106 protein-coding genes and 2 pseudogenes (2 of these 108 only partly in view) are annotated in these 114,404 nt (G+C 63.7%); 71 read left to right on the top strand and 37 right to left on the bottom strand.

Translation table 11 applies throughout. The annotated features are described in order from the left end of the window. The 16 genes from AC07OK_RS18120 to AC07OK_RS18045 all read left to right on the top strand — a co-directional run. Nucleotides 1–1,170, top strand: the 3' portion of a protein-coding gene (locus AC07OK_RS18120) for a peptidoglycan D,D-transpeptidase FtsI family protein (RefSeq protein ID WP_494691606.1). Its footprint begins 606 nt before the window's first position; only the last 1,170 of its 1,776 coding nucleotides appear in the window; the start codon falls outside the window, past its left edge; its stop codon occupies nt 1,168–1,170. Continuing rightward, entirely contained in the window at nt 1,167–2,741 is a 1,575-nt protein-coding gene (locus AC07OK_RS18115) for a UDP-N-acetylmuramoyl-L-alanyl-D-glutamate--2,6-diaminopimelate ligase (protein WP_494691605.1), read from the top strand. Before AC07OK_RS18120 ends, AC07OK_RS18115 begins: the two co-directional genes overlap by 4 nt. Further along, on the top strand, nt 2,741–4,126 hold the full coding sequence (locus AC07OK_RS18110; protein WP_494691604.1) for a UDP-N-acetylmuramoyl-tripeptide--D-alanyl-D-alanine ligase: 1,386 nt from the start codon (nt 2,741–2,743) through the stop codon (nt 4,124–4,126). The genes AC07OK_RS18115 and AC07OK_RS18110 overlap by 1 nt, the downstream gene beginning before the upstream one ends. 2 nt (nt 4,127–4,128) lie before the next feature. Further along, nucleotides 4,129–5,298 (top strand): phospho-N-acetylmuramoyl-pentapeptide-transferase, encoded by a 1,170-nt coding sequence (mraY, locus tag AC07OK_RS18105; protein WP_152805082.1) that lies wholly within the window; start codon nt 4,129–4,131, stop codon nt 5,296–5,298. Next, nucleotides 5,298–6,842, top strand: coding sequence for a UDP-N-acetylmuramoyl-L-alanine--D-glutamate ligase (murD, locus tag AC07OK_RS18100; protein ID WP_494691603.1), 1,545 nt, complete (start codon nt 5,298–5,300; stop codon nt 6,840–6,842). Before mraY ends, murD begins: the two co-directional genes overlap by 1 nt. Then, nucleotides 6,842–8,062: a putative lipid II flippase FtsW gene (gene ftsW, locus AC07OK_RS18095; RefSeq protein ID WP_445229511.1), complete on the top strand. Its 1,221-nt coding sequence runs from the start codon at nt 6,842–6,844 to the stop codon at nt 8,060–8,062. Before murD ends, ftsW begins: the two co-directional genes overlap by 1 nt. Continuing rightward, on the top strand, nt 8,059–9,126 hold the full coding sequence (gene murG / locus AC07OK_RS18090) for an undecaprenyldiphospho-muramoylpentapeptide beta-N-acetylglucosaminyltransferase (protein WP_494691602.1): 1,068 nt from the start codon (nt 8,059–8,061) through the stop codon (nt 9,124–9,126). The genes ftsW and murG overlap by 4 nt, the downstream gene beginning before the upstream one ends. Further along, a complete protein-coding gene (murC, locus tag AC07OK_RS18085; RefSeq protein ID WP_494691601.1) occupies nt 9,123–10,514 on the top strand; it encodes a UDP-N-acetylmuramate--L-alanine ligase in 1,392 nt (463 codons plus the stop codon). Before murG ends, murC begins: the two co-directional genes overlap by 4 nt. Before the next feature lie 2 nt (nt 10,515–10,516). Then, complete coding sequence (locus tag AC07OK_RS18080) at nt 10,517–11,476, top strand: D-alanine--D-alanine ligase (RefSeq protein ID WP_494691600.1); 960 nt, start codon at nt 10,517–10,519, stop codon at nt 11,474–11,476. An 8-nt stretch (nt 11,477–11,484) separates the two neighbouring features. Then, nucleotides 11,485–12,276 (top strand): cell division protein FtsQ/DivIB, encoded by a 792-nt coding sequence (locus tag AC07OK_RS18075; protein WP_494691599.1) that lies wholly within the window; start codon nt 11,485–11,487, stop codon nt 12,274–12,276. Nucleotides 12,277–12,286: 10 nt separating this feature from the next. Next, nucleotides 12,287–13,519 (top strand): cell division protein FtsA, encoded by a 1,233-nt coding sequence (ftsA, locus tag AC07OK_RS18070; RefSeq protein WP_020705070.1) that lies wholly within the window; start codon nt 12,287–12,289, stop codon nt 13,517–13,519. A gap of 121 nt (nt 13,520–13,640) precedes the next feature. Beyond that, nucleotides 13,641–14,867: a cell division protein FtsZ gene (gene ftsZ, locus AC07OK_RS18065; protein WP_494691598.1), complete on the top strand. Its 1,227-nt coding sequence runs from the start codon at nt 13,641–13,643 to the stop codon at nt 14,865–14,867. A gap of 83 nt (nt 14,868–14,950) precedes the next feature. Continuing rightward, nucleotides 14,951–15,454 (top strand): peroxiredoxin, encoded by a 504-nt coding sequence (locus AC07OK_RS18060; RefSeq protein ID WP_332851344.1) that lies wholly within the window; start codon nt 14,951–14,953, stop codon nt 15,452–15,454. A gap of 79 nt (nt 15,455–15,533) precedes the next feature. Beyond that, entirely contained in the window at nt 15,534–16,652 is a 1,119-nt protein-coding gene (locus AC07OK_RS18055) for an ImmA/IrrE family metallo-endopeptidase (RefSeq protein ID WP_494691597.1), read from the top strand. Continuing rightward, on the top strand, nt 16,649–17,149 hold the full coding sequence (locus tag AC07OK_RS18050) for a DUF4411 family protein (protein ID WP_494691596.1): 501 nt from the start codon (nt 16,649–16,651) through the stop codon (nt 17,147–17,149). Before AC07OK_RS18055 ends, AC07OK_RS18050 begins: the two co-directional genes overlap by 4 nt. After that, nucleotides 17,146–17,661 carry an NADPH-dependent FMN reductase gene (locus AC07OK_RS18045; protein ID WP_494691595.1) on the top strand — a complete coding sequence of 172 codons (516 nt, stop codon included), beginning with the start codon at nt 17,146–17,148 and terminating at the stop codon, nt 17,659–17,661. The genes AC07OK_RS18050 and AC07OK_RS18045 overlap by 4 nt, the downstream gene beginning before the upstream one ends. On the opposite strand, the gene AC07OK_RS18040 is transcribed toward AC07OK_RS18045, so the two are convergent. After that, complete coding sequence (locus AC07OK_RS18040) at nt 17,655–18,119, bottom strand: DUF2244 domain-containing protein (RefSeq protein ID WP_494691594.1); 465 nt, start codon at nt 18,117–18,119, stop codon at nt 17,655–17,657. The two genes, AC07OK_RS18045 and AC07OK_RS18040, sit on opposite strands and share 7 nt — an antisense overlap. A gap of 112 nt (nt 18,120–18,231) precedes the next feature. On the opposite strand from AC07OK_RS18040, the gene AC07OK_RS18035 reads away from it, so the two are divergent. Then, nucleotides 18,232–18,579, top strand: coding sequence for a DUF6463 family protein (locus AC07OK_RS18035; RefSeq protein WP_494691593.1), 348 nt, complete (start codon nt 18,232–18,234; stop codon nt 18,577–18,579). Here AC07OK_RS18035 and AC07OK_RS18030 read toward each other — a convergent pair. Beyond that, a complete protein-coding gene (locus AC07OK_RS18030; protein ID WP_494691592.1) occupies nt 18,576–19,352 on the bottom strand; it encodes a class I SAM-dependent methyltransferase in 777 nt (258 codons plus the stop codon). The two genes, AC07OK_RS18035 and AC07OK_RS18030, sit on opposite strands and share 4 nt — an antisense overlap. 90 nt (nt 19,353–19,442) lie before the next feature. On the opposite strand from AC07OK_RS18030, the gene AC07OK_RS18025 reads away from it, so the two are divergent. From AC07OK_RS18025 to lpxC, 7 genes are all read left to right on the top strand, one after another. Continuing rightward, nucleotides 19,443–20,219: a helix-turn-helix transcriptional regulator gene (locus tag AC07OK_RS18025; protein ID WP_494691591.1), complete on the top strand. Its 777-nt coding sequence runs from the start codon at nt 19,443–19,445 to the stop codon at nt 20,217–20,219. Between the two features lie 67 nt (nt 20,220–20,286). Then, nucleotides 20,287–20,826 carry a DUF2867 domain-containing protein gene (locus AC07OK_RS18020; RefSeq protein WP_494691590.1) on the top strand — a complete coding sequence of 180 codons (540 nt, stop codon included), beginning with the start codon at nt 20,287–20,289 and terminating at the stop codon, nt 20,824–20,826. An 11-nt stretch (nt 20,827–20,837) separates the two neighbouring features. Continuing rightward, nucleotides 20,838–21,344, top strand: a complete 507-nt coding sequence (locus AC07OK_RS18015) for a GNAT family N-acetyltransferase (RefSeq protein WP_494691589.1) — start codon at nt 20,838–20,840, stop codon at nt 21,342–21,344. A gap of 65 nt (nt 21,345–21,409) precedes the next feature. Continuing rightward, a complete protein-coding gene (locus tag AC07OK_RS18010; RefSeq protein WP_494691588.1) occupies nt 21,410–21,838 on the top strand; it encodes a VOC family protein in 429 nt (142 codons plus the stop codon). Between the two features lie 15 nt (nt 21,839–21,853). Continuing rightward, nucleotides 21,854–22,084, top strand: coding sequence for a hypothetical protein (locus AC07OK_RS18005; RefSeq protein ID WP_494691587.1), 231 nt, complete (start codon nt 21,854–21,856; stop codon nt 22,082–22,084). Between the two features lie 138 nt (nt 22,085–22,222). Further along, nucleotides 22,223–23,065, top strand: coding sequence for a DMT family transporter (locus tag AC07OK_RS18000; RefSeq protein WP_494691586.1), 843 nt, complete (start codon nt 22,223–22,225; stop codon nt 23,063–23,065). 54 nt (nt 23,066–23,119) lie between these two features. Further along, entirely contained in the window at nt 23,120–24,055 is a 936-nt protein-coding gene (lpxC, locus tag AC07OK_RS17995; RefSeq protein WP_217943048.1) for a UDP-3-O-acyl-N-acetylglucosamine deacetylase, read from the top strand. Between the two features lies 1 nt (nt 24,056). Here the strand turns inward: lpxC and AC07OK_RS17990 are convergent, their stop codons facing one another. Further along, nucleotides 24,057–24,536 (bottom strand): hypothetical protein, encoded by a 480-nt coding sequence (locus AC07OK_RS17990; protein ID WP_494691585.1) that lies wholly within the window; start codon nt 24,534–24,536, stop codon nt 24,057–24,059. 223 nt (nt 24,537–24,759) lie between these two features. Between AC07OK_RS17990 and secA the strand changes: the two genes are divergently transcribed. Beyond that, the gene (gene secA, locus AC07OK_RS17985) at nt 24,760–27,543 is read left to right on the top strand and encodes a preprotein translocase subunit SecA (protein ID WP_494691584.1); all 2,784 of its coding nucleotides are present in this window, start codon (nt 24,760–24,762) and stop codon (nt 27,541–27,543) included. Nucleotides 27,544–27,594: 51 nt separating this feature from the next. Here secA and AC07OK_RS17980 read toward each other — a convergent pair whose 3' ends face one another. After that, nucleotides 27,595–29,619: a TonB-dependent receptor plug domain-containing protein gene (locus AC07OK_RS17980; protein ID WP_494691583.1), complete on the bottom strand. Its 2,025-nt coding sequence runs from the start codon at nt 29,617–29,619 to the stop codon at nt 27,595–27,597. Nucleotides 29,620–29,823: 204 nt separating this feature from the next. Between AC07OK_RS17980 and AC07OK_RS17975 the strand changes: the two genes are divergently transcribed. Next, nucleotides 29,824–30,939, top strand: a complete 1,116-nt coding sequence (locus AC07OK_RS17975) for a sensor histidine kinase (RefSeq protein WP_494691582.1) — start codon at nt 29,824–29,826, stop codon at nt 30,937–30,939. A 5-nt stretch (nt 30,940–30,944) separates the two neighbouring features. Then, on the top strand, nt 30,945–31,712 hold the full coding sequence (locus AC07OK_RS17970; protein WP_494691581.1) for a LytR/AlgR family response regulator transcription factor: 768 nt from the start codon (nt 30,945–30,947) through the stop codon (nt 31,710–31,712). Here AC07OK_RS17970 and AC07OK_RS17965 read toward each other — a convergent pair. From AC07OK_RS17965 to AC07OK_RS17955, 3 genes are all read right to left on the bottom strand, one after another. Beyond that, nucleotides 31,709–33,712 carry a sensor histidine kinase gene (locus AC07OK_RS17965; RefSeq protein WP_494691580.1) on the bottom strand — a complete coding sequence of 668 codons (2,004 nt, stop codon included), beginning with the start codon at nt 33,710–33,712 and terminating at the stop codon, nt 31,709–31,711. The genes AC07OK_RS17970 and AC07OK_RS17965 overlap by 4 nt on opposite strands. A 74-nt stretch (nt 33,713–33,786) precedes the next feature. Continuing rightward, nucleotides 33,787–34,188, bottom strand: coding sequence for a type 2 periplasmic-binding domain-containing protein (locus AC07OK_RS17960; protein ID WP_217943041.1), 402 nt, complete (start codon nt 34,186–34,188; stop codon nt 33,787–33,789). Between the two features lie 15 nt (nt 34,189–34,203). Further along, a complete protein-coding gene (locus AC07OK_RS17955) occupies nt 34,204–35,418 on the bottom strand; it encodes a porin (RefSeq protein ID WP_494691579.1) in 1,215 nt (404 codons plus the stop codon). A 392-nt stretch (nt 35,419–35,810) separates the two neighbouring features. Here AC07OK_RS17955 and argJ point away from each other — a divergent pair, with 392 nt between their 5' ends. The 4 genes from argJ to AC07OK_RS17935 are packed head-to-tail and all read left to right on the top strand — an operon-like array spanning nt 35,811 to nt 38,764. Beyond that, on the top strand, nt 35,811–37,049 hold the full coding sequence (argJ, locus tag AC07OK_RS17950; RefSeq protein ID WP_494691578.1) for a bifunctional glutamate N-acetyltransferase/amino-acid acetyltransferase ArgJ: 1,239 nt from the start codon (nt 35,811–35,813) through the stop codon (nt 37,047–37,049). Nucleotide 37,050: 1 nt separating this feature from the next. Continuing rightward, nucleotides 37,051–37,923 carry an ATP-binding protein gene (locus tag AC07OK_RS17945; RefSeq protein WP_492926838.1) on the top strand — a complete coding sequence of 291 codons (873 nt, stop codon included), beginning with the start codon at nt 37,051–37,053 and terminating at the stop codon, nt 37,921–37,923. Beyond that, a complete protein-coding gene (locus tag AC07OK_RS17940) occupies nt 37,920–38,324 on the top strand; it encodes an NUDIX domain-containing protein (protein ID WP_494691577.1) in 405 nt (134 codons plus the stop codon). Before AC07OK_RS17945 ends, AC07OK_RS17940 begins: the two co-directional genes overlap by 4 nt. After that, nucleotides 38,324–38,764 (top strand): anti-sigma factor, encoded by a 441-nt coding sequence (locus AC07OK_RS17935; RefSeq protein ID WP_494691576.1) that lies wholly within the window; start codon nt 38,324–38,326, stop codon nt 38,762–38,764. The genes AC07OK_RS17940 and AC07OK_RS17935 overlap by 1 nt, the downstream gene beginning before the upstream one ends. 4 nt (nt 38,765–38,768) lie before the next feature. On the opposite strand, the gene yacG is transcribed toward AC07OK_RS17935, so the two are convergent. From yacG to AC07OK_RS17915, 4 genes are all read right to left on the bottom strand, one after another. Further along, nucleotides 38,769–38,942 (bottom strand): DNA gyrase inhibitor YacG, encoded by a 174-nt coding sequence (yacG, locus tag AC07OK_RS17930; RefSeq protein WP_071658846.1) that lies wholly within the window; start codon nt 38,940–38,942, stop codon nt 38,769–38,771. 9 nt (nt 38,943–38,951) lie between these two features. Beyond that, on the bottom strand, nt 38,952–39,707 hold the full coding sequence (gene zapD / locus AC07OK_RS17925; protein WP_494691575.1) for a cell division protein ZapD: 756 nt from the start codon (nt 39,705–39,707) through the stop codon (nt 38,952–38,954). A gap of 65 nt (nt 39,708–39,772) precedes the next feature. Further along, nucleotides 39,773–40,411, bottom strand: coding sequence for a dephospho-CoA kinase (coaE, locus tag AC07OK_RS17920; RefSeq protein WP_494691574.1), 639 nt, complete (start codon nt 40,409–40,411; stop codon nt 39,773–39,775). Between the two features lie 7 nt (nt 40,412–40,418). Beyond that, on the bottom strand, nt 40,419–41,294 hold the full coding sequence (locus AC07OK_RS17915) for a prepilin peptidase (protein WP_494691573.1): 876 nt from the start codon (nt 41,292–41,294) through the stop codon (nt 40,419–40,421). Between the two features lie 174 nt (nt 41,295–41,468). Between AC07OK_RS17915 and AC07OK_RS17910 the strand changes: the two genes are divergently transcribed. Together AC07OK_RS17910 and AC07OK_RS17905 are read left to right on the top strand one after the other, a co-directional pair. After that, nucleotides 41,469–41,744, top strand: coding sequence for a hypothetical protein (locus AC07OK_RS17910; RefSeq protein ID WP_494691572.1), 276 nt, complete (start codon nt 41,469–41,471; stop codon nt 41,742–41,744). A 142-nt stretch (nt 41,745–41,886) separates the two neighbouring features. Further along, complete coding sequence (locus AC07OK_RS17905) at nt 41,887–43,407, top strand: phosphoethanolamine transferase (protein WP_494691571.1); 1,521 nt, start codon at nt 41,887–41,889, stop codon at nt 43,405–43,407. A gap of 12 nt (nt 43,408–43,419) precedes the next feature. On the opposite strand, the gene AC07OK_RS17900 is transcribed toward AC07OK_RS17905, so the two are convergent. The 7 genes from AC07OK_RS17900 to uraH form a co-directional block, all read right to left on the bottom strand. Next, nucleotides 43,420–44,643, bottom strand: a complete 1,224-nt coding sequence (locus tag AC07OK_RS17900) for a type II secretion system F family protein (RefSeq protein WP_492926847.1) — start codon at nt 44,641–44,643, stop codon at nt 43,420–43,422. Between the two features lie 10 nt (nt 44,644–44,653). Next, nucleotides 44,654–46,387 (bottom strand): type IV-A pilus assembly ATPase PilB, encoded by a 1,734-nt coding sequence (pilB, locus tag AC07OK_RS17895; RefSeq protein WP_494691570.1) that lies wholly within the window; start codon nt 46,385–46,387, stop codon nt 44,654–44,656. A 134-nt stretch (nt 46,388–46,521) separates the two neighbouring features. Continuing rightward, nucleotides 46,522–47,811, bottom strand: a complete 1,290-nt coding sequence (locus tag AC07OK_RS17890; protein WP_494691569.1) for an HlyC/CorC family transporter — start codon at nt 47,809–47,811, stop codon at nt 46,522–46,524. Nucleotides 47,812–47,951: 140 nt separating this feature from the next. Then, nucleotides 47,952–48,248, bottom strand: a complete 297-nt coding sequence (locus tag AC07OK_RS17885; RefSeq protein WP_494691568.1) for a type II toxin-antitoxin system RelE family toxin — start codon at nt 48,246–48,248, stop codon at nt 47,952–47,954. After that, a complete protein-coding gene (locus tag AC07OK_RS17880; RefSeq protein ID WP_494691567.1) occupies nt 48,245–48,499 on the bottom strand; it encodes a type II toxin-antitoxin system Phd/YefM family antitoxin in 255 nt (84 codons plus the stop codon). The genes AC07OK_RS17885 and AC07OK_RS17880 overlap by 4 nt, the downstream gene beginning before the upstream one ends. 102 nt (nt 48,500–48,601) lie before the next feature. Continuing rightward, complete coding sequence (locus AC07OK_RS17875; protein WP_494691566.1) at nt 48,602–50,107, bottom strand: tetratricopeptide repeat protein; 1,506 nt, start codon at nt 50,105–50,107, stop codon at nt 48,602–48,604. 56 nt (nt 50,108–50,163) lie between these two features. After that, nucleotides 50,164–50,517: a hydroxyisourate hydrolase gene (gene uraH, locus AC07OK_RS17870; RefSeq protein WP_332851375.1), complete on the bottom strand. Its 354-nt coding sequence runs from the start codon at nt 50,515–50,517 to the stop codon at nt 50,164–50,166. A gap of 114 nt (nt 50,518–50,631) precedes the next feature. Here uraH and puuE point away from each other — a divergent pair, with 114 nt between their 5' ends. The 10 genes from puuE to AC07OK_RS17820 all read left to right on the top strand — a co-directional run bounded on the left by puuE (nt 50,632) and on the right by AC07OK_RS17820 (nt 67,514). Further along, a complete protein-coding gene (gene puuE, locus AC07OK_RS17865; protein WP_494691565.1) occupies nt 50,632–51,585 on the top strand; it encodes an allantoinase PuuE in 954 nt (317 codons plus the stop codon). Nucleotides 51,586–51,592: 7 nt separating this feature from the next. Then, entirely contained in the window at nt 51,593–53,062 is a 1,470-nt protein-coding gene (gene xdhA, locus AC07OK_RS17860; protein WP_494691564.1) for a xanthine dehydrogenase small subunit, read from the top strand. A gap of 11 nt (nt 53,063–53,073) precedes the next feature. Further along, nucleotides 53,074–55,407: a xanthine dehydrogenase molybdopterin binding subunit gene (gene xdhB / locus AC07OK_RS17855; protein ID WP_494691563.1), complete on the top strand. Its 2,334-nt coding sequence runs from the start codon at nt 53,074–53,076 to the stop codon at nt 55,405–55,407. A 10-nt stretch (nt 55,408–55,417) separates the two neighbouring features. After that, entirely contained in the window at nt 55,418–56,500 is a 1,083-nt protein-coding gene (gene xdhC / locus AC07OK_RS17850) for a xanthine dehydrogenase accessory protein XdhC (protein WP_494691562.1), read from the top strand. A 28-nt stretch (nt 56,501–56,528) separates the two neighbouring features. After that, nucleotides 56,529–57,836: a guanine deaminase gene (gene guaD, locus AC07OK_RS17845; protein WP_494691561.1), complete on the top strand. Its 1,308-nt coding sequence runs from the start codon at nt 56,529–56,531 to the stop codon at nt 57,834–57,836. A 17-nt stretch (nt 57,837–57,853) separates the two neighbouring features. After that, on the top strand, nt 57,854–59,329 hold the full coding sequence (locus AC07OK_RS17840) for an adenosine deaminase family protein (protein ID WP_494691560.1): 1,476 nt from the start codon (nt 57,854–57,856) through the stop codon (nt 59,327–59,329). Nucleotides 59,330–59,950: 621 nt separating this feature from the next. Continuing rightward, entirely contained in the window at nt 59,951–63,373 is a 3,423-nt protein-coding gene (locus AC07OK_RS17835; RefSeq protein WP_494691559.1) for a TonB-dependent receptor, read from the top strand. A gap of 162 nt (nt 63,374–63,535) precedes the next feature. Continuing rightward, nucleotides 63,536–65,233: a bifunctional metallophosphatase/5'-nucleotidase gene (locus AC07OK_RS17830; protein WP_494691558.1), complete on the top strand. Its 1,698-nt coding sequence runs from the start codon at nt 63,536–63,538 to the stop codon at nt 65,231–65,233. Nucleotides 65,234–65,241: 8 nt separating this feature from the next. Continuing rightward, a complete protein-coding gene (locus AC07OK_RS17825; protein WP_494691557.1) occupies nt 65,242–66,468 on the top strand; it encodes a phospholipase D-like domain-containing protein in 1,227 nt (408 codons plus the stop codon). Further along, on the top strand, nt 66,468–67,514 hold the full coding sequence (locus tag AC07OK_RS17820) for a S1/P1 nuclease (protein WP_494691556.1): 1,047 nt from the start codon (nt 66,468–66,470) through the stop codon (nt 67,512–67,514). Before AC07OK_RS17825 ends, AC07OK_RS17820 begins: the two co-directional genes overlap by 1 nt. A gap of 6 nt (nt 67,515–67,520) precedes the next feature. Here AC07OK_RS17820 and AC07OK_RS17815 read toward each other — a convergent pair whose 3' ends face one another. Both AC07OK_RS17815 and AC07OK_RS17810 read right to left on the bottom strand, forming a co-directional pair. Beyond that, nucleotides 67,521–68,417: a hypothetical protein gene (locus tag AC07OK_RS17815; RefSeq protein WP_494691555.1), complete on the bottom strand. Its 897-nt coding sequence runs from the start codon at nt 68,415–68,417 to the stop codon at nt 67,521–67,523. Nucleotides 68,418–68,527: 110 nt separating this feature from the next. Further along, entirely contained in the window at nt 68,528–69,298 is a 771-nt protein-coding gene (locus tag AC07OK_RS17810) for a DeoR/GlpR family DNA-binding transcription regulator (protein ID WP_494691610.1), read from the bottom strand. 76 nt (nt 69,299–69,374) lie between these two features. Between AC07OK_RS17810 and AC07OK_RS17805 the strand changes: the two genes are divergently transcribed. Further along, a complete protein-coding gene (locus AC07OK_RS17805; RefSeq protein WP_494691554.1) occupies nt 69,375–69,950 on the top strand; it encodes an NUDIX domain-containing protein in 576 nt (191 codons plus the stop codon). A gap of 10 nt (nt 69,951–69,960) precedes the next feature. Next, a complete protein-coding gene (locus AC07OK_RS17800; protein WP_494691553.1) occupies nt 69,961–70,320 on the top strand; it encodes a c-type cytochrome in 360 nt (119 codons plus the stop codon). On the opposite strand, the gene AC07OK_RS17795 is transcribed toward AC07OK_RS17800, so the two are convergent. From AC07OK_RS17795 to tal, 5 genes are all read right to left on the bottom strand, one after another. After that, nucleotides 70,317–71,288, bottom strand: a complete 972-nt coding sequence (locus tag AC07OK_RS17795) for an ABC transporter permease (RefSeq protein WP_494691552.1) — start codon at nt 71,286–71,288, stop codon at nt 70,317–70,319. The genes AC07OK_RS17800 and AC07OK_RS17795 overlap by 4 nt on opposite strands. 7 nt (nt 71,289–71,295) lie before the next feature. Next, nucleotides 71,296–72,375, bottom strand: a complete 1,080-nt coding sequence (locus tag AC07OK_RS17790; protein WP_494691551.1) for an ABC transporter permease — start codon at nt 72,373–72,375, stop codon at nt 71,296–71,298. After that, on the bottom strand, nt 72,372–73,901 hold the full coding sequence (locus AC07OK_RS17785) for an ABC transporter ATP-binding protein (protein ID WP_494691550.1): 1,530 nt from the start codon (nt 73,899–73,901) through the stop codon (nt 72,372–72,374). The genes AC07OK_RS17790 and AC07OK_RS17785 overlap by 4 nt, the downstream gene beginning before the upstream one ends. A 90-nt stretch (nt 73,902–73,991) precedes the next feature. Next, nucleotides 73,992–74,987, bottom strand: coding sequence for a BMP family lipoprotein (locus tag AC07OK_RS17780; RefSeq protein WP_494691549.1), 996 nt, complete (start codon nt 74,985–74,987; stop codon nt 73,992–73,994). A gap of 120 nt (nt 74,988–75,107) precedes the next feature. Further along, nucleotides 75,108–76,199 (bottom strand): transaldolase, encoded by a 1,092-nt coding sequence (tal, locus tag AC07OK_RS17775; protein WP_494691548.1) that lies wholly within the window; start codon nt 76,197–76,199, stop codon nt 75,108–75,110. Nucleotides 76,200–76,730: 531 nt separating this feature from the next. On the opposite strand from tal, the gene AC07OK_RS17770 reads away from it, so the two are divergent. The 4 genes from AC07OK_RS17770 (at nt 76,731) to pcp (ending at nt 81,468) form a co-directional block, all read left to right on the top strand. After that, complete coding sequence (locus AC07OK_RS17770; RefSeq protein WP_494691547.1) at nt 76,731–79,022, top strand: TonB-dependent receptor; 2,292 nt, start codon at nt 76,731–76,733, stop codon at nt 79,020–79,022. Nucleotides 79,023–79,096: 74 nt separating this feature from the next. Further along, a complete protein-coding gene (locus AC07OK_RS17765; RefSeq protein ID WP_494691546.1) occupies nt 79,097–79,804 on the top strand; it encodes a DUF969 domain-containing protein in 708 nt (235 codons plus the stop codon). Next, complete coding sequence (locus AC07OK_RS17760; protein ID WP_494691545.1) at nt 79,801–80,757, top strand: DUF979 domain-containing protein; 957 nt, start codon at nt 79,801–79,803, stop codon at nt 80,755–80,757. Before AC07OK_RS17765 ends, AC07OK_RS17760 begins: the two co-directional genes overlap by 4 nt. Nucleotides 80,758–80,817: 60 nt before the next feature. Then, nucleotides 80,818–81,468, top strand: coding sequence for a pyroglutamyl-peptidase I (pcp, locus tag AC07OK_RS17755; protein ID WP_492926877.1), 651 nt, complete (start codon nt 80,818–80,820; stop codon nt 81,466–81,468). Between the two features lie 14 nt (nt 81,469–81,482). On the opposite strand, the gene AC07OK_RS17750 is transcribed toward pcp, so the two are convergent. From AC07OK_RS17750 to AC07OK_RS17740, 3 genes are read right to left on the bottom strand one after another with little or no spacing between them, the layout of a single operon-like run. Beyond that, entirely contained in the window at nt 81,483–82,391 is a 909-nt protein-coding gene (locus AC07OK_RS17750) for a LysR family transcriptional regulator (RefSeq protein WP_494691544.1), read from the bottom strand. A 28-nt stretch (nt 82,392–82,419) separates the two neighbouring features. Beyond that, nucleotides 82,420–83,340, bottom strand: coding sequence for a pseudouridine-5'-phosphate glycosidase (locus tag AC07OK_RS17745; protein WP_494691543.1), 921 nt, complete (start codon nt 83,338–83,340; stop codon nt 82,420–82,422). A gap of 11 nt (nt 83,341–83,351) precedes the next feature. After that, nucleotides 83,352–84,494, bottom strand: a complete 1,143-nt coding sequence (locus AC07OK_RS17740) for a carbohydrate kinase (RefSeq protein ID WP_494691542.1) — start codon at nt 84,492–84,494, stop codon at nt 83,352–83,354. 211 nt (nt 84,495–84,705) lie between these two features. On the opposite strand from AC07OK_RS17740, the gene xapA reads away from it, so the two are divergent. From xapA to AC07OK_RS17695, 9 genes are all read left to right on the top strand, one after another. Next, complete coding sequence (gene xapA, locus AC07OK_RS17735) at nt 84,706–85,545, top strand: xanthosine phosphorylase (RefSeq protein ID WP_492926881.1); 840 nt, start codon at nt 84,706–84,708, stop codon at nt 85,543–85,545. 52 nt (nt 85,546–85,597) lie between these two features. After that, nucleotides 85,598–86,791, top strand: coding sequence for a phosphopentomutase (locus AC07OK_RS17730; protein ID WP_494691541.1), 1,194 nt, complete (start codon nt 85,598–85,600; stop codon nt 86,789–86,791). Then, nucleotides 86,788–87,738, top strand: coding sequence for a deoxyribose-phosphate aldolase (gene deoC, locus AC07OK_RS17725; protein WP_116992524.1), 951 nt, complete (start codon nt 86,788–86,790; stop codon nt 87,736–87,738). The genes AC07OK_RS17730 and deoC overlap by 4 nt, the downstream gene beginning before the upstream one ends. A gap of 27 nt (nt 87,739–87,765) precedes the next feature. Continuing rightward, nucleotides 87,766–90,150 carry an aldehyde dehydrogenase family protein gene (locus AC07OK_RS17720; RefSeq protein WP_494691540.1) on the top strand — a complete coding sequence of 795 codons (2,385 nt, stop codon included), beginning with the start codon at nt 87,766–87,768 and terminating at the stop codon, nt 90,148–90,150. Between the two features lie 80 nt (nt 90,151–90,230). Next, complete coding sequence (gene deoA / locus AC07OK_RS17715; RefSeq protein ID WP_494691539.1) at nt 90,231–91,553, top strand: thymidine phosphorylase; 1,323 nt, start codon at nt 90,231–90,233, stop codon at nt 91,551–91,553. An 11-nt stretch (nt 91,554–91,564) separates the two neighbouring features. Beyond that, entirely contained in the window at nt 91,565–91,972 is a 408-nt protein-coding gene (locus AC07OK_RS17710) for a cytidine deaminase (protein ID WP_070267263.1), read from the top strand. A gap of 3 nt (nt 91,973–91,975) precedes the next feature. Next, nucleotides 91,976–93,196 carry a nucleoside deaminase gene (locus AC07OK_RS17705; protein ID WP_494691538.1) on the top strand — a complete coding sequence of 407 codons (1,221 nt, stop codon included), beginning with the start codon at nt 91,976–91,978 and terminating at the stop codon, nt 93,194–93,196. A gap of 83 nt (nt 93,197–93,279) precedes the next feature. Beyond that, nucleotides 93,280–93,522, top strand: coding sequence for a hypothetical protein (locus AC07OK_RS17700; RefSeq protein ID WP_494691537.1), 243 nt, complete (start codon nt 93,280–93,282; stop codon nt 93,520–93,522). Nucleotides 93,523–93,560: 38 nt separating this feature from the next. Then, entirely contained in the window at nt 93,561–93,950 is a 390-nt protein-coding gene (locus AC07OK_RS17695) for an aspartyl protease family protein (RefSeq protein WP_494691536.1), read from the top strand. Between the two features lie 43 nt (nt 93,951–93,993). Here AC07OK_RS17695 and AC07OK_RS17690 read toward each other — a convergent pair whose 3' ends face one another. Then, nucleotides 93,994–95,448 (bottom strand): HD domain-containing phosphohydrolase, encoded by a 1,455-nt coding sequence (locus AC07OK_RS17690; RefSeq protein WP_494691535.1) that lies wholly within the window; start codon nt 95,446–95,448, stop codon nt 93,994–93,996. Between the two features lie 114 nt (nt 95,449–95,562). Here AC07OK_RS17690 and AC07OK_RS17685 point away from each other — a divergent pair, with 114 nt between their 5' ends. Continuing rightward, complete coding sequence (locus AC07OK_RS17685) at nt 95,563–96,165, top strand: hypothetical protein (RefSeq protein WP_494691534.1); 603 nt, start codon at nt 95,563–95,565, stop codon at nt 96,163–96,165. Between the two features lie 94 nt (nt 96,166–96,259). Here the strand turns inward: AC07OK_RS17685 and AC07OK_RS17680 are convergent, their stop codons facing one another. The 6 genes from AC07OK_RS17680 to AC07OK_RS17655 all read right to left on the bottom strand — a co-directional run bounded on the left by AC07OK_RS17680 (nt 96,260) and on the right by AC07OK_RS17655 (nt 99,877). Further along, on the bottom strand, nt 96,260–96,646 hold the full coding sequence (locus AC07OK_RS17680; protein ID WP_494691533.1) for a VOC family protein: 387 nt from the start codon (nt 96,644–96,646) through the stop codon (nt 96,260–96,262). Nucleotides 96,647–96,656: 10 nt separating this feature from the next. Next, entirely contained in the window at nt 96,657–97,082 is a 426-nt protein-coding gene (locus AC07OK_RS17675; protein WP_494691532.1) for a VOC family protein, read from the bottom strand. A gap of 118 nt (nt 97,083–97,200) precedes the next feature. After that, nucleotides 97,201–97,986 (bottom strand): LytR/AlgR family response regulator transcription factor, encoded by a 786-nt coding sequence (locus AC07OK_RS17670; RefSeq protein ID WP_494691531.1) that lies wholly within the window; start codon nt 97,984–97,986, stop codon nt 97,201–97,203. Beyond that, a complete protein-coding gene (locus AC07OK_RS17665; RefSeq protein ID WP_494691530.1) occupies nt 97,983–98,912 on the bottom strand; it encodes a sensor histidine kinase in 930 nt (309 codons plus the stop codon). The genes AC07OK_RS17670 and AC07OK_RS17665 overlap by 4 nt, the downstream gene beginning before the upstream one ends. After that, nucleotides 98,909–99,175, bottom strand: a complete 267-nt coding sequence (locus AC07OK_RS17660) for a hypothetical protein (RefSeq protein ID WP_494691529.1) — start codon at nt 99,173–99,175, stop codon at nt 98,909–98,911. The genes AC07OK_RS17665 and AC07OK_RS17660 overlap by 4 nt, the downstream gene beginning before the upstream one ends. A gap of 129 nt (nt 99,176–99,304) precedes the next feature. Beyond that, nucleotides 99,305–99,877, bottom strand: a complete 573-nt coding sequence (locus AC07OK_RS17655; protein ID WP_494691528.1) for a GNAT family N-acetyltransferase — start codon at nt 99,875–99,877, stop codon at nt 99,305–99,307. An 89-nt stretch (nt 99,878–99,966) separates the two neighbouring features. Between AC07OK_RS17655 and AC07OK_RS17650 the strand changes: the two genes are divergently transcribed. The 3 genes and pseudogenes from AC07OK_RS17650 to AC07OK_RS17640 form a co-directional block, all read left to right on the top strand. Continuing rightward, nucleotides 99,967–100,101, top strand: a complete 135-nt coding sequence (locus tag AC07OK_RS17650) for a hypothetical protein (RefSeq protein WP_494691527.1) — start codon at nt 99,967–99,969, stop codon at nt 100,099–100,101. A gap of 66 nt (nt 100,102–100,167) precedes the next feature. Next, a pseudogene (locus AC07OK_RS17645) lies at nt 100,168–100,956 on the top strand (choice-of-anchor A family protein); the annotation flags it as partial. Nucleotides 100,957–100,998: 42 nt separating this feature from the next. After that, nucleotides 100,999–101,097 (top strand): annotated as a pseudogene (locus tag AC07OK_RS17640) (FxDxF family PEP-CTERM protein); the annotation flags it as partial. Here the strand turns inward: AC07OK_RS17640 and AC07OK_RS17635 are convergent. Together AC07OK_RS17635 and AC07OK_RS17630 are read right to left on the bottom strand one after the other, a co-directional pair. Further along, on the bottom strand, nt 101,060–101,740 hold the full coding sequence (locus AC07OK_RS17635) for a TetR family transcriptional regulator C-terminal domain-containing protein (RefSeq protein WP_494691526.1): 681 nt from the start codon (nt 101,738–101,740) through the stop codon (nt 101,060–101,062). The pseudogene AC07OK_RS17640 and the gene AC07OK_RS17635 overlap by 38 nt on opposite strands. Continuing rightward, nucleotides 101,722–103,197, bottom strand: coding sequence for an aminotransferase-like domain-containing protein (locus tag AC07OK_RS17630; RefSeq protein WP_494691525.1), 1,476 nt, complete (start codon nt 103,195–103,197; stop codon nt 101,722–101,724). Before AC07OK_RS17630 ends, AC07OK_RS17635 begins: the two co-directional genes overlap by 19 nt. Before the next feature lie 203 nt (nt 103,198–103,400). Between AC07OK_RS17630 and aptA the strand changes: the two genes are divergently transcribed. From aptA to AC07OK_RS17585, 9 genes are all read left to right on the top strand, one after another. After that, nucleotides 103,401–104,717: an omega-aminotransferase AptA gene (aptA, locus tag AC07OK_RS17625; protein ID WP_217942987.1), complete on the top strand. Its 1,317-nt coding sequence runs from the start codon at nt 103,401–103,403 to the stop codon at nt 104,715–104,717. 13 nt (nt 104,718–104,730) lie between these two features. After that, nucleotides 104,731–105,846 (top strand): alanine dehydrogenase, encoded by a 1,116-nt coding sequence (gene ald / locus AC07OK_RS17620; RefSeq protein ID WP_494691524.1) that lies wholly within the window; start codon nt 104,731–104,733, stop codon nt 105,844–105,846. Between the two features lie 22 nt (nt 105,847–105,868). Beyond that, nucleotides 105,869–107,371: a CoA-acylating methylmalonate-semialdehyde dehydrogenase gene (locus tag AC07OK_RS17615; RefSeq protein WP_494691523.1), complete on the top strand. Its 1,503-nt coding sequence runs from the start codon at nt 105,869–105,871 to the stop codon at nt 107,369–107,371. A gap of 28 nt (nt 107,372–107,399) precedes the next feature. After that, nucleotides 107,400–108,770, top strand: coding sequence for an NAD(P)-dependent oxidoreductase (locus AC07OK_RS17610; protein WP_494691522.1), 1,371 nt, complete (start codon nt 107,400–107,402; stop codon nt 108,768–108,770). Further along, the gene (preA, locus tag AC07OK_RS17605) at nt 108,770–110,065 is read left to right on the top strand and encodes an NAD-dependent dihydropyrimidine dehydrogenase subunit PreA (protein WP_494691521.1); all 1,296 of its coding nucleotides are present in this window, start codon (nt 108,770–108,772) and stop codon (nt 110,063–110,065) included. The genes AC07OK_RS17610 and preA overlap by 1 nt, the downstream gene beginning before the upstream one ends. A 60-nt stretch (nt 110,066–110,125) precedes the next feature. Next, the gene (locus AC07OK_RS17600) at nt 110,126–111,607 is read left to right on the top strand and encodes an NCS1 family nucleobase:cation symporter-1 (RefSeq protein ID WP_494691520.1); all 1,482 of its coding nucleotides are present in this window, start codon (nt 110,126–110,128) and stop codon (nt 111,605–111,607) included. Between the two features lie 19 nt (nt 111,608–111,626). Continuing rightward, complete coding sequence (gene hydA / locus AC07OK_RS17595; RefSeq protein WP_217942982.1) at nt 111,627–113,021, top strand: dihydropyrimidinase; 1,395 nt, start codon at nt 111,627–111,629, stop codon at nt 113,019–113,021. Between the two features lie 18 nt (nt 113,022–113,039). Next, nucleotides 113,040–114,275 carry a Zn-dependent hydrolase gene (locus tag AC07OK_RS17590; protein WP_494691519.1) on the top strand — a complete coding sequence of 412 codons (1,236 nt, stop codon included), beginning with the start codon at nt 113,040–113,042 and terminating at the stop codon, nt 114,273–114,275. Nucleotides 114,276–114,358: 83 nt separating this feature from the next. Further along, a protein-coding gene (locus tag AC07OK_RS17585) for a putative bifunctional diguanylate cyclase/phosphodiesterase (RefSeq protein WP_494691518.1) crosses the window boundary here: on the top strand, nt 114,359–114,404 show its 5' end (the start). The gene runs 1,628 nt beyond the window's last position; the window shows 46 of its 1,674 coding nt (coding positions 1–46); its start codon is at nt 114,359–114,361; its stop codon lies off the right edge, out of view.

The following is a 114,404-nucleotide window of genomic DNA, read 5'->3' as shown; positions in this document are numbered from 1 at the left end:
AAGACGCTGGTCGGCCAGCCGGGCAGCCGCCGCGTCATCAAGGACCGCCTGGGCCGCATCGTCGAGGACATCGAGTCGGTGCGCGAGCCGCACGACGGCAAGGACCTGACCTTGTCGATCGACAGCAAGATCCAGTACATCGCCTTCATGCAGGTCAAGGAATCGGTGGAGAAGTTCCACGCCAAGGCCGGCGCCGCCGTGGTGCTGGACGTGCACACCGGCGAAGTGCTGGCGCTGGCCAACTGGCCGACCTACAACCCCAACGACCGCACCAAGCTGACCGGCGAACAGCTGCGCAACCGCGTCATGACCGACACCTTCGAGCCGGGTTCCTCGCTCAAGCCGTTCACGGTCGGCCTGGCGCTGGACGAAAAGCGCATCACCCCGCACACCATGTTCGACACCGGCGCCGGTTCGATGGTGATCGCCGACCACGTGATCCACGACACCCACCCGCACTACCTGATCGACGTCCAGACCATCATCCAGAAGTCGTCCAACATCGGCACCTCCAAGATCGCGCTGGGCATGCCGCCGCAGGAAATGTGGGAGATGTTCACCAAGGTCGGCTTCGGCCAGCAGCCCAAGTGGGGCTTCCCCGGCGCCGTGGCCGGCCGCGTGCGTCCATATAAATCGTGGCGGCCGATCGAGCAGGCCAACATGAGCTTCGGCCAGGGCATCTCGGTGTCGCTGATCCAGCTGGCGCGCGCCTACATGATCTACGCCCGCGACGGCGACATCATCCCGCTGTCGTTCCAGAAAGTGACGGAGGCGCCGCACGGCACCCAGGTGGTCAGCGCCAAGACCGCCGCCGAGATGCGCGAGATGCTGGAGATGGTCACGCAGCCGGGCGGCTCGGCCGTCAAGGCCCAGGTGCCGGGCTACCGCGTCGGCGGCAAGACCGGCACCGCGCAGAAGTTCATCAACGGCCACTACTCGCAATCCAAATACATCGGCAACTTCGTCGGCATGGCGCCGATGTCGAACCCGCGCTTCATCATCGCCGTCATGATCGACGAACCGGGCGGCCCGGTGCACGTCGGCGGCGACGTCGCCGGCCCCGTGTTCTCCGCGCTGGCCGCCAACGCGCTGCGCGCCAAGAACATCACGCCCGATTCGACCCTTACCCATATCATCATTCCTGATAATGCATCACAGGAGAACCAGTGACCACTTCCGACTTCGACCCGCTGGCAATCGCCGCCGCCATCCGCAAGCTTGCGCCGTCCGCGCAGCTGGCTTCGGATTCGCGTCGCATCAAGCTGGGCGATGTGTTTTTTGCGTTTGCAGCTGACGCCGGCGACGCCGGCGACGGCCGCAGCTTCATCGCCAGCGCCGTCGAGCAGGGCGCCGCGCTGGTGGTGTTCGACCCGGCCGGCTTCACCTGGAACGACAGCTGGGCCGTCCCCTACATCACCGTTGAAAAGCTCAAGCAGCATGCCGGCGTGATCGCCCACGCCTTCTATGAACAGCCGGATGCGGCGATGTTCAGCGTCGGCGTCACCGGCACCAACGGCAAGACCTCCAGCGCCGTGTGGCTGGGCCACGCGCTGTCGCGCGGCGCCGAACCGGCCGCCGTCATCGGCACGCTGGGCGTGGGCCTGTTCCGCGCGCGCGGCGAAGTCGAATACGACGTCACCGGCTACACCACGCCGGACGCGGTGCTGCTGGCGCGCACGCTGGCCGGACTGCGCACGCAGGGCGCCGCCTCGCTGGCGATCGAAGTGTCGTCGATCGGCCTGGAACAAGGCCGCGTGGCCGGCATGCATTTCGACGTCGCGCTGTTCACCAACCTGACCCGCGACCACCTGGACTACCACGGCACGATGGAGGCCTACGAGGCCGCCAAGACCAAACTGTTCGACTGGCCCGGCCTGAAGACGGCGGTGGTCAACCTGGACGACCCGATGGGCTTGCGCCTGGTCGCGCATCTGCAGGCGAAAGCGCCGGCCGACGCGCCGTCGGGCGATATTCCGCTGATCGGCTACACGCTGCACGACAGCACCGCGCGCCCGGACATGCCCGGCGTGCTGATGCTGCGCGCCAGCCAGTTCCGCAGCAGCCGCAACGCCGGCACCGAATTCCACCTGGAGTGCCCGCTGGGCGTGGCGCTGGTCAAGACCCATTTGGTCGGCAACTTCAACATCAGCAACGCGCTCGGCGTGATGGGCGCGATGCTGGCCAAGGGCCTGGGCCTGCGCGCCGCCATCGAGGCGGTCGAAGCGCTGCTGCCGGCGCCGGGCCGCATGCAGCAGGTCGGCGGCCAGGACGCGCCGATGATCGTCATCGACTATGCCCACACGCCGGACGCGCTGGAAAAAACCCTGGCCGCGCTGCGCCCTGTGGCCACCGACCGCGGCGGCCAGCTGTGGTGCGTGTTCGGCTGCGGCGGCGACCGCGATCCGGGCAAGCGCCCGCAGATGGGCAAGATCGCGCAGATGGCCGACCACGTTCTGGTCACCAGCGACAACCCGCGCAGCGAAGATCCGCACGCCATCATCGAGCAGATCGTCGCCGGCATGGACCGCAACAACCCGGCATCGACCGTGCAGACGCTGGACGACCGCGCCGCCGCCATCCTGTCGGCAATCAAGCACGCCGCCAAGCCGGACGTGATCCTGCTGGCCGGTAAGGGCCACGAGCCGTACCAGGAAATCAAGGGCAAGAAACTGCCATTCTCCGACACCGACCACGCGCAGCTGGCGCTGTCGGCCCGCTTAACCATGATGAGGACGAATTGATGCGTGCAGCACTCGCACAGATTCTGCCTTCTGTGACCGGCGCCAAGCTGATTGGCTCCGGTGAAGTTGTATTTGGCGGCGTCTCCACCGACAGCCGCAACGTATTTGCAGGTTCGCTGTTCGTCGCCCTGCGCGGCGAGGTTTTCGACGCCCACGACTTCCTCGCGCAGGTCGCGGAGAAGGGCGCCGCCGCAGTCGTCGTGGAAGAACTGCCGGAGGGCTGGACCCTGCCAGCGATCGTTGTCCCGAACACGCTGGTGGCGCTGGGCCAGATCGCCAACCACTGGCGTCGCCAGTTCGCCATGCCCGTCATCGGCGTCACCGGCAGCAACGGCAAGACCACGGTCAAGGAAATGATCGCCGCCATCCTGGCCGCCGCCCACGGCGAAGAAGGCCGCCTGGCCACGCGCGGCAACCTGAATAACGAAATCGGCGTGCCGTTGACGCTGTTCCGCATGGAAGCGCAGCAGCAGTCGGCCGTGGTCGAACTGGGCATGAACCATCCGGGCGAGATCGGCCGCCTGAGCGCCATCGCCGCGCCGACCATCGCCATGGTCAACAACGCCCAGCGCGAACACCAGGAATTCATGCACACCGTGGAAGCGGTGGCGCGCGAGAACGGCGCCGTGCTGGCCGGCCTGCCGGCCGACGGCGTGGCCGTGTTCCCGCATGGCGACGAGTTCACGCCGGTGTGGGAAGAACTGTCGGCCGGCCGCCGCACGCTGCGCTTCGGCCTGACCAAGGATGCTGAAGTGAGCTGCACCTTCCGCGCCAATGATTTCGGCAACGAGATGTTCGTCACCATCCGCGAAGCTGAGGGCGAACCAGAGCAGTTCTTCGTCAACCTGCAAGCGGCGGGCGACCACAATGTGCGCAACGCGCTGGCCGCCGTGGCCTGCACGTATGCCGCCGGCATCGCGCTGGACAAGATTAAACTGGGCCTCGACACTTTCGCGCCGGTCAGTGGCCGTTTGCAGAAGAAGGCCGCGGCCAACGGCGCCGTCGTCATCGACGACAGCTACAACGCCAACCCGGATTCGGTGCGCGCCGCCATCGACGTGCTGTCCAAGGCCGCCGCCCCGCGCGTGCTGGTGCTGGGCGACATGGGCGAAGTCGGCACCCAGGGCCGCGAGTTTCACGAAGAAATCGGCGCCTACGCGCAGAGCAAAGGCATCGAACAGGTGCTGGTAACGGGCGAGCTGGCCGCGCATATGAAAGGCGCGTCCATCCGTCATTTTGAAAACTTCGGCGATTTGCTGGCTGCTGTCGAAGCAGCCGTCACGCCGGATGCAACCGTATTAATCAAGGGCTCCCGCTTCATGAAAATGGAACGGGTCGTGCAGCATTTGATTGGATCGCAACAAGCTAACAAGGAAAGTCACTAATCATGCTGCTCTGGCTCGCACAATATTTTCAGCAGGACCTCGGACCACTCAGGGTCTTCAACTTCATCACCTTCCGCGCGGTGTTCGCCACCGCGACGGCGCTGCTCATCGGCCTGTCGGCCGGACCGGCCGTGATCCGCAAGCTGACCGCCATGAAGTACGGCCAGGCCGTGCGCACCGACGGTCCGCAGACCCACTTGAAAAAACACGGTACCCCGACCATGGGCGGCGTGCTGCTCTTGATCGCCATCGGCGTCTCGACGCTGCTGTGGTGCGACCTGTCCAACCGTTTGATCTGGCCGGTGCTGATCGTCACGCTGGGCTTCGGCGCCGTCGGCTGGGTCGACGACTACCGCAAGGTGGTGCGCCAGGACCCTGAAGGCATGCGTTCGGCGGAAAAGTACTTCTGGCAGTCGCTGGTCGGCATCGGCGCCGCGCTGTACCTGGCGTTCTCGGTGTCCGCGCCCAACGCCGGCAAGGTGTTCGAGCTGTTCTTCGCCTGGGTGCAGTCCGGCTTCTCGATGGACCTGCCGCCGAAGGCCGACCTGATCGTCCCGTTCTTCAAGACCATCAGCTACCCGCTGGGCGTGTGGGGCTTCATCGCGCTGACCTACTGCGTCATCGTCGGCACCAGCAACGCCGTCAACTTCACCGACGGCCTGGATGGCCTGGCGATCATGCCGACGATCATGGTCGGCTCGGCGCTCGGCCTGTTCGCCTACCTGACCGGCAGCGCCACCTATTCGAAGTACCTGTTCATCCCGCACATTCCCGGCGCGGGTGAACTGATTATCTTCTGCGGCGCGCTGGCCGGCGCCGGCTTGGCCTTCCTGTGGTTTAACACCCATCCGGCCCAGGTGTTCATGGGCGACGTCGGCGCACTCGCGCTGGGCGGCGCGCTGGGCACCATCGCCGTCATCGTGCGCCAGGAAATCGTCCTGTTCATCATGGGCGGCATCTTCGTCGCCGAGACGGTGTCGGTGATTATCCAGGTGGGCTGGTTCAAGATCACCAAGAAGCGCTACGGCGTGGGCCGCCGCGTGTTCCTGATGGCGCCACTGCATCACCACTTTGAACAAAAAGGCTGGAAAGAGACCCAGGTCGTCGTGCGCTTCTGGATTATCACGATGATGCTGGTGCTGATCGGTCTCTCTACTTTGAAACTGCGCTGATGATCTACGACGGCAAAAACGCACTGGTACTGGGACTGGGTGAATCCGGTCTGGCGATGGCGCTGTGGCTCGCCCGCAGCGGCGCGCGCGTGCGCGTGGCCGATACCCGCGAAGCGCCTGAGCGCCTGCCGGCGCTGCGCGAAGCCGTGCCGGAAGTGGACTTCGTCGCCGGCCCGTTCGCTTCGGGCTCATTCGATCCTTCGCTGCTGGAAGGCGTGGACTTTGTCGCCGTCAGCCCCGGCCTGGCGCCGTACCGCGAACTGGCCGAGATCGCGCCAGCCGCCGCTGCCGCCGGCGTGCCGGTGTGGGGCGAGATCGAACTGTTCGCCCAGGCGCTGGAGTCGCTGGAGCATGAACGCGGCTACACGCCCAAGATCATCGCCATCACCGGCACCAACGGCAAGACCACCGTCACCACCCTGGTCGGCCAGCTGTGCGAACGCGCCGGCAAGACCGTGCGCGTGGCCGGCAACATCAGCCCCGCCGCGCTGGACGTGCTGCGCGAAGTGATGGATGCCGCGTCGGGTACCAGCGCGCTGCCCGAAGTGTGGGTGCTGGAGCTGTCGTCCTTCCAGCTGCAAACCACTTTCACGTTGGAGGCGGATGCCGCCACCGTGTTGAACGTGACCCAGGACCACCTGGACTGGCATGGCGACATGCCGTCCTACGCCGCCGCCAAGCACCGCATCTTCGCCGCCGACACCGTGCGCGTATTGAACCGCGACGATGCCACCGTGATGCGCATGGCCAGCGCCACCGGCGCCAACGTCACCTTCGGCACCGACGCGCCGACCTTGCGCGACGACCTTGGCCTGAACAGCGAACGCGGCGTGCTGTGGCTCGCCACCGCCGTGCCGTCGGAAGAAGAGGGCGAACCGAAGAAGCGCAAGAAGAACGATCCTCCTCCGCCACCGGTCGAATGCATGGTCAAGAACCTGATGCCGGCCGACGCGCTGCAAATCCGCGGCGTGCATAACGCCGCCAACGCGCTGGCCGCGCTGGCCCTGTGCCGCGCCATCGACCTGCCATTGGCGCCGCTGCTGCACGGCCTGCGCGAGTATCGCGGCCAGCCGCACCGAGTGGAACTGGTCAGCGCCATCAACGAAGTTGAGTACTACGACGACAGCAAGGGCACCAACGTCGGCGCCACCGTGGCCGCCTTGAACGGATTGGGCAAGACCTTCACCGGCGCCAACCAGCGCCTGGTGGTGATCATGGGCGGCGACGGCAAGGGCCAGGACTTCGCGCCGCTGGCCGAACCGGTATCGCGCTACGTGCGCGCCGTGCTGCTGATCGGCCGCGACGCGCCGCAGATCCGCGCCGCGCTGGAGGCATCGGCGGACCTGGGTTATGAAATCGAAGACTGCGGCACCGACCTGCCGCAAGCCGTCAAGCGCGCCAGCGAACTGGCGCAAGCCGGCGACGCCGTGCTGCTGTCGCCGGCCTGCGCCAGCATGGACATGTTCAAGAACTACGCGCATCGCGCCCAGGTGTTCATCGACACCGTGCGCGAGATCGCCCTCGATGCAGGACAGGAGCTCTGATGGCCTTCCAGATGCCGTTCCGCTTTGCTGACAAGTCGACGCCGCCGTCGATGGACAGCCGCGCGCGGCAATCGAAGATGATGGAGTACGACCAGCCGCTGGTCTGGGTCACGCTGCTGTTGATGCTGCTCGGGATGGTGATGGTGTATTCGGCCTCGATCTCGCTGCCCGATTCGCCCAAGTTCGCCAACTACGTGCGCTGGCAGAATACCTACTTCCTGCAACGGCAGGCGATGTTCATCGTCGTCTCGCTGCTGGCCGGCCTGTTCGTGTTCCGCATCCGCATCTGCGATCTGCAGAAGGCCGCGCCGTATCTGTTCATCGGCACGCTGGTGCTGCTGGTGATGGTGCTGATCCCCGGCCTCGGCGTGGTGGTCAACGGCGGCCGCCGCTGGCTGTCGCTAAAAGTCATCAACGTCCAGCCGTCGGAGCTGATGAAAGTGGTCGCCGTGCTGTACGCCGCCGACTACACCGTGCGCAAGCAGGAATACATGCACAAGCTGACCAAGGGCTTCCTGCCGATGGCGGCGGCGGTCGGTTTCGTCGGCCTGTTGCTGCTGCTCGAACCCGACCTGGGCGCCTTCGGCGTGATCGTCTGCATCGCCATGGGCATCCTGTTCCTGGGCGGGATCAACGCCATCTGGTTCGGCGGCATCGGTGCCGTGCTGGTGGTGATCTTCGGCTCCATCATCGCGCTGTCGAAATTCCGCCGCGAGCGCTACTTCGCCTACCTCAATCCGTGGGAAGAAGACAATGCACTGAACAAGGCCTACCAGCTGACCCACTCGCTGATCGCCTTCGGGCGCGGCGAGATCTTTGGCGTTGGCCTGGGCGGCAGCGTGGAAAAGCTGCACTACCTGCCGGAAGCGCATACCGACTTCCTGCTGGCGGTGATCGGCGAGGAACTCGGCCTGGCCGGCGTGCTGGTGGTGATCGCCATGTTCTACTGGCTGATCAAGCGCGCCTTCGACATCGGCCGCCAGGCCATCGCCATCGACCAGACCTTCGCCGGCCTGACGGCCAAGGGCATCGGCATCTGGATCGGCGTGCAGACGTTTATCAATATGGGTGTCAACCTTGGCCTGCTGCCGACCAAGGGCTTGACCTTGCCGCTGATGAGCTATGGCGGCACGGGTGTGGTAATTAACTGCATCGGACTCGCGATCCTGCTCCGGATCGACTACGAGAACCGGGTCCTGATGCGTGGTGGCAGACTATGAAACGATTGATGATCATGGCGGCCGGCACCGGCGGTCACATTTTCCCCGGCCTGGCGATCGCGCAGACGCTGCGCGCACGCGGCTGGGAAGTGACCTGGCTGGGCACCGCCGCCGGCATGGAACAGGAGCTGGTGCCCAAGCACGGCATCGCGATGGACAGCATCGACTTCACCGGCATGCGCGGCAAGGGCTTGAAGCACTCGCTGGGCGGCGCGCTCAAGATGGTCAAGGCCTTCGCCGCCTGCTTCGGCTACATCGGCAGCCGCAAGCCGGACGTGGTGCTGGGCATGGGCGGCTACGTCACCGTGCCGGGCGGCCTGATGGCGCGCCTGCGCGGCGTGCCGCTGGTGCTGGTCAATGCCGACGCCGCGCTGCTGCTGTCGAATAAAACGCTGGTGCCGTTCGCCGAGCGCGTGTGCTTCGGCTTCCCTGCCAACTTCGGCAAGGCCGCCGGCAAGGCCGTTGTCACCGGCAACCCGGTGCGCAAGGAGATTCTGGACATGCCCACGCCGGACCTGCGTTTCTTCGGCCGCGAAGGTCCGTTGCGCATCCTGGTGGTGGGCGGCAGCCTGGGCGCGAAGGCGCTGAACGACAACCTGCCGGCCGCGCTGGCGCTGATCCCGGCCGCGCAGCGTCCGCAGGTGACGCACCAGTCGGGCAAGAAGAACATCGATGCGCTGCGCGCCGCGTATGCACAGGCGGGCGTGGAAGCGAACGTGGTCGACTTCATCGACGACATGGCCGCGGCCTACAGCCACGCCGACTTGGTGATCTGCCGCGCCGGCGCGATCACCGTGTCGGAACTGACCGCCGCCGGCGTGGCCAGCGTGCTGGTGCCGCTGGTCGCATCGACCACCAGCCACCAGCGCGACAACGCGCAGTGGATGGCGAAACAAAACGCGGCGATTCACATGCCGCAATCGGAAATGAGCGCGCAGAGTGTAGCGACGTTGTTGGAAACGCTGACCCGCGGCGCCTGCCAGACCATGGCAATGGCGGCGCGCAGTGTCGGCAAACGCGATGCGAACGACGCTATCGCACAGGTATTGGAACAACTAACATGAAGCACAAAGTACAGAATATTCACTTCGTCGGCATCGGCGGCAGCGGCATGAGCGGCATCGCCGAAGTGCTGCTGACGCTCGGCTACACCGTGTCCGGTTCGGACCTGGGCAGCAACGCCGTCACGCAGCGCCTGGCCGGCATGGGCGCCACGGTGTTCCAGGGCCACGCCGCCACGAACATCGGCGACGCCGACGCCGTCGTCACCTCGACCGCCGTCCAGCAGGACAATCCGGAAGTGGTGGCTGCGCGCAGCCGCAAGATCCCCATCGTTCCGCGCGCCGTCATGCTGGGCGAGTTGATGCGCCTCAAGCGCGGCATCGCCATCGCCGGCACGCACGGCAAGACCACCACCACCAGCCTGGTCGCATCGGTGCTGGCGCAGGGCGGCCTCGATCCGACCTTCGTCATCGGCGGCCGCCTGACAGCCGCCGGCGCCAACGCCAAGCTGGGCACCGGCGACTACCTGGTGGCCGAAGCCGACGAATCGGATGCATCGTTCCTGAACCTGACGCCGATGATCGAAGTCATCACGAACATCGACGCCGACCACATGGAGACCTACGAGCACGATTTCGAAAAGCTCAAGCAGGCCTTCGTCAGCTTCACGCACCGCCTGCCGTTCTACGGCCGCGCCATGCTGTGCATCGACGACCAGCATGTACGGGCCATCCTGCCGCAGGTGACCAAGCCTGTGACCACCTACGGCTTCCACGAAGACGCCGAAGTACGCGCCGTGAACGCCCGCGCGGTCGGCGTCGAGATGCACTTCACCGTGATCCAGGAAGGTTATCCCGACCTCGACGTGGTGCTGAACCAGCCCGGCCTGCACAACGTGCAAAACGCCTGCTCGGCCATCGCCATCGCGCGTGAAATCGGCATCGAAGACAAGGACACCCAGGCCGGCCTGGCCGCCTTCGCCGGCGTCGGCCGTCGCTTCACCAAATACGGCGATGTGGCGATTCCCGGCGGTGGCACCTTTACGCTGGTGGACGACTTCGGCCACCACCCGCTGGAAATGGACGTGACCACCGCCGCCGCGCGCGCCGCCTATCCCGGCCGCCGCCTGGTGCTGGCCTTCCAGCCGCACCGCTACAGCCGCACGCGCGACCTGTTTGAAGATTTCGTCAAGGTGCTGGGCACCGTCGACGTGCTGGTGCTGGCCGAAGTCTACGCCGCCGGCGAAGCGCCTATCGTGGCCGCCGACGGCCGCGCGCTGGCGCATGCGCTGCGCGCACGCGGCAAGACCGAACCGATATTTGTAGAGGCGATCGGCGATATGCCGGAGACCATCATGAGTGTGGTGCGCGACGGCGACGTCGTCATGACCATGGGCGCAGGCTCGATCAGCGGCGTCCCTGCCAAACTGACTAACTATCCAAAGGTCTGAAAGTGAATCACCTTACTCCTGTTGACGCAAAAGCTTACGGCAAAGTCGGCGTGCTGTACGGCGGCCGTTCCGCCGAGCGCGAAGTCTCCATCATGTCCGGCAACGGCGTGCTGGCAGCCCTGCAAAGCAAGGGCATCGACGCCCACCTGTTCGACACCGGCGTGCGTACGCTGGCCGAGCTGGCCGGCGAAAAATTCGACCGCGTGTTCATCGCGCTGCACGGCCGCTTCGGCGAAGACGGCAGCCTGCAAGGCGCGCTGGAACTGCTGGGCATTCCCTACACCGGCAGCGGCGTGATGGCCAGCTCGGTGGGCATGGACAAGATCACCACCAAGATCGTCTGGCTGGCCGCCGGCCTGCCGACACCGCGCTACGCGGTGCTCAACGCGAGCTCCGACCTGGCCGCCGTGTGCGCCGACCTGGGCCTGCCGCTGATCGTCAAGCCGCCGCATGAAGGTTCGACCATCGGCATCACCAAGGTCAGCGCCGCCGGCGAATTCAAGGCCGCTTTCGATATCGCCGCCGCGCTGGACGACTCGGTGCTGGCCGAGGAATTCGTCACCGGCCGCGAGTTCACGGTCGCCATGCTGGGCTCCGGCGCCACCGCGCGTCCGCTGCCGGTGGTGGAGATCGTGGCCCCGCAAGGCAATTACGATTACCAGAACAAGTACTTCACCGACGACACCAAGTATTTCTGCCCGGCCGTGCTGCCGGAAGCGCTGACGCAGGAGATGCAGCGCCTGGCCGTGCTGGCCTACCGCGCCATCGGCTGCGAGGGCTGGGGACGGGTCGACTTCCTGCTGCGCGAGAGCGACCAGAAGCCCTTCCTGCTGGAAGTGAACACGTCGCCGGGCATGACCGGCCACTCGCTGGTGCCGATGGCGGCGCGCGCGGAAGGCATCAGCTATGAAGACCTGTGCGTGGAAATCCTGCGCACGGCGCGCCTGAAGATGAAGGGCTGAGTAACACGATGTGGCAAGACGCTAAAGCCTTGAATGCGACCGCCAGCGGCATTTTCGTCCTGACGCTGTTGGCATGCATCGCGGCAGGCGTGTGGTGGGTGGCGCAGCGGCCGATGTTTACGTTGCGCACCATCCGTATCGAGACGATCGGGCAGGAAGAGTTAAGGCATGTGAACCACCTGACGCTGCGTAACAGCGCGTTGGGCCGCATCAAGGGTAACTTCTTCACGACGAATCTGGATGCGGTGCGCCAGGCGTTTGAATCGGTGCCCTGGGTACGCCGCGCGACGGTGCGCCGCGAATGGCCGGACCAGCTGATCGTGGCGCTGGAAGAGCATGAGGCACTGGGCACGTGGGGCGAGGACGGAAGGCTGTTGTCGACCAAGGGCGAGTCGTTCACCGCCAACCTGGCCGAGGCGGAAGAGGACCATGTGTTGCCGGAGTTCGACGGACCGGAAGGCAGCGAGAAGGAAGTGCTGTCGCGTTACGACGAGCTGCGCACCTGGTTCGCGCCGCTCAAGCTGGTGCCGGAGTCGTTATCGCTGTCGGGGCGCTATGCATGGACGGTGAAGCTGAATAACGGCATGAGCGTGGCGCTGGGTCGGGAACAGACCAGCACCACATTGAAGGAAAGGGTGGACCGCCTGATGGGAATTTATCCGCAGTTGGTGGAGCACTTGCAGAACATCGAGACCATCGATATGCGTTACCAGAATGGGCTGGCACTGAGTGCGACGGGATTGAAGATTCCGGCCGAGGGAGCCAAGCCAAAACCGATCGTGAAGAAAAAAATACAGTAGGCAGAGATAAATGACTAAAGACGCTAAAAACCTGATCGTTGGCCTCGACATCGGCACCTCGAAAGTGGTGGCCGTGGTGGCCGAGGTGATGGGCGATGGACGCCACGAGGTGATCGGGCTGGGCCAGCACGAATCGAAAGGCCTGAAGAAGGGCGTGGTGGTCAACATCGAAGCGACCGTCGAATCGATCCAGCGCGCGCTGGAAGAAGCGGAGCTGATGGCCGACTGCAAGATCCGCAATGTCTACGCCGGCATCGCGGGCAGCCATATCCGCAGCTTCAATTCCAGCGGCATGGTGGCCATCAAGGACAAGGAAGTGACGGCCACCGACGTGGCGCGCGTCATCGAAACGGCAAAGGCGGTTAACATTCCGACCGACCAGCAGCTGCTGCACACGGTACCGCAAGAATTCATCGTCGACAGCCAGGAAGATGTGCGCGAACCGATCGGCATGAGCGGCATCCGCCTGGAAGTCAAAGTCCACATCGTCACCGGCGCCGTGTCGGCGGTGCAGAACATCGTCAAGTGCGTGCGTCGTTGCGGCCTCGAAGTGTCCGACCTGATCCTGCAGCCGATGGCCTCGGCCGACGCCGTGCTGACGCCGGACGAGAAGGAACTGGGCGTGGTGCTGATCGACATCGGCGGCGGCACCACCGACGTCGCCGTGTTCTCGGACGGCGCGATCCGCCACACCGCCGTGATCCCGATCGCCGGCGACCAGATCACCAACGACATCGCGATGGCGCTGCGCACCCCGACCTCGGAAGCGGAAGAGATCAAGATCCGCTACGGCGTGGCCAAGCAGGTGCTGGCCGATCCGGGCGAATCGCTGGAAGTGCCGGGCCTGGGCGACCGCGGTCCGCGCAATCTGTCGCGCCAGGCGCTGGCCGCCGTGATCGAGCCGCGCGTCGAAGAGCTGTTCGCCATGGTGCACCAGGTGGTGCGCGAGTCCGGCTACGAAGGCGTGCTGTCGTCGGGCATCGTGCTCACCGGCGGCACCGCGATCATGCCGGGCATGGTCGAGATGGCGGAAGACATATTCCTCAAACCGGCGCGCCTCGGCACGCCGGACTACCGTGGCCAGCTGGCCGACGTGGTGCGCAGCCCGCGCTACGCGACCGTGCTTGGCCTGTTGTTGGAAGCGAAAAAGCAGTACCTGCGTGGCCATATCGTTACGCGTCAGGATGGTTCGGTGAAGGCAGTATGGCAGCGCATGAAAGAATGGTTCTTGGGTAATTTCTGAAGCACTTTGCAGTAAAAAATTAGCTAAACTTTTTATATTAAAACCGCAGTTTTCAATCCCCAGTTCTTCTAACGATATGAGGACTGGCGCTTGAAAACCGCATTCTGATAGGAGTCACATCATGGAGTTTGATATGGTCGATAACGCAGCTTTGGGCACCGTCATCAAGGTCGTCGGAGTCGGCGGCGCAGGTGGCAACGCAGTTCAACACATGATCAACAAGGGTATGTCGGGCGTCGAGTTCATCGCCGCCAATACCGATGCGCAGGCGCTGTCGACCTCCAAGGCCGACAACGTGATCCAGATCGGCGAGACCGGCCTGGGCGCCGGCATGAAGCCCGACGTCGGCCGCAAGCTGGCCGAGGAATCGCGCGCGCGCATCGAAGACGCGCTGCGCGGCGCGCACATGGTGTTCATCGCCGCCGGCATGGGCGGCGGCACCGGCACCGGCGCCGCACCGATCGTGGCGGAAATCGCCAAGTCGCTCGGCGCGCTGACCGTGGCCGTGGTGTCCAAGCCGTTCTCGCATGAAGGCCAGAAGTGCATGGACATCGCCGACGAAGGCCTGGAGCAGCTGTCGGCCCACGTCGACTCGCTGATCGTGATCCTGAACGAGAAGCTGGAAGAGATCTACGAAGACGAATCGCTGATCGACTGGCTGCAACACGCCGACGATGTGCTCAACAACGCCGTTGCCGGTATCGCCGAGATCATCAACGTGCCGGGCCACATCAACGTCGACTTCAACGACGTCAAGACCATCATGGGCGAGCAGGGCAAGGCCATGATGGGCACCGCGACCGCGTCCGGCGTCGACCGCGCGCGCATCGCCGCCGAGCAGGCCGTGGCGTCGCCGCTGCTGGACGGCGTCGACCTGTCGGGCGCCCGTGGCGTGCTGGTCAACGTGACCGCGTCGCGTGGCCTGAAGGGTAAGGAGATCAAGGAAGTCATGGCCGCCGTGCGCGCCTTCGCCGCGCCGGACGCGTCGATCGCCCAGGGTATCGCCTACGACGACAACATGGGCGACGACATCCGCGTCACCGTGGTCGCCACCGGCCTGGGCAAGGCCAAGAAGCACGTGCAGCTGGTTCCTCAGCAAATGCTGCGCACCGGCACCCACAACAGCCCGATGATGCCATCGGCTGCACTGGGCGGCGGCGCCGCTTCGTCGTCGGTCTCGATGGGCGCGACCAGCGGCATGGGCGGCGGTGCATCGCCGGCCTTCGACGGCATGAAGGCGCCGGCCGTATGGCGTCGCGAATCGGCTTCCGAGCAGGTGCGCGCGATGGAAAAGAACGGCATGGAAACCTACGACATTCCTGCCTTCCTGCGCAAGCAGGCGGATTAAGGCATACTGCTCGCTCTAAGCCGGTGAAAGCCGCGCCTAGGCGCGGCTTTTTTACGTTAAACATTTTATAAAAGGAGTCATTCATGACCATCAAGATTGGCGACACCCTGCCAGAAGGCACCCTGTCCGAATTCATCGAAACCGAAACCGAAGGTTGCTCGCTGGGCCCGAACACGTTCAACGTACAAGACCTGGTCAAGGGCAAGAAGATCGCGATCTTCGGCCTGCCAGGCGCCTACACCCCGACCTGCTCGGCACAGCACGTGCCAGGCTACGTCAAGCATGCCGCCGACCTGAAAGCCAAGGGCGTCGACGAAATCTGGTGCATCTCGGTCAATGACGCCTTCGTCATGGGCGCGTGGGGCCGCGATCAGAAAGCCACCGGCACCGTCCGCATGATGGCCGACGGCAACGCCGCCTACTCCAAGGCCCTGGGCCTGGACGCCGACTTCAGCAAGTTCGGCATGGGCACCCGCTCGCAGCGCTACTCGCTGCTGGTTGAGAACGGTGTTGTCACCCAACTGAACATCGAACAGGGCGGCAAGTTCGAAGTCTCGAACGCCGAGACCCTGTTGGCCCAGGCGTAAGCGCCGGACTGGCTGGATGCAGTAAAAAAACGGCGCCGCGGCGCCGTTTTTGTATTAATCTCACAATATGACTCAAGCCTTGATCAATCCAGCTTTGATGACATGGTCCCGCCGCAGGGCCGGGCTAACTCAAGCTGAACTCGCTGAAAGCATTCCCGTCAAAGAGGAAAAGGTGCTGGCTTGGGAAACGGGCGAGAGCAGGCCGACATTCCGCCAAGCGCAACAATGGGCTGACCGCGCTCATATTCCTTTCGGCTTCCTGTTCCTGAAAGCGCCGCCGCAGGAGGCGTTGCCTCTTCCCGACCTGAGAACGGTCGGTAGCGATACACCAGAAAGTCCAAGTATCGATTTGCTCGATACGATACGCGAGGTGCTGCGCAAGCAAGCCTGGTATTTCGATTATCTGGCCGAGCAGGAGCGTGAGGCGCTTCCTTTTGTCGGCAGGTTTAGTAGCGCTGATGCGATCGAAGATGTCGTTGCAGACATCCGTCGGGTGCTGGGCGTTCAGGCTCCGTTTAGAAGAGGCGGAGATGAATATATGCGGCAATTGGTGGCCGGTGCCGAGGCTGCGGGCATACTCGTAATGCGCAGTGGAATTGTGGGGGCGAATACCCATCGCAAACTGGATGTCGGCGAATTCCGGGGCTTTGCCATCAGCGACAGATACGCTCCTGTTGTTTTCATTAATATCGCGGATGCGCCGACGGCGAGGCTGTTCACATTGATCCATGAACTTGCGCATATCTGGATTGGAAGTAGCGGGATTTCCAGTGCGTCGCCAGCGGACAGCCGGAAAACAGAGACCTTCTGCAATGCCGTGGCGGGTGAGTTTCTAGTTCCGGAGTTGCTGTTCCGTGAGAGCTGGAAGCATGCTGTTAATTGGATAGCGCAGTTGACGGAGTTGGCTGCTAGCTTCCATGTCAGCAAGCTGGTCATCGCTCGCAGAGCTTGTGATCTGGGGTTCATTTCCCGCGACACCTATGTTGCATTCTATCTGGCGGAATTAAAGGCATATCGGGACCAGAAGGGCGGTGGCGGGAACTTCTACCACAGCGCAGAGGGCAAGAACAGCAAGCCATTCAGCCGGGCGGTCTTGTCTGAAGCATTAAGTGGACGCTTGCTGCTGCGTGAAGCCGGGAAGCTGCTTGGTGTCCAGCCGGCCAAAGTCCGTACTTATGCTGAAAAGACGGACGAATGAGGTATCTGCTCGATGCCAATACGTTTGTGGAAGCTAAAAATCGTTATTACAACATGACGGTCTGTCCGGCGTACTGGGAATGGATACTTCAAAAATACGACTCCAATGATGTGGCAAGCATCTCGATGATAGGCGATGAATTAAAGCGAGGTGACGATGAGCTCGCCTCATGGGTTAGAAGTCATCCGGGGTTGTTTGAGGCTGTTGACGATGAGAGCACGCAAGCCTGCTTCGTCAACGTTGTCGAGTTTGTCGCCTCGAAAGCGCATCGGATGAAGGTTGGTGCTGTCGAAGATTTCCTTTCCGGCGCGGACCCATGGCTGATTGCCAAAGCTATGGCGACCAGTGCCACTGTGGTGACTCATGAACGTCACCACGCCGACGTCGTCAAGAAATTCCTCATTCCAAATGTGTGCGAAGCCTTTGGTGTCGCATGGATGAATACCTTCGACTTGCTTTACAAGTTAGAGGCACGTTTTGTTCTACCGGGTGGATGATGCGAGTTCTGGCTATTTCCGGCAGCCTGCGCGCTGCCTCTATCAACTCGATGTTGTTACGCGTAATGGCCGATGTGGCGCCACCGGGTATTGAGGTGCGGCTGTACCACGGGCTGGGCCAGCTGCCGTTGTTTAACCCGGATATCGCCGAGCTGCCGCCGGTGGTGGCCGCGCTGCGCGAGGCCTTGCTGGCCGCCGATGCGGTGGTGATCGCCAGCCCGGAATATGCGCACGGCGTGACCGGCGCGATCAAGAACGGCCTCGACTGGATGGTGGGCAACGAGACCTTCATTGACAAGCCGGTGGCGCTGCTGAACGCTTCGCCGCGCGCCACCCATGCCTATGCATCGTTGCGCGAAACCATCACCGTGATGTCGGCCCGCGTGGTGGAAGCGGCGTCGATCACCTTGCCGCTGCTGGGCGCTAATTTGAGTGAAGAAGCGATGCGCGCCGATCCGCAAATCTGCGGCATGCTGCGCGCGGCCTTGCTGGCCTTGAAGGCCGATCAATAACCCTGCACCCGCAGGCAGGCGGCCAGTTCATCGGCCAGCCGACGCCGCTGGGCCGGGCCCAGGAAGCGGCCGACTTCGATCTGTTCGCCACGGTCTTCCAGTTGGATCAGATCGCCGTCGCGATGCGGTGGCAGAAGGCGGGTGGTGCGTGGATGCAGCCGCAGCTCGTTGCGCTGGCGGCCCCGGCGCTGCGCCACCACGATGACGCCGGGCGAAATATCGATACGGTCATAGTCGTCGCGATGGCGCGCGCAGTAGCGCAGGCAGGCCGCCAACCCCGCCTGTTCCAGCGTGGCATAGACCAGCACATACCAATAGCCCTGCCACAGGAAAGCCAGCGCCACCAGCGCCGACGGCACGCACAGCGTCACGAACACCAGCGCCAACTGGCGCTGGGTCAGTGTGCAGCGGCGCTCCAACAGCCAGCTGCGCGGTTCGGATGGCACATCGCGCGGCATCGCATGCTCCGTGTATGGCAAGCCTTAAGTATAGCCGCGTTCACGCGATGGTCAGCTTGCACAGCTCAATCTTCACGTGTATCGTGCTGCCATCTTGACAATTGGATAACGCATGAAAAACTGGATCGGCAAGTGGACGATGTTCGTGGCCCTGGGGCATACGGCGGTGGCGATAGCGCTCTTTTCGAACGGCTATCGGGAACTGCTGGCGCAAGGATTTTTCAACGCGGTACATACAGAGAAGGTCGGCCTTGCGGTCTGGTTCATGCTGTTTGGCTTCCTGCTGTTCATCGTGGGCATGCTGGTGTCCGCACTGGAGAAGCAGGCGACGCCCATCCCCGCCGCGATAGGCGTCGCGCTGTTGCTGCTTAGCGCGCTGGGCGTCGCGCTGATGCCGACGTCCGGCTTCTGGCTGATGATACCGGCGATCATTGCGCTACTGCGCAAGCGCCCGCGCTAGTAGATATCGCCGAAATCGTGCTTGGCCTTGAACAAGGTCGAGTCGATCGAGAACGAGCAGTCGGCCTGCACGGCGAAGTATTGCAGCGTCTCTTCCGGCGCGGTCGCGAACAGGCTGCGGATCGCCGTCACGCGCTCGGCCGGCGTGCGCATGCGGGCGGTCCACTCGTCGAATTTCATCTCCAGCTTCCAGTCGCTGACGCGCTCGCAGGAGAAGCCCGCGCCTTCCAGCATGGCGCGCCATTCGGACGGACGGTAGTCGCGCACATGCGAGCCGTCGCGCAGCAGTTCGACCGCCTGCAAGGTGGTGTCGTGCAGCGGGCTTTCCGGCGCGGTGATGTCGATGACGATCAGCACGCCGCCTTTCTTCAACACCCGCTTCACCTCGCGCAGCGCGGCCGGCACGTCCAGCCAGTGATGCGCCGAGAAGCGCGTCACCACCATGCAGAACGCGGCGTCCGCAAACGGCAGGCTGGCCACGTTGCCCTGCCGGGTGATGATGTTGTCCAACCCCCGCTCGCTGGCGGCGCCGGCCACCACGGCCAGCATTTCCGCCGACAGGTCGAACGCCGTCACCGACTTGGCCACCGGCGCCACGGCGAAGCTGGCGTGGCCGGCGCCGCAGCCCAGGTCCAGCACCGTCGGATGCGGTCCCAGCAGGCGGGTGATCTCGCGCAGGGCGGCCAGGTCGGCGCCCTGCGAGTGGACCGTGCTGGTCAGGTAGGCGCTGGCGGTATTGCCGAACTGTTGGGCGACGACGGCTTGCTGTTTCATGTTTTTCTCCAAGGATGGGCGAGTCAGGGCAGAATAGGCGTGTTTTTATCCTGTAACAAGACAAGTACTTATCCTGGTATAAGAACTACCATGCACAACAAACTTGGCGAATTCATCCGCGCCCATCGCGAGCGCACCCCGCCGGCCAGCGTCGGCCTGCCCGGCGGCGGGCGGCGCCGCACGCCCGGCCTGCGGCGCGAAGAACTGGCGCAATTGTGCGACGTCAGCCCGACCTGGCTGACCTGGCTGGAGCAGGGCCGGGAGGTGCAGGCGTCGGGCAAGATGCTGGCGCGGCTGGCGGAAGTGCTGCGGCTGTCAGCCGCCGAACGGGCCTACCTGTTCGGCCTGGCCGACCGGCTCGATCCGCATCACGACGACGACGGCGGCGACGCGGAGGAGGCGCTGGAGGCGATCGTCGCGGCCATCGATGCTCCCGCCTACATCCTCGACCGGCAATGGAACGCTGTGGCATGGAACCCCAAGGCGGCGCAACTGTTTGCCGGCTGGCTGCCGCCGTTTCCGCAATCGCGTGCCCGGCCGAACCTGCTGCGTTACATGTTCCTCGGCCCGGCGGCGCGCGAGCTGATCGTCGACTGGCCGGAGCGTGCCCGGCGGCTGGTGGCCGAGTTCCGCGCCGACATCGGCCGCCACGCCAGCGAGCAGGTACTGGCCGGCCTGATCGCCGAACTGTCCGCCGCCAGCGCGAGCTTCGCCGAGCTGTGGACCTTGCAGGACGTGGTCGGCAGGGAAGGTGGCCTGCGCCGCTTCCACCATCCACTGCAAGGGGATCTGGACCTCAATCAAGTGACGCTGCATCTGGCCAAGCGGCACGACCTGAAGCTGGTGATGCTGCTGCCGCAGACGTGATTGGACAGCCGCGTGTAGCATCGGATTTTTGATGTTATAGTTCCTGCATCATTTTGAGGATGCTCCCGTGCCGATCGAACTCAGCTTTGCAACACCGGTTGCGCTGCCCGCGCAGTCCGGCATCACCCGCCTCTACCCGTCGGTCAACCTGGCCGACGCATTTGTCATCGGGTTGCCGTCCGGCGCATCCGATGATCCGGATCTGCTGGCCCGGTTCATCTTTGCGAACCAGCCGGCATGGATCGGCAAACTGACCAATCTTCGCGATGTGATCGTTGCCCGCTTTGGTTTGAAGACCGCCAGGCATCTGGCCACGCTGGCCCATGCCGCGAAGGCCGAGCGGCTTGGCATCTTCAAGGTCTACAGCACCAACGAAACCGAGGTGGTGGTGGGGGAGGACGACACGCATCTTGATTTCCGTTTGTCGATCCTGTGCAGCGGCGGACCGGACGCCGACAGCGGTCGCGCGTTGACCCTCTCGACGGTGGTCCATTGCCATAACCGGCTGGGGCGGGTCTACATATTTTGCATTGCCCCCTTTCACCGCATGGTGGTCAAGGCCAGCCTGCGCCGCGCTGCGCGTATCGGCTGGCCAGCTGGGGCCTGATGACACCCGGCATGAACCCGCCCATCAACGGATTGCAGACGGTCGCGCGCGATCAGGCGGCGGCGCTATTCCAGTTCTTCCAGCTGTACTACTACGAGAACTCGGATTGGGCAGCGGAAGACCTTGGCGAGGATGGATTGTTCGACGCCTGTGCAGCGTCAATTGCCGACTACATCAACGCGCCCGACAAGGGCGCCTACTGGATCAGGAAAGACGGCGCGCTCGCTGGTTTCGTGGTGACCGAGCCGGTCACGCTACCGGACGGCAGGGTTGCGCAAGAACTGGCCGATCTGTTTATCTTGAAACGGTATCGGCGTCAGGGCTTGGCGATGGCGTCGGTCAGCGCGTTGGCAGAACAATTTAAGGGGCCATGGATGGTGGCAGTCTACCGTGACGACACCCGCGCTGACGCCTTCTGGCGCCAGGCCTTCGCCCGCATTGGCCTCGCCGGCGTGCGGCAATACGAGGACCCTGAACTTCCACAGTTCAGACTGTATGCCATCAATGAACTGTCATGAATTTTACTGAGGGGAGCGCGGGAATGGTGATGCGAATGTTAGCGGTACTTGGCATGGGAGTTCTGATGATGGCTGCTCAGGGCGGAGCCGCCGCCGCCGAGTCGGCGGGACACATCACCGGCGTGGGCGGCGTGTTCTTCAAGGCCAAGGACCCGAAGGCGCTGGCTGCCTGGTATCGCGATGTGCTGGGCATGCCGCTGGAAGTGTGGGGCGGCGCGAAACTGCGCTACGACGCCCCCCAGCATCCGCCCGCGCTGATCTGGAGCGCGTTCCCGGCCACGACCAAATACTTCGCGCCATCGACCAGCGAGTTCATGATCAACTACGCGGTCGACGACATGGACGCCTTGATCGCGCGCCTGGAAGCGAAAGGCGTCGCCATCCTGAAGCGCACCGACGACGACCCGAACGGCCGCTTCGCATGGATAGTCGATCCGGAAGGGAATAAGATCGAACTCTGGGAACCGAAACGCGCGGCGCCTACGGCACCCTAGTGTTTGATCAGAACGATGCCTGCACGCTTGGCAATTTATAATGCCGGGCATGAAAATTCTCATCCACTGTTACTGACTGCTTTGTCGGACTCGGCGCAGGCTTGCCAGGCGCCCACGCCGGACAGCTTGCGCGCAGCATGGATTGTCGTGCGCACGGCGGCGCTGCAAGATAAGCCGGGTACCTCCGCGCGCCTCTACAAATTTCCCCTGCTGCTCTTCGGCAAGGAAAACATCGCCTTGCTATAATCGGGGCGACCGGGCACTGCCCGGTCCTGGCTCCCAACGTCGCCATGATGACGTTCCCAGTGGTCCACACGGACCTGCAGCAAGGAGCTTCCCCTGTCCACCGCCACCCGCTCGGAAAACCTGCACAGCATCTACGCGATGCTGGCCGCGGTCGCCATGTTTTCGTTCATGGACACCACCATGAAGCTGCTGTCTTCCCACTATCCCGCCACGCAAGTGACCGCCATGCGCGCGCTCAGTTCGCTGCCGCTGCTGTGCGGCTACATGCTGTATCGCGGCGCCTTCCGCGGCATCTTCAAAGTGCGCTGGGGCATGCACATCTTCCGCAGCGTGCTCGGCATTGCGATGCTGACCTCGTTCGCCTATGGCCTCAAGGCGCTGTCGCTGGCCGAGGCGTATTCGATCTTCTTCATCGCGCCGTCGCTGATCACGGCGCTGTCGGTGTTCATCTTGAAAGAGAAGGTCGGCACCGGCCAGTGGGTCGCCATCGTGGTCGGCCTGCTCGGCGTGCTGGTGGTGCTGCGGCCCGAAGGTACGGGCTTTTTGACCTTGGGCGGGCTGGCCTTGCTCGGCTCGGCCGCCTGCTACGCGATGGCCGCGATCACCAGCCGCGTGCTGGCCCGCACCGACAGCAACGAGTCGATGATGTTCTGGTACTTGCTGATGATGGCCGGCGGCGGCCTGGCGATGTCGGCCAGCCACTGGGTGCCGGTGCGCGCCGAAGACGGCTGGGTGCTGCTGGCGCTGGCGCTGAGCGGCTTCCTCGGCCAACTGGCGATCACCCGCGCCTTCAGTTCCGGCAAGGCCTCGGTGGTGGCGCCGTTCGAATACTCGGCGCTGGCCTGGGGCGTGGCGATCGACTGGCTGCTGTGGCACACGCTGCCCGACGGCTACACCTTGCTTGGCGCCGGCATCATCATCGCCAGCGGCATCTACCTGGTGCGGCGCGAATCGGTGCACGCGGAAGCCGAACATCCTTGACGGTAGGAAAGTCCGCCGACAGCGCAGCGGACCCAACTTCGCTATAATCGTCGGATGTTAAAACAACGCACCATCAAAGAACTGGTCCGCACCACAGGTGTTGGACTGCACTCCGGCACCAAGGTCGAGCTGACACTGCGCCCGGCCGCGCCGGACACCGGCATCGTGTTCCGCCGCGTTGACCTGAGCCCGGTGGTGGAGTTCCCCGCCAGCGCGATGGCGGTGGGCGACACCCGCATGGCGTCCGTGCTGGTCAAGGACGGCGCCCGCGTCTCCACCGTCGAGCACCTGATGTCGGCCTGCGCCGGGCTCGGCCTGGACAACCTGTACATCGAAGTGAGCGCCGAAGAAATCCCCATCATGGACGGTTCGGCCTCGTCGTTCGTGTATTTATTGCAACAAGCCGGCGTGCAGGAACAGCCTGTCGCGAAGAAATTCATCCGCGTGCTGAAACCGGTGGAAATCCGCGAAGGCACGGGCGACAAGGAAAAATGGGCCCGTTTGACGCCGTACAACGGCTTCAAGCTGGACTTTTTCATCGAATTCAACCATCCGGCGGTCGACGGCACCCAGCAGCGCGCCCATGTGGACTTCGGCGACGTCTCCTACGTGCACGACGTGGCCCGCGCCCGCACCTTCGGCTTCATGCAGGACGTGGAAATGCTGCGCGGCATAGGCCTGGCGCGCGGTGGTTCGCTGGAAAACGCGATTGTGATGGACGAGTACCGCATCCTCAACTCGGACGGCCTGCGCTATGACGACGAATTCGTGCGCCACAAGATTTTGGACGCCATCGGCGACCTGTACCTGGTTGGCCATCCGCTGCTGGCCAGCTACGAGGCGCACAAATCCGGCCACGCGCTGAACAACCAGCTGTTGCTGGAACTGCTCAAGCACCCGGATGCCTACGAAATCGTCTCGTTCGCGACCAATGAAGTCGCGCCACCGTCGTATTTGCGTCAGATGGAGCGTGAGTGGGCGCTCACCTAAGCTAGGTCTGCCGCCGGCGGGCCACCATCGCCTTCAGGGCCGCGATCAGCGTGGCGTTCTGCGGGGTGGCCTCCAGCGTATCGCCGAGCTCGTCGAACGCCGCCACGGCCGCTTCCGTCAGCCACAGCGAGCGCATCTGCTCCTTGATCTCGGCCGGCTTGGTCATCAGCACCTTCAATTTCACGCCGTGCACCTGCCAGCCGCGCCGCGCCAGCGTGTCCTGCAGCTTGGGCAGCTGTTGCTTGAGCTTGGCCGCCAGCGAGGCGTTCGGCAGCGACAAGGTCAGCTGCCCATCCTCGAACGCCAGGATTTCGGCGAACTTGAACATGGCCGGCAGGGCCGCCGCGCAGTCTTTTTGCAGCGAGGCCATGCGCTCGATGGCGGGCAGCAGGGCCGCCATTTTGTCGTCGCGGCGCAGGAAATCGGTCGCCTCGACGGCGGTGCGGCGTTTGATGGACAGGTTGGAAGAGTTGAATCGCATGCGCAGCAACATATCACAGCGGCAAAAAAACGTCACCACCGGTTAAAATAGCTTAATTTTGTGACATTGTTCACTGTTGGGCTATTGTTAAACCGGTCAATAACCCAATGTAGGCGCGGACGCATGATAAAATCACCGTCTTTTGCCATAGTCGAACTCCGTGCGGTAAGGCGTTTTTCCCCTACAGAGCTTTTTTTAACGGCGTTTTTTCAAGAATTCAAGCATGTCATTACTGACCCAGATTTTCGGTAGCCGCAACCAGCGGCTGCTCAAGCAATACCAAAAAACGGTACGCGAGATCAATGCGCTCGAGCCGGCGATGGAAAAACTGTCCGATGCCGAGCTGCAAGCGAAGACGCCTGCATTCAAGGAACGCATCGCCAATGGCGAAGCGCTCGACGCGCTGCTGCCCGAGGCGTTTGCCGTCTGCCGCGAAGCGAGCAAGCGCGTCTTCAAGATGCGCCACTTCGACGTGCAGCTGATCGGCGGCATGGTTCTGCACTACGGCAAGATCGCCGAAATGGGCACCGGCGAGGGCAAAACCCTGACCGCGACCCTGCCGGCCTATCTGAACGCGCTGTCGGGCAAGGGCGTGCACATCGTCACCGTCAATGATTACCTGGCGCAGCGCGACGCGGAAACCATGGCCAAGCTGTACGGCTGGCTGGGTCTGTCGACCGGTATCAACCTGTCGCAGATGGAGCATGCCACCAAGCAGGCCGCCTACGGCTCCGACATCACCTACGGCACCAACAACGAATTCGGTTTCGACTACCTGCGCGACAACATGGTGTTCGAAGCCCGCGACCGCGTGCAGCGCGTCCTGAACTTCGGCATCGTCGATGAAGTCGACTCGATCCTGATCGACGAAGCCCGCACCCCGCTGATCATCTCCGGCCAGGCCGAGAACCACACCGACCTGTACTACAAGATCAACGAGCTGCCAGGCCTGCTGACCATGCAGATCGGCGAAGAAACGCCGGACGGCAAGGGCAAGGTTGAAGTCCCGGGCGACTACACCAAGGACGAAAAAGCCCACCAGGTGCTGCTGACCGAAGCCGGTCACGAAAAAGCCGAAGCGATCCTGACCCAAATGGGTCTGCTGCCGGAAGGCGCCTCGCTGTACGACTCGGCCAACATCACGCTGGTGCACCACCTGTACGCGGCGCTGCGCGCGCACGCGCTGTACTTCAAGGATCAGCACTACGTGGTGCAGAACAATGAAGTGGTGATCGTCGATGAATTCACCGGCCGTCTGATGACGGGCCGCCGCTGGTCCGACGGCCTGCACCAGGCAGTCGAAGCGAAAGAGGGCGTGAAGATCCAGAACGAGAACCAGACCCTGGCCTCGATCACCTTCCAGAACTACTTCCGCATGTACGGCAAGCTGGCCGGCATGACCGGTACCGCCGATACCGAAGCCTACGAATTCCAGGAAATCTACGGCCTCGAAACCGTGGTGATTCCGCCTAACCGTCCTTCGCAGCGCAAGGACCGTCAGGACCAGGTCTACAAAACGTCGGCCGAGAAGTACAACGCCATGATGCTGGAAATCCGCGAATGCTACGACCGCGGCCAACCAGTATTGGTCGGTACCACCTCGATCGAAAACTCGGAACTGCTGTCGGGCATCCTGACCAAGGGCGGCCTGCCGCACAACGTCCTGAATGCGAAACAGCACGCCCGTGAAGCAGAAATCATCGCCCAGGCAGGTAGCCCGAAAGCGATCACCATCGCCACCAACATGGCCGGTCGCGGTACCGACATCGTCTTGGGCGGCAACGTCGAAAAGCAGATCCAGTTCGTTGAAGCCAACGCTGAACTGAGCGACGCCGACAAGGCGGCGCAATCGAAAGCACTGCGCGACGGCTGGCAGGCATTGCACGAGCAGGTGGTTGCTGCCGGCGGCCTGCATATCGTCGGCACCGAGCGTCACGAATCGCGCCGCGTCGACAACCAGCTGCGCGGCCGCGCCGCACGTCAGGGTGACCCTGGCATGTCGCGTTTCTTCCTGTCGCTGGACGACCAGCTGCTGCGCATCTTCGCGGGCGACCGCGTGCGCGCCATCATGGACCGCCTGAAGATGCCGGAAGGCGAACCTATCGAAGCGGGCATCGTCTCGCGCTCGATCGAGTCCGCACAGCGCAAGGTCGAGGCACGCAACTTCGACATCCGTAAGCAGCTGCTGGAATACGACGACGTCGCCAACGACCAGCGCAAAGTGATCTACCAGCAGCGCAACGAGCTGCTGGAAGCGACCGACATCTCGGAACTGATCCAGTCCCTGCGCCACGGCGCCTTCACCGACCTGGTACGCGAATACGTGCCGGCGGAATCGGTGGAAGAGCAGTGGAACATCAAGGGCCTGGAAGCAGCGCTGGCGGCGGAATGGCAGATCGACCTGCCGTTGCGCTCCATGCTGGAAAAAGAACAGAACCTGAACGACGAGGACATCGTGGAGCGCGTGATCGCTGCGGCCGATGCGCTGTACCAGTCGAAGATCGACATCGTCGGCAAGGAATCGTTCGGCGGCTTCGAACGCAACGTGATGCTGCAAAGCGTGGACAGCCACTGGCGCGAACACCTGGCGGCGCTGGATCACCTGCGCCAGGGCATCCACCTGCGCGGTTACGCGCAGAAGAACCCCAAGCAGGAATACAAGCGCGAAGCGTTCGAACTGTTCGGCCAGATGCTGGATATGATCAAGAACGAAGTGGTCAAGCTGATCATGACGGTGCGTATCCAGTCGCGCGAAGAGATCGATGCGGCCGAAGCGGCCATGCAGCAGTCGCACGTTGAAAACGTGAGCTACCAGCACGCCGACTTCAACCCGAACGCGGCGCCGGAAGAACTGCTGGCGCCAGCGGCGATCGGCGGCCTGCCACCTGAGCTGCAAGGCTTGAGCGGCGAGCAGCTGATGGAGATGGGCCTGAAAGTCGGACGCAACGACCCATGCCCATGCGGCAGCGGCAAGAAGTACAAGGCCTGCCACGGCAAGCTGGCTTAAACAAAAAAACCGGAGCTAGTCTCCGGTTTTTTTATGTCTGATTGACCTTGGCTAGAGCTGTTGCTCGTAGACGGCCCGGATGCCGACGCGGGTGGGTGTGCTGGCGGTGCGGGCGGTGCTGTAGCCGCCGTTGGCGTAGAAGCTGCCCTGCAGCTGGTCCTGGTGCAGAACGTTCAGCAGCGACACGCGCAGCCGCGATTTGCTGTCGAACTTCCATAGCGCGTAGCCGTCCAGGGTGCGCGTGACGCCGGTGTAGCTGGCCAGGTTGCCGCTGATCCTGACCATGCCGCCAGTCTGCAAGCCGGCGTTGAAGCCCAGCGTTAATGCACCGGCGGGGTGGTAGTCAAATCCAACGTTGGCGCTGAAGGGGATTTGCGCGCTGAGGCGATTGTCCGGTCCCGGCACCGCGTCCAGCCGCGACCAGTTGCGCGAGGCGTTGGCGCGCACGTCGACCGGCCATGCGCCGAGCGGGAACTTGGCGTCGAACTCGATGCCGGCCACCTTGGCTTTGCCGCCGTTGAACGGCGTCGTCACCCACGAACCGTTTTGTTCGAACAGGCGCTGCACCGTCACGTCGCGGATGCGCCGCGCGTAGGCCGATACGCTCACCGAGCCCTCCTTGCCGAAGTACGATTCATACGCCGCGTCCAAGCCCCACGCCAGTTCCGGCCGCAGGTCGGGATTGCCCTGCACGTCCGGATTGGTGGGGCCGTTGTCGTTGTTGATGGTGTAGCGGCGCGGCAGCAGGTCGCGGGTCGGCGGCGCCTTGTAGGTGCGGGCGAGGGCCAGCCGCACCTGGTCGCGCTCCTGGTTCGGCAGCTTCCACATCATTTGCGCCACCGGGCTGAAAACACTGGAGCGGTTTTGTACCGCCGCCAGCTGGGCGCCGTCGGTGTGGGTGTCCAGACCCTCCCAGCGCAGGCCGAGATAGGCTTGCAGGCGCGCCGTCACGTCCCGTTCGTCCTGGACGAAGAGGGCGATGCGACGCACGCGCGCTTCGTACTCCTGCAGCAGCTGACCCAGCCCCGCGCCGTTGGCCGCGCTGTCGTCCTGGCGGCGCATCTCGCTGCGGCGCGTGTCGGCGCCGTCCCAGCCGATGGCGAGGCTGTGTGCTTCGCGCAGGTGGGTCAGGTATTTGCCGCTGGTGGTGAGGCTGTCGTCGTCGGCGGCCGATGTGACTGCGCGCGTGAACAGCGGCGTGCCGCCTGCGCTGGCGCCGTGGAAGGCGTAGTCGGTGTTGCGATGGTTGTAGTCGTAACCCAGCTTGACGCTTAGCTTGCCGTCCGCGCCGACCGCGTGCGTCCACGTCACGCCGCTGCGCAGGAAGGCCGTGTGCGACAGCGCGTGCCGGTCGTTGTTTGGATAGGCGGTCGATGCGCCATAGATGCTGGTTTCGCGGGAGTCCCCGTGGCTGCTGGTGCGGTACAGGTCCAGCAGGTTTTGCCATGCCAGCGTATCGCCGTTTGCCAGCGTCCAGTTCAGGCGCGGCGCCAGATTCAGCTTGGTCTGGTGCGATGCGTTCAGTTCCGCGAAGGTGCGCAGCGCAGCCGGTCCTTCCACGCGTTCCGTGGTGCCAGGCGTGTTGCGGAAACCGGTGTCGCTCAGCGTGGCGGCCAGGCCGTACGATAGCGCGCCCTCGCGGTTCGCGATCTGCATCGTGGCGGAAGGTCCGGTCACGCCTTGCAGGTTTTCGATGCCCAGCTTGAGGTCGCGCTGCGCGCGGCTGCCTTTGCGCAGGATGACGTTGATGCTGCCCGCCATGGCCTGCGCGCTGTATTCGGCCGACGCGGTGCGCAGTATCTCGATGCGCTCGATCAGTTCGGGCGAGATGGCGTCGATGGACATGCCCTGCGGCGCGGGCTCGCCGTTGATCAGCAGCTGCGTATAGCCGGCGCCAAGGCCGCGCATGCGCACCTCGCCGCCGGTCACGGAGATGCCGGGCTGGCGTTTGAGCAGGGCGGAGAGCGTGGTGTCGCCATACAGGTCGATGTCCGCGCGGCCGACGACGATCTTGGCCGCCGTGTCGTTGCGGCGCAGGGCCTGGGCGGCGGAACCGGTGATATCAACCCGCTGCATATCTGCGGTGTCCTGCGCATTTGCGCCCGCCGCAAGGCAGAGCAGTAAAAGAGGTTTCATGTGCTGTGCGTAAGTTAATCCGGCGCAGAGTATCACGCCGTCCCAGCCTCGCCGGACCGCCTTTGTGACGAGCGCCCGGATTGCCGTGATGATGTTCCGCCACCGCGCATTTTGGCGGCCCATGCCGCTGATATACTCGCCGTCATGGATCAACCCTTATCCCTCACATGGCGCGAAGTGCGCAATACCTTGCTGGTCAATCTGCTGGTGTGGGGCCTGCTATGCGCGGTCGGCGCGGCCAGCGTCTACAGCGACGTGCTGCGCGAAGGCGGCAACCGTAGCTACGGCCGCGTGATGCTCAATTGGGATCTGAACCACGTGCTGATGATGACGCTCAGCTTCGGCCAGTACCTGGTCTTCCGGCGCTGGCCCGAGCTGACCGCCAGCGCCCGCGCCATCGCGCGCTGCTACGCGATGGTGGTGTTCATCTTCCTGCCGCTTCAGCTGCTCTACATGGCGATGCTGGATGCGGTGCGCGCTGACGGGGTGCTGGACCTGGCCCATGCCTGGCGACTGTTCCTGTCGCCGCATGGCTTCAATGTGTTTCTCGAATTCGCCTGGGCGACCGGGACCTACACCGCGGTCACCGCGATTTGCATCTGGCGCCGCAGCCAGGCGCGCGACAAGGCGTGGCAGCAGGCGTTGACCGACAACCTGCATCTCAACCTCGAACTGGAACGCCAGCGCATGCTGGCCCTGCGCGCGCAGCTGGAGCCGCATTTCATCTTCAACGCCCTGAACGCGATCAGCGCGCTGGTGCGCACCAGCGACGGCGACCTGGCGCTGAACGGCATCAACCGCCTGAGCGACCTGCTGCGCTACGCGCTGACCGCCAGCGGCCGCGATTGGGTCAGCGTCGGCGAGGAACTGGCCTTCGTCGGCGACTATCTCGCCTTGCAGCGTCTGCGTTACCGGGCGCGCCTGCAAGTGCAGATGGATATCGGCGATGTCCATGGAGGCGAGTGTCCGCCATTGCTGCTGCAACCGCTGATCGAAAACGCCTTGCGCCACGATCTGGATTGCCATGAGGGGAACAGCGATATCCGTATCCACATGCGGAGCGAGGGCGCGCAACTGCATATCCGCATCAGCAATCCGGTGACGGCGGATGCGTCGCCGAATCCGGGGCTCGGGATGGGACTGGCCAACACGCGGGCGCGCTTGCAACTGGCCTATGGCGGCGAGGCGTCGCTGGATGGCGCCTTGCGCGACGGCCGCTATGAAGTGGCGATCCGCATGCCCTTGTACGTGAAGGAGTGACGGCGATGCGTGTCTTGCTGGTAGACGACGAAGAACCTGGCCGCATCAATCTGCGCTACGCGCTGGCGCGGCATCCGCATTGTCAGGTGGCCGGCGAATGCGCCAGCGCCGCCGCCGCCCGCGAACTGCTGGCGCGGCAGGAGGTGGACCTGGTGTTCCTGGACGTGCAGATGCCGAAGGAATCCGGCATTGACCTCGCGCGCAGCCTGAGCGCGATGGCGGAGCCGCCGTTGATCGTGTTCGTCACCGCCTACAACGCCTACGCGATCGAGGCCTTCGAAGTGCATGCGATGGATTACCTGCTCAAGCCCTTCGACGACGCCCGCCTGGCGCAGACGCTGGAACGCGCGGCGGCGATGCTGGCGCAGCGCCAGCTGGCGGGCTTCGCGCCGGCCTTGCGGGCCTATGTCGCCGCGCAGCCGGCGGCCGCGGCGGCGGGCTACTGGCATCAGGTCAGCGTGCGTTCGATCGGGCGCATCGAGTGCATACGGCTTGAGGACGTGCAGTGGCTGGAGGCGGACGGCAACTACGTCAAGCTGCACCTGGAAAAGCGCTGCGTGTTGTACCGCATGCCGCTCAGCCGCCTGGAGGAACACCTGGACCCGGCGCGCTTCGTCCGCGTGCACCGCCGCGCCATCGTCGCTGCGGAGCAGTTCTCGTCGATGTCCGTGGTGGGCGACGGCAGCTACCTGCTGGCGCTGCGTTGCGGCGATACGGTGGCCGTCAGCGAGCGCCACGTGGAAGCGGCGCGCGCCCGCCTTGCCGCAGGCTAGCGCGCAGCGTCGCGCTGCGGCGCGGAGTAGGGCAGCAGCATGCGCACCGCCGTGCCGACATTGGGCGCCGAGTCGATGGTGATGCGTCCACCCAGCACGCCGGTGACGATGTTGTAGACGATGTTCATCCCCAGCCCGGTCCCGCCCTGGCCCATCTTGGTGGTGAAGAAGGGATCGAATACCTTGCGCAGCACATCATCCGGCATGCCGGCGCCGTCGTCGCTGAACATCAGTTCGACGATGTCGTCGTCCACCGCTTCCGCGCGCACCGTGATGGTGCCGCCCTTGCGCTGGTCGAAGGCGTGGTTGAGCGCATTGTTGACGAGGTTATTCAGTACCTGGTACAAGGCGCCGGGATAGGAGTCGAAGCTCAGTCGTTCCGGAATCTGCAGGATCACCTCGCACTCGGCGCGGCGCAGGCGCGGCATGTAGGTGGCCATCGTATCGTGCACCGCAGACAGCAGGTCGAACCTGCGGCGCTGGTCGTTGGTCTGGTCGACGGCGATCTGCTTGAACGACGAGATCAGTTCCGCCGCCTTGTGCAGTGAACCGGAAATCAACTGGCTGGCCAGGCGCACTTCCTCCAGGTGCGCGGTCAGCTCCGAGCGCCGCAGCGCGCCGGCCGCCACGTGCAGGTCGAATTCCACCACGCGGTCGCGCAGCGCGGTCGATGCCAGCAGGCTGTTGCCGATCGGCGTATTGAGCTCGTGCGCGATGCCCGCCACCAGCGATCCGAGCGAGGCCATTTTCTCGGCCGCCAGCAGTTCGTCCTGGGTATGCTGTAAAGTCTCCAGCGCCGTACTCAGGTCGGCGTTGGCGCGCTCCAGCGCGGCCGAGCGCTCGCGCACGCGCGACTCCAGCGACACGTTCAAGTCCTTCAGCTCGCGCTTGGCGTTGAGTTCCTCGGTCAGGTCCAGCAGCGCCCAGATGATGGAGTCGTTGCCGTCCAAGGTCAGCGAGGACGACCAGATCGCCACGCTGCCCACGCTGCCGTCGGGCAGCAGCACGCCGGCGATGGCGCCGTGCACCGCGCCGTCGGTCTGGTACATAGTCCAGATGCGGTCGCGCTCCAGCGTGCTGGCCCAGAACGGCACCTCGTCGCTGCGCTTGCCGATCAGGTTGGCGGCGCCGGCGCCGAAGGTGTGCGTGACGGCGCGGTTGGCGGCGACGATGCGGCCGTCGCGGTCTGACACCGTCAACGGCAGCGGCGCCATGTCGAACAGCGTCTTGAAGCGCGCCTCCGATTCCGACAGCCGCCGCTGCGATTGTTCCAGCTGCGCGATGCGCTCGCGCAGCGCCGCGCTCATGGCGTTGAGCGTGCGCGTGAAGACGGCGATTTCGTCGTCGCCTTCCACCGGCAGCGCCTTGTTGTAGTCGCCCAGCGCCATCTGCTGCGATTGGTCCGTCAGCGCGTGCAGACGGCGTCCGATGCCGTGGGTGAAGGCGTAGAACAGCACCACGCCCAGCGCCAGTCCGACCAGCGAGATCACGCCGCCTTGCAGCATCACCTCGTCGCGCGCCTGTTTCAGGTCTTTGGTGGTGAGGCCGAAATTGATGGAGCCGACGCGGTTATCGCGCAACAGCAGCGGCGAGCGCGCGTGCAGCATGGTGTCGTCGAGCAGGGTGCGCACGCCTTTGAAGCTGGTGCCGCCGCCTTGCCGCAGCAGCTCCGGCAAGGGGGCATGGCGCTTGCCGGCTTCGATGATGGGTTTTTCGTTTTCGTCGAGGATGACCAGGTAGCGCACAAAACTGTCGTCCGGGTCGGACAACATTTCGGTCAGGTAGTTGGTCAGTTCGGGCAGGCGGCCGCGCGTGGCGTAGGGACTGAGGGAGAGATTGAGCGTGACCGCGTACTCGCGGGCGACGCGTTCGGCGTTGGTGCTGACGGCTTGATTCATCAGGCGCAGGCTGTTCCAGATCAGCAGGCCAACCACCAGCGCCTGGATGACGGCGCTCAGCAGCAGAAATTTCGCGCGCAGCGATAGACTCAAAACGTACACTCCTTGTGGCGTTGCCAGGAGCGCACGTCCCTGCCGTCCACGCGGGACGGCAGGGGGCCAGGGCGACCTGGAGGTTAAGGCAGGGTCAGAATCACTTTGACGGTGTCGTCCACTGCCGACTTGTCAATATAACCGATCGCCTTGGGATCGGCAGCAACTGCTTTCTTCACCTCGGCGTTGCTCGGGTATTCCTTCGGCGGCGTGGCTTTACCGGTGAACACCAGCTTGGACCACAAGGCCTTGACCTGCGCCGGGTCCTTTTCCGCGACCTTCTGGTAGAAGTCGGCGCGGATGTGCGAACCTTCGGCCTGGTCGACCGGTGTGAACAGGTTGGATTTACCGAGGAAGAATTGCGAAGCCTGTTCCGAGAACATGCGGGTCGCCGGATTCTTCTGGCTGACGATGACAACGGTTTCCGCCGAGGCGCCGGCTGCGGCGAACGACGACAGCAACGCGGCGATGATCATTTTTTTCATGTTATGGACTCCTGATTAGAAGACGAAATCGACCGCCGCGGCGACCACGGTGACGTTGTTGTTGAAGCCAGGCTGCACGAAGATCAGCGAGCCGCCTTTGGTCTTAGGCTTGGCGCGGTCGACCTGCACCTTCAGCGCCATCGATTTGGCGAAGTCCCAACGCACGCCGATCAGGTCGGACGATTGTTCCGTCGCCGGCAGCAGGCCGTAGACAACCGCGCCCAGTGGGCTGTTCTTCGGCAGGGTCGCAGGCGGGGTCACCGAGCTGCCGGCGTCGCGCACGGAGGCGTGGGCGTAGTAAGGCAGGACCTTGCCGACGCGGTAGCCGACCATGGTGTACCAGGCGTTGGTGTCAGGAACGTAGACGGCTTCCTTGGCGCGACGCTGGGCGTACTCGGTCTGGACCACGATGTTGCGCCAGTCCATGGTGCCGCCGATCGAGGTGAAGGCGATCTTTTTGCCATCGGTCAGGCTGAGGTCATTGGCCAGCTGCTTGAAGCCGAACTGGTTCAACGTCGCGGTCAGGGTGTTGATCGGGCCCAGGTCGTTGGTCTTCAGGTCGGCGCGAGCGTGTGCGACGCGCAACAGGAATGGGCCGTACTCGCCGATGAAGGTGATGCCGGCGGCAGGCGCGCGGTAGGTCGCGACGGCGCCGGCGCCGGTCGGCACGAACAGCTTGCCGCGGCTGACGCCGGCGAAAGCCTGGGTGGTGAAGTTGAAGTCGCCGAAGGCGTGCTGATAATTGACGTCCGCGCCGTCGACGTTTTCGATCGGGGCCTGGCCGTACATCTCAATCGGCGGCCGCATCATGGTGTTGGCGTAGCCGACGTTCTGGTAGTCCGAGATCAGGAAGGTCGGCACCACGACGCGGCCGACGCGCACGCTTGTTTCGTCGTTGATGCGGGCTTTCAGGAAGGCCCAGGTCAGGTCGGTGGTGAAGGTCGGGCTGGTGTTCTTGCGGGTCAGGATCTGTGCGGTGCCGGACAGCCAGTCGTTGATGCGGTAGGTCGCTTGCAGGCCCAGGTTGGTGTCGAGGCCGATCTTGGCTTGGTCGCTCACGCCTTCAGCCTGGTTGTAGCGGGCAAATTGCGCCTGGTCGGTGTTGCTCTTGGCCACGCCCAGCGTGCCGAAGGCACTGATGGTCAGGTTTTCGTCACCCAAGGTGCCAGCCTGTGCCTGCATGGCGGCGGTGGCGGCAAAGACGGCAGCTACTAGAAGTTGCTTTTTCATGTGGTCGGTATCCTTTGATTTGTTGTCAGTTGTTTCTTGCTATGGACGATCGTGTCGCCTTGTTTGTCTCGTGACATGCGGGGATGGGGCACTCGGGCTAAACCTTAAACTAATTTCCGTACGGCATGAATTCATTTCTTGCAAATTAGAACGTACGTACTAAAATGTTGTAGCTTTTGAGTTGAAAATAACGATTTCATCAATGAATTCATGGGGTTGTATGACATCCTTCTAGTGCTTTTTGAGCAAATTTGCGCTTAAGTTATGCTTTCTGGCAACTGCGCACGATTTGTAACTGAGAGTTGTGGCGGGGAGGGAATGATGCGATGCGCCAATTTGGTCGTCAGGTATTACAATAGCGGCTCCCACTTTCCACTCACGAGAACACACATATGGCCGTCAATTCCCCTCTGCCCGTCGCCTCCGCACTGAAGCCTGTCGCCGGCATCGAAATCGGTTTTGCCGAAGCCGGCATCAAGAAGCCGAACCGCAAGGACGTGCTGGTGATGAAAGTGGCGCCTACCGCCACCGTGTCCGGCGTGTTCACGCTGAACCGCTTCTGCGCCGCGCCGGTGCAGATCGCCAAGGCCCACCTGGCGGCCGCCAAGGAAAGCGGCAAGCCGATCGCCGCGCTGCTGATCAACACCGGCAACGCCAACGCCGGCACCGGCGAACTGGGTCTGGCGCTGGCCAATGAAACCTGCGCCGCGCTGGCCGCGCAGCTGGGTTGCGAAGCGTCGCAGATCCTGCCGTTTTCCACCGGCGTGATCCTGGAGCCGCTGCCTGCCACCAAAGTGATCGCCGGCCTGCCGCAAGCGGTCGCCGGCCTGAAGGCCGACAACTGGTACAACGCCGCCGAAGCCATCATGACCACCGACACGCAGCCGAAAGCCGGTTCGCGCACCGTCACCATCGGCGGCCACACGGTCACCATGAGCGGCATCAGCAAGGGCGCCGGCATGATCAAGCCGAACATGGCGACCATGCTGGGCTACCTGGCGCTGGACGCCAAGGTGGCGCAGCCTGTCCTCGATGTGCTGGTCAAGCAGGTGGCCGACCAGTCGTTCAATTGCATCACCATCGACGGCGACACCTCGACCAACGATTCCTTCATGCTGATCGCCACCGGCGCCGGTTCGCTGGAAGTCAATTCGGTCGATACCCCGGAATACGCCGAACTGGCAGCCGCCGTGACCGAACTGTCGCTGTTCCTGGCGCAGGCCATCGTGCGTGACGGCGAGGGCGCGACCAAGTTCATCACCATCACCGTGGAAGACGGCGCCAGCGTCGAAGAGTGCCGCAAGATCGCCTACTCGATCGGCCACTCGCCGCTGGTCAAGACCGCGTTCTTCGCTTCCGACCCTAACCTGGGCCGCATCCTGGCCGCCATCGGCTACGCCGGCGTCGACGACCTCGATGTCAGCAAGCTCAATCTGTACCTGGACGACGTGTGGGTGGCCAAGAACGGCGGCCGCAATCCGGACTACAAGGAAGAAGACGGCCAGCGCGTGATGAAGCAGAGCGAGATCCTGGTGCGCGTCAAGCTGGCGCGCGGCGCGGCTGCGGCCACCGTCTACACCTGCGACCTGTCGCACGATTACGTGAGCATCAACGCCGACTACCGTTCCTAAGATGGCGACGCCTCTCGAACAATTCCTGGTGCGCGCCGAGGCCTTGCTGGCGCGCGTGGAGGCGGTGCTGCCGCAGGCGCCGCGTGAGCCGGACTGGAAGCTGGGCTTCGCTTTCCGCTGGCGCAAACGCAACGGCGGCGGCGCCAGCTACCTGCAAGCGGTGGCCCACGTGTCGCCGATCGCGCTGGACGACCTGCAGCACATCGGCCCGCAGAAAGAGCAGATCGAGCAGAACACCCGCCAGTTCGTACAGGGCAAGCCGGCCAACAACGTGTTGCTGACCGGCGCGCGCGGCACCGGCAAGTCTTCGCTGATCAAGGCCTGCCTGAACCAGTTTGGCAAGGACGGCCTGCGCCTGATCGAAGTCGACAAGGCCGACCTGGCCGAGCTGCCCGATATCGTCGACATCGTGGCGGGCCGGCCGGAACGCTTCATCGTCTTCTGCGACGACCTGTCGTTCGAGGAGGGCGAGAGCGGCTACAAGGCGCTGAAGGTGGCGCTGGACGGCAGCATCTCGGCGCAGTCGGACAATGTGCTGATCTACGCCACCTCCAACCGCCGCCACCTGATGCCGGAGCGTATGTCCGACAACATGAGCTACAAGCACGACGAGGATGGCGACCTGCATCCCGGCGAGACGGTGGAGGAGAAGATCTCGCTGTCAGAACGCTTCGGCCTGTGGCTGACGTTTTACCCATTCAAGCAGGACGACTACCTGGCCATCGTCGGCCACTGGCTGTCGTCGCTGGGCTGCAGCGAGGCGCAGATCGAAGCCTCGCGCGCCGACGCCCTGCGCTGGGCCTTGCAGCGCGGCTCGCGCTCGGGCCGCGTGGCCTGGCAGTTCGCCAAGGACTACGCCGGGAAGCTGGCATGAGCGGCGCCCGACCTGTGGACGTCGCCGTCGGCATCCTGATGAAGCCCAACGGCGACGTGCTGCTGGGCCAGCGCCCGGTGGGTAAGCCGTACGAAGGCTATTGGGAATTCCCCGGCGGTAAAGTCGATCCGGGCGAGACCGTGCTGCAGGCGCTCAAGCGCGAGTTCGTCGAGGAGCTGGGGCTGGTCATCAACAGCGCCGAGGAGTGGTGCGGCGTCGAGCACGTGTACGAGCACGCGCATGTGCGGCTGCATTTCTTCATCAGCCGCGACTGGAGCGGCGAGCCGCAAAGCCTGGAAGGCCAGGCCTTCGCCTGGCAGGGCGCGGTGGGCGTCGAGCCGCTGCTGCCGGCCACCATTCCGCTGCTGGAGTGGCTGGACATGGTCCGCTACGGATCGTGATGGAGCGCTGGTGGAATAGCGCGAGCGTCTGGCGCGGGCTGGCCGGCATCGCGCTGGCGGCCTGCGTGGCGCTGGGCGCGTTGCTGGTGCTGCGTCCGCCGCCGGGGCAGGTGTATATGGCGGTGTTGTCGGCGCCGCAGGACCGCAACGCCGGCTGGATCGCGTCGGTAAGCGTGGACCGCGAGCTGACGCTGACGCCGCTGCACGACACCGTCGTCGCCAACCGCAAGGCACTGCAATTATGGATATCCGCACCGGGCTGGATTGCGCCGGTGTCGCTCGGTTTGCTGGAGCAGGACCGCCAGCTGAAACTGTCGCTGGAGCAGCTGCCGCCGTTGAGCGCGGAGCCGTCGTTCGAAATCACGCTGGAGCCGCAAGGCGGTTCACCAGCGCCAAGCGGACCGGTGCTCTACACCGGCCAGGCCGTCAAGCCGAAATAAGGACTTACTCTTCGTCGTTGGGGTCGATCGGCGGTGCTGCCGGGATGGCGTATTTTTCCTCGGCCCAGGCGCCGAGATCGATTTGTTTGCAGCGTTCCGAGCAAAACGGACGGAATTTATTTTCTTCCTTCCACTCCACTTTGGCGGAGCAGGTAGGGCAGTCAACTACGGTGGCCATGATAATTCTTTAAAAGTTACAGAGGGTGAGCTCGAATGGTACATCATCTTCCAGCGGCTTGGGTTTCAGGTCGCCGCCCTGCGAGGTGAAACGCACCCACAACATATACTTGTTGGCCGAGATTTCCGGGATCGCGCCCAGCGATTCGTCCAGGGTCAGGCGCAGCATCTGGTAGACCTTGCCCTGCAACATCTGCTGATAACTGCCGGCCACGGCGATCATCTTGATCGGGCCGCCGGAATCGCGCAGCAGGCGCAGCACCAGCCCCAGCGCGTCGAACAGCGGCGCCAGCGGCGCGAACCAGGTGGCGATGTCGTTGAAGCGCTGCTCGGCCGGACGCTTCTGCCAGGCGTAGTAGGACGGCAGGTCGAACTCGCAGGCGCCGCCGGGAATGATGGTGCGGCCGCGGATGCTCATCAGCCATTCGTTGTCGCGCACGTTTTGGCCGGTCTTGCCCTGGGCCGCGACCAGCGCGCTGCTCACGCCGTCGAGCTCGGCCAGGATGGCGTCCAGCGTCTCCGCTTGCACATTGGGGTTCATGCGGTAACCCAGCAGCGATTGGCGCTGGCGTTCCAGTTCTTGCAACAGGTCGGATTTCAGGTCGGCGCGGCCGGCCACCTCCAGCATGTCGAAGATGGTCGCCAAGGCGACGTGGTGCTGCATAGGGTGTTCTTGATGCACAAAGAACTTGAATTTCTCGTACAGATCCTCTAATCGCAACAACGTGCGGATGCGCTCGTTGAAAGGATATTCGTAGACAATCAAAATAACATCCCTCAGTAGTTGGACTTGCGATTAATTCCCGTGATTTTGAAGCAAGCCAAGCAAAATTACAAACGTTGCGAAGGTATTGTCGCCGTTCTTTTCGAAAATGCCAGATATAAATCGTGAAGTCGGGCGATTTGAGGCGCCAGAGCCTCGATTCCGCCGCCGTTTTCAATAATGTCGTCCGCCGCGTCCAGCCTTTGCTGGCGGCTGGCCTGCGCCGCCATGATGGCGCGGACCTGGCTTTCCGGCAGATTGTTACGCGCCATCACGCGCGCAATTTGCACTTCCTCCGGACAGTCTACCGCGAGTACGCGCGTAACCCGCGCACGCCAAGTGCCCGATTCGACCAGCAGCGGCACGGCGAAGATCACATAGTCGCCGGTGGCGGCCTCGGCGGCGGCCAGCGCGGCGTCGCGGATGCGCGGATGCAGGATGGCTTCGAGGCGGGCCTTGGCGCCGGCGTCGGCAAACACCAGGCCGCGCATGCGGGCGCGGTCGAGCGCGCCGTTGGCGTCGGCGAACCCGGCGCCGAACTCGGCGACGATGGCCGGCATCGCCGCGCCGCCGGGCGCGGTCAGGCTGTGGGCGATCTGGTCGGTGTCGACCACGCTGGCGCCAAGCGCGGCGAACATATCGGCCACCGTGCTCTTGCCGCTGCCGATGCCGCCGGTCAGGCCGATGGAGAAGGGCAGTGTGCTCATCGTCCGCTTACAGGTAAGGATAGAAGCTGCGGGTGAATGCCATGATCGGTTCGCGGTACAGGAAGACGATCAGGCCGGCCGCCGCCAGGTAGGGGCCGAACGGGATCTGCAGATCGAAGCCGCGGCGGTTCACCACCATCAGCGCGATGCCGACCACCGAGCCCACCAGCGACGACATCAGCACGATGGCCGGCAGCGTCGCCCAGCCCATCCACGCGCCCAGCGCGGCCAGCAGCTTGAAGTCGCCATAGCCCATGCCGTCGCGGTGACGCACCAGTTTATACGCCCAATTGACGGACCACAGCGCCAGATAGCCGGCCGCCGCGCCGATGACGGCGTCGTGCAGCGTGGCGAAGGTGCCGTCGAGGTTCATCAGCAGGCCGGCCCAGATCAGCGGATAGGTCAGGTCGTCCGGCAGCAGCTGGGTGTCGAAATCGATGAAGGTCATGGCGATCAGCAGGTACAGGAACAGCAGGCCGGACAGGCCGGCCCAGCCGCTGCCGAAGTGCCACACCACCACCGCCGACAGCACGCCGGCCAGCGCTTCGATGGCCGGGTAGCGGGCCGAGATCGGCGCCTTGCAGCTGCTGCATTTGCCGCGCAGGACCAGGTAGCTGAGCACGGGGATATTCTCCAGCGCGGTGATCTGGTGCTGGCAGTGCGGGCAGGCCGAACGCGGCACCATCAGGTTGTAGCGCGTGGTGTGCGGCTCGTCCTTGCCGGCCTCGACGGCGCAATAGTTGTCCGATTCGCGCTGCATCATTTTCGGCAGGCGATGGATCACCACGTTCAGGAAGCTGCCGAACAGCAGGCCGAACAGGCCGGCGATCAGGCTGATGGCGAGCTCGCCAGCGGGGGCAAACAACAAGGTTGGTTCAGGCATAGGTCGGGCCGCGTGGGTAAAGACAGTGGCTCATATTAAAGCATTACGGCAACATTGCGGCACGGTTTTTCAACGCGCGCCGTCCGCCGCAAGCCCCTCCTTGGAGATATGGAAATGAAGTTGGAATTCAGGCAAGGTGGAGGGCCTGCCACCACGCGTTGTGGAGTCCGCTTTTTGTTCCCGCTTATCCTCCTGCTGTTGGGCGTGCTGCTGGCTTGCCTGTGCGCCGCCGCCCGCCGTCGTCGACGCCGGCTGGCCGAGCGCGAACGCGCCATGGCGGCCGTGCAGGATACGCTGCTGCAAGCCATGCAGGGCTTGATCCTGCGCTTTCAAAGCGTCAGCCATCGGTTGCCGCAGGGCAGCGCCGAGCGCGCCGCCATCGAAGCCATCCTCGACCAGGCCGACGAGGCGCTGGCCGAGGCGCGCGACCGCATGCTGGCGCTGCGCTGACTCCCTGAATGATTGTTGCTGGGAAAAGTTAACCCATGGAAACAATTCGACTATAATAACGGTCCGATGCCCACGCAGTAGCAGTGCCCCCTTCCGGTTGCCGCGACGATTGCAGGCTTAACCATTTCCTCTCCGATTGCCGATGCAGATTCCCCGCCTGGCGCGCAGCGCGCTGTACTATGCCGCTGCGCTTGTTCTGTCCTTCCTGTTTATCCGCGCCTTCGGCTATCACGCCAAAGCGAACAACGTCCTGAATATCTTCGGATTGCTGCTGCTGTTGCTGGGCAGCGGGATAGGCGCGCTGCGGATGGTGGCCTATGCCTTGCTGCTGGCGGCCGCCGTGTATATGCCGGTCGGCATGGTGTACGGCAAGCCTGATTTCCTGATCATCGCCTCGCTGCTGCAATCGAACCGCAGCGAATCGATCGAGTTCATCGGCCAGATGCCGATCGCGAACTTCCTGCTGGCGCTGACCTTCGCCGCCGCGGCCTGGGTCTTTGTGTTCCGGCTGAACCAGGAAGGCTGGCAAAAGCAGCGGCGGCTGGCCGGCGTGTTGATCGCCGTGCTGTCGCTGGCCGCGTGCGCCAAGTCGATGCAGTCGGCGGAGGGCCAGAAGGAAATCCTGGCGCTGGATTTGCCGCGCAGCGTAGCCCAGGCCATGCAGCAATATCACAAGGAACAGCAGGGCTTCCTCGCTGTCCAGGCGGCCAACCAGTGGCAGGTCCGGCACGTCGGCAGCCAGTACCGCAACTATGTGATCGTGGTCGGCGAGAGCGTGCGGCGCGACCATATGTCGCTGTACGGCTACCCGCAAAAGACCACGCCGTTCGCCGATCAGGCCAACGGCGTGTTCATCGACGGCTATGTCTCGCCCGCGCCCAACACCTTTGTCTCGGTGCCGCGCACGCTGGCCGAAGCGTCCGATACGGAAGTGGCGTATGGCAGGAACGTGGTGGCGCTGGCCAGGCAAGCCGGCTTCCGCACCTACTGGTTGTCGAACCAGGGCTATGTCGGCGAATACGACAGCCCGTCGTCGCGGCTGGCCGCCAGTGCCGACGTGGTCCATTTCACCAAGCTCGGTTCGAGCTTGTCCACGAATATCGACGACCGCGTGCTGCTGGCGCCGTTGGTGGCCGGGCTGCGCGACGGCCAGCGCGGCCCCCGTTTGTTTGTGCTGCATTTGATGGGCTCCCATCCGGCCTTCTGCGACCGGGTCCAGGGCGAGGAGCGGAATTTCACCGCGTCCAGCGCGGCCATGCGCTGCTACCTGGGCTCGATCCGGCACACGGACAGCCTGCTGGCCGACGCCTACCAGGCGCTGCGCGCGGCCGGACAGCCGTTCTCGATGATCTATCTGAGCGACCACGGCCTGCGCCACAAGGACCAGGGCACGGCCGATGCATCGCTGGTGCACGATGACCGCTACCGGCAAAACTATGCGGTGCCGTTCTTCATCCTGTCCAGCGACGCCACGGCGCACACCACGCTGCACAAGGAAATGAGCGGTGTCAATTTCGTCCGCGGCGCGGCGCAGTGGATGGGCATCCAGGCGGAAGGGCTGCCGCGCTACGAGTTCAAGGCGGGCGCGCCGGACGCGCCCATCCAGGTCTTCAACGGCAGCAGCTACCGGCCTTACGGCGGTTTGCAGGACGACCCGGCCTGAGCGGCCGGACCGTCAGACCACCGAACCGAGCTTGAAGATCGGCAGGTACATGGCCACCACCAGGCCGCCGATCAGCACGCCCAGGATCACCATGATGGCCGGTTCCATCAGGCTCGACAGCGCGCCGACGGCCTCGTCCACTTCCTCCTCGTAGAAGTCGGCCACCTTGCCCAGCATGGCGTCCAGCGAGCCGGACTCCTCGCCGATGGCGACCATCTGCGTCACCATGTTCGGGAACACGTCGGCGTTCTGCATCGCCACCGTCAGGCTGGTGCCGGTGCTGACCTCGTTCTGGATCTTGCGGGTGGCGTCCAGGTAGACCGCGTTGCCGGCCGCGCCGCCCACCGAATCGAGCGACTCCACCAGCGGCACGCCGGCGGCGAACATGGTGGCCAGGGTGCGGGTCCAGCGGGCGATGGTGGCCTTGCGGATGACGTCGCCGAACACCGGCAGGCGCAGCAGCAAGCGGTCCATGAAGCGCTGCATCTGCAGCGAGCGCTGCCACGCTCGGAAGAAGAAGTAGATGGCGCCGAAGATGCCGCCGAAGATCAGGTACCACCAGGCCACGAAGAACTCCGATATCGCCATCACGAACAGCGTCGGCGCCGGCAGGTTGGCGCCGAAGCTCGCGAACACTTCCTTGAACGCCGGCACCACCCAGATCATGATCACCGCCGTGACGATGAAGGCGATCGCCAGGATAGACACCGGATACATCAGCGCCGACTTGATCTTGGCCTTCATGGCCAGCGTCTTTTCCTTGTAGATCGCCAGCCGCGTCAGCAAATCCTCCAGGATGCCGGCCTGTTCGCCGGCGCCCACCAGGTTGCAGAACAGCGGGTCGAAGTACAGCGGGAACTTGCGGAACGCCTGGTTCAGGCTGGTGCCGGTCTCGATATCGGCGCGCAAGTCCATCACCAGCTTGGACACCGATGGATTGGAGTGGCCCTTGCCGACGATGTCGAACGATTGCAGCAGCGGCACGCCGGCCTTCATCATCGTCGCCAGCTGGCGCGTGAACAGCGAGATATCCTTGTCGGTGATTTTCTTGCCGCTGCGGTAGGCCTTCTTCTTGACCTTGGTGACCATGATGCCCTGGCGGCGCAGGGTGACGTTGACCACGGCCTCGCCGCCGGCGCGCAGCTCGCCGCGCACGGTCTTGCCGCTCTTGTCCTTGCCTTCCCAGGAGAAGATCGATTCCTTGACCTGGTGGCCCGCGTTGCCCGATGTCGCCATGGAGTTTGTCCTATTCGTTGGTACAGCCGAGCACTTCTTCGAGGCTGGTCAAGCCGTTCTTGACCTTCACCAGGCCGGAGCCGCGCAGCGATTTCACGCCTTCCGCCTCCGACTGGGCGGCGATCTGCATGGCGTTGCCGTTGGCCAGGATGATCGCTTCGATGGCGGGCGTGATCGGCATGATCTGGTAGATGCCGACCCGGCCCTTGTAGCCGCCGCCGTTGCAGCGCTCGCAGCCGACCGGGCCGTAGGGCTTCCAGCTGCCGTCCAGCTCATGCTGCTTGAAGCCGGCCTTGAGCAGCAGGTCGTTGGAGATGTCCACCGGCTGCTTGCAGGTGCACAGCCGGCGCGCCAGCCGCTGCGCGGTGATCAGGATCACCGACGAGGCGATGTTGAACGGCGCCACGCCCATGTTCATCAAGCGCGTCAAGGTCGACGGCGCGTCGTTGGTGTGCAGCGTGGAGAACACCATGTGGCCGGTCTGCGCCGCCTTGATGGCGATGTCGGCCGTCTCCAGGTCGCGGATCTCGCCGACCATGATGATGTCCGGGTCCTGGCGCAGGAAGGACTTGAGCGCCACCGGGAAGGTCAGGCCGGCCTTGTCGTTGACGTTGACCTGGTTCACGCCGGGCAGGTTGATCTCGGCCGGGTCCTCGGCGGTGGAGATGTTGATGCCCGGCTTGTTGATCACGTTCAGGCAGGTGTACAGCGACACCGTCTTGCCCGAGCCGGTCGGCCCCGTCACCAGCACCATGCCGTAGGGGCGCTGGATGGCGTCGAGCAGCAGTTCCTTCTGGTCCGGGTCGTAGCCCAGCGCGTCGATGCCCATCTGCGCCTGCGTGGCGTCCAAAATCCGCATCACGGTCTTCTCGCCGAACAAGGTCGGCAGGGTCGAGATGCGCAGGTCGATGGTCTTGGTCGGCGACACGATCAGGCGCATGCGGCCGTCCTGCGGGATGCGCTTTTCCGAGATGTCCAGCTTGGCCAGCACCTTGATGCGCGAGACCAGCTTTTCCTTGATCGAGATCGGCGGCTGGGCGTGTTCCATCAGCACGCCGTCGACGCGGAAGCGCACGCGGTAGAATTTTTCGAACGGTTCGAAGTGCAAGTCCGAGGCGCCCATGTGGACGGCGTCGAGCAGCATCTTGTTGAGGAAGCGCACCACCGGCGCATCCTCGACATCGTTGGCGCCGGCATCGGCGGCGGCGTCGGCGGCCGCCGCCTCTTCCTCGGCGAACTGGATGTCGGACTCGTCGCCGCCGAGCTCGCTGATGGCTTGCTCGCTGTCCTTGTTCAGGCGCGCCAGCAGTTGCAGCAGCGCGTCGTGGGCGACGATGATGGGTTCGACCGTGGACTCGGTCTGGAACTTGATCTGGTCCAGCGCCTGGATATTGGTCGGATCGGAAATCGCCACCGACATCTTGTTGCCGCGCTTGGCCAGCGCGATCACGCGCTGCGCCTGCATCAGCTTGTTGTCGATGATCTTGCCCGGCAGCGCCTCGATGTTGAGCGCCTGCACATCCATCAGCGGATAGGCGAAGGTTTCGGAGCAGAACATGGCCAGCGCGCGGGCGTCGATGGCGCCGCTGCCCAGCAGCACGTCTATGAAGGCGTGCTTGTCGGCGACGGCTTTTTTTTGCAGCATGTCGGCCTGGGCCGCGGAGAGGCGCCCGGCTTGCATCAATGCCCGAGCCAGCCCCGGCATCGGGGCGCCTGGCGCGGCGTTGGGTAGGACTGCTGCCATAGATGCGTCTGCTTGATGGTGAGGGCTGGATCACGGAATGATGCTCTCAGGCATCATATTTGTAAAGCCGTATGACGCCTCAAGGAAACGATTGTACTCCGCAGTGTTGCGTTTGCCGCATCCGATAGCGTGGATTAGTGAGCGCGTTTGCTCACCGGGCGTATCAATTTGACGACTTTGATGGCCTGGTCGTGCACTTGCACCACTTCGATGATGCAGTTGGCGACCTTGATGCTGATCGGCGCGTCTGGAATTTCTTGCAACAGTTCCAGCATCAGGCCGTTCAGCGTCTTGGGGCCGTCCAGCGGGAAGCTCAGGCCGAGGCGCTTGTTGATGTCGCGCAGCGCGGTCGCGCCTTCCAGCAGGCACTCGCCCTGCTCGGTCCAGCCGAAGGAATCGGCGCGGGCCGCGCCCGGCATCGATGTCGTAAATTCACCGATCATTTCCTCGATGATATCGTCCAGCGTGACCAGGCCCTGCACCTCGCCGTACTCGTCGACGATGATGCCGAGGCGTTCCTTGTTCTCCTGGAAGTACTGCAGCTGGGTGAAGACGCCGGTGTCCTGCGGGATGAAGTAGGGCGTACTCAGCAGTTCGCGGAAGTGCTCGACCGTCAGCTCGTCTTCCTGGTTCAGCAGGGCCACCGCCTTGCGCACGTGCAGGATGCCGATGATGCGGTTGATCTCGCCTTCGTAGACGGGCAGCTTGTTGTGGTAGCAGGTGGTCAGCTCGCGCTTGATCTCGTCGACCGTCAGCTCCAGGTTCAGCGCCTCGATCTGCGAGCGCGGCGTCATGATGTCCTCGACCGAGATGGTTTCCAGGTCGAACAGGTTGAGCAGGATGCTCTTGTGCTTTTGCGGGATGAAGTTGCCGCCCTCCAGTACGATCGAGCGCAGCTCCTCCGGCGACAGGCGCGCCTCGTGCGCGTGGGCGCCGGCCTTGATGCGGAACAGTTTGAGCACCAGCGTGACGAACAGGTTGACGAACCAGATCACCGGCTTGGCCAGGGTCATCAGCGGTTTCAGCACCATGCTGGTGGGCAGGGCGATGCGTTCCGGGAAGGTGGCGCCGATGACCTTGGGTGAAATCTCGGCGAACACGATCAGCAGGAAGGCCACCACGCCGGTGGAGATGGTGATGACGTTGTCGTCATGGCCGAAGGACTGGATGGCGATGGCCGTGACCAGCGCGGTGGCCATGGCGTTGATCAGCGTATTGGCGATCAGCACCAGCGACAGCAGCTTGTCGGTGCGGTCGAGCAGCCACAGGGTGGTGATGGCGGCGCGGCTGCCGCGCTTGGCCATATGGCGCAGGCGATAGCGGTTGGCCGCCATCAGCGCGGTTTCGGCCATGGCGAAGAAGGCCGAGCACAGTATCAGGAGGGCGAGCGCAAGAAGTTGCGCCCAAAACGGCACGGTATCCAAGGGTCACCGTAAAGAATCTTGCATGGGAAACTGGTCGGCCTGATCACTGCACCGGCCCAGACGGCATGGCCAAAAACGCGGCCACAGAGCTACGGATTCTAAGGCAAGCCCGGCTTACATGCAAGTTTGGCTATGTTGCCCTACCTGGATTTGCGAAGTTGGGCCAGGTCATATGCCTTGTTTTTGTCGCGCTTCGAAACGCTGAGAACGATGACCGTCACGATATTGTCCTGGACTTCGTAAACAAGGCGGTAGCCGGCCTCGCGAAGCTTGATCTTGTAGGTGTTTTGCATGCCGGCACCGGACAATCGGGCGGAAGGGACATGCGGTTCAACGAGGCGTCTGGCCAGCAGCTTTTTGAATTGCAGGCGTATGGAGTTGTCCAGCCTTTTCCATTCCTTCAAGGCTAGCTCGTTAAACTCCAGGCGGTAGGTCATAGTTCGTCGAGGGAGACTTTGACGGTCTTGCCGCCCCGGCGTTGCCTTGCCAATTCGGCCAATTCCAGATCCTCAAGCTTATCAATTAATGCCTCGAATGCCAGGGCTGGCACCAGGTAGGCGGTCGGCCGGTTATGGTTCAGGATCGCAATGGCCTCGTCGCCGGCCTCTTCAATGATGGTGCCAAGGTTGCGGCGCAGCTCAGTAATGCTGATAGTGCTTGTCGCATAAATGGGACTCGTTAAAGCCATGTGGCCTCCTGCGCAGAATGAATACGGAAAATGTACATTTATTTGTACATTTTCGTATGCAATTTTAGGCGGTGTCGCGGGCCTCGGCAAGCTGGATCGGTATCACCTTTTGACGAGCATCACGGCCAGGGCGGCGGTGGGGCTACCGTTCTCCTGGCGGGCTGTCAGCGCTTCGACCGATTTGAGGTGGAAGCCGGTGGCGGCGGCCAGGCGTTCGATGTAGGCTTGGGTGTGGGCGTAGCGGTTCGATGGCCGCAGCACGTAGTCGGCGCCGTCGCCCGCTTCGACCGTGAAGCAGAAGTGGCCGCCGTCGCGCAAGGCGCGCCGCACGCCCGCGAAGACCGGCGCCAGGTCGCCGATGTAGACGAAGACGTCGGCCGCCACCGCCAGGTCCCACGCGTCGCGCTGGTCGTCCAGGTAGCTCACCAGGTCGTCGCGGGACAGGCTGTCGTACAGATGGCGCTCGGCGGCCTTGTCCAGCATCTGCTGCGACAGGTCGACGCCCGCCAGGCTGCGCGAGTAGGCCTTCAGATATGGTCCGCACAGGCCGGTGCCGCAGCCCAGGTCCAGCGTATCGAGTTGATCGGCGCCGACAGTGCGGCGGATCAGCCCATCCAGATAGGACGGCGTCTGGTAGTCCAGCACTTCCACCAGATGCTGGTCGAAGTGGTTGGCGTACTGGTCGAACAGCGAGCGCACGTAGTCGGCCGGCAGCACGGCGGGCGTGTCGCCCACGCCCAGCGAGGCCAGCGCAAAGGCGATGGTTTCGGGATGGTCGCCATGCGCCAGCGCGGCGCGGTAGGCGGCGACGGCCTCGTCCTTGCGCTGCATCGAGCGCAGCGTGTTGCCGCGCGCGTAGTGGGCCAGCGCATAGTCCGGCTTGAGCGCCAGCGCCTGGTCGTAGCTGTCCAGCGCGGCGTCGAAGATGCCCAGCCGCTGCAGGGCCGCGCCCTGGCCGTTGTAGGCCTCGGCCCATTGCGGCCGCAGATGGATGGCGCGGTCGAAGCTTTCCACCGCCTCCGGCAGCAGGCGCAGGCAGTGCAGCGCGTTGCCGCGCGCGAACCAGGCCTCGGCGTTGCGGTCTTTAATATGCAGCGCGTCTTCCGCCGCGCCCAGCGCATCGAGGTAGCGGCCCTGGTCCTGCAGCGCGATGGCGCGGTTGCAGTGGGCTTCGGCGTAGGAAGGCTGGATCGCCAGCGCGCGCTGATAGCTCAGCAGCGCCTCATCTAGCCGCCCCAGCCGGCGCAAGGCGTTGCCGCGGTTGCTCCAGGCTATGGCGTAGTCGCCTTGCAGCGCGAGGGCGCGCTCGTGGCTGGCCAGCGCCTCGTCGGCGCGGCCGGCGTCCAGCAGCGCCACGCCCAGATTGCAGTGGGCCTTGGCTTGCGCGCCGTCGACCGCGATCGCTTGCGAGATCAGCGCGATGGCGGCCTGTGGGTCGCCTTGCTGGCGCGCGATCACGCCCAGCAGGTGCAGCGCGTCGAATTGGCGCGGGTCGAGTTCCAGCACCTGGCGGTACAAGGCCTGCGCCGGTTCCAGCCGGCCCTGCTGGTGCAGTGCCACGGCTTGTTGCAGAAAGGACGCAGTCAGCGCCGAATTAGTTCCAGTCATAGTGCCCGCATCTTAGCCGATGCGGCACCGGAGCGGCTGAAATCCTGCGAAGACGATCAGCTGCCGCGATAGGTCGAATACGCCCACGGCGAAACGACCAGCGGCACGTGGTAGTTCTGGTCGGCGCTGGCGATGCCGAAGGCCAGCGTCACCTCGTCGATAAAGCGCGGCTCCGGCAGGTCCACGCCCTGCGCCGCGAAGTAGGCGCCGGCGCCAAACACCAGCTCATACTTCCCTGGCTTCATGGTCGCGCCTTCCAGCAGCGGCACGGCGCAGCGGCCGTCGGCGTTGGTGACGTCGGTTTTCAGCAACTCGCGGCCCTGCGCCGTGACGGCGTACAAGGCCACCTTGACGCCGACGCCTGGTTTGCCGACGGTGATATCGAGAACGTGTGTACTAAGCTTGCCCATGGTAAGTCCTATATCGGTAGGTAATAAGTATCTATTGGACAAATCATATACCGATGCTGTTCTACGCATATATGATTGCAGATATATTCCTCATAGACTAACTAGCCTGCGCCCATGACTACCTACGACAACTACCCGCGCGACCTGATCGGTTACGGCCCGAAACCGCCTCACGCCCAGTGGCCCAACCGGGCCCGCGTCGCCCTGCAATTCGTCCTCAACTACGAAGAGGGGGGCGAGAACAACGTGCTGCACGGCGATGCCGGATCGGAGACCTTCCTGTCCGAGATCATCGGCGCCGCCTCGTTCAGCAACCGCCACCTGAGCATGGAATCGATCTACGAGTACGGCTCGCGCGCCGGCTTGTGGCGCCTGTTGCGCATGTTCGAGGAACGCAAGCTGCCGTTGACGGTGTTCGGCGTGGCGATGGCGCTCAAGCGCAACCCGGAAGCGGTGTCCGCGTTCCAGGAGCTGGGCCACGAAATCGCCTGCCACGGCCTGCGCTGGATCTCCTATCAAAACATGGACGAAGCCACCGAGCGCGCCCACATGAAGGAAGCGGTGCAGATCATCCGCGAGCTGACCGGCAGCGCGCCGCAGGGCTGGTACACCGGCCGCGATTCGCCGCAGACCAAGCGCCTGGTGGTGGAGCACGGCGGCTTCCGCTACGACGCCGACAATTACAGCGACGACCTGCCATTCTGGCAAAACGTCGACTACACTGATGCGGAGGGCAAGGCCGCCGTCGCGCCGCAGCTGATCGTGCCGTACACGCTCGACACCAACGACATGCGCTTCGCCGCCGCGCAAGGCTTCAACTCCGGCACGCAGTTCTTCGACTACCTGAAGGACGCTTTCGACGTCCTCTACGCCGAGGGCGATCCGGACGGCCTGAATCAGCCGAAGATGTTGTCGATCGGCCTGCACTGCCGCATCGTCGGCCGCCCGGCGCGCGCCGCGGCGCTGGCGCGCTTCCTCGATTACGTGCAAAAGCACGATAATGTGTGGATCACCCGTCGCATCGATATCGCCGAACATTGGCGCAAAACCCATCCATTCGCAGCTTGAGGCCAGGATGTCAGAACCGATACGTTTTTACTACCGTGGCGCAGTCCAGGAAATCTCCGGCGCCGCACCGACGCGCACCGTGCTCCAGCACCTGCGCGAGGACCTGCATTGCACCGGCACCAAGGAAGGCTGCGCCGAGGGCGATTGCGGCGCTTGCACCGTGGTGGTCGGCAGCCTGAATGCCGCCGGCCAGCTGGAAATGAAAGCCGTGAACTCCTGCATCCAGTTCGCGCCCACGCTGGACGGCAAGGCGCTGTTCACCGTGGAAGACCTGCAGCAGCCGGACGGCGCGCTGCACCCGGTGCAGCAGGCGATGGTGGAATGCCACGGCTCGCAGTGCGGTTTCTGCACGCCGGGTTTTGTCATGTCGCTGTGGGGCATGTACCTGGACAAGGATGGCCAGCCCGCGCAGCGCAAGGAGATCGACGACTGCCTGTCCGGTAACCTGTGCCGCTGCACCGGCTACCGCCCGATCATCGAGGCCGCGCACCGCATGACCGAATTGCCGAAGGTCGGCTTCGACCGCGCAGCGTTGACGGAACAGCTGCGCGCCTTGCAGCGCAACGCCGGCGCCAGCTACAGCGCGCGCGGCCAGACCTTCCACGCGCCGCGCACCCTGGATGAACTGGTCGCCCTGCGCGCCGCACATCCGAAAGCCACGCTGCTGTCGGGTTCCACCGACGTCGGCCTGTGGGTGACCAAACAGATGCGCGAGCTGGGCGACATCATTTATCTCGGTCATGTCAGCGCGCTGCAAACCGTCAGCGAGGCGGACGGCATGCTGACCATCGGCGCCGGCGTATCGCTCAACGACGCTTACGAAGCCTTATGCCGCCTGTATCCGTCACAATTGGGCGAGATGTGGCAGCGCTTCGCATCGCTGCCGATCCGTAACGCCGGTACGCTGGGTGGCAACGTCGCCAACGGCTCGCCGATCGGCGATTCGATGCCGTGGATGATAGCCGTCGGCAGCGATGTGGTGCTGCGCGGCCCGGCCGGCGAGCGCGTCATGCCGCTGGAAGCGTTCTATCTCGACTATCAGAAAAAAGACATGCGGCCCGACGAATTCGTGGCCGCCGTGCGCGTGCCGCTGCCGCGCGCGGGCGTGCAGTTCCGCACCTACAAACTGGCCAAGCGCTTCGACCAGGATATCTCGGCCGTTTGCGCCGCGTTCGCGTTCAAGCTCGATGGCGACCATATCGTCGAGGCCCGCATCGCCTTCGGCGGCATGGCCGCCACGCCGCGCCGCGCCGCCCGCGCCGAAGCTGCGTTGACGGGCCTGAGCTGGAGCGAAGCCAACCTGCGCGTGGCGATGGACATGCTGGCGCAGGACTTCGCGCCGCTGTCGGACATGCGCGCCTCCAGCACCTACCGCATGCAGACGGCGCAGAACCTGTTGCGCCGCTTCTGGTTCGAAACCCGCGCCGACGCGCCCTTGGCGGCCGATGCCGTCAACGCCTTCGCCTGCCGCGCCTGAAAGGAGCCATCATGAATCAACCAGTCGCTCCCTCGCTGCTCGCCGCGCAAGCGTGGAAGGCGGTCGGCGTCGCCCGTCCGCACGAATCGGCCGAGCTGCACGTGCTCGGCCAAGCTACCTACACCGACGATATCCCCGAGCTGCAAGGCACGCTGCATGCGGCGCTGGGCCTGTCGTCCAAGGCCCATGCGCGCATCAATGCGATGGACCTGGCGCCGGTGCGCAATTCGCCCGGCGTGGTGGCGGTCTACACCGCCGAAGACATCGTCGGCACCAACGATTGCGGTCCGATCATCCATGACGATCCTATCCTGAGTGCGGGCGAGGTGATGTATGTCGGCCAGCCGATCTTCATCGTGGTCGCAGATACGCACGACAACGCGCGCCGCGCCGCGCGCCGCGCCGTGATTGGCTACGATGAGCTGCCGGCCATCTTCACGCCGCAGGAAGCCAAGGCTGCGCAGTCGTATGTGCTGCCGCCGATGCAGCTCAAGCGTGGCGATTACCAGGCCGCGTTCGAGCAGGCGCCCAACGTCGTCAAGGGCCAGCTGTTTGTCGGCGGCCAGGAGCAGTTCTACCTGGAAGGCCAGATCGCCTACGCCATCCCGAAGGAAGACCACGGCATGCTGGTGCAATGCTCGACGCAGCACCCGAGCGAGATGCAGCATGTGGTGGCGCATGCGCTGGGTGTGCATGCGCACAAGGTGCTGGTCGAGTGCCGCCGCATGGGCGGTGGTTTCGGCGGCAAGGAATCGCAATCGGCTTTGTGGGCGGCTTCGGCCAGCATCGCGGCGGCCAAGCTCCGTCGCCCGGTCAAGCTGCGCGCCGACCGTGACGACGACATGCTCGTCACCGGCAAGCGCCATTGCTTCTTCTACGAATACGAAGTCGGCTACGACGACAGCGGCAAGATCCTCGCCGCCAAGGTCGACATGACCTTGCGTTCCGGTTTCTCGGCGGACCTGTCCGGCCCCGTGGCCACGCGCGCGGTCTGCCACTTCGACAACACCTACTACCTGTCGGACGTGGATATCCGCGCCGGCTGCGGCAAGACCAACACCCAGTCGAATACCGCCTTCCGCGGCTTCGGCGGCCCGCAGGGCGCGATCGCCATCGAATACATCGTCGACGAAATCGCCCGCAACCTGGGACGCGACGCGCTGGATATCCGCCGCCTGAATTTCTACGGCAAGACCGAACGCAACGTCACGCCGTATGGCCAGGAGGTTGTCGACAACGTGATCGAGGCGCTGACGGCGGAGCTGGAACAGACCAGCGAATACCGCGCCCGCCGCGTCGCTGTCGAAGCCTACAACGCCACCAGTCCGGTGCTGAAGAAAGGCCTGGCGCTGACGCCGCTGAAGTTCGGCATCGCCTTCAATGTCACGCACCTGAACCAGGCTGGCGCGCTGGTGCACGTGTATGTGGACGGCTCGGTGCTGGTCAATCACGGCGGCACGGAGATGGGGCAGGGCATCAACACCAAGGTGATGCAGGTGGTGGCGCATGAACTGGGCCTCGACCTGGATCACGTGCGTGCCACCGCCACCGACACCAGCAAGGTTGCCAACACGTCGGCGACGGCCGCCTCCACCGGCGCGGACTTGAACGGCAAGGCGGCGCAGGATGCCGCGCGCATGATCCGTGAACGCCTTGCCGCCTTTGCCATCAAGCTGTATGGCGACGAGGACGGCGTGCCGGTGCAGTTCTTCAACAATGCCGTGCATGTGAACGGCCACGTGGTGCCGTTCGCGGAGCTGGTGCAGAAGGCCTATCTGGCGCGGGTGCAGCTGTGGTCCGACGGTTTCTACGCCACGCCTGGCCTGCACTGGGACCCGAAGACGATGAACGGTCATCCGTTCTCGTACTACGCCTACGGCGCCGCAGTGTCCGAAGTGGTGGTCGATACGCTCACCGGCGAATGGAAGCTGCTGCGCGCGGACGCCTTGTACGACGCCGGCCGTTCGCTCAATCCCGCCATCGACCTCGGTCAGGTGGAAGGCGCCTTCATACAGGGCATGGGTTGGTTGACCACCGAGCAGCTGTGGTGGAACCCGGCCGGCAAGCTGATGACGCACGCGCCTTCAACGTACAAGATCCCCGGCGTGTCCGACTGCCCGGAGGACTTCCGCGTGCGGCTGTTCGACAACGGCAACGTCGAGGACAGCATCCACCGCTCCAAGGCCGTTGGCGAGCCGCCGTTGCTGCTGCCGTTCTCGGTGTTCTTCGCGATCCGCGATGCGATTTCCGCTGTCGGTGGACACTGCGTCAATCCGCCGCTGAACGCTCCGGCGACCAGCGAGGAGATCCTGCGCGCTGTGGCTGCGGTCGAATTCGCGGCCTGAGGATATCGATATGAACGAGTGGCTGACAACTGTGATGGCGGAACCGGCTGTGCTGGTGACGGTGGCGATCGTCGAGGGCTCCGGCCCGCGCGAACCCGGCGCCCGCATGCTGGTCACGGCCGGCGGCCAGGTCGATACCATCGGCGGCGGTCATCTGGAGATGTGCGCGGTCGATGTCGGCCGCAGCATGTTGAAAAGCGCGGCCAAGGCAGGCGAGGTCGTGCACGCTCGGCTCGAACGCTACGCATTGGGCCCGACGCTGGGCCAGTGTTGCGGCGGTGTCGTGCACCTTGCGTTTGAACTGATCGATCCCGCGCTGGCCGACGTCATGGCCAGCCTGCGCCAGCGCTGGCGCGAAGACAGCTGGCGTATCAGTGCCATCGACGGCACGCCGGTTTCGCTACTGCTGGACGCCGATGGCGCGGTCGTCGCCGGCGCGGGCGATGCCTCAGCAGCCGCCTTCGGCCCGGCGTTCCCCGCCATCGACCACCAGCGCGGCACCCACATCCTGCGCGACACCGCCGGCCGCCGCTGGCTGGCCGATCCCTGCCTCGCTCCGCGCGCGCATCTGCTGCTGTTCGGCGCCGGCCATGTCGGCGCGGCCATCGTCCGCATGCTGGGCGAGCTGCCGTGCACCGTCACATGGATCGACGAGCGCGAGGACATGTTCCCGTCCACGATACCGGCCAACGTCACCGTCGAAGCCACCGACGCGCCGGAAGCGCTGGTGGCCGCCGCCCCCGCCGGCGCCAGCTATCTGGTGATGACCCACAGCCACGCGCTGGACCAAGCGCTCAGTGTAGCGATCCTGTCCCGCGCCGACGTCGGCTGGTTCGGCCTGATCGGCTCCAAGACCAAGCGCGTGCAGTTCGAGCGCCGCATGGCCGCGCGCGGCCTGCCGGAAGAACGCATCGCCGCCATGGTCTGCCCGATCGGCATCGCCGGCATCACCAACAAGCTGCCCGCCGCGATCGCCGCCTCCGTCTGCGCGCAATTGCTGATGGTGTGGGAGGCGCAGCAAATCGCCACCATCGAAAACGCCGCCGCGTCTGTCACCACAACCGCGCCAGTGCGTCTGGTCGCTTCGCGCTAGAATCAGCATTCCTCTTGGGGACATCGCCATGCCTAACAACTTGCAAGCCTACCGCGGAAGCTTGCTGCACTTTGTCGCCGATCCGGCGTTCAGCGCGAAGTCTCACGTGTGGCATGAAGATGGCCTGCTGATTGTCGCCGGCGGCAAGGTGCAGGCGGCCGGCGACTATGCCGCGCTGCGCGCCACGCTGCCGCCCGGCGCCGAGCTGCACGACTACAGCGGCAAGCTGCTGATGCCCGGCTTTATCGACACCCACGTCCACTATCCGCAGACCGACATGATCGCCTCGCCGTCGGAGGGCCTGCTGCCCTGGCTGGAAACCTACACCTTCCCGACCGAGCGCCAGTTCGAAGACCCGGCCCACGCCGCCGGCGTGGCCGACTTCTTCCTCGACGAGCTGCTACGCTGCGGCACCACCACCGCCATGGTCTACTGCACCGTGCATCCGCAATCGGTGGACGCCTTCTTCGCGGCCAGCGAACAGCGCGGCCTGCGCATGGTGGCGGGGAAGGTGATGATGGACCGGAACTGCCCCGAGTTCCTGCGCGATACTGCCGAATCGAGCGCCCGCGACACCGAGGCGCTGATCCGGCGCTGGCACAAGCGCGGCCGCGCGCTGTACGCGATCACGCCGCGCTTCGCGCCCACCTCCACCGAAGAACAGCTGCGACTGGCGGGCGAACTGGCGCGCGCCTACCCCGACACCTACATCCAGACCCACGTCTCCGAAAACGAGGCCGAATGCGCGTGGGTGCGCGAGCTGTTCCCGGCCTCGCGCAGCTACATCGACGTCTACGACAGCTACGGCATGCTGCGCCCGCGCGCCATGTACGGTCACTGCATCTGGCTCAATGAGCAGGACCGCATCCGCATGGCGCAAACGCAGTCGGCCGCCGCCATCTGCCCGACCTCCAACCTGTTCCTCGGCAGCGGCCTGTTCGACTTCGAACGCGCCGACCAGGCGGGTGTGCTGCTGTCGCTGGCGACCGATGTGGGCGGCGGCACTTCGTTCTCGATGTTGCAAACGATGAATGAAGCCTATAAAGTAGCGCGACTGAAGGGCAGCTACCTGCCGGCCTTGCGGATGTTCTACCTGGCTACCCTGGGCGCCGCCCGCAGCATGCAGCTGGAAGGCACGATCGGCAATTTCGCCGCCGGCGCCGAGGCCGATTTCATCGTGCTCGATCCGCAAGCCACGCCGCTGCTGCAACGGCGCACCGCGCGCGGCGAGAGCCTGGAAGAACTGCTGTTCGCGCTGGCCCTGCTGGGCGACGACCGCGCGGTGGCGGCGACCTATTCGGCCGGCCGCCAGGTGCACGCCCGCGTAATGACTTAATTCATATTGGAAGACACATGCAAAAAAATATCGCCAGCCTGAAGGCCGCAGCCCTTGCCGCCGCCCTGTTCTGCGCCTTGCCGCACGGCGCGCAAGCGGCCAGCAACGAAGAGATCACCAAGCGCCAGTTCGCCGCGCTGGTCTCTGGCCCGGAGCCAAAGACGGCCGAGCTGACGATGTTCATGACCATGATGCCCAAGGGCGGCGACCTGCACCACCACTACTCGGGCGCGATCTACGCCGAGCAGTATCTGGAGTGGGTGGACAAGGAAGGCTACTGCGTCAACAAGGTCACCTACCAGATCGACACCAACCAGGCCGACACCAGCGCCGAGCAGGCCAAGCCGCTGGCCGACCGCGTCTGCCTGTCCGGCCAGGACGTGATGAACAATAACACCGTGCTGGCCAACCTGTTGCAGCGCTGGTCCGACAAGGACTTCACCAACCACGACGCGCTGCAATCGCCGCCGGACCGCCAGTTCTTCGACACCTTCGGCTACTTCAACGCGGTGGCCTCGACCAATGGGGCGGATGGCCTGCGGCGCCTGAAGCAGCGCGCCATCCAGGAAAACCTGGGTTACATCGAGACTATTTATGAAATCGCGCCGATGGCGCAAGACGCCGCGTTCGACCAGAAGGCCGCCGCCGGCGCCATCACCGACGCCGACCTGGCCGCCTACGCCGCCGCGCTGGACACCAACGGCGCATTCCAGGGCTGGATCGCCGCCTACCTGAAAAATGTCGACACCGCCGGCGCCGGCATCGACGACGCCAACTTCACGCTGCGCTACCAGCCGTTCGCGCTGCGCTTCCTGACGCCGTCGCAGGTGTTCTCGCAGATGGTGTCGAGCTTCAAGCTGGCCTTGTCGAATCCGAAGATCGTCGGCGTCAACATCGTCGGCCAGGAGAGCGTCTACGTCTCGATGCACGACTACGGGCTGCACATGCGGATGTATAAATTCCTGAAATCCAAACATCCGGGCGTGAAGCTGGCGTTGCATGCGGGGGAATTGGCGCTGGGCATGGTGCCGCCGGAAGGCCTGACCTTCCACATCAAGGACGCCATCGACGTCGCCGGCGCCAGCCGCATCGGCCACGGCATCGACATCGCCCACGAAACCGACGCGCTGGCGATCATGAAAAAAATGCACGACAAGCAGATCGCCGTCGAGGTCAACCTGACCAGCAACCAGTTCATCCTGGGCGTCAAGGGCGAGGCCCACCCGGTCACCCTGTACCGCAAATACGGCGTGCCGTTCGTGCTGTCGACCGACGATGCCGGCGTGTCGCGCAACAATCTGTCCGGCGAATACGTGCTGTACGCCGCGCGCTACAAGCCGGGCTACGCCGAGGTCAAGAAACTGTCATATGACAGCATCCGCTATTCCTTCCTGGCTGACGCCGATAAACAACGCTTAGTGCAGGCATTGGACGGCAAGTTCGCCAAATTCGAAGCGGCCATCGCCGCCTCGCAGGCGGGCGCCGCGCGCTAAGCGGAGCCCGCGCCGGGCGCTTGTGGCGTTCAGCCCACAGGCGCCCGGCTTTGTTACAAAAAAAACCTCCCCCCGGCAGCGGCATTCGTCCCTTGTCATAAATTCCACGGACGCCCAATTATGTGGCGACCAAGCTACAGAAATTAGTGGGCCTCCTCGGGCTTTCTGTCATTTTGGCAATGAAAAGATTTCATTCAGCAGGGGCTGACTTATAATTCCGGCCTATCGCCTTTATTGACCGTCTGCAACGTTGGCGCCGAACACGATTCCACCTATTTATATATATAACGTCTAAATTCATAAATTAAATCGTATTTGTCAGACAATTTTCCTTAATGCATAGTTGGATGAAATGATCCAAAAAAGCAAGATTATTGCTTTTCTCAAAGTTCAACCATCAGGTAGCAAAGCAGGCGGACGGGGCGCTCACCGCGCCCGTGCAGATGTCACAAAGTTGTCATAAGCACGTCATGGCCCTGACATATTTCGCCCTTACACTCACCCGCTGCCCTTGGCGCGCTGAGCTTTGGGGAATAAATCGGTTTGCAGCAATCGTAAAGAGGGAACACCTGCCACCAGCAAGGGTTCCGAATAACTATTAGTCTAATTTGGGGTTATACAATGATCAATCATAAACGGCTCAAGCTGACGCAAATCGCGCTCAGCCTGTCTATCGCGCTAGCGGCGGCACCGGCCTTTGCACAGAACACCACTTCGGCCATCGGCGGCCGGATTTCGGTTGCGGACGGCAAGCCAGCCGCTGGCGCCACCGTTTCCATCGTGCACGTCGAGTCGGGCACCGTGAGCAACGTAGTCACCGATGCGGAAGGCCGTTATGTTCAGCGCGGCCTGCGCACCGGTGGTCCGTACACGATCACCATCACCAAAGACGGCATCGTCGAGAAACGCGAAGGCGTGTTCATCCAGCTGGCCGAGACCGCCAGCGTGGACGCCACCCTGGGCGCGCAGATGCAAACCGTGACCATCGCCGGCACCGCTGGCGGCCGTTCGGACAAATTCTCGAAGACCAGCATGGGCGCCGGCACCAGCATCACCGCGACCGAACTGGCGATCCAGGGTTCGATCAACCGCAACCTGCAAGACTACGCCCGTTCCGATCCGCGCGTTTCGCAGACTGACAAGGAACGCGGCGAAATGTCCGTGGCCGGCCAGAACTCGCGCTACAACTCGCTGACCATCGACGGCGTGGCCGTCAACGACACCTTCGGCCTGGAATCGAACGGTTCCCCGACCGCCAAGCAGCCGATCTCGATCGAAGCGATCCAGTCGGTGCAGGTCAACGTCGCCAACTACGACGTCACCCAAAAGGGCTACACCGGCGGCAACATCAACGCCGTGACCAAGTCCGGCACCAACACCGTCAAGGGCAGCGTCTACTACGTGTTCCGTAACGACCGCCTCGCTGGCGACCGCTACAACAACGCCACCGACACCTACTTCGCGCCGGCGCCGTTCAAGGAAACCACCAAGGGCGCCACCGTTGGCGGCCCGCTGATCAAAGACAAGCTGTTCATCTTCGCCGCCTACGAGAAGCTGGAATCGACCCGTACCGCGCCAGCGTTCGGCCCGATCGGCAGCGCTGCGACCAACGTCGGCATCGCGCCGTCGACCATCGCATCGGCCACCGCCATAGCCAAGAACACCTACGGCTTCGACACCGGCGACTTCAGCCAGGCCACCGGTTCGCAGCTGACCGTCGACGACAGCCTGGTCAAGGTCGACTGGAACATCAACGACAACCATCGCGCGATGTTCCGCTACTCCAAGACCAAGCAAGCTGAGCCGCAATTCACCGGCATGAGCGCCACCGGCCTGTCGCTGAACTCCGAGTGGTTCTCGCAGGGCAAGACCATCGAAACCTTGGTCGGCCAGTGGACCGCCGACTGGACGCCGAACTTCTCGACCGAGTTCAAGGTCTCCTCGCGCGACTACGACAGCATTCCTAAGCTTAATTCGCAACTGCCGCTGATCGGCCTGAGCATCACCGGCCCGACCCCGGACGGCACCCCGGCCAACGTGCCGACCACCGCGCGTACCCTGAACTTCGGCACCGACAACAGCCGCCAGCGCAACATCCTGGGCACCAAGACCAAGGATGCCTACCTGGGCGCCAACTGGTCGGTGGGCGACCACGAAGTCAAGTTCGGCGGCGACTACACCAAGAACGACGTGTACAACGCCTTCCTGCAAAACGTCTGGGGCAACTACACCTTCTCGTGCCAGAACAACTGGACGTATGCCTTCCTGGGCGGCAAGTCCCTCGATTGCGGCAAGGCCAGTGCCGGCCAGATCGAACAAGCCACGCTGGAAAACTTCCAGACCGGCCGTCCGTCGTCGTACTCGACCCAGGTCGCGCTGCCTGGCCACACGCTGGATCAAGCCGTGTCGCAGTTCAGCATGAAAGACTACGGCGCCTTCGTCCAGGACACCTGGACCGTGAACCCGCGCCTGACCGTGAGCTACGGCGTGCGCATGGACGCGACCCGCGTCAGCGACCGTCCTGCCCGCAACGATGCGGTGGCCGCGCCTATGGTCGCTGGCAACCCTGTGACCGGCGCGCGCCAGACCGGCGGCTTCGGTCTGGATAACACCAACACCTTCGACGGCCAGAATGTATGGCAGCCGCGCGTCGGCTTCAACTACACCTTCGACAGCCCGCGCCAGATGCAGGTACGCGGCGGCATGGGCCTGTTCCAGGGCGCGGCAGCGACCGTGTGGCTGTCCAACCCGTTCTCCAACCCTGGCGTGCTGACCCGCAGCGTCGGTTGCGGCGGTTCGTTCGCGGCTTGCCCGACCACCGGCGGCACCTTCAGCACCGACATCAACAAGCAACCGGTCAACTTCGCCGGCGCAGCGCCTGCTGCGGCGGTTGACGTGTTGGCGCCTGGCCTGAAGCAGCCATCGGTCTGGAAGAGCAACATCGCCTTCGATACCGAACTGCCATGGTATGGCCTGGTGATGGGCGTCGAGTACCTGCGGACCACGGCCAAGGATGCGATTTACTACCGCAACGAGAACTTGGGCGCAGCCACCAAGATCGGTACCGATGGTCGTGAGCTGTACTACACGTCCCAGGGTTACAACGCTGCCTGCTGGTCTGCTACTGGCACTGCGGTGACCACTGGTGCCACTTGTACCGGCAACCGCGCCAAGGCCCTGAGCAACGCGTCCTACACCAACGTGCTGGTAGCGACCGGCACCGGCAAGGGCGGCAGCAGCCTGGCCACCCTGTCGCTGAGCCGTCCGATGACCAATGGTCTGTCGTGGTCGGTGGCTTACACCTACACCGATGCCAAAGAAGTGTCGGGCCTGACCTCGTCGACCTCGAGCTCGAACTTCAGCGGCCGTTCGGTGTTCAACCCGAACGAAGATGTCAACGCCAACTCGAGCTACCTGGTGAAAGACCGCATCAACGCGCTGATCAACTTCCAGAAGCGTTTCTTCGGTTCGTACAAGACCACCGTCGGCATGTTCTATGAAGGCCGCGCCGGCAAGCCATACAGCTGGACCATCAACAACGACTTGAACGGTGACGGCTTGGCCGGTAACGACCTGATGTTCATCCCTTCGGCGCCAGGTTCGGGCCAGGTGGTGTTCTCGGGCGACACCGCGACCAACCATGCCAACGAAGACAAGTTCTGGTCCGTGGTCAACAGCAACAAGATACTGAAGCAAGCCGCTGGCGGCGTGGTTGGTCGTAACACCGACTTCTCGCCATGGACCAACACCTTCGACGTACGCCTGTCGCAGGAAATCCCGGGCCTGTTCAAGAACAACAAGGCATCGTTCACCCTGGACATCTTCAACTTCGGCAATCTGCTGAACAAGAAATGGGGCCGTATCAATGAAGTGGGCTTCCAGGGTTCGGGCGCACAAGCGCGCAGCTTCGTCGACTACGTCGGCCTGGACGCCAGCGGCAAGTATGTCTACAAAGTCCGCGACGCCGTGGAAACCCTGGACGTTCGCCAGGTTAAAGGCGAATCCCAGTGGGCCATCCAGGCTACCGTCAAGTACGAGTTCTAAGCTCGTCGCGACATAGCCGGTAGTGCTAGATAAAAGACGGCTGATGGCGACATCAGCCGTCTTTTTTTCTTGAACGTGTAACATACTATTTCATCCAGGCGCGAGCGGCATCGCCTGGCCGTTTGCCCTGTAAGATACCCACTTCCTTCCGAGCAGCATGCAATGAAAAAATACCTGAATCCCGTGGCTGGCGTTGTACTGGCAGCCGCGCTGGCCGGCTGTGCGTGGCTCCGCCCGCAGCCCGGCACAGCCGAGATCGAACTGGTCACGCTGAACGATTTCCACGGCAATATCGAGGCGAGCAAATATGTGCTCGACAGCGCCCATGGTTCGGGCGAACGCACCGTCATCGCCGGCGGCATCGACACGCTGGGCGCGGCGCTGCAGGCGTGGCGCAAGCAGGACCCCGAGCTGCTGCTGGTCGGCGCCGGCGACCTGATCGGCGCCAGTCCCGCGATCTCGTCGATGTGGGCCGACGAGCCCACCATCGGCGCGATGGACTTGCTGGGCCTGCGCGCCAGCTCGGTCGGCAACCATGAGTTCGACGCCGGCCGCATCGAGCTGCTGCGCCAGCAGCGCGGCGGCTGCAAGTCGCCGCGCGCCGACAAGGCCTGCAAATTCGAGAACCCCTACGGCGGCGCGCAGTTCCAGTACCTGGCCGCCAACGTCATCGACATGGTGACCAAGAAGCCGCTGCTGCCGGCCTACAAGATCGAGCAGGCGCACGGCGTCAAGATCGGCTTCATCGGCGCGGTGCTGCGCGAGGCCACCGAGAAGGCGCCGGCCTCCGGCATCGCCGGCCTGGACTTCGTCGACGAGGCGGACGCCATCAACCGCCAGCTGCCGGAACTGCGCAAGCAGGGCGTGGGCGTGTTCGTGGTGCTGATCCACCAGGGCGGCCGCACCATCGACAAGTTCGACCAGCAGGAATGCAGCCATCTGACCGGCCCGATCGTCGACGTGGTCAAGCGCCTCGACCCGGCGATCCGGCTGGTGGTCAGCGGCCATTCGCACCGTGGCTACCTGTGCCGCGTGGACGGCCGGCTGGTGACGCAGTCCGACATGGGCGGCCACGTGCTGTCGCGCATCCGCTTGACCGTCGATACCGCCAGCAATACGCTGCGCGATGTCAGCGCCAGACAGGAAGTGATGATCCCCGGTAGCTGGCCGGCCAATCCGGCGCTGGACGCCTACCTGAAAAAAGTCCGCGACCTGAGCGCCAGTGCGCTGGCGCGTCCGGTGGCTGCGCTGGCCGTGCCCAGCGTGCCGCGCGAAAAGCAGGACGACGGCGAATCCGCGCTGGGTGACCTGGTCACCGACGCCACGCTGGCGGCGGGCCGCGCTTATGGCGCGCAGATCGCCTTCGTCAACAATGGCTCGCTGCGGCATGACCTCGACACCAGCGCCGGCAACCGCGTCAACGTCGGCCAGTTGCTGGCGGCGCTGCCGTACACGAATTCGCTGGTGGTGATGAACCTGCGCGGCTCGCAGATCCGCGACCTGCTGGAGCAGCAATGGCACGGCGGCCGCGATATCACGCGCGGTTTGCTGCAAGTGTCCGACGGTTTCAGCTACGCCTGGGACCCGCGCCGCGGCGAGGGCGGCAAAGTGCTGCCCGACAGCCTGAAGCTGCACGGCGTGCCGATCGAGAACGGCACCTCCTACCGCGTGGTGGTCAACAACTTCCTGGCCGAGGGTGGCGACGCCTTCCCGGCCTTCACGCTGGGCAGCAACCGCGCCGAGACCAACATCCGCGATATCGACGCCCTGACCGATTATCTGACCCAGCGCGAGCAATATGGCAAGCCGGCCGGCCGCAGCGAAACACAGGGCCGCATCAAGCGCCTGCAACAACCTTAGGAGTCACCATGCGTCGCGTTTTACTTTCCGTTTTACTGCCAGCCCTGCTGGCGTCGGCCATCCCCGCGCGCGCCGAGTTTTCCATCCCCGGCTTTGAACTGGTCCAGACCGCGCCGGTGGAAACGCCGCTCCACAGCAGCGACCTGCGCGACCCTGCCACCGTCTGGAGCGAGTTGTTCGACGGCGCCAAGAGCGAGATCGTGCTGGGTCAGTTCTACGTGGTCGGCCATGAGGGCAGCGTCTTCAACAAAGTGGTGGAGCGCCTGGCGGCGGCCGGCAAGCGCGGCGTCAAGATCCGCTTCCTGCTGGACCAGAAGGGCGTGGGCCTGTCGGACAAGGCCACCATCGAGCAGCTCAAGGCGATCCCCAACCTGGAACTGCGCATCATCGACTTCAACAAGTTGACCGGCAACGGCATCCTGCACGCCAAGTACATGGTGGTCGACGGCGCCATCGCCTACATCGGCAGCCAGAACTTCGACTGGCGCTCGTTCGAGCATATCCACGAGACCGGCCTGCGCATCACCGACGCGAAGATTGTCGGCCAGGTGCAGGCGGTGTTCAACCAGGACTGGCGCGCGCAGGCGATCACCGCGCAGGGCCTGGTGGCGCCGGCGCTGAACGTCAAGGCGAGCACGCCGGACATTCATCAAAGTGCCTTCCTGCTGTCCAGCCCTAACCAGTTCAACCCGGCCGGCGTCGGCGATTCCGAGGCGGGCCTGCCGGCGCTGCTGGCCGAAGCCAAGAGCGAGGTGCGGGTGCAACTGCTGGACTACGCGCCGCTGAGCTACGGCCCGAAAGGCACGCGCCCTTACTACGCCGTGATCGACAACGCGGTGCGCGCCGCCGCCAACCGCGGCGTCAAGATCAAGCTGATGGTGTCGAACTGGAACCTGGAAGAACTGCCGCAGGCCTACCTGAAAAGCCTGGCCGTGCTGCCCAACATTGAGATCCGCGTGGTCACGCTGCCGACCGCCAGCAGCGGTTTCATTCCGTTCGCGCGCGTCATCCACAGCAAGACCATGGTGATCGATAATCAGGTGGCCTGGGTCGGCACCAGCAACTGGAGCGGCGGCTACTTCGATTTGTCGCGCAACCTGGAAGTGGTGATGCGCAACGAGAAGATGGCGCAGCGCCTGGCCGCGCTGCACGAGCAGACCTGGAGCTCGTCGTATGCGCAGCCGCTGGACATCAATAAAAAATACCCTAAACCGGCCAAGGGCAGCCCTGATTGATGAAGAAGCTTGTTTTGACGGTGGCGCTGAGCGGCGCCTTCGTCTCTTTCAACGCCCAGGCGTGGGGCAATGACGGCCACCGCGCCGTCGGCGCCATCGCCGACCAGCTGATCCAGGGTAGCAACGCCGAGCAGCGCGTGAAGGCCTTGCTGCTGCCGGGCGAAAGCCTGGAGAAGGTCTCTATCTGGGCCGACTGCGTCAAGGGTACGTATTGCGGCCCGCAGAGCGAGGAGATGGTGGCTTACGTGGCCGCCAATCCGCGGCACGCCGAATACCACTACACCGACGTGCCGTTCCAGAACCAGCACTACCACGACCACGACGCCGGCACCGCCGACAACGATATCGTGCAGACGCTGAAGCAGTGCATCGCCACCTTGCAGGGCAAGGGCGACAAGATCAGCAACCCGCACAGCTTCACGCCGCGTCAGGCGCTGCTGATCCTGACCCATTTGGCCGGCGACGTGGTGCAGCCGCTGCACGTGGGCGCGGCGTTCGTGGACAGGAACGGCGCCTTCGTGGTGCCGCAGACGCAGGCGCAGGTCGACGCGGTCCATATGTTCGACGCGCGCGGCGGCAACGACCTGCTGCTGGACGATATCAAGTTGAGCGCCATCAGCGCGCGGCTGATTCCGGCCGCGCCGCTGGAGGCCAGGCCGAGCGCACCGCAGACCACGCGGCCGTTTCACTCGTATTGGGACACTACGGTGGTGAGTTATGTCTTCCGCCGCGTCGGCGCGCGCTCGCCACAGGAGTTTGCGCAACTGGCCATCGCCGGCAAGCCTGCGGTGATCAGCTACGGCGGCGATCCGGTCGCCTGGCCGTATGCCTGGGCCGACCAGTCGCTGGCGGTCGCCAAGTTGGCGCACAGCGGCGTGACGGCCGGCGCCATCGGCCAGCAGACCAGCAAGAATGGTGAAGTATTCAACGTCTGGGCGCTGACGGTGCCGGACGATTATCCCGTGCCCAGCTCCGAGGCCGGCAAGACCCAGCTGATCCAGGGCGGCTACAATCTCGCCGCCGTGCTCAAGGCGATCTGGCCGTAAGGGGCGTTACTTGCCGGTGAGGGGATTGAACCACAGCTCGCCGCGCGCCAGCGGCGTCTGCGGCGTCAGCTTGGGATTGGCCAGGGTGATCACGTGGCGCTTGTGCATGGCCGTGTTCTTGATCAAGTCTGCCTTGTAGTGCTGGAACAGCGTGTTCAGCGTGCCGTCCTTGATCATCATCTCCATGCCGGTCTCGATGCGCTTGGCCAGCAGCCTGCCCTCGGCATCGCGCCGCAGGAAGAAGTAGCGCGGCAGCGGATAGTGCAGCAGCAGCGTTTGTTCCACCGCCATCTGCGGATGCGAGGCGCCGCGTTCCTGGAACTCGCGCAGTGCTTCGTCGGCGGAGCGCGAATAGAAATCGAAGCGGTCCGCTTCCAGCATGGCGAACAGGCCGTCGTAGCTGCTGCCTTCCACCACCGGCACGCCGGCTTTTTCGAAGATGGGAATGTCGGCCCATCCCTGGCCCAGGCCAGCGCGCAGTTGGCGCAGGTCGGCGACGGTCCTGATGCCGGCGAAGCGCTGCTGGTCGGCGCCGCGTATCAGCAGCAGCCGGTAGCCCAGCAGGCCGCGGTCGACCGGCAGGCGCACCGGCAGGAACTGGCGCTCCAGCTCGGGCGAGGTGGCGCGCACGAAGATGTTGATGCGTCCCGCCGGCGACGACATTTCCTGCACCACGCGCGGCGGCGACATCGCCACCCTGGATTGGTGCTGTTCGAAGACACCGTAGCGCGGCGTGGTCTTTTCCAGCGCCGCCCGCAGTACCGCCCAATCGTAGTCGTAGCGGCTGTCGATGCCGTCGCTGGTGAGCGGATAGGTGAGATGGGTCGCGCCCCATGCTGGAGCCGCAAGCACGCAGGCCGCCAGCAGCAGCGTGCCCCATCCCGTGCGCAATCCATCACCCATGTTCCGCTTCATACTGCCTACGCCCCGTAAAACAGCTAGTGTGCCATGGCCGATGGCGCGCCGCCAAGTTTTTCAGTGCTGTCAGCCTGCATCGAGAAGCAGTAGGTGCATCAAGGCGCCAGCACCACCTCGATCCCTAGCTCGCGGTAGGGCTTCAGCAGCGACGCCGGCACGCCGGCATTGACCACGATCGCGCCGATGCGCTCCAGCGGCGCGATCTGGAATGGCGATGCGGTGTCGAGCTTTTCCGGCGACGCCAGCACCACCGTCTTCACCGACGCCGCTGCGATGGCGCGCTTGATGCCGGCTTCCTCGTAGTCGCCGGTGCTGATGCCTTGCAGCGGATGCAGACTGCACACGCCCATGAAGAAGATGTCGGTGCGGATCTGCGCGATGGCTTCCAGCGCAGATGGACCCATCGCCACGATGGAGTGCTTGAACAGGCGGCCGCCGATCAAAATCACTTCGATCAAGGGATGCTCGGCCAGCTCCACCGCGATGCTGGGGCTGTGCGTGACGACGGTGCAGCGCAGCGTCGGCGGCAGCGCGCGCGCCAGCTGGACTGCGGTGGTGCCGCCGTCGATGAACACCACTTGTCCCGGTGCGATCATGGCCGCTGCGGCGCGCGCGATGGCGGGCTTGGCGTCGCTGGAGAGTTGCTGGCGCTGGGCGAAGTTGGCCATCGCCGGCGATGCGGGCAGCTCCAGCGGCAGCGCGCCGCCGTGCACCCTTTGCAGCAAGCCTTCCGCCGCCAGCTCGCGCAGGTCGCGGCGGATGGTGTCCTCGGATAGCCCCAGCTCCTCGCTGAGCGATTTGGCGACGATCTGGCCGTCCCGTTTCAGGCGGGCGATCAGCAGTTCTTTTCTTTGACGTGTCAGCATATGCATGAATTTTCTTGATGTTGCACGATATTGCATGATATCGTAAAAAAACGCAACCTTGATCAAGGAGATCGACATGCCCGAAGACCGCATCCGCATCCACCAAGTGGAAACCCTGTCCGACGACTGGTTCCTGCTACAAAAGACCACCTTCGACTACCGCCGCAACGACGGCAGCTGGCAGCGCCAGACGCGCGAGACCTACGACCGTGGTCACGGCGCCACGATCCTGCTGTACCACCGCGAGCGGCGCACGGTGGTGCTGGTGCGGCAGTTCCGCTTTCCGACCTACGGCAACGGCCATGACGGCTTCCTGATCGAAGCCGCCGCCGGACTGCTGGACCAGGCCAGCCCGGAGGACCGCATCAAGGCCGAGGTGGAAGAGGAAACCGGCTACCGCGTGGGCGAGGTGCGCAAGGTGTTCGAAGCCTTCATGAGTCCCGGCTCGGTCACGGAGCGGCTGTACTTCTTCGTCGCCGAATACGATCCCGCCTCGCGCATCGGCGATGGCGGCGGCATCGAGGAGGAGGGCGAGGACATCGAAGTGCTGGAGCTGACGATGGAGCAAGCGATGCAGATGATGGCCGACGGCCGCATCGCCGACGGCAAGACCATCATGCTGCTCCAATACGCTGCGCTGCACCTGCTGTAAAGTGACAGGTATGTGGACATACTTTTTATTGGCGCTGCTGGCGGCAGGGCAGGTCGCGGCGGCGGGCGATGCCAAGGTCGGCGCGACGTTGTTCAAGCGCTGCGCCGCTTGTCATCAGGTCGGGTCGTATGCGCAGGGCGGCTTCGGGCCGCAGCTTAATGGCATCATCGGCCGGCGCGCGGCGTCGACCAAGGACTACAAGTACTCGGAAGCGATGAAGAAGTCGGGCCTGGTGTGGGACGAGAAAACGCTGGCCGCATACCTGCGTGCGCCGCACGACGTGGTGCCGGGGACCAGCATGCGTTTTTGGGGGATCAAGGATGAACAGCAGGTCGCCGACCTGCTGTCCTATATGCGCTCGCTGCGTTAGCGAGATTTGACGAACGGCGTACCCAGCGCTTTCGGCGCCACCGACTTGGCCATCAGGCCGGCCAGTACGATCACGGTGACCACGTAAGGCACCATCTGGATCAACGAACCTGGCAGACGGCCGACCAGCGGCAGGTCCACGCCTTCGATCTGGATCTGCACCGCGCCGAAGAAGCCGAACATCAGGCAACCGAGGAAGGTGTACACCGGACGCCAGTTACCGAACACCATGGCCGTCAACGCCAGGTAGCCCGCACCTGCCGACATATCGCGCAGGAAGAAGCCGCTCTGCACGATCGCCAGGTAGGCGCCCGAGAACGAGCACAGGACACCGGCGATCAGCATCGCCATGTAGCGCTGGCGCTCGACGCTGACGCCGGCCGCGTCGGCCGCGTGTGGATTCTCGCCGCAGGCGCGCAGGCGCAGGCCGAAGCGCGTGTGGTACAGCACCCAGTGCACCAGCGGCACCAGCGCAAACGCCAGGTACACCAGCACCGAATGGCCGCCGATCAGGTGCGCGTACAGCCAGCCGATGAACGGGATGCCTTCAACGGCAGCACTGCCGGGCAGCACCACGTCGAACAAACGCGCCTGGCCCAGGTCCGGCGTGCGACCGCCTTGCTGGAAGAAGAATTGCGCGACCACGAAGGTCAGGCCGCTCATGGCGATGTTGATCGCGATGCCGGCCACCAGCTGGTTGCCCTTTTGGGTGATCGCGACATAGGCTTGCAAGGTCGCCAGCAGCACCGACACCAGCATGCCCGCAGCTACGCCATACCAAGGGTTCTGCGTGGCGAAGGCCACGGCCGCCGACACGAAGGCCGAAGCCAGGATCTTGCCTTCGAGGCCGATATCGATCACGCCCGAACGTTCGGCGAACAGGCCGGCCATGCCGGCGAAAATCAGCACCGGCGCATTGCGCACGGTGGACACCAGGATGCTGCCGATTTGGAGGTCTTCAAAAGTCATGACGGTCTCACTTTTTCCGTTTGATCAGGGCGGCGATGGCGGGGGCGTAGAAGTTTTCCATCGCGCCGCAGAACAGGATGATCAAGCCCTGGATGAAGATGAAGGTCTCGGGCGGAATGTTCTGCTTTTCCAGCGACAGGTCGAAGCCGCCCTGGATCAGCGCGCCGAACAGCACGGCCGACAGGAAGATGCCGACCGGATGCTGCCGTCCCATCAGCGCAATCGCGATGCCGACGAAGCCCGCGCCGCCGACGAAGTTCAGCGACAGGTAGTGGGTCGAACCCATGATGGAGTTGACCGAACCCAGGCCGGCCAGCGCGCCCGAGATCAGCATCACGGTGATGATCATCTTGCTGATGCGGACGCCCGCGTAGTGCGCCGCATGCTTGTTCAAGCCGGTGGCGCGCAGCTTGAAGCCCCACGAGGAACGCGACACCATCACGCCGTAGATCACCAGCGCGATAATCGCCAGGAAGAAGCTGATGTTGAGCGGCGTCTCGCCCAGCACCGGGAACCACTGGTTCAGGCGCGGCATTTCGGCGGCGGCGCTGAAGGCGCGGCTGGCCGGATTCTGCTCGCCCACCGGCACCAAATACTTGACGATGACGGTGTTCATCAGCGCGCCGGCGATGTAGTTGAACATGATGGTGGTGACCACCACATGGCTGCCGCGCTTCGCTTGCAGGTAGCCTGGCAGGAAGGCCCACAGCGCGCCAAACAGCGCCGCGCCCAGCATGCCGATGGGGATCAGCACCCACATCGGCAGCGAGCCGTCGAAGGTCAGCATGGCGAGCGTCAGGCCCAGGCCCGCAAAGTACATCTGGCCTTCGGCGCCGATGTTGAACAGGCCGGCCTGCATGGCGATTGAAACCGCCAGGCCGGTGAAGATGAAGGTCGAGGCGTAGAACAGCGTGTAGCTCAAGCCTTCCGGATTGATGACGGCGCTGTTGATCAGGATGCCCATCGATTCGACCGGGCTTTCGCCCAGCAGGTAGATCACCAGCGCGGCCACCAGCAGGGCCGACAACAGGTTCAGGACGGGCATTACAAACGCGGTAGCCCAGCGTGGCAGGTCGTGGTTATTCATGATTTGTGCATTCCGCCCATCAGCAAGCCGATACGGGTCGTGTCGAATTCTTCAATTTTCAGTTCGCCGGTGATGCGGCCGCCGCACATGACCAGGATACGGTCCGCCAGCGCGCGCACTTCTTCCAGCTCCACGGACACCAGCAGGATCGCCACGCCGGAGTCGCGCAAGGCGAGCAGCTGCGTGTGGATGCTTTCGATGGTGCCGATGTCAACGCCGCGCGTCGGCTGGCCGACCAGCATCAGCTTCGGCTGCGCCAGCACTTCGCGGGCGATCACCACCTTCTGCTGGTTGCCGCCGGAGAGCAGGCCGATACGCAGGTCGTGGTTGTTGGGGCGGACGTCGAAGTTCTTCATCAGCTCCGCGCAGCGCGCGGCGATGGCTTTGAAGTCGAACAGGCCCCAACGGTTTTTCAGTTTGTCCTGGTAGCCGAGGATGGTGTTGTGCATGACCGAGAAGGCCTTCACCACGCCGTCGCGCAAACGGTCTTCCGGAATGTGGGCGATGCCCAGGTCGCGGAAGGTGCGCGGCAGGCCGTCGGCGTCCGAGCGGCCGGCGAACGGCAGCGGCTTGCCCAGGAAGTCCAGCTTGCCGGAGGTCGGCAGGCGCATGCCCGACAGGATCTCCATCAATTCGCTCTGGCCGTTGCCGGACACGCCGGCAATCGCGACGATTTCGCCGGCGCGCAGCGTGAAGCCGATATCGGCCAGCAGCTTGACCTGCTGCTCGTCCTGCAGCTGCAGGTTCTCGACGTGCAGCACCGGCGCGCCCGGATTGTACGGTTTGCGCGGCAGGTTGTTCTCGATCGGACGGCCGACCATCATATTGGCCAGGTCTTCCTTGGTGGTACCGGCGGTCGGCACGGCGCCGATCACGCGGCCGCCGCGCATCACGGTGACGGTGTCGGTGATGTCGAGGATCTCCTGCAGCTTGTGCGTGATCAGGATGATGGTCTTGCCCTGTTCCTTGAACAGGCGCAGGATCTCGAACAGCGACTCGGTCTCTTGCGCGGTCAGCACGGCGGTCGGCTCGTCCAGGATCAGGATGTTGGCGCTGCGGTAGATCTGCTTGAGGATCTCCACGCGCTGCTGCGCGCCCACGGACAGGTCGTGGATGGTGGCCAGCGGATCGACGTCGAGGCGGTAGCGGGTGCAGATCTCGCGCAGTTGCGCCTCGACGGCGGCGCGCTTGGACTTGAGCTGGAAACCACCTTCGCTGCCCAGCATCACGTTATCGAGCACGGTCATGTTCTCGACCAGCATGAAGTGCTGGTGCACCATGCCGATGCCCAGCGTGATCGCTTCCTGGCTGTTGCGGATGTTGCGCGCCTGGCCATCGAGCAGGATCTCCCCGCCGTCGGCGCGGTAGTATCCGTACAGGATGCTCATCAGGGTCGATTTGCCGGCGCCGTTCTCGCCCACCAGGCCGTGGATCGAACCCTTGGCGATGGTGAAGTTGACGTCCGTGTTCGCTTTGACGGCCCCAAAATGCTTGGAGATGCCGCGAAATTCTACTGCTGGCTGCATAGGATCGTTTTCGGTGCGGAGTTAAGTGAAAACTAAACGCGCCGCACGGGGGAAAGAACCCCGGCGGCGCGCTCAATGTTCAAACAGGTGTCAGGCCGGGCAGGCAGCGCCCGAACGGATGTCGATGACTTTTACTTTGCCGTCGATGATGTCCTTGCGGGCACCAATGACGCGCTTCTCGATTTCCGGCGTGATCAGCTTGCGGTTGTTCTCGTCCAGCGCCCAATCGACGCCGTTTTCCTTCAGGCCCTTGGCGGTGACGCCGGCCTTCCAGGTGCCGTTTTTCATCAGCATGAAGGATTCGTACACGGCGTTGTCCACGCGCTTGACCATCGAGGTCAGGATGGTGCCTGGGTACAGGCTGTTCTGGTTGGAGTCGACGCCGATGGCCAGCTTGCCTTTTTCCTTGGCGGTTTGCAGCGTGCCCAGGCCCGAACCGCCGGCCACGGCAAACACCACGTCAACGCCGCGGTCGAACTGCGAGCGCGCCAGTTCGCCGCCCTTGGCCGGGTTGTTCCACGAGTCGGAGGTGGTGCCGACCATGTTGTTGCTGACTTCGATTTTCGGATTGACCGACTTGGCGCCCTGGGCGTAGCCGCAGGCGAAGGTGCGGATCAGTGGGATGTCGACGCCGCCGATGAAGCCCAGCTTCTTGGACTTGGAGGCCATGGCCGCGGCCACGCCGACCAGGTAGGAGCCTTCTTCTTCCTTGAAGGTGATGGAGTTGACGTTGGCGCCTTGCGCCACGCCGTCGATCAGCACGAAGCGGACTTTCGGGAATTCCTTGGCGACCTTCTGCACAGCTGCCTGCTGGGCGAAGCCGATCGAGGCGATCAGGTCCAGGTTCTTGCGGGCCAGGCCGCGCAGCACCTGTTCAGCCTGGGTGTCGCTGGAGGCTTGCACCTCGATGAAATTGATGTTGGTTTCCTTCTTGAAGCGCGTGGCGCCTTCAAAAGCGGACTGGTTGAACGACTTGTCGAACTTGCCGCCTGCGTCATACACGATGCCCAGTTTTGGGTCAGCCGCGGACGCGCTGGCAGCGATAAACAGTGCTGCAACCGTCAAACTAAGTTGTGAAAGTTTCATGAATAGGCTCCTGGAAGATCGATATTGTATATTTTTATTGGACGAAACATGTAATTTGGCGCCGCTATATCACTGCAAACCCCTGATTTTTAGAGGTTTGCCTCGGGGTTTGCCGGCGTTTCAGGCCGTCAGCGCCAGTAGTTTGTCAAAAGCTTGTTCAAATTGCAGCAGGCCGGCGGTCAGCAACTGCTGGCCCACCGTTTCCAGATCGATGCCGTGGCGCGCCAGTTGCGCCATCACGGCGCGGTCGGCGTCGATGTCGGCGTCCAGCAGCGTGGCCACCGCCTCGCCGTGGTCGCGGAAGGCGGCCAGCGTGGCGTCGGGCACGGTGTTGATGGTGTGCGGGCCGATCAGGCCTTCGACGTAGCGCACGTCGCGCTGCTCCGGGTGCTTGGTGCCGGTGCTAGCCCACAGCAGCCATTGCGGCGTGGCGCCGAAGGCGGCGAACACCGAGAAGCCGCCGTCGTTCTTCCAGTCGTGATAGGCGATGCGGGCAGCGGTCATGGCGGCGCGGCCGCGCAGGGCGACGGCGCTGCTGTCGGCCGAGTTTTCCAGCAGGGCGTCGACGGCGACGTCGATGCGGCTGATGAAGACGCTGGCGACGCTGGCGATGCGTTGCACCGAGGCGGTGTCCTGCAGGCGGCGCGCCAGGCCGCGGCGGTGGGCGGCCCGCACCGCGTGGATCTGGCTGGCGGTGAAGATCAGCGTCATGTTGACGTTGATGCCGGCGTAGATCACTTCCTCCAGCGCGGCGATGCCGGCTGGCGTGGCCGGGATCTTGATCATCACGTTCGGCCGGGCGATGGCGGCCCACAGGCGCTTGGCGGCGGCGATGGTGCCTTCAACATCGTGGCTCAGGCGCGGCGACACTTCGAAGCTGACGAAGCCGGCGCTGCCGTCGGACTCGCGGTACAGCGGCGCGAACAGGTCGCAGGCGCGCTGCACGTCCGGCAGCACCAGTGCCTCGAAGCGCGCTTCCGGCGTCGCCAGCGCGGTGCGCAGCTGCGGCAGGGCGGCCTGGTAGGCGGGGTCGTGCTGGATGGCGTGGTAGAAGATCGCCGGGTTGGACGTCAGACCCTGGATGCCGTCGGCGGCGATCAGGTCCGCCAGCTGGCCGGAGGCGAGCAGGTTGCGGCTCAGGTTGTCGAGCCAGATTTGTTGTCCCAGATCGCCGACCGCGCGCAAGCGGCTATGTTCGAGCATGTTATTCATCTACATCTTCCGTCCAAGAATGTGTCCTGGCGGCCAGTGCTGGGAATCATGTCGCACTGCCGCAACAGTTAGTGCCGAATTTAATATTTTTGTGCTGTTGCTTTTTTGTCCGATTGGAAAAATCTCCTGCTTGTTGGATAAATAATTTTCCGCATGGATCGTGGCTTTCGGGCCATTCGGTCTTGCCTTGGAAATCAACCATTTACCTGCAAGCGGGGTGTTTTCCCCATGCCAGGCCGCCTGCATTGGAGGCCGTCCACTACTATGCATCAGCGTGGATATGTACGACAAATTCGATTTTATTTAGCTATTTATATAAAATAGATATGAATCAAATCACTCAAAAAGTGAGTTTCTGTCATTTTTTTCCATGCTAGCATGGTTGGTAGTTTGCATATTCTTATGCGAAACATCGTAGTTTTGATACATTTTTACCAATATAAACAAAGACATCGCCCGCTGTCATCAACGGCGAAGGCGAGATTCTGGATTGATATTTCAACCTTGCCTACACAATAGGGAGCAGTACTCATGAGCAAAAAAAGTAATGGTTACGCAGTCCGATCGCTGATCGCGCTGGCAGTTGCAAGCGCATTTCCCCTGCACGCGGCGATGGCCGCCGACGCAGCCGCTGACGCCCCGGAAGCGGCCACCAAAGGTCAGCTGGAAACCGTGATCGTGACCGCGCAACGCCGCGCGGAAAACATCAAGGACGTGCCGATGTCGATCGCCACGCTCAAGGGCGACAAGCTCGACGTGCTGACCTCGGGCGCCGCCGACATCCGTTTCCTGGCCGGCCGTTCGCCGTCGGTCAACGTGGAATCGGACTACGGCCGCACCTTCCCGCGCTTCTACATTCGCGGCCTGGGCAACACCGACTTCGACCTGAACGCTTCCCAGCCTGTGGGCCTGGTGATGGATGACATCGTCCAGGAAAACGCCATGCTGAAAGGCTTCCCGGTGTTCGACGTGGACCAGGTTGAAGTGCTGCGCGGCCCGCAGGGCACGCTGTTCGGCCGCAACTCGCCGGCCGGTGTGATCAAGTTCGACTCGGCCAAGCCGGTCTTCAAGCAAGAGGGCTACCTGACCCTGGGCCTGGGCAACTACTCCTCCAAGACCGCCGAAGGCATGTTCAACATTCCGGTCAGCGATACCGTTGCGCTGCGCTTCTCGGGCACCAGCCAGCACCGCGGCGACCGCGTGCACAACACCAATCCAACCCCGAACAAGGGCACCCAGGACTTCGAAGGCTACGGCGACAACGCCTTCCGCCTGCAAGCGCTGGTCAAGCCGAACAAGGACATGAGCGCGCTGTTCAGCTACCACGAGCGCGACTACCACGGCAGCGCCACGCTGTTTCGCGCCAACATCATCAAGAAGGGCACCAACGACCTGGTCGACGGCTTCGACTACAACTCCTACCCGAGCGACGGCATCAACTACCAGAAGCTGACCACCAAGGGCGGCAACATCCGCCTGAAGTACAACCTGGACGACATCACGCTGCACTCGATCACCGGCTACGAGACGCTGAAGTTCAACAGCCGCGCCGACGTTGACGGCGGCTACGGCGCGTCGTACGCGCCGCCGTACGGTCCTGGCTACATCCCGTTCGCGGTTGAAACGGCCGACCTGCTGCCTAACCACAAGCAGTTCACGCAAGAGTTCCGCGCCGAGTCGAACTACAAGGGCCCGCTGCAGTGGATCGGCGGCCTGTTCTTCTTCAACGAAGACATCCAGATCGACTCGATCAGCTTTAACACCTTCGCTCCTGGCAATCCGCAGAACGCCGCCTACGCGCAGCAGTTCCAGCACGCCAAGTCGTGGGCGGCTTTCGGCTCGCTGAACTACACCGTCAGCGACAAGCTGAAGCTGCGCGGCGGCCTGCGCTACACCACCGACAAGAAGGAATTCTCGGCTGTGCGCTACGAACCGCCAAAGATGTCCGGCCCGTTCGAGATCGACAACACCTCGCACAATATGAGCTGGGACATGAGCGGCACCTATGAGCTGAACAAGACCACCAACTTGTTCGCCCGCGTGGCCACCGGCTACCGCGCGCCGTCGATGCAGGGTCGCTTGAACGGCCTGGGTGACAAGCCATCGTTCGCCGGCGCCGAAAAAGCGCTGTCGTATGAAGCCGGCATCAAGCAGGACCTGTTCGACAAGCGTGCGCGCCTGAGCGCCTCGGTGTTCCAGTACCGCGTCAAGGACAAGCAGCTGACCGCTGGTAGCGGCACGATCAACATGAATCAGCTGATCAATGCCGAGAAGGTGACCGGCCAGGGCGTTGAAGTGGACTTCCAGGCCAATCTGAGCGACGAGTTCAGCATGACCCTGGGTGGCAGCTACAACGACACCGAGATCAAGGACAAGAACCTGTTCGTGCAATACTGCGGCAACCTGCCGAACACCGCGCCTAACCCTTACGGTTGCACCCCGACCAACGCGGCCGGCCCGTTCCCAGGCACGTCCAAGATCGACGGCAACCCGCTGCCACGCGCGCCTAAGACCCAGCTGAACTTCACGCTGAAGTACAGCAAGGACGTTGGCAACGGCGAGTTCTACGCCTACACCGACTGGACCTACCGCACCAGCTACAACTTCTTCCTGTACGAAGCGCCTGAGTACAAGGCCAAGTCGCTGGTTGAAGGCGGCGTGCGCACCGGTTACAAGTGGGGCAACGGCAAGTATGAAGTGGCGCTGTTTGGCCGCAACATCACCGACAAGCGTGTGATCCTCGGCGCCATCGACTTCGACAACCTGACCGGTATGTTGAACGAGCCGCGCACCTGGGGCGGCACCTTCAAGGTCAACTTCTAAATTGACCGCTATCTGAAAATCCCCGCGCATCGTAAGATGTGCGGGGATTTTTTTTTATGGATGGAGCCTGATTCGTGAATCATACCGTCGTCAATCTGTGGCCGCTGCTCGGCGTGGCCGTCATCATCCTGGGCTTCGCGCTGCGCGCCCATCCTGTGCTGGTGGTGATCGCCGCCTGCGCCGTCACCGGCGCCGCTGCCGCCATGCCGGTCGAGCACCTGCTTGCCACCTTGGGCACTGCCTTCATCAAGACCCGCAACCTGCCGCTGATCCTGTTGCTGCCGCTGGCCGCCATCGGCCTGCTCGAGCGCTTCGGGCTGAAGGAGCATGCGCAGGCCTCGATCGCCCGCATCAAGTCCGCCACCACCGGCCGCCTGCTGATCGTCTACCTGGCGATCCGCGAGATCAGCGCGGCGTTCGGCCTGACCAGCATCGGCGGCCATCCGAACATGGTGCGCCCGCTGATCGCGCCGATGGCGGAGGGCGCCGCCGAGGTGCGCTACCCGGCGCTGACCGAGGAGCTGCGCCACCGCATCCGCGCCATGTCCGCCGCCACCGACAACGTCGGCCTGTTCTTCGGCGAAGACGTGTTCGTGGCCTTCGGCGCCATCCTGCTGATGCAGACCATCCTGCGCGCCGAGGGGCTGGAAGTCGATCCGCTGCACATGGCGCTGTGGGGCCTACCGACCGCGGTGACGGCCTTCCTCATCCACTCGTATCGCCTGCACCGGCTGGACGCGCAGATCGCCCGCGCTATGCTGGCGGTGAAGGAGCCGGCATGATACTCAAGCTCGATTACTTCTACTACGTGCTGGGCGCGATGCTGCTGCTGGTATCGTACATGTCGCTCACCGACAAGCATAATCCCAAGCGCTATTCCAGCGCCTTGTTCTGGGCCTTGTACGCCGTGATCTACCTGGCCGGCGAGCTGTTGCCGGCGGTGGCTGCGGGCGTGCTGATGGTGGTGATGGCGCTGCTCGCCGGCTTCGGCGGCGTGGCGCTGGGCCGCTACGGCGAGCGCACGCAGGAGGAACGCAAGAGCAGCGCGCAGCGGCTCGGCCATCGCTTGCTGATCCCGGCGCTGATCATCCCGGCGACGACGGTGATCGGTTCGACCCTGCTCAAGGATGTGCACCTGGGCGGCTTGCTGCTGCTCGATCCGAAGAACGCCACCTTGGTCAGCCTGGGTTGCGGTTCGCTGTTCGCGGTGGCCACCGCGTGCTGGCTGACGCGCGCCACGCCGATGCAGGCAATGCGCGAATCGCGCCGCCTGATCGATCACCTGGGCTGGGCGGTGGTGCTGCCGCACATGCTGGCGGTGCTAGGCCTGCTGTTCACCGAGGCCGGCATGGGCAAGGCGGTGGCGCACGTGGTCACGTCCTACATCAACCTTGATGTGCGGCTGGTGGCCGTGGCGGTGTATTGCATCGGCATGGCGCTGTTCACCGTCATCATGGGCAACGGCTTCGCGGCGTTTCCGGTGATCGCGGGCGGCGTCGGCATCCCGGTGCTGGTCGGCGTGTATCACGCAAATCCGGCGGTGATGGCGGCGATCGGTATGTTCAGCGCCTACTGTGGCACGCTGATGACGCCCATGGCCGCCAACTTCAATATCGTACCCGCCGCGCTGCTGGAGCTACCCGACAAGAACGCCGTGGTGAAGATCCAAGTGGGCACCGCGTTGCCGCTCTTGCTTGCTAATATTGCACTTCTTTATTTTCTAATGAACATGTGACGTGCATATGACTTGGGGTAGAGTAGCGCACAAACAGCGCAGCAAACGGAGTACATGTAGATGAAAAAGATAATATTGTTGACCGGTTTCGAACCGTTCAACAAGGAGACCATCAACCCCTCGTGGGAAGCGGTGCGCACACTTCAGGGCTGGCACGAAGGCGACTTCGTGGTCCATTCGCGCCAGTTGCCGTGCGTGTTCGGCCAGGCCAGCAAGATACTGCACCAGGCGGTGGAAGAGCTCCAGCCCAGCATCGTGATCGCGGTGGGGCAGGCGGGCGGCCGGGTCGATCTGTCGGTGGAGCGCATCGCCATCAACATCGACGACGCGCCCATCGCCGATAACCAGAAGCGGCAGATCGTCGACCAACCCATCGTCACCAACGGCCCGGCGGCCTACTTTGCGACGCTGCCGATCAAGGCCATCGTGCATGCGTTGCGCGAGGCGGGCTTGCCGTCGTCGGTGTCGCAGACGGCGGGTACGTATGTGTGCAACCACGTGTTCTATAGCCTGATGCATCAGGCGCACGAGTGGGGCACGACCATGCGCGCCGGTTTCATTCACATTCCGTATTTGCCGCAGCAGGCGGCCGCGCATCCGGGTTCGGCCAGCATGAAGCTGGAAGACATGGTCGAAGGCCTGCGCATCGCCATCCGCACTACGCTGGCCCACGATGTGGACATGCGCGAGGCGGGCGGTGTCACTCACTGAGCGCACTAGCGGTTTCAGTCGCCGCGTGCCGGCGGATTGAGGATGTTCAGGAAAGCCCGCACCACCGGCGCGTCGTCCAGCGTGGTGTAGGTGATGTAAAGGTTCGCCGACGGCGGATTGGTACGGATAGGCAGGAACACCACGCCCGGCCAGCCGATGCGGCTGGTGGTCTCCGGCAGCAGCGCCACACCCAGGCCCGCACCCACCATCGCCAGCAGCGTCTGCGGCTCGGACGCCTCCTGGAATATCGTTGGCTGGAAGCCGGCCTTCACACAGCATTGAATCAGATAGCGCGGGAAGGACGACTTGTCCAACGCCAGCGTCAGCATCGGCTCGTCGGCGATGTCGGTCAGCTCGATCGCTTCCTGCTTGGCCAACGGGTGATGCTCGTTGATGGCCACGCACACATCCTCGCGGAAGCATAGCTCCTGGCGCAGGTTGTCGTTTTTCAGGTCATCCTCGTCCAGCTTGGGCTCGCGCCAGAAGCCGACGTCGATCTGCTTGGCGCGCAGCGCATCGTATTGCAGCGTCGGACCCAGTTCGTGCAGGGTCCAGCTCACGCGCGGGAACTTGGTCTGGAACTCTTCCAGCAGGCTCGGTATCGGTCCCCACATCGCCGAGCCGACGATGCCCACCCGCAGCCGGCCCACTTCACCACGGTCGATCTGGCGGATGGTGTCGATGGTCATGCGCATCTTGCCCAGCAGGTCGGACGCTTCGCCCATCAAGGCCTTGCCCGCCACCGTCAGCTCGAAGGTGCGGGTGGTGCGGGCGAACAGCTTCACGCCCAATTCACTTTCCAGCTTCATGATCTGCTGGCTCAAAGGCGGCTGCGAAATATGCAGGCGCTCGGCGGCGCGGCTGAAACTCTTTTCTTCTGCGACGGCGAGGAAGTACTTTAGTTGTTTCAGATCGATGGACATGGCGTTCTTTGGGCGATGTGGTGCGATATCAGTGAGCCAGCATGGCCACCGCAAGGGCGGCGCCGCAACGGGCGTTGTTCTTCACCAGCGCGATATTGGTCGCCAGGCTGCGGCCCTCGGTCAGCTGCTTGATGCGGCTGAGCAGGAAGGGCGTGACGTTCTTGCCGGTCACGCCTTGCGTAGCGGCTTCCTGCAAGGCCTGCGCGGTGATGGCGTCGATCTCCGCCTTCGGCATCGCTTCTTCGGCCGGCACAGGATTGCTGACCACCACGCCGCCCTTGAGGCCCAGCTGCCACTTGGTGTGGATGAAGGTCGCCTGTTCGGCCGGCGTATCGAGCTGGAAGTCGGCGTTGAAGCCGCTCTCGCGTGTGAAGAAGGCGGGGAAGCCGCGCTGGCCCACGCTGACCACCGGCACGCCGTGGGTCTCCAAATATTCCAAGGTCAGGCCGATGTCGAGGATGGACTTGACGCCGGCGCACACCACCGCCACCGACGTTTGCGCCAGTTCCTGCAAGTCGGCCGAGATGTCGAAGCTGGTCTCTGCGCCGCGATGCACGCCGCCGATGCCGCCGGTGACGAACACCTGGATGCCGGCCAGCTCGGCGCAGATCATGGTCGCCGCGACGGTGGTGGCGCCCAGTTTCGATTGTGCCAGCACGTAGGGCAGGTCGCGGCGGCTGACCTTCATGGCGTCGGGCGAGGTGCCCAGTAGTTCCAGCTGTTCTTCCGACAGGCCGATGCAGATCTTGCCGCCGATGATGGCGATGGTGGCCGGCACGGCGCCGCCGTCGCGGATGATCTGTTCCACTTCACGCGCCATCTGCACGTTCTGCGGATACGGCATGCCGTGCGAGATGATGGTCGATTCCAGCGCGACGACAGGCTTGCCGGCGGCGCGGGCGGCCGCCACTTCGGGCGAAAACAGCAGGTAGTGATGAACAGGGTGCATGGTGTGATTCCTTATGCCTTGTTGGGGAAGAGCGGCGGGTTGTATTCCGCCGACAGGTCGAAGTCGTGGATCTCGTCGAGGACATCGGCGGCCAGCATCGGCGACACCGTCTCCTGCGATTCGAGCGTCATCGCGGCGACCTTCAGGCCGCGGCGGCAGGCCAGCGTCAGGTCGGCGCTGCCCTGGTACAGCGACCAGCAGACGGCGGCCGAGAAGGCGTCGCCGGCGCCGGTGACGTCGACCACGTCCACCTGGTGCGCGGCCAGCCAAACCAGTTCGCCGTCGCGGGTGTGGAACACGCCCTGGCTGCCGCAGGTGACGATGACGTCCTGCGCACCCTGGGCCTGCACGTCGCGGCAGGCGGCGCGCACCTCGGCTTCGGTAGGCAGCGCGCGGCCGGCGCGGGTTTCCAGCTCGCCGCGATTGAGGATCAGCAGGCGCAGGCCTTTCAGATCGGCTGGCAGGCGCGCCATCTTCGGCTGCGATACGGCCACGATCACCAGCGGCACGTTGTCGGCGCGGGCGCTGTCGAGCAGCAGGGCGATGCTGTCGGCAGGCAGGTTCAGGTCGACCACCGTCATCGCGGCGGCGGAGCGCTGCGGCTGGCGGCTGGCCAGGTAGTCCGGCGTGATGCGGTCGTACAGCGCCATGTCGGCCAACGCCACCACCAGTTCGCCGGCGTCGTCGAGGATGGCGGTGTAGGTGCCGGTCGGCGTCTCCGGCAGTTTCAGGCTGCCGCGCGTGTCGATGCCGACGCTTTCCGCGTGGTCTTGCAGGCTGCGGCCGGCCACGTCGTCGCCCAAAGCGGTGAGCAGGGCGGTCGGCAGGTTCAGGCGCGACAGGTTCTCGGCGATGTTGCGGGCCACGCCGCCGTAGACTTCCTCGGCGGTGGCGGGATTGGAGGTGCCCAGCTGCATGGCGGCGATGGTGCGCAGCTTGCGGTCCAGGTTGGCGGCGCCTATGCACATCACCGGACGCTTGTCCGGCAGCACGTAGGCGCGGCCCAGCAGGCGCCGTTCGCGTATCAAACCGGCAATATGGCCGGCCACGGCGGAGCGCGACAGGCGCAGTTCCACGGCCAGGTCTTGCTGGGAGATGAAGGGATTGGCGCGGATCAGCTGGTAGAGCTGGTCCTTCTTGGAAGAATCGGTCACGGCTTACTCGCTAAAACATTTGTCCATCATGGTAAACATTTGTTCAAATCAAGTCAATCACGCACTGCGGCTAAGTTTGCCTTCATTTATAATACCCCTGATTTATATCGCTTTAGTATAAATGCTTAAGAAAAATGGTATTTGCCATACATATGGACGATGATGCATAGTGTCAGCTTCCCCAGCCACAACAGAAAAACAGAGGATAACCATGTCTAATAATTCCCCATTCCAGGCAGCTGACATCATTCGCGCCCGTGTCCCTGCGGGCTTCAAGCCGCGCATCGCCATGATTCTGGGTTCCGGCCTGGGCGTGCTGGCGGAACAAATGACCGACGCGGTCACCATCAGTTTCAATGAACTGCCAGGCTTCCCGATCAGCACCGTGCACGGCCACGCCGGCGAACTGGTGATCGGCACCCTGTCGGGCGTGTCGGTGGTGTGCATGAAGGGCCGCGGCCACGTCTACGAAGGCTATGGCCTGGGCGTGATGACCAGCGCCGTGCGCACCATGAAGCTGCTGGGCTGCGAGATGCTGTTCGTGACCAATGCCGCGGGTTCGCTGCGCACCGAAGTCGACGCCGGCTCGCTGGTGGCGCTGACCGACCATATCAACTACCTGCCGGGCACGCCGATGATGGGCCCGAACGACGAGCGTTTCGGTCCGCGCTTCTTCAGCATGGCCAACGCCTACGACGCCGACCTGCGCGCGCTGTTGCACGCTTCGGCCAAAGAGAAGAACGTCACCCTGCACGATGGCGTGTACATCGCCTATGCCGGTCCTAACTTCGAGACTCCTGCCGAAATCCGCGCCTTCAAGACGCTGGGTGCGGACATGGTCGGCATGTCGGTGGTGCCGGAAGTGGTGTCGGCTCGTCACTGCGGTTTGAAAGTGGTCGGCGTATCGGCCATCACCAACCTGGCGGAAGGCCTGTCGCCGTTCCCGCTGTCGCACGAGCAGACGCTGAAATACGCGGCCGTCGCAGCGACCTCGCTGATTGAAGTGATCCTGGGCTTCCTGGCCAACGTGGCCAAAACGCCGCAGGCGTAAGATTCCCGAGGGGCGGCTGGTCCGCCCCTTTGCTTTTAAGGAGTTCGAAATTATGAAACGCGCATTTATCCTTTTGCTCGATTCGTTTGGTTTGGGCGCCACGCCCGATGCCGCGAAGTATAACGACGTCGGCGCCAACACCTTCGGCCACATCGCCGAGTGGGCCGCCAAGAGCGGCACGCCGATGTCGCTGCCGACCATGGAAAAACTGGGCCTGGCCGCGGCCGCCCATACCGCCAGCGGCCAGTGGGCCGCCGGCTTCGAACAGCGTGAAGGTTTCACCGCCGCCTACGGCGCCGCGCGCGAACGCTCGACCGGCAAGGACACGCAGTCCGGCCACTGGGAAATCGCCGGCGTGCCGGTGGAATTCGACTGGGGCTACTTCCCGAAAACCGTGCCGTCGTTCCCGGCCGAGCTGACCGCCAAGCTGCAGCAGCTGGCCGGCGTGCCGGGCTTCCTGGGCGACTGCCACGCATCGGGCACGGAAATCATCAACAAGCACGGCGACGAGCATGTCGCCAGCGGCAAACCTATCATCTACACTTCCGCCGACTCGGTGCTGCAAATCGCTGCGCACGAAGAATCGTTTGGCCTGGAGCGCCTGTATGAGATCTGCGAGATCGCCTTCAAGCTGGTCGAGTCATACAACATCGGCCGCGTGATCGCGCGTCCGTTCACCGGCGCCAACGGCAACTACACCCGCACCACCAACCGTCACGACTACGCGGTCGCACCGCCGGCGCCTACGCTGCTGGACCACGTGAAGAACGACGGCGGCGAAGTGATCGCCCTCGGCAAGATCAGCGACATCTTCGCGACCCAGGGCGTATCGCGCATGGTCAAGGGCAAGGACAACATGGCGCTGTTCGACGCGCTGATGAAGGTGGAAGAAGAAGCCGGCGACAAGTCGCTGACCTTTGTGAACTTCGTCGACTTCGACCAGGCCTTCGGCCACCGCCGCGACGTGACCGGCTACTCGAACGCGCTGCACGAGATGGATGCACGCCTGCCGGAGTTCATCGCCAAGCTGAAAGAGGGCGACCTGGTGGTGATCACCGCCGACCATGGTTGCGATCCAACCTGGCCTGGCTCCGACCACACCCGCGAACATATCCCGATGATCTTCTTCGGCCCGGGCGTGAAGGCGCAGAAGCTGCCTATCTCCGAATCCTTCTCCGATATCGGCCAGACGCTGGCCCACCACCTCGGCGTCAAACCACTTTCCCACGGAAGCAACCTGTTATGACTTTCAAACGTAACGAAGCGGTCCCACTGGACCTGGGCTGGATCAATCACATCCACATCAACAAAAGCGCGGCCGACCGCCGCGCCGCCAGCCTGGCGAACCGCCGCACGGTGAAGAAGGAATACCAGGCCGCCTGGCTGGTCAAGGCCATCGGCCTGATCGACCTGACCACGCTGTCCGGCGACGATACGCCGGGCCGCGTCGAACGCCTGTGCATGAAGGCCATGCGTCCCCTGCGTTCGGACCTGGTCGAGGCGTTGGGCCTGCAGGACTACAAGCTGACCACCGGCGCCGTCTGCGTGTACCACGAGATGATCAAGCCGGCGACCCAGGTGCTGCAAGGCCGCCTGCCTATCGCCGCCGTGTCGACCGGCTTCCCGGCTGGCTTGACCAGCATGGAAACCAAGGTGCGCGAGATCGAATTGTCGGTGGCCGCAGGCGCGACCGAGATCGACATCGTCATCACCCGCCAGCACGTTTTGACGGGCAACTGGCAAGCGCTGTACGACGAGATGCTGGCCTACCGCAAGGCTTGCGGCGAAGCGCACGTCAAGGCCATCCTGGCGACCGGTGAACTGGTCACGCTGGAAAACGTGGCCAAGGCTTCGTGGGTTTGCATGATGGCCGGCGCGGACTTCATCAAAACCTCGACCGGCAAAGAGCCGGTCAACGCAACGATCCCGGTGTCGCTGACGATGGTGCGCGCGATCCGCGACTACCACGAGCAGACCGGCTTCAAGATCGGCTACAAACCGGCCGGCGGCGTGGGCACGGCCAAGGCCGCGCTGCAGTACCTGTCGCTGATGAAGGAAGAACTGGGCAATGAGTGGCTGGAGCCGCACCTGTTCCGCATCGGCGCATCGAGCCTGCTGACCGACATCGAACGCCAGCTTGAGCACTATGTGACCGGCAACTACTCCGCCGCACATCGTCATGCTCAACCCTAACGCGCACCCATAAGAACGGAATACGTCATGCCTTCAATTAAAGAGATCCTGAATACCATGGAATACGGCCCAGCACCGGAAAGCACGAAAGAAGCGCAAGCGTGGCTGGAGCAGCATGGCCGCGCCTTTGGCCTGTTCATCGACAACCAGTGGAGTGAGCCGGGCGAGTTGTTCGCCTCGACCAATCCTGCCGATGCAGCCAAGCTGGCCGACCTGACCCAGGCCACCGGCAGCGACGTCGATCGCGCCGTGGCAGCCGCGCGCGCCGCGCAGCCGGGCTGGCAGGCGCTGGGCGGTCATGGCCGCGCCAAGGTCATGTACTCGCTGGCCCGCCTGATGCAGAAACACGCGCGCCTGTTCGCCGTGCTGGAAACGCTGGACAACGGCAAGACCATCCGCGAAACCCGCGATGTCGACCTGCCGCTGGTGGCGCGTCACTTCTACTACCACGCCGGTTGGGCGCAACTGCAAGCCGAAGAATTCGCGGACTACCGCGCCGTCGGCGTGGTTGGCCAGATCGTGCCGTGGAATTTCCCGCTGCTGATGCTGTCGTGGAAAATCGCACCGGCCATGGCCGCTGGTAACACCATCGTCTTCAAGCCGGCCGAGTTCACGTCGCTGACCGCGATGCTGTTCGCCGAGATCTGCGTGCAGGCCGGCGTGCCTGCCGGTGTGGTCAACATCGTCACCGGCGACGGCCGCGTGGGCGAAGCCATCGTCAACCATCCAGGCATCGACAAGCTGGCCTTCACCGGCTCGACCGAAGTGGGCCGCTTGATCCGCATCGCCACCGCAGGCAGCGGCAAGAAGCTGTCGCTGGAACTGGGAGGCAAGTCGCCGTTCATCGTCTTCGACGACGCCGACCTGGATGCCGCCGTTGAAGGCCTGGTCGATTCGATCTGGTTCAATCAGGGCCAGGTATGCTGCGCGGGTTCGCGCCTGCTGGTGCAGGAATCGGTGCAGGACAAGTTCCTGGCCAAGCTGCGCGCCCGCATGGACAAGCTGACCCTCGGCTCGCCACTGGACAAGTCGATGGACATCGGCGCCCTGGTCGATCCGGTGCAGCAGCAGCGCATCGCCGGCCTGGTGGAATCGGCCCGCGCCGAAGGTTGCGAGGTTTATCAGCCCAAGTGCGAAATCCCGGCCAACGGCTCGTGGTTCCCTCCGACGCTGATCACCGGCGCTTCGACTTCCGCCGCCGTGGCGCAGGCCGAAATCTTCGGACCGGTGCTGGTGGCGATGAGCTTCCGCACTCCGCCGGAAGCCGTGCAACTGGCGAACAACACCGTCTACGGCCTGGCCGCTTGCGTCTGGACCGAGAACATCTCGCTGGCGCTGGACGTCGCTCCGCAGATCAAGGCCGGCGTGGTGTGGATTAACACCGCCAACCAGTTCGACGCCGCTTGCGGCTTCGGCGGCTACCGCGAATCCGGCTTTGGCCGTGAAGGCGGCCGCGAAGGCATGTACGAATACCTGACCGCCAAATCGGAAGATGCGCGTCCTGCGACGCCAGTGGTGGAAGCCAAGGCCAAAGCTAAGGCATCCGCACCGGCAGCAGGTGGCGCGTTCGCCATCGACCGCACCGCCAAGCTGTACATCGGCGGCAAGCAGGCTCGCCCTGACGGCGCCTACAGCCGCGCGATCCACGGTGCCGACGGCGCCTTCATCGGCGAAGTCGGCGAAGGCAATCGCAAGGACATCCGCAACGCGGTGGAAGCGGCGCACAAGGCCGGCGGCTGGGCGAAAGCCACGTCGCACAACCGCGCACAGGTTCTGTACTACATCGCAGAAAACCTGGCCGCGCGCGGCGAGGAATTCGCAGCCCGCATCGCCGCGATGACCGGTTCCAAGAACGCGGAAAAAGAAGTGCAGGCTTCGATCGAGCGCCTGTTCTACTACGCCGCATGGGCCGACAAGTACGACGGCCTGGCGCACCAGCCGCCGATGCACGGCATCACCGTGGCGCTGAACGAACCGGTCGGCGTGATCGGCATCGTCTGCCCGAACGAGTCGCCGCTGCTGGGCTTCATCTCGCTGGTGGCGCCGGCTATCGCGCTGGGCAACCGCGTGGTGGTGGTGCCGTCGGAAGCGCATCCGCTGTCGGCCACCGATCTGTATCAGGTGTTCGATACGTCGGACCTGCCGGACGGCGTGGTCAACATCGTCACCGGTTCGGCCGACGAACTGGCGCGCACGCTGGCGACGCACTCGGATATCGACGCGGTTTGGCGTCATGACGGCTCGGCCGAAGGCTGTGCTGAAGTGGAGCGCCTGTCGGCTGCTTCGCTCAAGCGCACCTGGGTCGGCGGCGCGAAAGGGCGTGACTGGTACAGTACCGCGCAATCGGGCGGCCGCGCGGTGTTGGCGCATGCATCGCAAGTTAAAAACGTCTGGATTCCTTACGGCGTCTAAATAGACAATCGGTACTACGGGCGGGTCTGCGGACCCGCCCTTGTGCTTTCAACACCCAATAATTCAAAGCGGAGAATTCCATGTTCTTACCTCAAGAGATCATTCGCAAGAAGCGTGACGGCGGCGTCCTGTCCGCTGAAGAGATCCAGTTCTTCGTTGGCGGCATCACCTCGAACCGCGTCACCGAAGGCCAGATCGCCGCGCTGGCGATGGCGGTCTACTTCAACGACATGACCATGGACGAACGCGTCGCCTTCACGCTGGCGATGCGCGATTCCGGCGAAGTGCTGGACTGGCGCTCGCTGGACCTGCCAGGCCCGGTGGTCGACAAGCACTCGACCGGCGGCGTCGGCGACGTGGTCTCGCTGCTGCTCGGCCCTATGGTCGCGGCCTGCGGCGGCTTCGTGCCGATGATCTCCGGCCGTGGCCTGGGCCACACCGGCGGTACGCTGGACAAGTTCGATTCCATCCCCGGCTACAGCACCGTGCCGACCAATGAGCTGTTCCGCAAAGTGGTCAAGGAAGTCGGCGTCGCCATCATCGGCCAGACTTCGTCGCTGGCGCCTTCGGACAAGATCTTCTACGGCGTGCGTGACGTCACCGCCACGGTGGAATCGGTCGCCATGATCACCGGCTCCATCCTGTCGAAGAAGCTGTCGGCAGGCCTGGACGCGCTGGTGATGGACGTTAAAGTGGGCAGCGGTGCCTTCATGCCGACCTACGACAAATCGGTCGAACTGGCGGACAGCATCGTCAAGGTCGGCAACGGCGCCGGCATGATGACGTCGGCCATCCTGACCGACATGAACGAATCGCTGGCGCCATACGCCGGCAACGCGCTGGAAGTACGCGGCGCGATGGACTACCTGACCGGCAAATCGCGTCCTGCGCGCCTGCACGAAGTGACGATGGCGCTGTGCGCCGAGATGCTGGTGCTGGGCAAACTGGCCGCCACCGAAGAAGAAGCGCGCGCCAAGCTGCAAGCGTCGCTGGATAGCGGCGAAGCCGCCGAACGCTTCTCGCGCATGGTGGTCGCGCTGGGCGGTCCGGCAGACCTGATGGACAATCCGGACAAGTACCTGGAGCGTTCGCCGATCATCGTTCCGGCGCCTGCGCTGGTTTCCGGCTATGCTACGGCCGCCAACTGCCGCGACATCGGCCTGGCCGTGGTGAGCCTGGGCGGTGGCCGTCGCCGCGCTGCCGATCCGATCGACTTCGCTGTCGGTTTGACCGACCTGGTTGGCCTGGGTGACAAGATCGAAGCCGGCCAGCCGCTGGCGATGGTGCACGCGCGCACGCAGGAAGCTGCCGAGCAGGCGATCCGTGAAATCCAGACGGCCTACCAGATCGCCGGCACTGCGCCGACCGCGAACCCTGTCATCTACCGCACGATCCGTCCATAAGAGAGTCGCACATGAACAAACAAGAACTGATCGTCGAAGCCGCCGCCGCGCGCCTGAAGGCTTACACGCCGTATTCCAACTTCAAGGTCGGCGCTGCGCTGCTGACCAATGACGGCAAGGTCTTCCACGGCTGTAACGTGGAAAACGCGTCCTACGGTCTGTGCAACTGCGCCGAGCGCACCGCCTTCTTCAGCGCTTTCGCGCAGGGCTACAAGCCGGGCGATTTCTCGCAGCTGGTCGTCATCGGCGAGACTGATGGTCCTATCGCGCCGTGCGGCGCTTGCCGCCAGGTGATCCTGGAGTTGGGCGGTAACGAACTGCCGGTGCTGCTGACCAACCTCAAAGGCGACATTTACGAAACCACGGCAGCCGAGCAACTGCCGAACGCCTTCGGCGGCGCTGACCTGAAGAAGAAGTAAAACTTGGCCATCAAGAAGACAATCGATGTGCAGGCAGCCGTCGCGATCGCGGCGGCGGAGGCTATCGCCGCCAAAACGCAGGGCACTTTTGGCGTCGGCGGCTTGATGCTCGATCAGAATGGCAACGTGTTGCAGTCGCTGCACAACAACGTCATCAAGCAGGGGCTGATCTTCGACCCGACCGCGCACGGCGAGCGCCAGTTGATCGACTGGTACTACGCCGAACGCGCCAAGGGCCGCGAACTGCCGGAACCTCAAGACATCACCATCGTCACCTCGCTCGATCCCTGCTGCATGTGCAGCGGCGCGATCCTGGCTGGCGGTTTCAATGTGGTGGTGGCCGCGCCGGACAAAAGCGCGGGCGTCAACTACGACGCCAGCGCCACCTTCAGCGCGCTGCCGGAACCGTTGCGGCCACAGGCCGAAGCGACGTTCAGCTACCCGGCCATCCTTGGTTCTTCGCTGTACACGCGCGCCAGTTCGGGCGCTGCGCCGAAGTCCTTCTTCATCGGTAAGACGATCTCGGAACCGACGCAGGCCTTGTGCTCATTGGTGTTCGAGGCCACGGCCGGCGAGGTGACGGAGCTGTTCAACACCGATCTGCCGCAACAGCAATTGAAATGTCCGATGACGCTGGCGTCCGACCACGGCATCGTGCGCGCGTTGCGACAGCTGTATCCGGACGCATTGGCCTACCGCTGCACGCCGCAGCATCCGGACGCCGGCCTGGCGCCGTTCCTGCTGCAAGCGATGGCGCGCGACCGCGAACATGGCGGGGCAGGGGACGCGGCGGCCTTGCTCGATTCGTTCGGCAATCTGCTGCTGTGCATGCCGGGCCGGATGTCGCAGTCGGGCATCCGCAGCGCCTTCATGGAAACCACGCGCGCCTACGCGCAACTGCGTTTCAAGCTGATGGCCGGCGCCACGCCGGTGCAGCAGGACGAAGTGCGCCAGTATCTGGGCCACCCGAAGGACGGCACCTTCGTCTTTGCCCAAGGGCCGGACAGCGGCGCCATCAGCTTCATGAACCTGGGCGCCTACGGCTCGACGATGGAAGGCCCGCTGCCGCTGAAAAACCCGACGCAGTTGCAGTACGTGCTGCCGGCCATGCCGGAAGCCGAACTGGCAGCGCTGTGCGCCGCCATGCCGCCGCTGTACCGCAACATCATCCGCATCCGGCCTACCCAGGTCGCCGACCAGGACCTGATCGCCGCGCTGGCCTAAGCTTGTCTTGCACGCTTGGCCTGGCACTGAGATAGTGCTAGGCTAAATTCCATTCCCATCGATGGTCGTTGGAGGAACTGGAAATGTCTATATTGCAAAAGGAACTCCAGGTATTCGCTCAGAACCTCGGCGCTTTGCTGGCGGACGAAGGCAAGTATGCTGTTATTTCTGGAGAAACCATACTTGGCACATACGACAGTTTCGAGGACGCCATCAAGGCTGGCTATGGCGCCTTCGCGTTGACACCGTTCTTAGTGAAGCAAGTTTTACCTGTTGATGAAGTCGTTTATATCAATCGCGACGTGCTTCCCCAATGCCCAGCTTAAATTTTCCTATCAGCCGCGAGGGCCCGATCATTACAGTCATGATCGGTATCAGCGCATTGTACAAAGATGTGCTAGTTGCGGCAGGAGTATCCGCGCCACCCGCTGCTCGCGGAAAGTTCTTGATAGATACGGGGGCCAGCCGCACATGCATCGATTCGACTTTGGTAGGGCAGCTCGGATTGCCATCAATCGGATCGATTAATGTTCAAACGCCCTCTACCAAGGGTGTTCCTCAAGCATGTAAACTCTTTGATGCAATGCTCTTCATCCCTGGAAAGCGATCGGCGGGCTACCGTATTTCAACGCTTGCGTTGATCGAGGTCAGTCTGGCTGGTCAGGGAATTGATGGTCTCATCGGCCGAGACCTGCTGAACCGTTGGACCTGCATCTACAATGGCACAGCGGCGTCGTTCGCCTTGTGTTATTGACTGCGCCACCAAGCTACCGCTGCACTGCAAGAGTTGCACAGGATCAGATCAGCCGTAGCGTTGCCGCCTTGAGGGTTGCGGCGGCGCGCGTGCTGCATTCCAGTTTGCGAAACACATTTTCCACGTGCGTGCGCACCGTGCTCGGGCTGATTGCCAATGAGCGTGCCACTTCTTTGTTGGTTAGGCCCAGGCTGATGCCACGGAAAACGTCGGTCTCCCGCTCCGTCAACAAGACTTTGTTTTGCGCGCCGTCTGTGGTGGGCGCCGTGCCGCTGCAGATCGCCCGCACGGCGGTGCTGTCGAAGCGGCCGGCATCGGCTTCCGTTTCCAGCAGCAGGCGTGTTGCGTCCGGTGTCATCGCCGCGCGCCAGGGCCGCAGCGATTGCAGCGCGATCCATGCCGACGCGGCGGCCACGATCCGGCCCTCGACCGGAATCGATGCTCCTGTGCAGGCGCGGAAGGCGCCGCTGCCGTCCAGCCGTTCGGCGGCATAGGAGCCGATATTCGCCGCGCTGGCCAGGGCGCCGATGCGCGTGGTGGCGCGGCTGGTCCAGTAGGGCGCCAGCCGCAGTTGTTCGCGTGCGGCTGCTGACAGCCGGCCGGTCACATTCCATACCGAATTGGGTACCGCCGCGCGGCCGATGCCATGCACCAGCGCGGCCCGGTGGCAGCGCTCCGCCGTCTCCATGCCGAGTCCCATCGCGATCGCGCCGCAGCGTGCCGCTTCCGCCACGCGACGCGAATAGCCGGTCATCCACGGCAGCTTCAGATCGATCACGTCGGCCAGCAGTTCCAGCGAAACGGTGCCTTGTTCGGCAAGCGCACCGAATGACAGCGATGCCTGCCAGCTCTCGTCGTGGTCCAGTACTTCCAGCCATGAAGCCGCATGCTGCAGCGCGACTGCCGCCAGCGGCGCCGGGTAAGCCTTGCCGCTTTTGATGCGGATGATGTCCAGCATGCGCTCCTGACCCTGCGCGCGGCTGAGGACCTCGATGTCGCTGGCCAGGGCCACGATGTAGACGCTCTCTGGCACGCCTTGCGGCCATTCGTGATTGGGCCCGGTACCTTCTAGTGTCGTGAAGATCGAGCGCAGCGCCAGCTCGACATCGGCCGGTACGCTGAGCATGCGGGCGATGTCGCCCGACACCTCACAGTGGATCTCCGACAGTTTCTGGAAGGCGCCCTGCAGCTGCCTGCCCATCGCCGCATAGGCCGGGTCGCCGGTTTTCTGCGACATCAACAGCGCGCGGCCGCCGACATCGTCGCCAATCAGCGCGCTGAAATCCGGCGCATTGGCGGTGCAGCCCGACCAGCGCAGCAGCGCGACCTGCTGCACAGCCTCGCAATCACGGACGTCGCAGCCGGAGGCTTGGGACAGGCGCGCGCCCAGCCACGCGGTGCGCAACGAATGGTCGGTGGGTTGGCCCATGCTCAAGTCGCCGATATACGCCAGCGCGTGCATGATGTCTGTAACGGAGGCGGGGGTTTCGGGATACATCGGCCGATTATAGCCATCTTTGCCGCGCGGCCGGCATCGGACATTCGACCGATTACGGCGCGGCGCCGGGCGCGGCATAGTGCGGCCTCCACTTCATTCATCCGAGGAAACACCATGAAATTTATCTCCACCCTGATCGCCGTCGCCACGCTGGCCACCGCCGGCGCCAGTTTCGGCGCCGACCGCCAACTGCACCTGCGCGGCGACGTGACCGCGGTCGGCACCGGCGAGATGACTATCGTCGACCGCAAGGGCGTCATGACCACGGTGCAGTTGTTGGAGAAGGCGCAGGTACTGGACGTGTCGCGCAGCAGCCAGGCGGCGATCCAGGAAAACAGCTTCCTCGGCATTGCCGCAGCCCCCGCCCCGGATGGCAAGATCCGGGCGACGGGTGTGATGATCTTCCCGGAGGCGGCGCGCGGCATGAACGAGGGCCACTACCCTTGGGACAACATCGAACAGGGCACCATGACCAACGCCACGGTCGCCAAAGTGATCAAGAAATCCAGCAGCACCGAGTTGGAAATGCGCTTTGGTGGCAAGTCGCAGCAAGTGTTGCTGGACAAGGCTACCAGCTACGGGCAGTTCGTGCCGGGCGAGCGCAAACTGCTGGTGGTCGGCGCCAAGGTCATGGTGATCGGCGCGGAAGGTGCGGACGGAAAGGTCCACGCCAACGCGGTACTGGTCGGTCGCGACGGTTTCATGCCGCCGCTTTAAACCGGCAGTGGACCGGCCTCGCCGGCGGCAACGACTTCACCGGCGGCCGCTGGGAAGACCTGCACGGCTATAACTGGTTTGCAGGTCTTTAGCGTCACGCCGCGTTGGCGTCGCTCTGCATCATGCCGAAGATGTTGCCGTCGTGGTCTTTGGCGTAGGCCAGCCAGCCGATGCCGGGGATGGCCATCTTCGGCACCACTATCTCCGCCTTCAACGAACCCACGCGCGCCAGCATGCCGTCGAGCTGCTCGACATCGATGGTGCAGACGAAGGCGTTCACGCCTTGCATCGCCTCGGGCGCCGGCCCCCGGCGCGGCAGCAGGCCGCCGTTGATGCCGGGCTTGCTGCTGTCGCCGGTGTCAATCAGCCAGTATTCGCCGCCTTCCCACTTGTTGAAACTCCAGCCGAACAGCTCGGTGTAAAACTCGATCAGCACCTGCGGTTGGCTGGCCTGGATTTCAAAATGTACAGGACGTCCCATGATCTGCTCCTTAATCCGCCGGATCGTAAGTGCCGATGCTCCAGATGTGGCCCTCGGGGTCGCGGCAGGTGAAGCCGCGTCCGCCGTAGTCCTCGTCCTTGATGTCCAGCAGGATCTCGCCGCCGGCTTGCTTGACGTTGTCGTACACCTTGTCGGCGTCGTTGACGACCAGGTAGGCGCTTTGCGTGTTGAACTGGCCGATCTCGGCAGGCTGCTTCATCAGGCGGCCGAACTCGGTGTCGAACACCGAACCGAGCATGATCATGCCGTTGCCGAAACTGAGCTGTGCGTGGGCGATGCTGCCGTCCTCGTTCGGCACCACCAGCGTCGCTTCAAAGCCGAAAGTGGTGCACAGCCAGTCGATGGCGGCTGGCGCGTCGCGGTAGCGCATGCATGGAATGACGTTGCTGCGCGTCTGCTTGGGTATGCTGGTCATTGCGTTCTCCCTGTCGTGGTATGGAACAGATTCGATCAATATTTACCCCCATCCGTTCGGCGGCCTGGTGCGCCGGAACGATGCAAGAAAGTATATATTGATAACGATCAGACGGAGATTACATTTGCTGGAATAAATGGGCATTGCCGCGGCTGACTTCCAGCTGTTCGTCGAAGTTGCGGATCTTCACCATTTGCCGTCCGCGCAAGTCGCGCGTGACTTCTTCGATGGCATCGACCCGCACCAAGGTCGAGCGGTGGATGCGCCAGAATTCGTCCGGGTCCAGTTCGTCGGCCAGCTCCTTTAGCGTCTTGCGTATCAACACTTCCGCATGCGCGGTTTGCACCCGCGTGTACTTTTCGTCGGCGCGGAAGAACAGCACTTCGCGCGTGCTGATCATGCGCAGGTTGCTGCCGACCACCGCCTGGATCCAGCGCAGGTAGTCCGGCCTGGCGCTCGGCTTGCTCTGGCTGGACAACAACTGGCTCAGCTGCCGCTCGATGTTGGAGGGCTGCTGGCCGATCAGCGATTGCAGGCGCGCGCAAGTGGTCTTCAGGCGTTCGCCGCTGGCCGGCTTCAACAGATAATCCAGCGCGCCCTGTTCGAAGGCTTCGATCGCGTATTGATCGTAGGCCGTCACGAACACCAGGTGGCAGCGGTTGAACAGCATGCGCGCCGCCTCGATGCCGGACAGGCCCGGCATGCGGATGTCGAGGAACACGATGTCCGGCTGGTACTGGCCGGCCAGCGCCACGGCCTCGATGCCGTTGGCCGCCTCGGCGACGATCTCCAGTCCCGGCCACGCTTCCAGCAGGCGCGCGCGCAGCTGGCGGCGCATCGGTTCCTCGTCGTCGGCGATCAGCGCGGTGGCGCGGCGCTGGCCGCCCGGTGTGGCGATATTCATTTTGATCCTCCGGCGAAAATATCCGGCGCATACGGGATGCGGACGCTGGCGCGGGTGCCGCCGGTCAGCGGCGCTTCGATCACCAGCTGCGCGCGGTTGCCGTACAGGATGCGCAAGCGTTCGCGCACATTGGCCAGGCCGATGCCGTCGCCGGCATGGATGTTAAAGCCGATGCCGTCGTCCAGCACGTCCACCTGCAGCATGGCGCCGTCGACGCTGGCGCGGATGTCGATGCGGCCGCCTTCGATCTTGGGCTCCAGGCCGTGCTTGATGGCGTTCTCGATCAGGATCTGCAGCATCATCACGGGGAAGGTGGCGCTCAGCATTTCCGGCGGCACGTCGACCGACACCGCCAGCCGCGCGCCCATGCGCGCCTGCATGATGGCCAGATAGGCGCGCGACATCTCGATCTGCCGGCCCAGCGTGCCGCTGCCCTTGGCGCGCATCTGCGGCAAGGTGGCGCGCAGGTAGTCGATCAAATTCTGGTGGATGCGCGCGGCCTGCGGCGGATCGGTCTCGATCAGCTGGCCGATCAGCGCGAGCGTGTTGAACAGGAAGTGCGGTTCGACCTGCGCCTGCAAGGCCGCCATGCGCGCCTCGACCACGCGCCGTTCCATGCCTTCCTCGTCGGCGTGGCTGGTGGCGTCGCGCGCTTCGATCTCGGCCTTGCGCTTGCCGCCGGCCAGCACCTTCAGGCCCAGCGACAGCACGATGAAGGCGGCGGTCTGCTTGGGCAGGCCGAACGGCGTCAGGCCGAACAGCAGCAACAGCAGCCACACCATCATCAACTTGCGCCATTCCACCTGCGCCAGCCAGTCGAAGAAACGCCACCACATGCTGGTGGCCGTTTCGCCGATCTCGCGGATGATGTCGAGCAGGCTTTTGGCGTTGTCGTAGCCGGCCTTGGCCAGCCCGCGTTTTTTCATTGTTCATGCTCCTGGCGGCGACGCTGGCGGCGGCCGCCGACCACGCAGGCGCCGACGGCGATCTTCAGCACCAGGAAGAAGGCGAACAGCACCATCGCCAGCGGCAGGATGGTCAGGATGAAGGCCAGGATCAGCGCGGCGCCCAGCAGGGCGGGCGGCGACATGCGCTGCACCAGCCGCACGCCGTAGCGCACGGTCTGCGCGAAGGCGCGGAAGATTTCTTCCATCAGATCCATCACGGCCTGGCTGTTCAATTTACTCATTTGGAACTCCATCAAAATCGTTGCGATGGAATCACTGTAGCAAAGCCCTCAGGCGCGCTGTGGCGGATTCCGATCAACTGCGGTTTGAGCGGGATGGCCGGTTATTCCAGAGGATAAGCGGCGGCCAAATCAGTGCTTCTGTGTAATGACCGTTGCAGCATCCCAGTCGCTGCGCAGCAGGCCGTAGATCACGCTGTCGGAGATTTCGCCGCCGACGAACCAGCGCTCGCGCAGCAAGCCTTCACGCTGGAAGTGCAGGCCTTCCAGGATGCGGCCGGAGGCAATGTTGTCGGGGTGGATATCGGCTTCGATACGGTGCAGCTCCAGCGGGCCGAAGCCATAGGCGATCAGCGCGGCCAGGGCTTCCTGCATGTAGCGCTTGCCCCAGTGCGGTTGCGCCAGCATGTAGCCGATGTCGCAGCGATGGTTGCGACGGTCGAAGGCATACAGCGTGGCGGTGCCGATCAGTTCGCCGTCCGGCAGCACCACCGCCAGGCGCAGCGAGCTGCCGTCCTGGTAGCCCTTGAGGGTTTGTTCGATGTTGTCGACGGCCTGGGCGGCGTGCAGCCACGGGCCGCTGCTCCAGTAGCGCAGCGCGACGGGGTCGGAGAACAGGCGGAACATGGCGTCGGCATCGCCGTGGTCGACGAAGCGCAAGGTCAGGCGGGCGGTTTGCAGCTGGATGGGTTCGAAGCTTGGCATGCTCGTTCTTTATTTGGGAGACGGCCTGCCAGCTTAGCGGATTTCATACGGCCGTTGGTGATTTTCATAACGCCAACGGTGGCGATCACGTGCGGCACGCCAGCGATACGCCGGCTTCGGCCCATGCGGGCCTGACCGTGGGCGGCGCGCTCGGCGGCAACGTGCATGTGAACGGCCTGGGCGTGCTGGGAGTGATGCTGCGCCGCCGCAAACAGCAAGGGTGAAAGTGCTTCGTGGCAACGGAACATGATATACTTGAAGTAATTTAATTTGCTATCAGGGAACTATTCATGGTTGCTGTCACGAAAACCGCCGTTTCTGCTGTCGTACTTGCCATTGCTGCCCTGGGTAGCGCGCAGGCTGCCGTGCTGGATCTGGGGCTGCATGGCGCCAATGTCTTCTCCTTCACCGATTTCAAGGCGCCGAGCGCCGATGTCGAAGGCGCCATCATGGCCGGCCGCGATGTCCAGTTGGCCAATTACTCGGTCAATGCCAACAATGTCGACGCTTTTGGCGGCTATTCGCTGATCGCCGGCCGCGACCTGAAATTCACCAGCGGCTCGATCAAGAACGGCGACACCTTTGTCGGCGGCAAAGCCAGCCTGACCCAGAGCGTCGATGTGTACTCGAAAATCAAGACCGGCAAAACGCCCGTCAACATGACTGCGCTGGCCGGCCAGCTGACGTCGACGTCGAACTCGCTGTCCAAGCTGTCCACCACCGGCACCGCCACCGAGCAGTGGGGCGGGCTGAACATCGCCGGCAGCAAGAAGAGTGTGGAAGTGATCGACATCGACGCCAAGACGCTGTCGAAAGTCAGCTACTTCAACTTCAGCAACCTGAACGCCGGCTCCACGCTGATCCTGAACGTCAGCGGCGACAAGGGCAGCTTCAACGGCGGCTACCAGGGCTTCGAGAATTACAACGTGCTGTTCAACTTCTACCAGGCGACCGACCTGGGCATCCACACCGGCCTGACCGCCAACATCCTGGCGCCCCTGGCCAGCATCAACGGCGGCAGCGGCGTCATCACCGGCAATGTGATCGTCGATTCGTGGAGCTCGTCGGTGCAGATCAATGCCAGCCACTTCTTCAAGCCGGTCGACGTGCGGGGTTACACCAGCGCCGTACCGGAACCGGAAACCTATGCCATGCTGCTGGCGGGCCTGGGCCTGGTGGGCTTTATGGCACGCCGTCGCAAACTGGCTGCGGCAGGCTGATCGCCGACAGCACCATATCGACGATGACCTTCTCGGCATCGTCGAAGTCCTTCCTGGTGAGCTGCTTGCGGTTCAACACCAGCGCCATCTGCGCCGAAAAGTCCGCATAGGACTGCGTCATCGCCCAGATGGCGAACAGCAGGTGCGTCGCATTGATCGGCGCGATCTTCCCCTCGCTGATCCACTTCTCGAACACCTCGATATCCTTGCGCACCAGCGGCACCACGCGGTTCTGGATCTGCGCGCCGTACATCTGCGCGCCGCTGATCACCTCCATCGCGTACACGCGCGACGCCCACGGCTGCTCGCGCGAGAATTTCAACTTGGCCTGCACGTAGGTGCGCAGCACGTCGCGCGGGTCCTGGTCGCCGGCGGCCAGGTTTTCCATCCGCTCCAGCCACTCGTCGAGCACCTCGTCCAGCACGCGCTGGTACAGCGCCTGCTTGGTGGGGAAGTAGTACATCAGGTTCTGCTTCGACAGGCCGGCGTTCTCCGCCACGGTGGCGATCGAGGTGCCTTCGTAGCCGCATTCGGCGAACACCCGCACCGCTTCGGCGGCGATGTCGGCTTCCAGTTTGTCGCGATTGAGAACGCGCCGTTTGATCTTCGGCGCTGGCTCGGCATTCAGTTTTGCTGTCGGCATGTGAGTCTCAGGAAGGTCAGGAGTTGAGGGTGGTCGGTGTAGGCCACGTTGAAGCGGAACCAGATCGATTCCGGCGCGCGCAGCATGAAGAAATCGCACGGCGACAGCAGAATGCCGGACTTGAGCGCCAGGTCGGCGATGACCTTGCCGTTCCAGTCGGCGGTCGGCGCATCGCTCCAGCCGGCGCTGACGAACATGCCGCCGCGCGGCCTGGCCAGCGGCTCCATGCCGACGCTGCGCAGGCTGTCGATGGCGCGTTCGCGGCCGGCCTCCAGCTGGGTGGCCAGCTTGTCCACCATGCGCTTGTAGGGGCGCGCGGTGATGGCGTGGTAGACGGCGCGCTCGTTGATCTCGGAGGTGGTCAGTCCGGCCAGCATCTTCACCCGCAGCAGCTCGGGGATCAGCGAGGCCGAGGCGCAGATGGAACCCACGCGCAGCACCGGCGACAAGGTCTTGGAGAAGCTGCCGACGCGGATCACGCGCCGCAGGCCGTCCATCGCCGCCAGCGAGGCCTCGCCGCGCGGCGCCAGCTCGCGGTAGATGTCGTCCTCCACCAGCCAGAAATCGAACTGCTCGGCGAGGCCCAGCAGGCGATGCGCCTGCGCCACGCTGAGCGAAGTGCCCAGCGGGTTTTGCAGCACCGTGTTGACGAACATGAGCTTGGGCTGGGTTTGCGCGGCCTGCCGCGCCAGCGTATCGAAATCGAGGCCTTGCTCGCCGCGCGGTATGCCGACCGGCACGCAGCCGTGGTGGCGTATCAGCGACAGCAGGTTGCTGTAGCCGGGATCTTCGACGAACACGGTGTCGCCCGGCTTGGTCAGCGTGCGCAGGATCAGGTCGAAGGCGTGGGTGGCGCCGTGGGTCAGCAGCACCTGCTCCGGTTCGACCGGGAACAGCTCATCGCTCAGCGTCGATGACAGCTGCTGGCGCAGCGACGGAAAGCCCAGCGGATGGCCGTAGCCGCGCAGCCGGTTGGCGGGAATGCGCATCGCGTGGCGCACGGCGTCGAGGATGGTGTCCTCGCCATACCACTCGGGCGGCAGCCAGCCGGCGCCCACGGCCAGCGCGTCCGAGGTGCCGGAATACAGGTCGGGGGTGAGGGCGTCGATGGCGGTCGGCGTGGCCTGCAATGTCGACGGCAGCAAGGTCGCGGGAACGTCCTGGCGGGCCACGAAATAGCCGGAACCGCGGCGCGATGACAACAGCCCCAGTGTCACCAGGCGGTCATAGGATTCGACAACTGTAAAGGTGCTGATGCCATTACACTTCGCAAATTGCCGCACCGACGGCATTTTCGTTCCGATGCGCAACTCCCTGCGGCCCACCATCGCGCTGATGGCCGAGACGATCTGATCGACCAGGCTGCCCTTCTTGCTGCGCTCTATGGCGAGCACGGGCCAGCCCACCACTCCGGGCGGGCAGTCGGCTTGATCGATCGCAGGATTCGCTAGTTCCATCCTTGACTCCACTTAAAGCGCAAAGCAAAACTGTAGTGTTTTTGTTGCCAGTACGGTTGGACAGTTTTGATATTTGTGTATCTGTGCCATAGTTGTTGCGCTGTCTATTATTGCATCATCATTTTGCCAACTGGTAAATTTTTTTACGGTTCGTCAAAAAAATCCATACGTTTGCGAGCAAACTGTTATCCCAGGAGATGAGCATGAACGAATCCAGACCTGAATCGATGGCGTCCTTCTGGATGCCCTTCACGAACAACCGCGATTTCAAGGCCCATCCGCGCCTGCTGGTGTCGGCCAACGGCATGTACTACAAGGACGTCGACGGCAACAGCATCCTGGACGGCACCGCCGGCCTGTGGTGCGTGCCATGCGGTCACGCGCAGCCGAAGATCGTCGCCGCCGTGCGCGAGATGGTGGGCCAGCTCGATTTCGCGCCGACCTTCCAGATGGGCCACCCGGCCGCCTTCGACCTGGCCGAAAAACTGATGGAGTACACCAACCACAAATTTGGCCATGTGTTCTATACCAACTCCGGTTCCGAGGCGGTGGACACGGCGCTGAAGATCGCGCTGGCGTATCACAAGGCGCGCGGTGAAGCGAGCCGCACGCGCTTGATCGGCCGTGAGCGCGGTTACCACGGCGTCGGCTTCGGCGGCATCTCGGTGGGCGGCATCGCCGGCAACCGCAAGCCGTACGGCGTGATGCTGCCCGGCGTCGATCACCTGCCGCATACGCACAACCTGGAGAAGAACGCCTACACGCGCGGCGAGCCGGAATACGGCACCGAGCTGGCCGACGAACTGGAACGCATCGTCGCGCTGCATGACGCATCGACCATCGCCGCGGTGATCGTCGAACCGGTGGCCGGTTCCACCGGCGTGCTGATACCGCCCAAGGGCTACTTGAAGCGCTTGCGCGAGCTGTGCACCAAGCACGGCATCCTGCTGATCTTCGATGAGGTGATCACGGGCTTCGGCCGTTTGACCACGCCGTTCGCGGCCGACTACTTCGACGTCGAGCCGGACATGATGACCACCGCCAAAGGCCTGACCAACGGCGTGATTCCGATGGGCGCGGTATTCAGCAAAAAATTCATCCACGACGCCTTCATGGAAGCGCCGGCGGGCATTGAGCTGTTCCACGGCTATACCTACTCGGGCCACCCGGTCGCCTGCGCCGCTTCGCTGGCGACGCTGGAAGTGTTCAAGGAACAGAAGATCCTCGAACACGCCGCCGGCATGGCCGAATACTGGGCCGACGCCGTGCACTCGCTCAAAGGCCTGCCGCACGTGATCGACATCCGCACCATCGGCCTGATCGCCGGCATCGAGCTGGCGCCTATCGCCGGCAAGCCGGGCGCGCGCGCCTTCGCCGCCTTCAAGCAGGCCTTTGCCGACGGCGTTTTGATACGCACCACCGGCGACATCATCGCTTTGTCGCCACCGCTGGTACTGGAGAAAAAACACATCGACGAACTTTTTGGAAAGCTGACGACGGTACTTAAAAACTTAAACTAACGAGGAGAACACCATGCTGGTAGGCGTCCCAAAAGAGATCAAGAACCAGGAGTCCCGCGTCGGCCTTACCCCGGCCAGCGTGAAGGAACTCGTATTGCGTGGCCATCAAGTACTTGTGCAGAAAAATGCCGGCGTCGCCATCGGCTTGAGCGATGCGATGTATGAAGGCGCCGGCGCCACCATCGTCGAAGCGGCGGCCGAAATTTTCGCCCGCGCCGAGATGATCGTCAAAGTAAAGGAACCGCAGCCGGAAGAATGCGCGATGCTGCGCAAAGGCCAGATCCTGTACACCTACCTGCACCTGGCGCCGGACCCGGAACAGACCAAGGCGCTGGTGGAATCGGGCGCGGTCTGCATCGCCTACGAAACCATCACCGGCGCCAACGGCGGCTTGCCGCTGCTGGCGCCGATGAGCGAAGTGGCGGGGCGCATGTCGATCCAGGCGGGCGCCGCGCACCTGGAGAAATCCAAGGGCGGCATGGGTCTGCTGCTGGGCGGCGTGCCGGGCGTGGCGCCGGGCCATATCGCCATCATCGGCGCCGGCGTGGTCGGCACCAATGCCTTGCAGATGGCGGTCGGCATCGGCGCGCGCGTGACGATTTTGGACAAGAACATCGACCGCCTGCGCCAGCTGGATCTCATCTACGGCAACCGCATCTCGACCATGTATTCGAACGCGCACTCGATCGAGGAAGCGGTGCTCGATGCGGACCTGGTGATCGGCGGCGTGCTGGTGCCCGGCGCGGCGGCGCCCAAGCTGGTGACCAAGGACATGATCGCGCGCATGAAGCCGGGCGCGGTGGTGGTGGACGTCGCCATCGACCAGGGCGGCTGCTTTGAAACGTCGTACGCCACCACGCATGAAAAGCCGACTTACGTGGTCGACGGCGTGATCCACTACTGCGTGGCCAACATGCCGGGCGCCGTCGCCCGCACGTCGACCTTCGCACTGAACAACGCAACCATCGGCCACGCGCTAGCGCTGGCCGACAAGGGCTGGCAGAAAGCGCTGAAAGCCAATCCGCATCTGAAGAACGGTTTGAATGTCTGTCTCGGCCACGTCACCTACGAAGCGGTGGCGCACGGCCTTGGCTATACCTATGTTGACCCGGACAGCCTGCTGGGCTGATGCCGAAATTTGAAAGAAGATCATGAGCAACCTGGACACCATCACCCATTACATCAACGGCGTTAAAGTCGATACGCAAAGCGGCCGCTATGCGGACGTATTCAATCCCGCGCTGGGCGAACCGGTGGCCAGGGTCGCCCTGGGCACGTCGGAAGAAGTCGATGCCGCCGTGCGCGCTGCGGAAGCAGCTTTCCCGGCATGGGCAGCCACGCCGCCGCTGACGCGCGCCCGTGTTCTGTTCAAATACCTGCAACTGTGCCAGCAGCACACCGACGAATTCGCGGCGATGCTCACGCGTGAACATGGCAAGACCTTCGCCGATGCGCAGGGCGAAGTGGCGCGCGGTATCGAGATGGTGGAATTCGCGGTCGGCATTCCGCAGCTGTTGAAAGGCGAATTCACCGACCAGATCTCGCGCGGCATCGACGCCTGGTCGATGCGCCAGGCGCTGGGCGTGGTGGCCGGCATCACACCGTTCAACTTCCCGGTGATGGTGCCGATGTGGATGTTCCCGGTCGCTATCGCATGCGGGAACACCTTTATCCTCAAGCCTTCCGAGCGCGATCCGTCGCCGTCGCTGCTGCATGCGCGGCTGCTGAAGGAAGCCGGTTTGCCGGACGGCGTGTTCAACGTCATCCAGGGCGACAAGGTGACGGTCGATGCCTTGCTCGATCATCCGGTGGTGCAGGCGGTGAGCTTCGTCGGCTCGACGCCGATCGCCGAATACATCTACTCGCGCGGCTGCGCTGCGGGCAAGCGCGTGCAGGCATTGGGTGGCGCCAAAAACCACATGGTCGTCATGCCGGATGCGGACATGGAGATGACCGTCGATGCGCTGATGGGCGCGGCCTACGGTTCCGCCGGCGAGCGCTGCATGGCGATCTCCGTGGTGGTGGCGGTTGGCGATGCGGGCGACAAGATCGTCGATGCACTGGCAAAGCGCACCGCCGCACTGAAAGTGCGCGACGGCATGGCGTCGGATGCCGAAATGGGGCCTGTCGTTTCCAGCGCGGCCAAGCAGCGCATAGAGCGCTTGATCGGCGAAGGCGTGGAGCAGGGCGCGAAACTGGTGGTCGACGGACGCAATCACGTTGTGGCTGGACGCGAGAACGGCTTCTTCATCGGCGGTACTTTGTTCGATCACGTCACACCGGATATGACGATCTACAAGGAAGAGATTTTCGGCCCCGTGCTGTGCATGCTGCGTTCGCCGGACGTGGGCAGCGCGGTGGAGCTGATCAACCGCAACGAGTACGGCAACGGCGTGGCGATCTACACGCGTGATGGCGGCGTGGCGCGCGAGTTTGTGCGCCAGATCCAGGTCGGCATGGTGGGCGTGAACGTGCCGCTGCCGGTGCCGATGGCCTTCAATAGTTTCGGCGGATGGAAGCGCAGCCTGTTCGGTGACCATCACGCGTACGGTCCTGAAGGCGTGCGTTTCTACACGCGCCACAAGGCGGTGATGCAGCGCTGGCCGAACACCGCTAGCGCTGGCGCAGAATTTGCATTCCCACAGATGAAGTAATCGCCACCACGTTAAGCCAGGAAATCGTATGATGATCGAATCTCTCAAATACATGCCCCAGCCGAAGGAAGCCAATGCCACACTGGCGGAACACTTCACTGACCTGGCACCCGCGCTGAACGCGCGCCAGGCCGCGATCGAAAGTTCGCGCTGCCTGTATTGCTACGATGCGCCGTGCACGCGCATCTGCCCGTCCGATATCGACGTCGCCAGTTTCATCCGCAATATCCACGATGAGAACGTCAACGGTGCGGCCGTCGGCATCCTCAAACAGAACATCCTGGGAGGCAGTTGCGCGCGCGTCTGTCCGACCGAGATCCTGTGCGAGGACGCCTGCGTGCGCAATCACGATGCCGAAGGCCAGCCAGTGAAAATCGGCCTGCTGCAGCGCTACGCCGTCGACAACATGACGCTCACCGAGCACCCATTCACGCGCGCCGCATCGACCGGTAAGAAGATCGCCGTGGTCGGAGCCGGTCCCGCAGGCCTGTCGTGCGCGCACCGCCTGGCGATGCTGGGCAACGACGTGGTGATCTACGAAGCGAAAGAGAAATCCGGCGGCCTGAATGAATACGGCATCGCGAAGTACAAGCTGACCGATAACTTCGCGCAGAAGGAAGTCGACTTCCTGCTGCAGATCGGCGGCATCGAAATCAAGCACGGCCAGACGCTGGGCGGCAACGTTCAGCTGAAGGACCTGCACGCGCAGTACGACGCCGTGTTCCTCGGCCTGGGCCTGGGCGCCAGCAAGCAGCTGGGCCTGACCGGCGAAGACGCTCCCGGCCTGCTGGCCGCCGTCGACTACATCGCCGCGCTGCGCCAGGCCGATGACCTGAGCAAGCTGCCGCTGCCTGCGCGCGCCATCGTCATCGGCGCCGGCAATACCGCGATTGATATGGCGGTGCAGATCCAGCGCCTCGGCGCGGAAGAGGTCACGCTGGTGTACCGCCGCGGCTTCGACGCGATGAGCGCCACCGAACACGAACAACATATTGCGAAAGAAAACCAGGTCCGCATGCGCACCTGGGCCCAGCCGCAACAAGTGCTGCTGGACGAAGCAGGCCGCGTGCGCGGCATGCGCTTCGAGAAAACCGCAATCACCAACGGCCGTCTGGCTGGCACCGGTGAGACTTTCGAGATCGCGGCCGACGCGATCTTCAAAGCCATCGGCCAGAGCATGGACGAAAAGAGCATCAGTGATCCACTGGCGAAAACGCTGAAACGCGACGGTGACAAAATCCACGTCGATGATCAGTTCCGCACAGTCCTGCCGCGCATCTACGCCGGCGGCGATTGTGTGGCGCCCGGACAGGACCTGACCGTGCAAGCGGTACAGCACGGAAAACTGGCGGCACACGCCATCCATCAAGACATTAATGGTATGAAGGAGGCTGCATAATGGCTGACCTGAGCATAGAATTCTGCGGCATCAAGTCCATCAACCCGTTCTGGCTGGCCTCCGCGCCGCCGACCGACAAGGCCTACAACGTGGTGCGCGCATTCGAGGCGGGTTGGGGCGGCGTGGTGTGGAAAACGCTGGGCGAGGATCCGGCCGCCGTCAACGTATCGTCGCGCTACTCGGCGCACTACGGCAAGAACCGCGAAGTCCTCGGTTTCAACAACATCGAGCTGATTACCGACCGTTCACTGGAAATCAACCTGCAAGAGATCACGCAGGTGAAGAAGGACTGGCCGGACCGCGTCATCATCGTTTCGCTGATGCTGCCGTGCGAAGAGAAGCTGTGGGCCGATATCCTCCCGCTGGTGGAGGCCACCGGCGCCGACGGCATCGAGCTTAATTTCGGCTGCCCGCACGGCATGCCGGAACGCGGCATGGGCGCGGCGGTTGGCCAGGTTCCCGAATATGTGGAGATGGTCACGCGCTGGTGCAAGACGCACTCCAAGCTGCCGGTCATCGTCAAGCTGACACCTAACATCACCGACGTGCGCGCACCGGCGCGCGCCGCCAAGGCCGGTGGCGCCGATGCGGTCTCGCTGATCAACACCATCAACTCGATCACGCACCTGGACCTGGACCAGATGGTGGCCTTCCCGATCGTGGGCGGCGCCAGCACGCACGGTGGCTACTGCGGTTCGGCCGTCAAGCCGATCGCGCTGAACATGGTGGCAGAGATTGCGCGCGATCCGCAGACCAAGGGTTTGCCAATCTCCGGCATCGGCGGCATTGGCAACTGGCGCGACGCGGCGGAGTTCATGGCGCTGGGTTCGGGCTGCGTGCAGGTCTGCACCGCCGCCATGCTGCACGGCTTCCGCATCGTCGAAGAGATGAAGGACGGCCTGTCGCGTTGGATGGACGAGAAGGGCTACAAGAGCATCAGCGAATTTGTCGGCAAGGCCGTTCCTAACACGACGGACTGGAAATACCTGGACATGAACTACCAGGTCATCGCGCAGATCAACCAGGACGACTGCATCAAGTGCGGCCGCTGTTACGTGGCATGCGAAGACACGTCGCACCAGTCGATCGCGCAGCTGATCGACGCGGCCAGCGGCGAGCGCACGTATGAAGTGATCAAGGAAGAGTGCGTGGGCTGCAACCTGTGCGAAATCACCTGCCCGGTGCAAGGCTGCATCACGATGGTGCCGCAGAACACAGGCAAGCCATACATGAACTGGACGCAGGACCCGCGCAACCCGCGTGCGGAGAACATCAAGGTGACGGAAACGGTATAAACGGTATAAGGTACGGAACTTGCAGCGATAGAAGGAACATCAACCTTTGGAGAAAGCCCCGTGAGCAAAGAACTCTCTGGCAGCACGCAACTCTGGAACGAAGACCTGGCCCCGACCACGGCGGCGCAGCGCACCTGGCGCTGGTATCACTTCGCCGCGCTGTGGGTCGGCATGGTGATGTGCATCCCGGCCTATACGCTGTCCGCCAGTTTGATTGAAGGCGGCATGTCTGGCTACCAGGCCGTGCTGACGGTGTTCCTTGCGAACGCTATCGTTCTGCTGCCGATGCTGTTGATCGGCCACGCCGGCACCAAGTACGGCATTCCGTACGCGGTGCTGGCCCGCTCGTCGTTCGGCACCGCCGGCGCGCGCTTGCCGGCGCTGATGCGCGCCATCGTCGCCTGCGGCTGGTACGGCATCCAGACCTGGTTCGGCGGCCAGATGATCTACACGCTGCTCGGCGTGATGTTGGGCGGCGACATCGGTGGCGACAAGATCGCAGGCCTCGGCATTAACGGCGGACAGTTGTTGTGTTTTCTGGCTTTCTGGGGCATCCAGTTCTGGTACATCGTGCACGGCATGGATGCGATCCGCAAGCTGGAAACTTATACCGCGCCGCTGAAGATCCTGATCTGCTTCGTGCTGCTCGGCTGGGTCTACAACAAGGCCGGCGGCTTCGGTGAGTTGCTGTCGGCGCCTTCTCAATTTGTCGTGGGCGGCAAGAAGGCCGGCCAGTTCTGGTCCGTGTTCTGGCCTTCGCTGACGGCGATGGTCGGCTTCTGGGCCACGCTGGCGCTGAATATTCCCGACTTCACCCGCTTCGCCAAATCGCAGCGCGACCAGGTGCTGGGCCAGTCGGTCGGCTTGCCGGTGCCTATGGGGCTGCTGGCGATGATGGCGGTGATCGTCACCTCCGCCACGGTGGTCTTGTACGGCAAGGCGATCTGGGACCCGGTCGACCTAGCCAGCCGCATGACTGGCGCCGCTGTGCTGATTGCGCTGTTGATACTGTTGATCGATACGGTGTCTGTCAACCTGGCCGCCAATCTGGTCGGTCCGGCCTACGATTTTTCGTCGCTGGCGCCGAAGCAGATTTCGTACAAGGTCGGCGGCTACATCACGGCCGGCATCGCGATCCTGATGATGCCCTGGAAGATACTCGAATCCACGCAAGGCTACATCTTCACCTGGTTGATCGGCTACTCGGCGCTGCTGGGGCCTATCGCCGGCATCCTGATCGTCGACTACTACATGGTGCGCAAGACCGAACTGAATGTCTCCGAGCTGTATCGCGAAGACGGCCAGTACTCATATGGCAACGGCTGGAACACTGCTGCGCTGGTGGCGTTTGTGGTCGGCGTGCTGCCGAATATTCCCGGCTTCCTCAATGCCGCTTTCCCGGCGTCCTTCCCCGATGTGGCGCCCGTGTTTAAAACGATCTACACCTATGCCTGGTTTGTGGGAATCGCTATTTCCGCGCTGGTGTATGGCGTTATGATGAAGGGCAAAGCAGTTCCCGCGATCCGGGCTGCCCACCCCTAAAGAGATTCAGGAGATGTCCATGACAACTATCATCCGTGGCGGCACCGTCGTCAATGCCGACCGGGCTTTTCGTGCCGATGTGCTCTGCTATGGCGACAAGATCGTCGCCGTCGGCGACAACCTGGATGCGCCGGCGTCGGCCAAGGTGATCGACGCCAGTGGCCAGTACGTCATGCCGGGCGGGATAGATACCCATACCCACATGAACCTGCCCTTCATGGGCACCGTCACGCAGGACGATTTCTACACCGGCACGGCGGCCGGCCTGGCCGGCGGCACCACCACCATCATGGACTTCGTGATACCGGCGCCGAAGCAGAACCTGATCGAGGCCTACCACCAGTGGCGCGGCTGGGCGCAGAAGGCCGCCGGCGACTACACCTTCCACGTGGCGATCACCTGGTGGGACGAGACGGTGCACCGCGACATGGGCATCCTGGTGCGCGAACATGGCGTCAACAGCTTCAAACACTTCATGGCGTACAAGAACGCCATCATGGCCGACGACGAGACGCTGGTGAAAAGCTTCCGCCGCTCGCTGGAGCTGGGCGCGATTCCGACGGTGCACGCGGAGAACGGCGAGCTGGTTTATCAGCTGCAGCAGGACCTGCTGAAGAAGGGCATGACCGGACCGAGCGCGCATCCGCTGTCGCGTCCACCGGCAGTGGAGGCGGAAGCGGCCAACCGCGCCATCGCCATCGCCAATGTGCTCAACACGCCGGTGTACATCGTGCACGTCTCCTGCGCCGAATCGCTGGACGCCATCACCCGCGCGCGCGCCAACGGCCAGCGCGTGTACGGCGAGGCGCTGGCCGGCCACCTGGTCATCGACGACAGCGTGTACCAGAGCGAGGACCTGGACTTTGCGGCGGGCCATGTGATGAGCCCTCCGTTCCGTAGCAAGCACCATCAGGCCGCGTTGTGGCATGGTCTGCAAGGCGGCAACCTGCACACCACTGCGACCGATCACTGCACCTTCTGCGCCGAGCAGAAGGCCGCCGGCAAGGACGACTTCACCAAGATCCCGAACGGCTGCGGCGGCGTGGAAGACCGCATGTCCGTGGTGTGGGACGCGGGCGTCAACAGCGGTTTGCTGACGCCGTCGGAATTCGTCAAGGTGACGTCGACCAACGCCGCGCAGATTTTCAATATGTATCCGCGCAAAGGCGTGATCGCCGTCGGCGCCGACGCCGACATCGTGGTCTGGGACCCGGAAGGCAGCCGCACCATTTCGTCGCTGACGCAGTTCGCCAAGGGCGGGTTCAATGTATTCGAAGGCCGCACCGTGCGCGGCATCCCGAGCACCACGCTGGCTGCCGGTAACGTCGTGTTCCATCGCGGCGTGCTGATGGCGGTGGAGGGCGCGGGCCGCCATATCGACCGTCCGTCGTTCAAGCCGACGTCGGCGCGTTAATTCAAGAGGAGCAAGGTAATGAGCGAAATGCGCATCAATGGCGACCGCCTGTGGGCGGCGCTGATGGAACTGGCACAGATAGGCGCCACCGCCAAGGGCGGCGTCAAACGCCTGGCCCTCACGGACCTGGACAAGCAGGGCCGCGACCTGGTGGTGGGCTGGGGCAAGCAGGCCGGCATGTCGATCACGATCGACCAGATCGGCAATGTCTTCATGCGCCGCGACGGCACCAACAACGCGCTGCCGCCGGTGATGACCGGCAGCCATATCGACACCCAACCGACTGGCGGTAAATTCGACGGCAACTACGGCGTGCTGGCCGGGCTGGAAGTGGTGCGCACACTGAACGATTTGAAGATCAAGACCGAGGCGCCGATCGAAGTCGCCTTCTGGACCAATGAGGAAGGCTCGCGCTTCGTGCCTGTGATGATGGGTTCTGGCGTGTTCTGCGGCGCCTTCAGCCTGGAGACGGCCTACGCCGCCAAGGACACCGAAGGCAAGACCGTCGGCGAGGAACTGGCGCGCATCGGCTACAAGGGCGAGCAGGTGCCGGGCGATCACCCCATCGGCGCCTACTTCGAAACCCATATCGAACAAGGCCCGGTGCTGGAGGACGCAGACAAGGTAATCGGCGTGGTGCCGGCGGTGATGGGCCTGTCCTGGTACGACTGCGTGGTGACCGGCATGGAAGCCCACGCCGGCCCAACGCCAATGGGCCTGCGCAAGGACGCGCTGCAAGTGTCGACCAAGATCATGCAGGAAGTGGTGGCCATCGCCAACCGCTACCCGCCGTATGGACGCGGCACGGTCGGCATGGTGCAGGTGTTCCCGAATAGCCGCAACGTGATACCCGGTGAGGTCAAGTTCAGCATTGACCTGCGCAACGTGAACGATGAACTGCTCAACACCATGCACGAAGAGATGTTGGCATTTATCGACCAAACCCGCAGCGAAACCGGCTTGCAGATTTCGATCGAACGTGTGTCCTACTATCCGCCATGCCCATTCCATCCGGAGTGCGTGGACGCGGTGCGCAACGCCACCGCCAAACTGGGATACTCGACGATGGACGTGGTCTCCGGCGCCGGCCACGACGCGATCTACGCCGCCCGGCTGGCGCCCGCCGGCATGATCTTCGTCCCTTGCAAGGATGGCATCAGCCATAACGAAATCGAGGACGCCAAGTCGGAACACCTGGAAGCAGGCTGTAACGTTCTGTTGCATGCGATGCTGGAGCGCGCCCGTATCGTTTGACCGCTGCCCGGCCGGAGGGCATACTGACTCGTAGTGGGCTACTCGGACCACAAGAACGGATCAGGGCTCTCCCGGCTTTTAACATGCAAGAACCACCCCCATCCCTGGCGACGCCCCTGGAGACAGCCT

Source organism: Duganella sp. GW821-FHT07G03, assembly GCF_059418605.1.
Note: the sequence above shows the minus strand (reverse complement) of the source record. Positions and strands in the feature narration are given on the sequence as shown.

Bases quoted from the DNA above. Each gene is read 5' to 3' on its own strand.
- AC07OK_RS18110 (WP_494691604.1), top strand. From the start codon at position 2,741: ATGCGTGCAGCACTCGCACAGATTCTGCCTTCTGTGACCGGCGCCAAG.
- mraY (WP_152805082.1), top strand. From the start codon at position 4,129: ATGCTGCTCTGGCTCGCACAATATTTTCAGCAGGACCTCGGACCACTC.
- murD (WP_494691603.1), top strand. From the start codon at position 5,298: ATGATCTACGACGGCAAAAACGCACTGGTACTGGGACTGGGTGAATCC.
- ftsW (WP_445229511.1), top strand. From the start codon at position 6,842: ATGGCCTTCCAGATGCCGTTCCGCTTTGCTGACAAGTCGACGCCGCCG.
- murG (WP_494691602.1), top strand. From the start codon at position 8,059: ATGAAACGATTGATGATCATGGCGGCCGGCACCGGCGGTCACATTTTC.
- murC (WP_494691601.1), top strand. From the start codon at position 9,123: ATGAAGCACAAAGTACAGAATATTCACTTCGTCGGCATCGGCGGCAGC.
- AC07OK_RS18075 (WP_494691599.1), top strand. From the start codon at position 11,485: ATGTGGCAAGACGCTAAAGCCTTGAATGCGACCGCCAGCGGCATTTTC.
- ftsA (WP_020705070.1), top strand. From the start codon at position 12,287: ATGACTAAAGACGCTAAAAACCTGATCGTTGGCCTCGACATCGGCACC.
- ftsZ (WP_494691598.1), top strand. From the start codon at position 13,641: ATGGAGTTTGATATGGTCGATAACGCAGCTTTGGGCACCGTCATCAAG.
- AC07OK_RS18060 (WP_332851344.1), top strand. From the start codon at position 14,951: ATGACCATCAAGATTGGCGACACCCTGCCAGAAGGCACCCTGTCCGAA.
- AC07OK_RS18050 (WP_494691596.1), top strand. From the start codon at position 16,649: ATGAGGTATCTGCTCGATGCCAATACGTTTGTGGAAGCTAAAAATCGT.
- AC07OK_RS18045 (WP_494691595.1), top strand. From the start codon at position 17,146: ATGATGCGAGTTCTGGCTATTTCCGGCAGCCTGCGCGCTGCCTCTATC.
- AC07OK_RS18040 (WP_494691594.1), bottom strand. From the start codon at position 18,119: ATGCCGCGCGATGTGCCATCCGAACCGCGCAGCTGGCTGTTGGAGCGC.
- AC07OK_RS18035 (WP_494691593.1), top strand. From the start codon at position 18,232: ATGAAAAACTGGATCGGCAAGTGGACGATGTTCGTGGCCCTGGGGCAT.
- AC07OK_RS18030 (WP_494691592.1), bottom strand. From the start codon at position 19,352: ATGAAACAGCAAGCCGTCGTCGCCCAACAGTTCGGCAATACCGCCAGC.
- AC07OK_RS18025 (WP_494691591.1), top strand. From the start codon at position 19,443: ATGCACAACAAACTTGGCGAATTCATCCGCGCCCATCGCGAGCGCACC.
- AC07OK_RS18015 (WP_494691589.1), top strand. From the start codon at position 20,838: ATGAACCCGCCCATCAACGGATTGCAGACGGTCGCGCGCGATCAGGCG.
- AC07OK_RS18010 (WP_494691588.1), top strand. From the start codon at position 21,410: ATGATGGCTGCTCAGGGCGGAGCCGCCGCCGCCGAGTCGGCGGGACAC.
- AC07OK_RS18005 (WP_494691587.1), top strand. From the start codon at position 21,854: ATGCCTGCACGCTTGGCAATTTATAATGCCGGGCATGAAAATTCTCAT.
- AC07OK_RS18000 (WP_494691586.1), top strand. From the start codon at position 22,223: ATGCTGGCCGCGGTCGCCATGTTTTCGTTCATGGACACCACCATGAAG.
- lpxC (WP_217943048.1), top strand. From the start codon at position 23,120: ATGTTAAAACAACGCACCATCAAAGAACTGGTCCGCACCACAGGTGTT.
- AC07OK_RS17990 (WP_494691585.1), bottom strand. From the start codon at position 24,536: ATGCGATTCAACTCTTCCAACCTGTCCATCAAACGCCGCACCGCCGTC.
- secA (WP_494691584.1), top strand. From the start codon at position 24,760: ATGTCATTACTGACCCAGATTTTCGGTAGCCGCAACCAGCGGCTGCTC.
- AC07OK_RS17980 (WP_494691583.1), bottom strand. From the start codon at position 29,619: ATGCAGCGGGTTGATATCACCGGTTCCGCCGCCCAGGCCCTGCGCCGC.
- AC07OK_RS17975 (WP_494691582.1), top strand. From the start codon at position 29,824: ATGGATCAACCCTTATCCCTCACATGGCGCGAAGTGCGCAATACCTTG.
- AC07OK_RS17970 (WP_494691581.1), top strand. From the start codon at position 30,945: ATGCGTGTCTTGCTGGTAGACGACGAAGAACCTGGCCGCATCAATCTG.
- AC07OK_RS17960 (WP_217943041.1), bottom strand. From the start codon at position 34,188: ATGAAAAAAATGATCATCGCCGCGTTGCTGTCGTCGTTCGCCGCAGCC.
- AC07OK_RS17955 (WP_494691579.1), bottom strand. From the start codon at position 35,418: ATGAAAAAGCAACTTCTAGTAGCTGCCGTCTTTGCCGCCACCGCCGCC.
- argJ (WP_494691578.1), top strand. From the start codon at position 35,811: ATGGCCGTCAATTCCCCTCTGCCCGTCGCCTCCGCACTGAAGCCTGTC.
- AC07OK_RS17945 (WP_492926838.1), top strand. From the start codon at position 37,051: ATGGCGACGCCTCTCGAACAATTCCTGGTGCGCGCCGAGGCCTTGCTG.
- AC07OK_RS17940 (WP_494691577.1), top strand. From the start codon at position 37,920: ATGAGCGGCGCCCGACCTGTGGACGTCGCCGTCGGCATCCTGATGAAG.
- AC07OK_RS17935 (WP_494691576.1), top strand. From the start codon at position 38,324: ATGGAGCGCTGGTGGAATAGCGCGAGCGTCTGGCGCGGGCTGGCCGGC.
- yacG (WP_071658846.1), bottom strand. From the start codon at position 38,942: ATGGCCACCGTAGTTGACTGCCCTACCTGCTCCGCCAAAGTGGAGTGG.
- coaE (WP_494691574.1), bottom strand. From the start codon at position 40,411: ATGAGCACACTGCCCTTCTCCATCGGCCTGACCGGCGGCATCGGCAGC.
- AC07OK_RS17915 (WP_494691573.1), bottom strand. From the start codon at position 41,294: ATGCCTGAACCAACCTTGTTGTTTGCCCCCGCTGGCGAGCTCGCCATC.
- AC07OK_RS17905 (WP_494691571.1), top strand. From the start codon at position 41,887: ATGCAGATTCCCCGCCTGGCGCGCAGCGCGCTGTACTATGCCGCTGCG.
- AC07OK_RS17900 (WP_492926847.1), bottom strand. From the start codon at position 44,643: ATGGCGACATCGGGCAACGCGGGCCACCAGGTCAAGGAATCGATCTTC.
- pilB (WP_494691570.1), bottom strand. From the start codon at position 46,387: ATGGCAGCAGTCCTACCCAACGCCGCGCCAGGCGCCCCGATGCCGGGG.
- AC07OK_RS17885 (WP_494691568.1), bottom strand. From the start codon at position 48,248: ATGACCTACCGCCTGGAGTTTAACGAGCTAGCCTTGAAGGAATGGAAA.
- AC07OK_RS17880 (WP_494691567.1), bottom strand. From the start codon at position 48,499: ATGGCTTTAACGAGTCCCATTTATGCGACAAGCACTATCAGCATTACT.
- AC07OK_RS17875 (WP_494691566.1), bottom strand. From the start codon at position 50,107: ATGACTGGAACTAATTCGGCGCTGACTGCGTCCTTTCTGCAACAAGCC.
- uraH (WP_332851375.1), bottom strand. From the start codon at position 50,517: ATGGGCAAGCTTAGTACACACGTTCTCGATATCACCGTCGGCAAACCA.
- puuE (WP_494691565.1), top strand. From the start codon at position 50,632: ATGACTACCTACGACAACTACCCGCGCGACCTGATCGGTTACGGCCCG.
- xdhA (WP_494691564.1), top strand. From the start codon at position 51,593: ATGTCAGAACCGATACGTTTTTACTACCGTGGCGCAGTCCAGGAAATC.
- xdhB (WP_494691563.1), top strand. From the start codon at position 53,074: ATGAATCAACCAGTCGCTCCCTCGCTGCTCGCCGCGCAAGCGTGGAAG.
- xdhC (WP_494691562.1), top strand. From the start codon at position 55,418: ATGAACGAGTGGCTGACAACTGTGATGGCGGAACCGGCTGTGCTGGTG.
- guaD (WP_494691561.1), top strand. From the start codon at position 56,529: ATGCCTAACAACTTGCAAGCCTACCGCGGAAGCTTGCTGCACTTTGTC.
- AC07OK_RS17840 (WP_494691560.1), top strand. From the start codon at position 57,854: ATGCAAAAAAATATCGCCAGCCTGAAGGCCGCAGCCCTTGCCGCCGCC.
- AC07OK_RS17835 (WP_494691559.1), top strand. From the start codon at position 59,951: ATGATCAATCATAAACGGCTCAAGCTGACGCAAATCGCGCTCAGCCTG.
- AC07OK_RS17830 (WP_494691558.1), top strand. From the start codon at position 63,536: ATGAAAAAATACCTGAATCCCGTGGCTGGCGTTGTACTGGCAGCCGCG.
- AC07OK_RS17825 (WP_494691557.1), top strand. From the start codon at position 65,242: ATGCGTCGCGTTTTACTTTCCGTTTTACTGCCAGCCCTGCTGGCGTCG.
- AC07OK_RS17820 (WP_494691556.1), top strand. From the start codon at position 66,468: ATGAAGAAGCTTGTTTTGACGGTGGCGCTGAGCGGCGCCTTCGTCTCT.
- AC07OK_RS17815 (WP_494691555.1), bottom strand. From the start codon at position 68,417: ATGGGTGATGGATTGCGCACGGGATGGGGCACGCTGCTGCTGGCGGCC.
- AC07OK_RS17810 (WP_494691610.1), bottom strand. From the start codon at position 69,298: ATGCTGACACGTCAAAGAAAAGAACTGCTGATCGCCCGCCTGAAACGG.
- AC07OK_RS17805 (WP_494691554.1), top strand. From the start codon at position 69,375: ATGCCCGAAGACCGCATCCGCATCCACCAAGTGGAAACCCTGTCCGAC.
- AC07OK_RS17800 (WP_494691553.1), top strand. From the start codon at position 69,961: ATGTGGACATACTTTTTATTGGCGCTGCTGGCGGCAGGGCAGGTCGCG.
- AC07OK_RS17795 (WP_494691552.1), bottom strand. From the start codon at position 71,288: ATGACTTTTGAAGACCTCCAAATCGGCAGCATCCTGGTGTCCACCGTG.
- AC07OK_RS17790 (WP_494691551.1), bottom strand. From the start codon at position 72,375: ATGAATAACCACGACCTGCCACGCTGGGCTACCGCGTTTGTAATGCCC.
- AC07OK_RS17785 (WP_494691550.1), bottom strand. From the start codon at position 73,901: ATGCAGCCAGCAGTAGAATTTCGCGGCATCTCCAAGCATTTTGGGGCC.
- AC07OK_RS17780 (WP_494691549.1), bottom strand. From the start codon at position 74,987: ATGAAACTTTCACAACTTAGTTTGACGGTTGCAGCACTGTTTATCGCT.
- tal (WP_494691548.1), bottom strand. From the start codon at position 76,199: ATGAATAACATGCTCGAACATAGCCGCTTGCGCGCGGTCGGCGATCTG.
- AC07OK_RS17770 (WP_494691547.1), top strand. From the start codon at position 76,731: ATGAGCAAAAAAAGTAATGGTTACGCAGTCCGATCGCTGATCGCGCTG.
- AC07OK_RS17760 (WP_494691545.1), top strand. From the start codon at position 79,801: ATGATACTCAAGCTCGATTACTTCTACTACGTGCTGGGCGCGATGCTG.
- pcp (WP_492926877.1), top strand. From the start codon at position 80,818: ATGAAAAAGATAATATTGTTGACCGGTTTCGAACCGTTCAACAAGGAG.
- AC07OK_RS17750 (WP_494691544.1), bottom strand. From the start codon at position 82,391: ATGTCCATCGATCTGAAACAACTAAAGTACTTCCTCGCCGTCGCAGAA.
- AC07OK_RS17745 (WP_494691543.1), bottom strand. From the start codon at position 83,340: ATGCACCCTGTTCATCACTACCTGCTGTTTTCGCCCGAAGTGGCGGCC.
- xapA (WP_492926881.1), top strand. From the start codon at position 84,706: ATGTCTAATAATTCCCCATTCCAGGCAGCTGACATCATTCGCGCCCGT.
- AC07OK_RS17730 (WP_494691541.1), top strand. From the start codon at position 85,598: ATGAAACGCGCATTTATCCTTTTGCTCGATTCGTTTGGTTTGGGCGCC.
- deoC (WP_116992524.1), top strand. From the start codon at position 86,788: ATGACTTTCAAACGTAACGAAGCGGTCCCACTGGACCTGGGCTGGATC.
- AC07OK_RS17720 (WP_494691540.1), top strand. From the start codon at position 87,766: ATGCCTTCAATTAAAGAGATCCTGAATACCATGGAATACGGCCCAGCA.
- deoA (WP_494691539.1), top strand. From the start codon at position 90,231: ATGTTCTTACCTCAAGAGATCATTCGCAAGAAGCGTGACGGCGGCGTC.
- AC07OK_RS17710 (WP_070267263.1), top strand. From the start codon at position 91,565: ATGAACAAACAAGAACTGATCGTCGAAGCCGCCGCCGCGCGCCTGAAG.
- AC07OK_RS17700 (WP_494691537.1), top strand. From the start codon at position 93,280: ATGTCTATATTGCAAAAGGAACTCCAGGTATTCGCTCAGAACCTCGGC.
- AC07OK_RS17695 (WP_494691536.1), top strand. From the start codon at position 93,561: ATGATCGGTATCAGCGCATTGTACAAAGATGTGCTAGTTGCGGCAGGA.
- AC07OK_RS17690 (WP_494691535.1), bottom strand. From the start codon at position 95,448: ATGTATCCCGAAACCCCCGCCTCCGTTACAGACATCATGCACGCGCTG.
- AC07OK_RS17685 (WP_494691534.1), top strand. From the start codon at position 95,563: ATGAAATTTATCTCCACCCTGATCGCCGTCGCCACGCTGGCCACCGCC.
- AC07OK_RS17680 (WP_494691533.1), bottom strand. From the start codon at position 96,646: ATGGGACGTCCTGTACATTTTGAAATCCAGGCCAGCCAACCGCAGGTG.
- AC07OK_RS17675 (WP_494691532.1), bottom strand. From the start codon at position 97,082: ATGACCAGCATACCCAAGCAGACGCGCAGCAACGTCATTCCATGCATG.
- AC07OK_RS17670 (WP_494691531.1), bottom strand. From the start codon at position 97,986: ATGAATATCGCCACACCGGGCGGCCAGCGCCGCGCCACCGCGCTGATC.
- AC07OK_RS17665 (WP_494691530.1), bottom strand. From the start codon at position 98,912: ATGAAAAAACGCGGGCTGGCCAAGGCCGGCTACGACAACGCCAAAAGC.
- AC07OK_RS17660 (WP_494691529.1), bottom strand. From the start codon at position 99,175: ATGAGTAAATTGAACAGCCAGGCCGTGATGGATCTGATGGAAGAAATC.
- AC07OK_RS17655 (WP_494691528.1), bottom strand. From the start codon at position 99,877: ATGCCAAGCTTCGAACCCATCCAGCTGCAAACCGCCCGCCTGACCTTG.
- AC07OK_RS17635 (WP_494691526.1), bottom strand. From the start codon at position 101,740: ATGCCGACAGCAAAACTGAATGCCGAGCCAGCGCCGAAGATCAAACGG.
- AC07OK_RS17630 (WP_494691525.1), bottom strand. From the start codon at position 103,197: ATGGAACTAGCGAATCCTGCGATCGATCAAGCCGACTGCCCGCCCGGA.
- aptA (WP_217942987.1), top strand. From the start codon at position 103,401: ATGAACGAATCCAGACCTGAATCGATGGCGTCCTTCTGGATGCCCTTC.
- ald (WP_494691524.1), top strand. From the start codon at position 104,731: ATGCTGGTAGGCGTCCCAAAAGAGATCAAGAACCAGGAGTCCCGCGTC.
- AC07OK_RS17615 (WP_494691523.1), top strand. From the start codon at position 105,869: ATGAGCAACCTGGACACCATCACCCATTACATCAACGGCGTTAAAGTC.
- AC07OK_RS17610 (WP_494691522.1), top strand. From the start codon at position 107,400: ATGATGATCGAATCTCTCAAATACATGCCCCAGCCGAAGGAAGCCAAT.
- preA (WP_494691521.1), top strand. From the start codon at position 108,770: ATGGCTGACCTGAGCATAGAATTCTGCGGCATCAAGTCCATCAACCCG.
- hydA (WP_217942982.1), top strand. From the start codon at position 111,627: ATGACAACTATCATCCGTGGCGGCACCGTCGTCAATGCCGACCGGGCT.
- AC07OK_RS17590 (WP_494691519.1), top strand. From the start codon at position 113,040: ATGAGCGAAATGCGCATCAATGGCGACCGCCTGTGGGCGGCGCTGATG.